The following is a 111,007-nucleotide window of genomic DNA, read 5'->3' as shown; positions in this document are numbered from 1 at the left end:
GGCTTGCGCGATGTGCGGACGCAGCAAGCTGACACCTGAACTGGCCGATGAAATGCTCCCTCTCCCGCAGGCGGGAGAAGGGAGCAAACAAGCAGGCCGCTAAACTCCAACGGCAACCGGTAGCCTGCCCCTCACCCAAACTTCCTCACCGCATCCAGCGCCAGCCCGCTGCCGATGCTGCCGAACCGGTCCCCTTCCACGCAACGCGCTTGCGGCAACAGCGCCGCCAGCCGCTGCCGCAGCAGCGGCACGCTGCTGGAGCCGCCGGTGAAAAAGATGGTATCGACCGCGGCGCCATCCACGCCGGCATCCACCAGCAGCTTCTGCACGGTCTGCTCGGTCTTCACCACCAGCTTGTCGATCGACGCATCGAACTCGTCGCGCGTGATGGTCAGCGTCAGCCCCTGCTCCAGCCGGTGCAGGTCCACGTCGGTGCTGCCGGCGTCGGACAAGGCGATCTTGGCGGCTTCCACCTGGATCGCCAGCCAGTGCCCGGCGCGCTCGCGGATCAGCCGCACCAGGCGGTCGAGCTTCACCGTATCGGCCGCGTCGCGGTAGTTGTCCATCACCAGCGACCACGCCTTGCGCGTATAGACCAGGTTGATGGTGTGCCAGCTGGCCAGGTCGAAATACTGGCTGGACGGCATCGCCTTGCCGTTGCGCAGCGCGCTGCCCAGGCCCAGCAGCGGCATTGCGCGCGCCAGGCTGAGCGCGCGGTCGAAGTCGGTGCCGCCGATATGCACGCCGCCATTGGCCAGGATGTCGTCGCGCCGGTCGCTGCGCGCGGCGCGCTCGGGCGACAGGCGCACCAGCGAGAAGTCGGAGGTGCCGCCGCCGATGTCGGCCACCAGCACCAGTTCCTCACCCGTGATCCGGGCCTCGTAGTCGAAGGCCGCGGCGATCGGCTCGTACTGGAACGCGATCTCGCCGAAACCCGCGTCGCGCGCGATCTCGGCCAGGGTGTCTTCGGCGAGCTGGTCGGCGGCCGGGTTCTCGTCGATGAAGAATACCGGGCGGCCCAGCACGGCGCGCGAAAACTCCGTGCCGGCGGCCTGCTCGGCACGCGTCTTCAGCTCGCGGATGAAGTGCGCCAGCAGCTTGCGGAACGGCATCGCCTGGCCCATCACCTCGGTGCTGTCGTCCATCATCGAGGTGCCCAGCAGGCTCTTGAGCGAACGCATCAGCCGGCCTTCATAGCCGGCCAGGTAATCGCCCAGCGCGGCGCGGCCATAGCTGACCAGCGGATCCTCCGCGTGGAAGAAGATCACCGAGGGCAGCGTCACCTTGCCGTCCTCCAGCGGCAGCAGCGCCGCCGGCCGCGCCGGATGGCTCCAGCCGACCGTTGAGTTGGACGTGCCGAAGTCCAGGCCGCATGCGTTTGACATCATTGATTCCGTTTCCTGCAAGACACCACTAAAAAGGCCCGCGCGCCAGCAGGCCGCGCGGACGGGGCGCCATTGTATGGCAGGTGCCGGCCAGGCGCCCGGCTTGACACGCCCAAACGCGGCTCCTATCCTCCGCATGTTCTCTGTTAAAGATCATCATTCTGTTGTACAGAACATGAAAAAGCCCCTGCGCCATATCCGCGTGCTCGACCTGACCAATGTGCTGGCCGGGCCGTTCTGCTGCCACCAGCTTGCCCACCTGGGCGCCGAAGTCATCAAGGTGGAAACCCCCGGCACCGGCGACCTGGCCCGGCAGCTGGGCGCCGATGCCGAGCTGAACCAGCGCCTGATGGGCGTGTCGTTCCTGGCCCAGAACCCAGGCAAGCAGTCGGTCACCCTCAACCTGAAGCACGCGCGCGGCAAGGAGGTGTTCCGCAAGCTGGTGCAAAGCGCCGACGTGCTGGTGGAGAACTTCCGCCCCGGCGTGATGGACCGGCTCGGGCTGGGCTACGAGACCCTGAAGCAGGACAACCCGCGCCTGATCTACTGCGCGATCTCGGGCTTTGGCCAGGACGGGCCGCTGGCGGGGCTGCCGGCCTATGACCAGATCATCCAGGGCATGGCCGGCGTGATGAGCATTACCGGCGATGCGCAGAGCGCACCGTTGCGGGTCGGCTATCCGGTCTCGGACACCATCGGCGGGCTGACCGCGGCGCTGGCGGTGGCGGCGGCGCTGGCGGACCACCAGCGCACCGAAGGCTATTTCATCGACGTATCGATGCTGGAAGCGACGCTGGCCACCATGGGCTGGGTGGTGTCCAACCACCTGATCGCCGGCAAGGTGCCGGCGCCGATGGGCAACGAGAACATGACCGCCAGCCCTTCGGGCACTTTCCGCACCGCGGACGGGCTGCTCAATATCGCCGCCAACAAGCAGGAACAGTTTGAAGCCGTGTGCCGCGTGCTGGGCCGCCCCGAGCTGGCCGCCGACCCGCGCTTCGCGCAGCGCCAGGCGCGCCTGGCCAACCGGGGCGAACTGACACAGGCGCTGGAAGCGGAACTGGCGAAGAAGCCGGCCACCGAATGGTGGCCGCTGCTGACCGACGCCGGCGTGCCCGCCGGCCCGGTGCTGGACGTGCCGCAGTCGCTGGCGCATCCGCAGGTGCGCGAGCGCGGCATGATCGGCGAGTTTGCCGATGCGCCCGGCGTGGGCCGCGATATCCGCGTGGTGCGCACCGGCTTCAAGCTCAACCGCGAGGCCCCGGCCGTGGACACGCCGCCGCCGGAGCTGGGCCAGCATACGCGGCAGGTGCTGGCCAGCCTGGGCTACAGCGATACGGACATCGACCAACTGAGCGAGGAGCGCGCGATATGAGCGGCATCGAAACCAGCGGCCAGCCCCGGGATGACGCCATGGACCCGGGCCAGCGCCTGTCGCAGGACTGGTGGCGCACCGGCATCATCGACATGCGCCCGGGCGAGATCCGCTACCGCGGCTACCCGATCGAACAACTGATCGGCCGGGTCTCGTTTGCGCAGATGATCTGGCTGATGCTGCGCGGCGAGCTGCCCGGCCCCGGCCAGGGCGAGCTGCTGGACGCGGCGCTGATGGCCGCGGTCGACCACGGCCCGCAGGCGCCCAGCATTGCCATCGCGCGCATGGCGGCCACCTGCGGCGTGGGGCTGAACAACGCCATGGCTTCCGCCGTCAACGTGCTGGGCGACGTGCATGGCGGCGCCGGCGAACAGGCGGTGGCGCTGTACCAGGACGTGGCGCAGCGGCTGGATGCGGGCGGCGCCATGGACGACGCCGTCACCGCCGCGCTGCGGCACTACCGCGACCTGCACGGCAAGTTCATTGCCGGCTTTGGCCACCGTTTCCACCCGGTCGACCCGCGTGCGCCGCGGCTGCTGGCGCTGGTCGACCAGGCCGCGGCCGACGGCGTGGTCAGCGGGTGCTACGCGGGGATCGCGCGCGCGGTCGAGGCGGCGCTGGGTGCCGGCCGCGGCAAGCCCATCCCGATGAATATCGATGGCGCCACCGCGGTGATCTATGCCGAGCTGGGCTTTGCCGCACCGCTGGCGCGGGGGCTGTTCTGCCTGTCGCGCTCGGTCGGCATCCTGGCGCATGCCTGGGAGCAGACCTGCGAGGGCGGGCGCAACAAGGGCCCGATGCCGCGCCAGTTCCTGTGGACCTATGACGGTGCGCCGCAGCGCGACGTGCCGGAGCCTGGCCGGCAGGCATAACCGGTTCAGCCGGCCAGGTCGGGCTCTGGCTCCAGCAGCGGCGCCGGCGATGCACTCGCGGCCGCCGGCGCCGCCATGGACGAGGCCAGCACGTAGCGGTCGCGCCCATGTTCCTTGGCGTGGTAGAGGGCGCGGTCGGCATCGGCAAACAGCAGGCGCCACAGCGCTTCCTTGCTGCCCGGGCCGCCGCGCAGCTGCGCCACGCCAATGCTGACGCTGGCATGGCCGCGCCCGGCGGGCAGTTCAATCGCGCGCACCTTGCGCAGGATGCGGTTGGCCAGCGCCGAGGCCTGCTGCTCGTCGGTATGCGGGCACAGGATGCAGAACTCTTCGCCACCGTAGCGCCCGGCCACGTCCGAGGCGCGGCGCGAGTTGTCCAGCGCATGCGCGACTTCGCGCAGCACGGCGTCGCCGGCGTGATGGCCGAAGGTATCGTTGACCTGCTTGAAATAATCGATGTCGATCACCAGGCAGGACAGCGCCTGCCCGTCGCGCTGCCAGCGCGCCACCAGCGACAGTGCCGACATCTCCAGCGCCCCGCGGTTGAGCAGCCCGGTCAGGGCATCCACGCGCGCGCCGCTTTCGTTGTGCGCGACGATCTGCTCCATCGCCATCACGGTGAAGCCGAACAGGCCCAGCAGCGTGGCCATCAGCGGCGCCAGCAGCCAGGCCGAGCCGGCCGGGCCGGCAAAGAACAGCGTCAGCGGCGCGGCGCCCGCACCGCCCGCCACGGGCAGGTTCATGGCATGGCTGAAGCCGGCCAGCTGCGTGGCCAGATGCACCAGGCTGGCCACCAGCACCAGCGGCGCGCCGATGCTGCGGCGCCCGCGCCCGGCACGCGCCAGCGTGGCAAAGGTGGCCAGCGAGACCAGCGCCAGCAGGCCGTAGACGATGCGCAGCACCACCTGCTGCCCGTCGGGCATGCCGCTGGTGGCCGCGATCAGGCCAAGCCCGATCACACCCGCGGCGGCCAGCGCCGCGGGATGGGCCGGCACGCCGTAATAGACCCGCACGCCGCGGTAGATCAGCAGCCAGCCAGCCACGAACGCCAACGCTCCCAGCGTGCCCAGCTGGCCGGTGCCGCTGGCCGCGCTGATGGCCAGCGCCAGGCCCGCGGCCGACACCAGCACGTGCCCGAACGCCCACAGCCGCCCCGCCTCGCTCGCGCGCAGCGCGAACACCAGCCCCGCCGCAATAATCAGCGTGCTGCAAAAAAACACCATCATCACCACCGCAATGGTCTGCTGGTCCAGGTGCACGGGGATTTCCTCAAGGATGCCGTCTGCCGCGCCGTCATATCGAGCGGCGGGCATCGGGCCACAGGGGCGCGGCGCAGGCATCTCTCGCACTTGTTTTCACAAAATGTGACGTGCGTTGTTTTCAATGCCAGCCGCATGATAGCCCGCGCATGCAGGCGCGTGGCACCCCCGACAAGCCGGGTCGGGCCGGCGGCACACGCAAGCCCGGCGGCTCAGCCCGGGGCGGCGTTGTCCGCAATGCTGTCCGGAAAGGTGCCGCCCAGCGCCTGGGTCAGCGCGCGCGCCGCATGCAGCACATCGACGCGGAAGCCTTCACGGTAGCGCGAGGCCGGGCAGGTCAGCGTCAGCGCGCCGCACAGCACATCGCCGGGACCGAACACCGGCGCCGATACCCCGGCAAGATCGGGGCTGCGGTCGCCCACCAGTGCCGCCACGCCCTCGTGCCGGATGCGCTCGTAGAGCGTGCCGGACTCGCCGGCAAAGGCGCGCAGCACGCGCGCGCCGGCGCCCCGGTCGCGCGGCAGCAGTTCGCCGGCGCGGACATGGTCGCGCACCGGCTGCGGCGAATCGACGCGGTACAGGCACAGCCGGTGCTCGCCCTGCTCGACATGGAAGGCCGCGCTTTCACGCGTGATGCGCACCAGCTCGCGCAGCGCCGGCATCACCACCGCCTCCAATGAGAACGACGCGGCGTAGACGGCATTGAGCCGCGCCACCTCGGGGCCCAGGCCATAGCGCCCGTCGGACTGGCGCCGCACCAGCCCGGCGTGCTCAAGCGACGCCAGCAAGCGCAGCAGCGTGCTCTTGTACAGGCCGCTGCGCTGCGCCAGCTCGGCCAGCCCCAGCGCGGTATCGCCGAGACGGAACACCGACAGCACGAACAGCGCCCGGTCCACGGCGATGGCGCCGCCCGCGGCGGCGTGCTTGTCGGCTTCTGAAACCTGTGCGGCTTTGCGTGGCATGGCTGACGGCGGCGATCCTGGTTGGACCGGATGACGGAACGATGCGCCAACGTATAGAACGCACCCCGGCTTGTCAATCCGCCCTGCCGCGTGTCAATGGCCCGGCACACGTCCGGCGAGGTCGCGCAACAGATGCCGCATGCATTCGCGTATCCGGCCGGCGCGCTGGCGTTTTTCTGCAACACCGTGGCCGGCACCTGCCGCCGCCCGGGGCGCCGCCAAAGCGCCTTCGCCGCCCCCTCGGCTACCGCATGCGCCACATTGCTTGCGCGTACTCGCCACTCCCCGGTTTGCAAGCGGAATTAGAGGGAAAGTTACCTGCTTTTGATTCAGCAGCCGCTGCACGGGGTGGATAAAATCATGTGTTGCTGACCTTCGCGCAATCCCTGCGCTGCTTTCCGTACCCTCGCTGCAATGTCTCACCGCCGTGCTTTTCCCGACCCTGGTATGACCGTTCCCGCTCTCTCGCTTGGCGCCATCCTGGATGACCTGCGTAGTGCCCCGCGCCCGCTGACTTCCGCGGAGTACACATACCTGGCCCAGCTGCGGCAGCGTATCGTCACCGGCGACGCAGACCTCTGGACCACGCTCGAGACCGCGGGCGTGCCATGCAGGGAACGCCGCCTGTCGCCCGAGGTGGTGCAGGCACTGACCGCGATCGGCCATTTGCCGATGCACTGAGCCCGGCGCGCGCCACCCCACATTGCAGAAATTTCCCCGGATCATTTCGAAAAACCGCACCCTCCAGCCTGCCTGCGTCCCGCTACGATCGATTTCCTTTCGATTCGCCGGGCACCGTGCTTTCAGTCAACTGCCAAGCATGCCCCGGCCACGGCCCAGCCATGGCTTACCCATCCAGCAACCGGCGCGTCAGCTTCCTGTCGTTGCGCGCCTATGTCGCAGTGATGCAGCACCGTGATGCCGTCCGCGCCGCGCAAGCGCTGCGCATCCATCCGCAAAGGCTGCACTACCACATCCGCGGCCTCGAGGCCGCGCTCGGCAAGCCGCTGTTCAGGACTTGCAGCCCGGACTGGCTGCCGACATCCACGGGCGTGACCGCACTGCCCAAGGTCGTCGCCATGCTGGCCATCTGGGATCAGATCGAGGCCGGCATCCGTGCCAGCCGGCGTGCCGCGGCGGCCCGGGAACCCGAGCCCGGCGCCATTGCACGCCACGGCGCCGCATTCTGGGTGCGGCAGGCGACGATATAGCGTCAGGCCAGCCGTTCGCAGCAATAGGCCTCGGTGCGATAAGGGAAGGCAACCTCGGCACGGCCCGCCAGCGCGGGATGTCCGTCGATGACCGCCTCCAGCCGTGCGCGCACGCGGGCCTGCTCCGCCGCCGGCAGCGCGGCAATGAAGCTCACCGACATCACCCGGTCCACGATCACCTGCTGCGGCGCCCCCACATGCGTGTAGGGCAGGCGCTGCAGCGCCAGCGGCCCGAAGCCCCCGGCGGGAAAGACCCGCTTCCATTCGCCCTTGTAGAAGCGCGGCGCGTCGCCTTCGTACGGCGTCATGATGGCCGTCAGCTGCGCCACCCAGTCCACGCTTTCATCGCGCACGTTCCATACCAGCCCGAGCCGGCCGCCAGGGCGCAGCACGCGGCCGATTTCCGCCATCGCGCCCGCATTGGCAAACCAGTGGAAGGCCTGCGCGCAGACCACGGCATCGACGCTGGCATCGGCCAGCGGAATGGCCTCGGCACTGCCTTCCAGCGCCTGCACCGACGGCAGCGCCACGGCCAGCTGAGCGCGCATCTGCGCCACCGGTTCGACCGCGATCACCGTCGCCCCGGTCTCCCCCAGCCGGCGCGTGAACTTGCCGGTGCCAGCGCCCAGGTCCAGCACGGTGCGGCCTGCGCGCAGGCCCAGCGTGCCGCGCAGCCAGGCGTCGATTTCAGCGGGATATTCGGGGCGTCCGCGCGCGTAAGTATCGGCCTGGCTGGCGAATCCCTGTGCGGCGGCCTGATGGATGGCGATCATGGGCGGGCTCCGGTTGCGTACCGGAGGCGTAGCCTACGCCCCATGCCGGCACAGGGCAAGCGGGCGGCTACTGCTGCATGCCCCAGCGGCGCACCGTCAGCCGTTCCAGCGTGGTGAACACCAGTCCCTCCACCAGCAGCCCGATCAGGATCACCGCGGCCAGCCCTGCAAAAACGCGGTCGGTGTAGAGCTCGTTGCGGTTCTGGAAGATAAACCAGCCCAGCCCGCCCTGCCCCGACGACGCGCCGAACACCAGCTCGGCCGCGATCAGCGTGCGCCAGGCAAAGGCCCAGCCGATCTTCAGGCCCGACAGGATCGCCGGCAGCGCCGCCGGCACCAGCACCAGCGCGACATAGCGCAGCCCGCGCAGGCCGTAGTTGCGGCCCGCCATGCGCAGCGTCGGCGGCACCGCCCGGAAGCCCGCGTACATGTTCAGCGCCAGCGGCCACAGCACCGAATGGACCAGCACGAAGACCAGGCTTTTGGTGCCCAGCCCGAACCACAGCAGCGCCAGCGGCAATAGCGCGATCGCCGGCAGCGGATTGAACATGGCGGTGAGCGTGTCCAGCACATCGCGCCCGAAGCGCGTGGACACCGCCAGCGAGGTCAGCACGAACGCCAGCACGATCCCGGCGGCATAGCCGCGCAGCAGCACCGACAGCGAAATCGCCGCCTTGCCCGGCAGCTCGCCGCTGGCCACCGCGTCGCCGAAGGCGCGCATCGTGGCCAGGCATGACGGCAGCAGCAGGTCGTTGTCCTGCACGCGCGCCACCAGCTCCCAGATCAGCCCCAGCGCCAGCAGGATCACCGCCTTGCGCAGCCAGCCGTGTTGCCACAGGCGCTGGTGCCACGGCAGCGCGCGCGCAAGCGGGGCTTCGGTGAAGGGTTCAGGCTCGCGTTCGTATTCGGGCCGATGCGTGTCGGCCAGTGTCAGTGTCGGTTGCGTCATGATGCGATGTCCCGGTTCAGCGGCCCGCCGCGCTGCGCGCACGCGGCGCGGCCTCGGCGGCGGGCTCGTCGAACAGCAAGGTATGGATGCGTTGCGCGGCGGCCTGGAATTCGGCGCCGCCCTGGCTGGCCAGGCTGAACTGGTGGCTGTTGAGCTCCGCGCGCACTCGGCCCGGGTGCGGCGACAGCAGCAGGATGCGGCTGCCCACCACCAGCGCCTCTTCGATCGAATGGGTGACGAACAGCAGCGTGAAGGCCGCGTCGTCCCAGAGCGCCAGCAGCTCTTCCTGCATGCGCCGGCGCGTGAGCGCATCCAGCGCGGCAAAGGGCTCGTCCATCAGCAGCACCTTGGGGCGCATCGCCAGTGCGCGCGCGATTGCCACGCGCTGCTTCATGCCGCCCGACAGCGTATGCGGGTAGGCATCGGCAAAATCGGCCAGCCCCACCTTGTGCAGGCTGTCCAGCGCCAGCTCGCGCGCCTCTGCGCGCGACAGCTTGCGCGCTTGCCGCAGCGGGAACATCACGTTCTGCACCACCGTTTTCCACGGCGGCAGCTGGTCGAACTCCTGGAACACCACGATGCGGTCCGGCCCGGGCTGCAGCACACGCCGGCCTTCGAGCCGGATCTCGCCCTCGCTGGGCGGAACGAACCCGGCAACCGCCTTCAGCAACGTGGACTTGCCGCAGCCGGACGGGCCCAGCAGCACGAAGCGGTCGCCGGCATGCACGTCGAAGCTGACGCGATGGGTGGCGCGCACGATGCGCTCGGGCATGCGGTACTCCAGCGACACGCCGTCGACCTGCAGCAACGGCGTGGCGCGCTCCGACACCACGCGCAGGTTATGGGTGGCCATGCTCAGCTCCCCTGCGCGGTGACCGGGTCCTGGAAGAAGTAGTCCTGCCAGGACTTGGGCTGGTTGCGGATCGCGCCCACGCGGTGCATGAAAGCGGCCAGCGCAAAGGTGTTCTGCGGCGCCACGCGGAACTGCACCTGCGGATTCTTCAGCACGCGCAGCAGCAGCGCGCGGTCGGTCTTGGCCTTGCTCTGGCGCAGGTAGATATCGGCGGCCGCTTCCGGATTGGCGGTGGCAAAGGCCGCGGCCTCGGCCAGCGCATCGACGAAGGCGCGATAGGTCTTGGGGTTGTCGCTGCGGAACTTCTCGGTCGCGTACAGCACCGTGGAAGAACTCGGACCGCCCAGCACGTCATAGGAATTCAGCACGATGCGCGCGTTGGGGTTGCCCGCCAGTTCCTGCTCCTGGAACGGCGGATTGCCGAAGTGGCCGGTGATCTCGGTGCCGCCGGAAATGATCGCCGCGGCCGCATCCGGGTGCGGCACCGCCACAGTCCACTTGTCGAGGCGGTTGTATTCCTTGTCGCCCCATTGCCTGGCCGCAGCCAGTTGCAGCACGCGCGACTGCACCGACACGCCCACCGCCGGCAGCGCGATGCGGTCCTTCTCGGTGAAGTCGGCAATCGACTTCACCTTGGGGTTGTTGCTGACCAGGTAGTACGGGAAGTTACCCAGCGATACCACGCCGCGCACGTTCTGCTTGCCGTGGGTGCGGTCCCACAGCGTCAGCAGCGGGCCCACGCCGGCGCCGGCGATATCGATGGCACCGGACAGCAGCGCGTCATTGACCGCGGCGCCGCCCGACAGTTGCGTCCATTCGACCTTGATGTCGACACCCTGCTGCTTGCCGTGCTTTTCGATCAGCTGCTGGTCGCGCGCCACGTTGAGCAGCAGGTAGACCACGCCGAACTGCTCGGCGATGCGCAGCTTGCCTTCGGCGTGCGCGGTGCCGGTGATGGCGAGGCCGGCGCTCAGCGCCAGCAGGCCGAGCTTGCGGGAAAAACGAGTGAACATGATCAGGACTCCGGGGAATACGGTGGATTGGCGCTCGCCGCTGCGAGCGCCCTGGGATGACTTGCGATACCGCTGCCGCCTTCAGCGCGGCACGTCGCCTTCGATGGTGGTGCGGTACATCACGCGCCGCAGTTCCGGCGGACAGCCCGCGGCAAGATGCAGCAGCGAGCGGTTGTCCCAGAACACCAGGTCATGTGGCTGCCACTGGTGGCGGTAGATGTGGGCGGGCTTGACGCTGTGCGCGAACAACTGGTCCAGCAGGTCGCGGCTTTCCTGCTCGGGCAGGCCGACGATGCGGGTGGTGAAGTGCTCGCTGACAAAGAGCGCCTTGCGCCCCGTTTCCGGATGGGTGCGCACCACCGGCTGCAGCACCGGCCTGACCTGCGCGACCTGCTCCGGCGTCAGGTTGGGCCGCCACGGGCTGCGCTGCTGCAGCTCGGCATAGCGCGCCAGGTAAGTGTGCTCGGCCTGCAGGCCATCGACGGCGCGTTGCAGCGCCGCCGGCAGCGTGTCCCAGGTCAGGTGCATGTTGGCGAACAGCGTGTCGCCGCCTTCGGCGGGCAGCTCGCGCGCATGCAGCAGCGAACCGAGGCTGGGCTTTTCCTTGTACGACAGGTCCGAATGCCAGAAGTGGCCGGCATCGCCCAGCCCGATCGGCTTGCCGTTCTCGACCACGTTGGACACCACCAGCACTTCCGCATGGCCCGGCAGCTGGAACTGGTGCAGCACGTGGATCTGCAACGGGCCGAAGCGGCGGCTGAAATCGATCTGCTGCGCCGGCGTGATCTGCTGGTCGCGGAACACCACCACGTGGTAGTCGAGGTGGGCGCGATGGATGCGGGCAAAATCCGCGTCGGACAGTGGCTGCGACAAGTCGAGCCCGATCACTTCCGCGCCCAGCGGCGCGTCCAGCAGACGGATCTCGAAGTTGCCCGCGCCTGCGGACAATGCGGTGGAAAGCGGTGCGCTCTGCTGGCGCGAAACACTGGCGTGGGCGGTTGCGGTCGTCATGGCAAGCTCTGGCACGGGGGAAGCCGATGCGGCATCCGGGATGCCGCGTACAAGCTTGCACTGTAGAGAGCCGGCCACTGCACGGTCAACGAATCAAATCGCTGGCCCTTATCCGCTTATCGCATATCCATGTCTCGACATTGGCGGGCCATCAGGGCTTGCCGGGGCAACCGCTGCGGCACGGCACGTTGGCGGTATCCGGGCGCGCGTCGGCGACAAAGCCATCGCGGTTCGGCATCTTCACCTGCGGCAGCGTGCGCGCGTCCAGCACCGCATCTGCGGGCAGGATGCCGTTCTTGTGCAGCAGCCACGCAGTGACGGCATAGACCTCGTCCGGTGCCAGGCTCTGCGGCGCGTTGTAGGGCATGGCACGGTTGATGAAGTCGAATACCGTGGTCGCGTAGGGCCAGAAGCTGCCGATGGTCTTGACCGGGTCCTTGCCCCTGGCGGCGTCCTTCAGCGTGCCCTGCCCGCCCACCAGCGCATCGGCCGGCTTGCCTTCGCCATTGACGCCGTGACATGCGGCACAGTGCTGCGCATAGACCTGCTGGCCACGCGCGACCGTGCCGCTGCCCGGCGGCAGGCCCGTGCCGTCCGGGGTCACGTCGATATTCCACGCGGCAAGGTCGCGCTCGCTGGCGGGGCGGCCTATGCCATAGGTCTGCGCAACGGCCGTTTGCGCGGTGCAGGCCAGCGCGAGCACCGCGACGGTACCGCTGAATCGTTCAAGCGCGCGCATTGGCAATACTCCCGTCCGCGGCCACGCGCCAGCGCTGGATCGCGTTGTAGTGATAGGTGGAAGCCACGCCGCGCGCGGCCACGAGCTGGTCCGGCGTAGGCTGGACGTTGCCGGCTTCGTCGATGGCGCGGCTCTCCAGCGAAGCTGGCCCGCCATCCCAGCGCCACGGCAGGCGAAAACGCACCAGCGCGCGGTCCAGCACCGGCTCCTGCAGCTGCGCCTCGCGCCAGCTGCGGCCGCCGTCGACCGACACCTCGACGCGGCGGATGCGCCCATGGCCCGACCACGCCAGGCCCGAGATCTCATAGAACCCGCGCTCACGCAGTTTGTGGTCCGGCGCGGGGAAGGTGATCACGGACTTCACGTCCATCAGGAAGGTGAACTGCCGCGCGCTGCCGTCGGGCAAGGAGTCCGTGTACTTCGACGTCTCTTCGCGCGACATGAACGGCGCGCGCCCCAGCTTCAGGCGCCGCAGCCACTTGATGGACATGTTGCCCTCATAGCCCGGCAGGAACAGCCGCAGCGGATAGCCATGCTCGGGCCGCAGCATCTCGCCGTTCTGCGCATAGACCAGCAATGCGTCTTCCAGCGCCTTGGCCAGCGGCACGCTGCGCGTCATGGCTGCACCATCGGCGCCCTCGGCCAGCACCCACGCAGCTTCCGGCGCCACGCCGATTTCGTCCAGCACCACGGACAACGGCACGCCGGTCCACTCACAGCAAGACAGCAGGCCGTGGCTGATCTGAACCGATTTCGCACCGGGCGCCTTCCACTCGCGCCCGGTGTTGCCCGAGCACTCCAGGAAATGGATGCGCGATACCGACGGCAGGCGCACCAGGTCGTCCATGGTGAAGATGCGCGGGCGCGCCACCAGCCCGTGCACCGCCAGCCGGTGCTGCGCCGGGTCGATCAGCGGGATGCCGGCGTGATGGCGCTCGAACACCAGCCCGGTCGGCGTGATGATGCCGCGCAGGTCCTGCAGCGGCGTCATCGACGAGTTGGCGCCGGGCAGCGGCGCCGCGCTGCGGCTGCGCCGCACCACGTCTTTCTCGAACGGGGACGGCTGGCCGTAGGCATGCCACAGCACGGGCTCGCCCGGCGTGCGTGTCCACGGCGCAACCGTCAGCGGCTCAGCGCGCGCCGCGGTGGCGGCGCCAGCCGCGGCGGCGCCCAGCACCGCCCCGCGCTGCAGGAAGCGCCGGCGGCCGGAAGTCAGGTCATTGCTCATCGTGAGGGCGTGGTCAGTCTGGTAGCGATCAAAATGCGCAGACTGTAGGACAGCACCGGCACTCGGCCAACGAAGAAGATTGCATGCCGATATGCCAACGCCGCGCCGCGCGCCATATGCGCGGGGCCGATAACCAAAGCCGGAATCATTCGTTCAGGTTCGCGCGCAGCGCCGCTTATCGTGGAGCCGTCCTCCACTTCAAGAAGGTCTGCACGATGACGACCCCGCGCCCCGATGCCACCGCAGCACCCACGCTGACCCGCCGCGAGCTGCTGCGCTGCGCGGCCTGGTCCGGGCTGGGCATGGCCGCGTCGCTGTCGCCGCTGTCCGCGTTCAGCGCCAGCCCGGCAGCGCGGCCCGACGTGATCCGCGTCGGCGTGGCCCAGCCCGCCACCGGCACCCCGCCCAGCTTTGCCGGCAGTTCGCTGGCGATTGCCCATGCGCGCGGCTGGCTCGAGGAATCGTTCAAGCCGACCGGCACGCGCGTGGAGTGGTTCTTCTTCAAGGGCGCCGGCCCCGCCGTCAACGAGGCGCTGGCCAACCGCCAGCTCGACTTCGCACTGCAGGGCGACCTGCCGTCCATCGTGGCGCGCTCCGCGGGCCTGAAGACGCGGCTGGTGCTGGCCACCGGCGTGCGCGCCAACATCTATGTGGGGGTGCCACCCGATTCGCCGCTGAAGACGGTCAGCGACCTGCGCGGCAAGCGCGTGTCGCTGTTCAAGGGCACCAACATGCATCTGCCGGCGCTGCGCCTGCTGGAAGCGAACGGGCTGTCGGACAAGGACCTGCGCCTGCTCAACCTGGACACGGCCGGCTACCTGGCGGCGCTGTCCACGCGCGACATCGACGCCGCCATCGGCGCCATGGACATCCTGCGCCTGCGCGACAAGGGCGCGGTGCGCATCCTGTACTCCAGCAAGAACCAGTCGCCGACCTACACACGGCAAAGCCATGTACTGGTGAGCGACGATTTCGCCGGGCGCTATCCGGAAGCCACGCAGCACCTGGTGAAGGCCGCGGTCGAGGCGGCGCGGTGGGCCTCGGACGAGAGCCATCGCGAGGAGGTGCTGCGCACCTGGGCGCGTGCTGGCACGCCTTATGACCACTGGAAGGAGGACTTCGACGGCGAGCCGCTGCGGGTGCGGCTGAACCCGAATTTCGATCCCTTCCTGGTCAGCCGCTACAAGGATGCGGTCGAGCAGGCCTATCGCTTCAAACTGAGCCGTGCGCGCTTTGACGTGGACCAGTGGATCGACCAGCGCTTCCTGAAGGCTGCACTCAACGACCTGAGCCTGCAGAGCTACTGGCCCGTCTACCAACCCAACGGCAAGATCCTGGGAGCCTGACACCATGTCCGTCGCCGAATCGCTTTCACTGCCCGCCGCAGCAGCAGCACCGCGCGCGCCTTCCCCGCGCAGGCCACTGCGCTGGCGGGATGCCACACGCTGGCTGCTGGCCTGGCCGGTGCCGCTGGCGCTGCTGCTGGTGTGGTACGTGGCCACCCGCAATGCCTGGATTCCGCCGCAGGTGCTGCCCGCACCCGAAGATGTCGCACGCACGCTGGCCGACCTCTGGCAAAGCGGTGAACTGCAGGCCAACCTGGCTATCAGCGCGCTGCGCGTGGCCGGTGGCTTTGCCTTGGGGCTGGCCGGCGGCCTGGCGCTGGGCGCGGCCATGGGCCTGTCGCCGACGTTGCGCGACTACGTCTACCCGACCTTCAAGGCGTTCAGCCAGGTGCCGGTGCTGGGCTGGCTGCCGCTGCTGATGCTGCTGGTCGGCATCGACGAAGCGCTCAAGGTGATCCTGATCGCCAAGGCCGCCTTCGTGCCGGTGGCGCTGAACACGTACAAGGGCATCGGCAGCGTGCCGACCCGCTACCTGGAAGTGGCGCGGGTGCTGCAGCTCACGCGCTGGCAGACGCTGTCGCGCGTGGTGCTGCCCGCCGCGGCCGCGCCGGTGTGGAACGGCGTGCGCTACGGCCTGACGCACGCGTGGCTGGCGCTGGTGGTGGTGGAGCTGCTGGCCTCGTCCGAGGGGCTGGGCTACATGATCGTCTACGGGCGCCAGCTGTTCCAGCTCGACATGGTGCTCGCCGCCGTGGTGGTGGTGGGCGTGGTGGGCTTTGCGCTGGACAAGACGCTGGCGCTGGCCGAAGGCGCGGTGCTGCGCTGGCGCAAGCCGGGCTTCTGAGGCGAGGCCGCGATGACCACTTCCGCTATCCGCCCCCGTATTCGCCTGGCCCGCGCCTTGCGCGGCTGGGTGCTGCCGCTCGCGCTGCTCGCGCTGTGGTGGGCCGCCGTGCGCTTTGGCTGGACCACTTCGCCGCTGCTGGTGCCGGTATCCGGCGTCTGGGACACCGCGGTGCGCCAGGTGCAGAGCGGCGCGCTGGCCACGGCATTGGCCGCCAGCCTGTGGCGCGACCTGGCCGGCTTTGCCATCGGCGCCAGCGCCGGGCTGGTGTTCGGCACGGCGCTGGGCCTGTCGCGCCTGTTCGAACGCATGGTCGGTCCGAGCTTTCACACGGTCAAGCAGATCTCGCTGTTTGCATGGATCCCGCTGATCTCGGTCTGGTTCGGGCTGGGCGATGCCGCCAAGGTGGTGTTCCTGTCGCTGGCCGCATTCTTCCCGGTGGTGCTGAACACCTTCGAAGGCATCCGCGCCGTGCCGGCGGACCTGCTCGAGGTTGCGCGCGTCCTGCGATTCAACCGCACCCAGGTGCTGTGGCGCGTGGTGCTACCGTCGGCGGCGCCGTCGATCTTCGCCGGCATCCACCTGGGACTGATCTATGCGTGGCTGGCCACGCTCGGCGCCGAGTACCTGCTGGTATCCGGCAAGGGCATCGGCAACACCATGACCGACGGCCGCGAGAACTTCTGGATGGACCTGGTGATCTTCGGCGTGATCGTGGTCGGCCTGGTCGGCTTCACGCTGAACTGGATTGCCAGCCGCATCGAGTCCCGCCTGCTCGCCTGGCGCGGGCGCTCGGTGGCAGCGGGCTGAGCCACGCTGCACCTTATTGAACGGAGACCGCAAATGCCACATGCCGGCACGCTAAGCATCGCGCACCTGCACAAGCAGTACGAAGTCGAGGGCCGGGCGCTGCCCGTGCTCGAGGACATCACCCTGACCATCGCCCCGGGCGAGTTCGTCAGCATCGTCGGCGCCAGCGGCTGCGGCAAGTCCACCCTGCTGCGGCTGGTGGTGGGCCTGGAAGAGGACTACCGCGGCGAGATCCTGCTGGACGGCAAGCGCGTATCGGGCACCAGCCTGCAGCGCGGCATCGTGTTCCAGGAGCATCGCCTGTTCCCGTGGCTGACGGTGGAACAGAACATCCGGCTGGCGCTGCTCAACACGCCGGGCAGCGACGCGGAGAAAGGCCGCAACGTGGCCGAGCATATCGCGCTGGTTGGCCTGCGCGGCTTCGAGCAGGCCTATCCGCACCAGCTCTCCGGCGGCATGTCGCAGCGCGTGGCAATTGCGCGGGCACTGGTGACGCGCCCCGAGATCCTGCTGCTCGACGAGCCCTTCGGCGCGCTCGACGCGATGACGCGGGCCTACCTGCAGCAGGAACTGCAGCGCATCTGGCAGGCCGAGGGCATCACCATGATCCTGGTCACCCACGACGTCGAGGAAGCCGTCTTCCTGGGCGACCGCGTGGTGGTGATGGAACCCCGGCCCGGCCGCATCCGCCGCATCCTGCCGGTGGACCTGCCGCATCCGCGCGAACGCGCCGGACCTCCCTTCGCGCGGGCGCGCGATGCCGTGCTGCGCGAATTCGCCGGGCAGGAGCCTGTCGTGCAGCGGACCCCCGAACCTGAACTCGCCTGACCCAACCCTCATACATCCCCGGAGCTTCGCGATGACCCAAGCCAACGCCACGCAAGACCAGACCGTCCAGCTCGACATCCACCCGGTTGCCGGCCGCATCGGCGCCGAGATCCGCGGCGTCGCGCTGCACGGCGACCTGCCGCCCGCCACCTTCGCCGCCATCCGCGCAGCCTTGCTCAGGCACAAGGTGCTGTTCTTCCGCGACCAGGTCCATCTTGACGATGCCGCGCAGCAGGGCTTTGCGCGCCTGTTCGGCGACACCGTGCCGCACCCGACCGTGCCCTCTCGCGACGGCACGCAATTGCTGGAGCTCGACTCACAGCACGGCGGCCGCGCCAATTCCTGGCATACCGACGTGACCTTCGACCTGGCCTACCCCGCGGTCTCGGTGCTGCGCGCCGTGACCGTTCCCGCCGCCGGCGGCGACACGGTGTGGGCCAACACCGCCGCCGCGTACCAGGACCTGCCCGAGCCGCTGCGTGAACTGGCCGACAAGCTGTGGGCGCTGCACACCAACGACTACGACTACGCGGCCACGCGCGTCAATCCGAGCGACGAAGGGCTGAAGCGCTACCGCGAGCTATTTACCTCGGCGCTCTACGAGACCGAGCACCCGGTGGTGCGCGTGCACCCGGAAACCGGTGAACGCACGCTGGTGCTGGGCCACTTCGTCAAGAAGCTGCTGGACTGCTCGTCGGCCGATTCGGCGCACCTGATTGCCGTGCTGCAGGGCCATGTGCACCGGCTGGAGAACACCGTGCGCTGGCGCTGGCGCGCGGGCGACGTCGCCATCTGGGACAACCGCGCTACCCAGCACTACGCCATCAACGACTATGGCGACGCGCACCGGGTGGTGCGCCGGGCCACCGTGGCCGGCGACATTCCGGTCGGCGTGGATGGCCGCCGCAGCAAGGCGGTGAAGGCGGGCGTGCGCAGCGAAGGCGCGGCGCCGGCCAACCAGTCCGCCGCTGCCGCGCAACGGCAAGCGGCCTGATCCGGCCAGTTGCTTCCGGGGAGCACGATCGATGTCACAGCAAAAGCCGCCGCGCCACCTGCATCTGGGCGCCTTTCTCCAGGCCACCGGGCACCATGTCGCCGGGTGGCGCCATCCGGGAGCGCAGGCCGATGCCGGGCGCAACCTGGCGCACTACATCGCGCTGGCGCAGCGCGCCGAGGCCGCGGGGTTCGATGCGCTGTTCCTGGCGGACGGCGTTGCCATCCGCGGCATGGACGATGCCACCCTGCCGCGCACCGCGCGCGCCGCCACCTTCGAGCCGCTGACGCTGCTGTCGGCACTGGCGGCAGTGACGCAGCGCATCGGCCTGGTGGCGACCGTCTCCACCACCTACAACGAGCCCTTTCATGTGGCGCGCAAGTTCGCCTCGCTCGACCACCTCAGCGGCGGCCGCGCGGGCTGGAACGTGGTGACGTCGTGGTCGGATGCCGAAGCGCGCAACTTCAGCCTCGAACGTCATCCCGCGCACGCGGATCGCTACGCCCGCGCCGAAGAGTTTGTCGACGTGGTCACCGGGCTGTGGGACACCTGGGAGGACAATGCCTTCCTGTACGACAAGGACAGCGGCCGGCATTTCGATGCGGACAAGCTGCACACGCTCGACTATCGCGGCGCGCACTTCCAGGTGCGCGGACCGCTCAACGTCGCGCGCCCGCCGCAGGGCCATCCGGTGATCGTGCAGGCTGGCTCGTCGGAGGCCGGGCAGGAACTGGCGGCCCGCACCGCCGAGGTCATCTTCACCGCGCAGCAGTCGCAGGCCGATGCGCAGGCCTTCTATCGTGGCCTGAAAGCGCGGCTCGCGCGCTATGGCCGCACGTCCGATCAACTCAAGATCCTGCCTGGCGTGTTCCCGGTGGTGGGCCGCAGCGAGGCCGAGGCGCAGGAGAAATTCGAAGCGCTGCAGAGCCTGATCCATCCGTCGGTGGGGCTGGCCCTGCTGTCGCAGCACCTGGGCGGGATCGACCTGAGCGGCTATCCGCTGGACGGCCCGCTGCCCGACAACCTGGCCGAACCGAACGGCGCCAAGAGCCGCTTCCAGCTGGTTACCGGCCTGGCCCGGCGCGAGGGTCTCACCATCCGCCAGCTGTGCCTGCGCGTGGCCACCGCGCGCGGCCACTGGTCGATCCACGGCACGCCGCAGTCCATCGCCGACCAGCTGCAGGCGTGGTTCGAGGGCGAGGCCGCCGATGGCTTCAACGTGATGCCGCCCTGGCTGCCGGGCGGGCTCGATGATTTCATCGAACTGGTGCTGCCGGAACTGCGCCGGCGCGGGCTCTTTCGCGAGCACTATACGGGCACCACGCTGCGCGAGCACCTGGGGCTGCGCCGGCCCGAGAACCTGCGCTGGCGGCAGGTCGAAGCGCCGCTCGCGGTCGGGGCATGACCGCTGCGCTGCGGCACCGCGCATATCCAAATGCAATAAGTTTCCTTGCCTCGCGCGAGCGCCGTCGGCAACCATAGCGGCCACGCCGCAGGGGCGTGCGCGGGCCGGCTGGTACCATCGCACGGCCTGGTGCGCCCGCGCGGCGCACCGCTCGGCATGCCCGGCGCCATGGCAGGCACTGCCCCGTCGCGCCGGTCCGGCACCCAACAGCGAGACGAAGAGAGAAGAAGATGAGACTCGAAACCCTGGCCGTCCATGGCGGCTATTCGCCCGATCCCACCACGCGCGCGGTGGCCGTGCCCATCTACCAGACGGTGGCCTACGCCTTCGACAGCGCCCAGCACGGCGCCGACCTGTTCGACCTGAAGGTGGCCGGCAACATCTACAGCCGCATCATGAACCCGACCAACGACGTGCTCGAGCAGCGCCTGGCCGCGCTCGAGGGCGGCGTGGGCGCGCTGGCGCTGGCGTCCGGCATGGCGGCTATCACGTATGCGATCCAGACCATTGCCGAGGCCGGCGACAACATCGTCTCGTCGAGCCAGCTCTATGGCGGCACCTACAACCTGCTGGCGCATACGCTGCCGCAGTCCGGCATCGAGACGCGCTTTGCCGATGGCCGCAACCCGGCCAGCTTCGGCGACCTGATCGACGCGCGCACCAAGGCGATCTTCGTGGAGTCGGTGGGCAACCCGCTCGGCAACGTGGTCGATATCGAAGCCATCGCGCGCGTGGCGCACAACCACGGCGTGCCGCTGATCGTCGACAACACGGTGCCATCGCCCTACCTGTGCCGTCCGTTCGAGCATGGCGCGGATATCGTCGTGCATTCGCTGACCAAGTACCTGGGCGGCCACGGCAACAGCGTCGGCGGCGCCATCATCGACAGCGGCAAGTTCCCCTGGGCCCAGCACAAGGAACGCTTCAAGCGCCTGAACGAGCCCGACGTCTCCTATCACGGCGTGGTCTACACCGAGGCGCTGGGCCCGGCCGCCTACATCGGCCGCGCGCGCGTGGTGCCGCTGCGCAATACCGGCGCGGCGCTGTCGCCTTTCAATGCCTTCCTGATCCTGCAAGGCATCGAAACCCTGGCGCTGCGGCTGGACCGCATCACCGAGAACGCGCTGGCGATTGCCCGCCACCTGCAGCAGCATGCCAAGGTGGACTGGGTCAACTTTGCCGGCCTGCCCGACCATGCCGACCACGCGCTGGTGCAGAAGTACCTGGGCGGGCGCGGCCCCGGCATCCTGTCGTTCGGCCTGAAGCAAGGCGGCCGTGAAGGCGGCGCGCGCTTCCTGGACGCGCTGCAGCTGTTCACGCGGCTGGTCAATATCGGCGATGCCAAGTCGCTGGCCACGCATCCGGCGTCGACCACGCATCGGCAACTCAATGCGGATGAACTGAAGGCGGCGGGCGTCAGTGAGGACATGGTGCGGCTGTCGGTCGGCATCGAGCATATCGATGATCTGATCGAGGACCTGGATCGGGCGCTGGCGGCAGTCTGACCGCAGGCGTCACAGGGATCCGCAGGGTTTCTCCCTCTCCCGCTTGCGGGAGAGGGGAGCGTACGCGAAGGGTGGTAGCACTCCCGAAAGCTATCGGTCGCCAGCACGACCTACCTCCCACCACGCTTGCCGTGCGCCTCCAGCACAAAGTAGCCGATCGCCCCGATCATCAGCGGAATCAGGTAATACATCGCGCGATACGCAATCAGCGCCGCCAGCAGCAGCCCGTGCGGCACCTGGCCGCCCAGCATCGTCAGGAACACGGTCTCGATCACGCCGAGACCCCCGGGGATCCGCACCACCACGCCCGCCAGCCCCGACGCCAGCAATACCCCAAGCACCGTGAAGTACCCCGCATGCGTATGCAGCAGCGAAAACAGGATCGCCGCCATCGCCATCCAGTGGGCTGCAGACAAGAGGATTTGCAGCGCCGCGAAGCCGACCGACGGAACGTAGATATCGTGGTCGCGCACGGTCCGGTGCCGGCCGTGCCAGGTGGCACAGGCAGCCAGGTAGGCAGCCGGCACCGCCAGCATCAGCGCGCCCAGCACCCGTGTCAGCGCCGCGGGAACGCCCCACTCCGGCGGCAGCATCACCAGCTGCGCCACCAGCATGCCCCCCGCCAGCAAGGCATAGCCAAGCCAGTTGCTGCTCACCACCACCACGAACAGGCTCCAGATCTGCGGCAGGGTCAGCCCGGCGCGCGTGTACAGGCGGTAGCGCACGCCCGCGCCGCCCAGCGTGGCCCCGAGGTTGAGGCTGAGCGTGTAGCTGACATAAGAGATCGCCATCACCCGCCGCGCCGGCAACGGGTGTCCGGCATAGTGGCAGCCGAGGCGGTCGAACTGGCTGTACAGCAAGCCGCTCAGCGCAACGAAGGCCGCCGCCGGCGCCAGCGTGCGGGCGTTGAAGCCGCGCAGCGCGGCCAGCACCGCGTCCCAGTCGATGGTGCCCAGCTTGCGCGCGATCAGCGCCAGCACCGCGGCAATGAACAGGATGCCGATGGCACGGCGCCACGCGGGCCAGTGCGCGTGCTGGCGGATCGCCGAGAAGGTCGTCGCGCCCATCATTGCGCGCCTCCCCTCGTCGCCGCGCACCGCAAGACCGGCGTCAGGAATGTGCAGGAATGCAGGCCTGCGTGCGCCAGCCCGGCATGCAATTTCTGGCCTGCCTCGGCTTCAAACAGGATAAAAGTTTCCGGCAGCGCGCTTTCGCGCGCGCACGGGATCGCGCCGGGTCCGCACGACAGGCGCCGCTCTGCGCCGTGCCCTGGCCGGCGGAAACGATTGGAGGCGGACTGCATCGGTGTCATGACCTGAGAAAGCCGCAAACACCGTGCCAGCGCCGGCACGTCAACCACGGCCACGGCTGCGCCGCCAGCGCGCCAGGGCCGCGGCCGCCACCGCGCCGGCGGCAAGCCCGGCAATGAACACCGCGGCAGCGGTCCCCTCCCAGCCCGCCGCGGCCGCAACATCTGCACGGTCCCGCGCAAGGGGCGCGAGCGACTGCCAGTCGGCAGCCGTGAACTGCGTCATCGCCTGCGCCCCGTCCAGGCCATACACGCAGATCTCCCCGCCGGGCAGCTTGCAGAAGCGCTCGCGCGGGCAGGCCTTGAGGATGGCCTGCGGGGCGCCCTCGCCGCAGCTGGCCCCGGCGCTGCGCAAGACCTGGATCGTGACTTCGGGATGCCGGGTAAGTTGTTCGGGCATGGCGGCCTCCATACGGGTGACGCTGCCCTTCAGCGTAGTGCAGCCAGGCGCCGGCGCCCTTATTCGCCAGCGGCATATGACCATGCGTAATAACTCGTTCGCCTATTGCCTGCCTTTCCATACAATGAGCCGACGCCGCGGCGGGACGCTGCCGGCCTCCAACAACATAACGGGGAGCATCAGATGCAATACGGGAAATTCGGCTTCGTCGCACGGCTGGCGGCAGCGGTGCTGGCACTGGGCGTGATGCAGGGTGCGGGCGCGGCCGATCCGGACAAGAAGGAAATCCGCTTCGGCGCCACCGCCGGCCCCTACGCCGACCAGATCCGCTATGGCGTGAAGCCGGTGCTGGAAAAGCGCGGCTACAAGGTCACCATCATTGAGTTCAGCGACTACGTGCAGCCCAACCTGGCGCTGGCCGACGGCGCCATCGACGCCAATGCGTTCCAGCATGTGGCCTACCTGAAGAAGTTCTCAGCCGACCGCAAGCTGGCGCTGACCGACGTGATCCAGGTGCCGACCGCGCCGATCGGCATCTACAGCCGCAAGCACAAGGGCCTGGCCGAGGTGAAGCCCGGCAATACCGTGTCGCTGCCGAACGATCCCACCAACCTGGCGCGCGCCATCGCCATCCTGCAGCAGATCGGCTGGGTCACGCTCAAGCCGGGCACCGACCCGATCCGCGCCAGCGAGCGCGACATCGACGCCAACCCGCACAAGCTCAAGCTGATCCAGCTGGAAGCCGCCCAGCTGCCGCGCTCGCTCGACGACGTGGACTATGCCTTCGTCAACGGCAACTATGCGCTGGCCTCCGGCCTGAAGCTGACCTCGGCGCTGGCGCTGGAGAAGATTCCCGACTACTACATGAACCTGGTCGCGGTGAAGACGGCGGACCTGAACAAGCCCTTCGTCAAGGACATCCGGGAGGCCTACGAGTCGGCGGAGTTCAAGGCCGTGACGCAGCAGCGCTTTGCGGGCTTCGTGCAGCCGCCGTACCAGCGCTGAGCCACCGCGCTCTCGCCCCGAAAGCAAGGAAGCGCCGCCAGGCGCTTTCTCGCTTTTGGGGGGGCAGCTGTCGCGCGCATTGTGCGCAGCAAGACAATTTTGCGCCGCGCGCGCCGCGCAAATGCCCTACACTCAAGCTCAAGTCCCCCGCGCCCAAAAAGCACGGCAGGGATCACAACGCGATCATTGCTGCGGATAGCTGCGAAGATCCTCGCGGCCGTCCCAGCGGATCCTGTCGAGACAACCGCATCGAGAGACCTGCCATGTCCACGGTTGCGCGCTTTGAGATCGGCTACACCCGCTACCTTGCCCCGCCGGGCGACACCTCCTCCCCCACTTCTCCTCCCCCACCCCTTGCCAGCAACCCCGACGCGCTGCTGCCGCTGTACCAGGCGATGGTGCTGACGCGCCAGTTCGACCTGAAAGCGATTGCGCTGCAGCGCACCGGCAAGATCGGCACCTTTGCCTCGGCACTCGGCCAGGAAGCCATCGGCGTGGGCGTGGCCTTTGCGATGCGGCCCGAAGACGTGCTGGTGCCCTCGTACCGCGACCACGCGGCACAGTTTGTGCGGGGCGTCACGATGACCGAGAGCCTGCTCTACTGGGGCGGCGACGAACGCGGCAGCGGCTTTGCGGCGGCGCCGCATGACTTTGCCAACTGCGTGCCGATCGGCACCCAGGTCTGCCACGCGGCCGGCGCCGCCTATGCGTTCCAGCTGCGCGGCGAGCCGCGCGTGGCGGTCTGCCTGCTGGGCGACGGCGGCACCTCCAAGGGCGATTTCTATGAGGGCATGAACATGGCCGGCGCGTGGCACGCGCCGCTGGTGATCGTGATCAACAACAACCAGTGGGCAATCTCGATGCCGCGCAGCGGCCAGACCGCGGCGCAGACGCTGGCGCAGAAGGCCATTGCCGCCGGCATCCCCGGCGAGCAGGTCGACGGCAACGACGTGGTCGCGGTGCGGCACCGCGTCGGCGAGGCCATCGCGCGCGCGCGCGACGGCGGCGGCCCGGCGCTGATCGAGGCCATCACCTACCGCCTGGGCGACCACACCACCGCCGACGACGCCTCGCGCTACCGCGACGAGGCCAGCGTCAAGGCGCACTGGCAGGAAGAGCCGCTGCTGCGGCTGCGCACGCACCTGCTGGCGCTGCACGCGTGGGACGCGGCGCGCGAGGAAGCGCTGGTCAAGGCCTGCTCGCAGCAGGTGGCGCAGGCCGTGGAGACTTACCTGGCCGTGCCGCAGCCGGACCCGGCCGCGATGTTCGACTGCCTGTACGCAACCATGCCGGCCGAATTGCAGGCGCAGCTGGAGATTGCCCGGCGCTTCCCGGCGCCGCACGGATAACCAGCAAACCCTGCGCCTTCACCTGGCGACCACAGCGAGCGAACCATGGCGGAAATCAATCTGGTCGAAGCAGTCAACCTGGCGCTGGCCCATGCGCTGGAGCACGATCCCGATGTGCTGCTGCTGGGCGAGGATATCGGCGTCAATGGCGGCGTGTTCCGCGCCACCGCGGGCCTGCAGGCGCGCTTTGGCGCGGCGCGCGTCATGGATACGCCGCTGGCCGAAGGCGGCATCGTCGGCGCGGCGATCGGCATGGCGGCAATGGGGCTCAAGCCGGTGGCCGAGATCCAGTTCACCGGCTTTATCTACCCGGCGGTCGATCACATCATCAACCACGCCGGACGCATGCGGCATCGCACGCGCGGGCGCTTGTCATGTCCGATGGTGGTGCGCTCGCCGTGCGGTGCCGGCATCCATGCACCCGAGCATCATTCCGAAAGCCCGGAGGCGATGTTCGCGCATATGCCCGGCATCCGCGTGGTGGTGCCTTCATCGCCCGCGCGCGCGTACGGGCTGCTGCTGGCGGCCATCGCCGATCCGGACCCGGTCATCTTCCTCGAACCCACGCGGCTGTACCGCCTGTTCCGCCAGGAAGTGGCCGACGACGGCGCCGCGCTGCCGCTGGACACCTGCTTCACGCTGCGCGAAGGCAGCGACATCACGCTGGTGAGCTGGGGCGCGATGGTGCAGGAGACGCTCGCCGCCGCGGACGCACTGGCCGGCGAAGGCGTGACGGCCACGGTCATCGACGTGGCCACGCTCAAGCCGCTGGACATGCAGACCATCCTGGAATCGGTGACGCGCACGGGCCGCTGCGTGATCGTGCACGAGGCCCCGCGCACCGCCGGCTTCGGCGCCGAGATCGCGGCGCAGCTGGCCGACGCGGGCCTCTACTCACTGGCCGCGCCGGTGCAGCGCGTGACCGGCTTCGACACCGTGGTGCCGCTGGCGCGGCTGGAATACACCTACCTGCCTGGCGTCGCCCGCATCGTCGACGCGGCGCGCAAGGCGATGGCAGCGTAACGCGAGAGTTGCCGACGATAGGCAAGGAGTGCCGATGAGAGTCTTCAAGCTGCCCGACCTGGGCGAAGGCCTGCAGGAGGCCGAGATCGTGACCTGGCACGTCAAGACCGGCGACACCGTGGCCGCTGACCAGCCGCTGCTGTCCGTGGAGACGGCCAAGGCCATCGTGGAAATCCCGTCGCCCTATGCCGGCACCATCGCCAAGCTGTTTGCGCAGCCCGGCGATATCGTCCACCTTGGCGCGCCGCTGGTCGGCGTCGAGGGTGCGGGCGACGATGCCGACGCCGGCACCGTGGTGGGCTCGGTCCAGGTCGGCACGCACGTGGTCAATGAAGCCGCGCCCGCGGGCTCCGCGGCACCCGCCGCGGCGATGGCCGCGCGCGTCAAGGCCACGCCGGCGGTGCGCGCGCTGGCGCGCCGGCTCGGGGTGGACCTGGCAATGGCCACGGCATCGGGTCCCGAGGGCGTGGTCACCGCCGCCGACGTGGAGCGGGTAGCCAGCACGCTGGCCGAGCTGGGCGCGCCGGAACAGCTGCGCGGCGTGCGCCGGGCGATGGCGCAGAACATGGCGCGGGCACAGGCCGAAGTGGCCGCCGCCACGGTGATGGACGACGCCGACATCCACGCCTGGCAGCCCGGCGCCGATGTGACCATCCGGCTGGTGCGCGCCCTGGTGGCCGGCTGCCGCGCCGAGCCCGGCCTCAATGCCTGGTACGAAGGCCAGACCGCCCGCCGCCACGTGCTCAAGAAGATCGACGTCGGCATCGCGGCGGACCTGCCCGAGGGCCTGTTCGTGCCCGTGCTGCGCGACGTCGGCAACCGCGATGCCGCGGACCTGCGCCACGGCCTGGACCGCATGCGCGCCGACATCCGCGCGCGCACCATTGCTCCGGAAGAGATGCGCGGCAACACCATCACGCTGTCCAACTTCGGCATGATCGCGGGGCGCTATGCCGCGCCCATCGTGGTGCCGCCGACCGTGGCAATCCTGGGTGCGGGACGCGTGCGCGAGGAAGTGGTGGCAGCCGGCGGCGTGCCGGCGGTGCACCGGGTGATGCCGCTGAGCCTGACCTTTGACCATCGCGTGGTGACGGGTGGGGAGGCGGCACGGTTTCTGGCGGCGGTGATTGCGGATCTGGAGATGGCGGCGTAGCGGTGGAAGGCAACAGGGAGCCGACGAGCCAATAGCCTCGGAGAATACTGCCGCCCCTCGTGTACGCTCCCCTCTCCCGCAAGCGGAAGAGGGGAGCAAACCGCCGGTGTGCTGGCACCGATCGGGAATCGGGCGCTGCGGTGGCCCTGTATATAATGCGTTTCCGATCGCCGCTGCCGTCAAGCCGGACCTATCCGGACAGCCGGACACCCCTCATGGAATCCAAGACCGCCCGCCTTACCATCCTGATCGATCCGGTCAAGAAGAAGGCCTTTGAAACCCTGTGCGCCTCGCAGGACCTGACACCGTCGCAGGTCGTGCGCCAGCTGATCCGCGAGTACCTGGCCCAGCATGGCGTGGAATATGCCACCAAGCCCAAGCCTGCGGGCAGCACCCGGCAGAAGAAGTGACTCAGCGCGGGGCGTCGCCCTCGCCTGCAGCTTCGCTTGCCAGCTCGCCGCAGCGCTGCACCGCCTGCGCCAGCGAATCCACGTAGTTGCCCTCCCCCAGCGCCGCCAGCACGCCCGCGCGCGCCAGCTTTTCCCTGACCCGCTCGTTGGCTTCGGCCAGCACCACCGCCACGCCGCGTTTCTGCAGCGTCACGATCACGGCCTCCAGCGTCTGCAGCCCGGTCATGTCCATGAAGGGCACGCGGCCCAGGCGGATCAGCAGCACGCGCGGCTCGGTATGGGTCTGCACCAGTGCGCGCTCGCAGGCTTCCACGGCACCGAAGAAGAACGGTCCGTCGATGGCATAGACCAGCACGCCCGCCGGCATCCGCGCGGGCAGGCCGGCGCCGGTATCGCCGAGTTCCCGCTCTACGTCCACGACATCCTGGCGCGCCACCTCGACTGACGCCGACATGCGCCGCAGGAACTGCAGCATGGCCAGGATCACGCCGATATTGACCGCCACCACCAGGTCGGTCAGCACGGTCAGGGTGAAGGTGATCAGCAGGATGGCGACGTCGGCGCGCGGCGCGCGGCGGACCATGCGCGCGAACTGGCGCCCCTCGCTCATGTTGTAAGCCACCACGAACAGGATCGCGGCCAGCGTCGCCAGCGGCACGCTGGCCGCGAGCGGCGCCAGGAACAGCAGCACCATCACCAGCGTGAGCGCATGCACCACGCCGGCCAGCGGGCTGTTGCCGCCATTGCGGATATTGGTGGCGGTGCGGGCAATGGCGCCGGTGGCGGCAAACCCGCCGAACAGCGGCGCCAGGATATTGGCGATGCCCTGGCCGACCAGCTCCTGGTTGGAATCGTGCCGCGTGCCAGCCATGCCGTCGGCCACCACCGCGGACAGCAATGACTCGATCGCGCCCAGCATGGCGATGGTGAAGGCCGGCCCGGCCAGCTCCAGCACGCGCGCCAGCGTGATGTCCGGCAGCGCGGGCACGGGCAGCCCGCGCGGCAGGCCGCCAAAGGCGGTGCCGATGGTGGCGACGCCGTCAAAGCGGAACAGCGCCTGCACCGCGGTGGCAACCAGCAGCGCCACCAGCGGCCCGGGGATGCGCCGCAGCCAGCGCACGCGCGGCGCGCCCACTACCAGCGCCAGGCTGCCCAGCGCCAGCGCGGTGGTGGCCGGGTGCCATTGCGGCAGCGCCTGCAGCAGGTGCCAGAGTTTTTCGTGGAAATGCTCGCCGGCGACCGGCGGCAGGCCGAAGAAATCGCGCCACTGGCCGACAAAGATGATCACGCCGATGCCAGCCGTGAAGCCGACGATCACCGGTGCGGGAATGAACCGGATCACGCTGCCCAGCCGCGTCAGCCCCATCGCCAGCAGGATCAGCCCCGCCATCAGGGTGGCGATCTGCAGGCCGTCGATGCCGTGGCGCGCGGTCACGGCGGACAGCACCACGATAAACGCGCCGGTGGGCCCCGCGATCTGCAGCCGGCTGCCGCCGAACAGCGACACCGCCAGCCCGGCGACGATGGCCGTGTACAGGCCCTGCTCCGGCTTGGCGCCCGACGCGATCGCAAACGCCATGGCCAGCGGCAGCGCCACCACCCCGACGATCACGCCCGACACGATGTTCGGCAGCCAGTTGCCGCGTCGGAACAGTCCGGCCAGCCAAGCTTCGCGCAGCGCGATCATGCGTCAATCCCTCGGGTTCGTGCAGGATGATGATGGTGCATTGGATGATAACAGCATGTTAATGCCCGCCGGCTTGCAGCTCGCGCCGTGATATTCGCCACGCCTGCACTGTCGCTTATGCCACTCAATTCCTATACTGGATTGGCTCGCCCGGGCGTACGGGGTATGGGCCAGGGCGGACGCGGCAAACTTCTGCAATCGGAGGCCCATCATGTTCAAGCACCTCCTTGTGCCTACCGACGGCTCCGCACGCGCCGACGCGATGGCGGCCCGCGCCATGGCCTTTGCCAGCCGCATCGGCGCCCGCGTGACCGGGCTGCATGTGATTCCCGAGTACCACGTACTGACCTACCGGCTGACCAGCCTGCAGGACACCAAGGACACCTTTGCCGCAGAAGCAGCGCGCCACGCGGATACCTTCCTGGCCACGCTCAGCCACACCGCGGCGCAGGCCGGCGTGGCCTGCGAGACCGTCACCGCCACCGACGACCATCCCTGGCAGGCCATCATCCAGTGCGCGCAGCAGCGCGACTGCGACCTGATCGTGATGTCGTCGCATGGCAAGCGCGGGCTGCAGGCGCTGCTGATCGGCAGCGAGACCCACAAGGTCCTGACCCACAGCACGATCCCGGTGCTGGTCTTCCGCTAGGCGGCCGGGCGAACAACGAGACAGCGCGATAGCGGGCAACAGTGCGCGGCGACGCGCGTATCCAAACCACGCCAACTGCAAGGAGCGCAACCATGGCGATTCGACTGGGCGAGCAAGCCCCTGATTTCACCGCCGACACCACGGAAGGCAAGATCAGCTTCCATGAGTGGATCGGCGACAACTGGGCCATCCTGTTCTCGCATCCCAAGGACTTCACGCCGGTGTGCACCACCGAACTGGGCTATATGGCCCGGCTCAAGCCCGAATTCGACAAGCGCAATACCAAGATCATCGGCCTGAGCATCGACCCGGTCGGCGACCACCAGCGCTGGGTCAAGGACATCGAGGAAACGCAGAACTGCACCATCAACTATCCGATGATCGGCGACGCCGACCTGAAGGTGGCCAAGCTCTACGACATGATCCACCCCGAGGCCAGCGGCAGCGGCCCGCGCACGGCGGTAGACAATGCCACCATCCGCTCGGTGTTCATCATCGGCCCGGACAAGAAGGTCAAGGCCATGCTGGTGTACCCGATGAGCGCCGGGCGCAATTTCGACGAGGTGCTGCGCCTGCTGGATTCGCTGCAGCTCAATGCCAAGCACACCGTGGCCACGCCGGTGAACTGGAAGCCGGGCGAGGACGTCATCATCCCGACTTCGGTCTCGGACGAGGATGCCAAGAAGAAGTACCCGCAGGGCTTCAAGACCCTGAAGCCCTACCTGCGCACGGTGGAGCAGCCCAAGTAAGGGGGAGCGAGGAGCGCCAGCGCCAGGGAGTGCGGCCGGGCGTGGGGGGCACGCCGGCCGCCGCCGGGCCTCCCGGGCAGTCACGGCCGGGAGGCCCGACTTGTCCACAGGAACTATCCACAGCTTCAGTGGATATCCCCCCTCTTGACAACCGCAAAGGGCGCGCCGGTGCTGGAATTCACTGGAGTGCCCGTTTTATAGGCAACCCGCCGGGCTACGGGAATGGTTGCGGGCGTTCGAATTTTGTGCCTGTTGCGATTCTTCCGCCACGGGGCGCTCAGCGCGTCAGCACTTCGCGGATGGTGTCGGCCAGTTCCTTGGCCACGAATTTCGCCACATAAGCGTCCGCGCCCACCTTGCGCACATGCTCCTCGCTGGCCTCTCCGGACAGTGACGAGTGAATCACCACCGGCAGCGACTTCAGCCGGCTGTCCGCCTTGATCTTGCGGGTCAGGGTGAAACCGTCCATCTCTGGCATCTCCAGGTCGGTCAGCACCAGCGCCACCTCGTCCTGCACTGACCTGCCATGGCTGGCCGCCTCGGCGGCGATGCGGTCGAGCAGCTCCCATGCCTCCTTGCCGGACTTGGTCATCACCACCGGCGCGCCCAGCGCCTTCAGCCCCTGCTCGATCAGGCCGCGCGCCAGTGCCGAATCGTCGGCGGCAATGACCTTGGCGCCGGGGCGCAGGCTCAACTGCGGGCCGACCGTGCCCGGATCCACGTCCGGCTGCCGCGTCGGCAGCACATCGCGCAGGATCTGCTCGACGTCCAGCACCTGCACCAGCCGCGACGGGTCCGTGCCCCCGGCAGTGTCCCCGTCCAGCTTGGCGATGCTGGTGACGTGGCCGGTCCGCACGCTGGCCTCGGCCGAATGCACCTGGTTCCACTCCAGGCGCACGATTTCCTCCACTGCCTCCACCGCGAAGCCCTGCGTCGAACGTGCATATTCCGTCACCAGCAGGATGCCCAGGCCGCTGCGCGGCTTGCAGCCCACCAGCCGGGGCAGGTCGATCACCGGGATCACCTGGCCGCGGATATCCGCCATGCCCAGGATCGACGGGTCGGCCCCCACCACGGTCGTCACGTGCGGCATCACCAGGATCTCGCGCACCTTGAAGACATTGATCCCGAACAGCTCCGTCTGGCCGGAATGCTCGGCTTCGCCAAGCCGGAACAGCAGCAGCTCGAACTGGTTGTTGTTGGTCAGGTTGGTCCGTTCGTCGATGTCCCTCATGGAACTGCTCATGCTGCGCTCCCGTGCCGTGCGTGTGGTTTTTGCCGCCGTCGTTGTCATCTGCCTGCGGCCGCGGCGGATGGCGGACGGCAGGGTTCATGACTGGATATCGGCGCGGGGCAACGGGAGTTGAGAGGCACACGCAGCGCATGTTCGGATTTCATCCTTGCATATCCGGATTGCTTCGTTCCTCCGGCACAGCGTCGTCCATATAGTGGTTCCCAACTTGTCATAACACGCTATGTCGATCCCCATGACGACCCGGACCAACGTGGTACCCGTCCCCGCCGCCGCCATGCCGGCACCGATCCCGCTGCCGCTCTATACGCAAATCAAGGACGCCTTGCGCGCCCGCATCCTGGACGGCACCTATCCGCCGCACCACCAGATGCCGTCGGAAAGCGAGCTGGGCGAGCGCTTTCGCGCCAGCCGCATCACCGTGCGCCAGGCGCTGGGCGACCTGCAGAAGGAGGGGCTGATCTTCAAGATCCATGGCAAGGGCACCTTCGTCTCCAAGCCCCGCGCCTTCCAGAACGTGACCTCGCTGCAAGGCTTTGCCGAGGCCATGTCGAGCATGGGCTACGAGATCCTGAACCAGATACGCAGCTGCAAATGCGTACCTGCCAGCCGTCACGTTGCCACGCAGCTGCGGCTGCGCGAAGGCGATCCGGTGGTGGAGATCCGGCGCGTGCGCCTGCTCAACCGCGAGCCGGTGTCGCTGGAGCTGACCTGGGCGCCCGAGGCCGTCGGCCGCCGCCTGCTCACTGCCGACCTGGCCACGCGCGACATCTTCCTGATCCTGGAAAACGACTGTGGCGTGAAGCTCGGCCATGCCGACCTGAGTGTCGACGCCATCCTCGCCGACGACGACCTGACCCAGGCCCTGCGCATCCAGGAAGGCGCGCCGGTACTGCGCATCGAACGCCTGACCCATGACGCGCAAGGCACGCCGATCGATTACGAGTTCCTCTACTTCCGCGGCGACGCGTTCCAGTACCGGCTGCGCGCAGACCGGCACAAGACCGCGCCAGCCGCCAGCGTCACCAGCCCGGCCGGCCGTGCACGGCCCCGCAAACCAGCCAGCAAGGGGAAGCCCTCCGCATGAATACCCTGACTCACGAATACGACATCGTTGTCGTCGGCGGCGGCACCGCCGGCCCGATGGCCGCGATCAAGGCCAAGGAACGCAACCCCGCGCTGCGCGTGCTGCTGCTCGACAAGGCGCACGTCAAGCGCAGCGGCGCCATCTCGATGGGCATGGACGGGCTGAACAATGCCGTGATCCCCGGCCACGCCACGCCCGAGCAGTACACCCGCGAGATCACCGTGGCCAACGACGGCATCGTCGACCAGTCCACCGTTTATGCCTACGCGCGTCACAGCTTTGCCACCATCGAGCAGCTGGATCGCTGGGGCGTCAGGTTCGAGAAGGACGAGACCGGCGACTACGCAGTGAAGAAGGTCCATCACATGGGCTCCTATGTGCTGCCGATGCCGGAAGGACACAACGTCAAGAAGGTGCTGTACCGCCAGCTCAAGCGCGCGCGCGTAGAGATCACCAACCGCATCGTCGCCACGCGCGTGCTGACCGACGCCAGCGGCGCCGCCGGCGGCGTGATGGGCTTCGACTGCCGCACCGCGGACTTCCACGTGATCCGCGCGCGCGCCGTGATCCTGTGCTGCGGCGCGGCCGGCCGCCTGGGCCTGCCCGCTTCCGGCTACCTGATGGGCACCTACGAGAACCCGACCAATGCCGGCGACGGCTATGCCATGGCCTATTATGGCGGCGCCGCGCTGGCCAACCTGGAGCGCTTCCAGATCAATCCGCTGATCAAGGACTACAACGGCCCGGCCTGCGCCTACGTGACCGGCCCGCTGGGCGGCTATACCGCCAACGGCAAGGGCGAGCGCTTTATCGAATGCGACTACTGGAGCGGCCAGATGATGTGGGAGTTCTACCAGGAGCTCCAGGGCGGCAACGGCCCGGTGTTCCTGAAGCTTGACCACCTGGCGGAAGAAACCATCCAGACCATCGAGACGATCCTGCACACCAACGAACGGCCCAGCCGCGGCCAGTTCCACGCCGGGCGCGGCACCGACTACCGCAGGCAGATGGTGGAGATGCATATCTCGGAGATCGGCTTCTGCAGCGGCCACAGCGCTTCCGGCGTGCATGTGAACGAGCGCGCCGAGACTACCGTGCCGGGCCTGTACGCAGCCGGAGACATGGCCGCCGTGCCGCACAACTACATGCTGGGCGCCTTCACCTATGGCTGGTTTGCCGGGCACAACGCGGCCGGCTACGTCGCCGGCCGCGGCCTGCCTGAAGCCGATGCGGCCCAGGTCGAGGCGGAGCGCGCGCGCGTGTTCGCACCGCTGGCGCGAGAGAGTGGCCTGCCGCCCGCCCAGGTGGAATACAAGCTGCGCCGCATGGTCAACGACTACCTGCAGCCGCCCAAGGTCACGCGCAAGATGGAAATCGGCCTGCAGCGCTTTGACGCCATCGCCGAGGACATCGGCCAGATCCGCGCCGCCAATCCGCACGAGCTGATGCGCGCGGTCGAGGTAATGGCGATCCGCGACTGCGCGGAGATGGCGGCACGTGCTTCCCTGTTCCGCACCGAGAGCCGCTGGGGTCTCTACCACCATCGCGTCGACTATCCGCAGCGCAATGATGCGGACTGGTTCTGCCATACGCACCTGAGCAAGGATGAAGCCGGGCGCATGGTCAGCCACAAGCGCGCGATCGAGCCGTACATCGTCCCGGTGGCAGGCGGCGACGCCACCGCCTACCAGCGGCTGCGTGTCAGCCGCGGCCAGGCTGCCGCCACGGCCGCCACTGCCGAACCCGCCACCCTGGCTGCCGCCTGAAGGAACCCACGCCATGGCCTACACCCCGCATGAGATCGCCCAGCGCAGCAGCGCGCCGGTCACCATCGATGAAGACAAGTGTATTGCCGACAAGGGCTGCACGGTCTGCGTCGATGTCTGCCCGATGGACCTGCTGGCCATCGACCTGACCAAAGGCAAGGCATTCATGCAGTTCGACGAGTGCTGGTACTGCATGCCCTGCGAGAAGGATTGCCCGACGGGCGCGGTCAGGGTCGAGATCCCGTACCTGCTGCGTTGATTGCCCCGCTTCATGACAACAGCACCACAGAGATGACCCCATGAAAGCCCTCCACAAGCGCCAGGGCTGGGACCCGCGTCACCTTCGCCAACGTGCCCGCGCCCAGCGATGTGGTTCCGGCGGCCTGGCAACTGCTGCAGTCACCCAAGCTGGTGCTGCACCTGGGCAACAGCCTGTACCGCGTGTTTGCCGGCTTTGGCGCGGCGGCCGTGGCGGGCATCGTCTCGGCATGGCGATCGGCCGCTCGCGCTGGCTGGAAGACCTGCTGCTGCCGCCGCTGGAGGTGCTGCGCCCGATCCTCGGCGTGGCGTGGATTCCGCTGGCAATCCTGATGTTCCCGTCTTCGGAGCTGAGCATGATCTTCATCACCTTCATCGGGGCGCTGTTCCCGATCCTGCTCAACACCATCCACGGCGTGGAGCGCACCGACCCGCGCCTGGTCGCCACGGCGCGCAGCCTGGGCGCGCGCCGCTGGACCGTCTTCCCCGAGGTGCTGCTGCCCGCGGCGCTGCCGAGTATCGTCACCGGGCTGGCGATCGGCATGGGCACGTCCTGGTTCTGCCTGGTCACCGCCGAGATGATCGCCGGCCAGTACGGCATCGGCTATTACACGTGGGAGGCCTACAGCCTGCAGAACTATGCGGACATCGTCGTCGGCATGCTGCTGATCGGTGCCTTCGGCATGGGCAGCAGCGCGCTGATCAAGCGCTTCGGTGCGTGGCTGATGCCGTGGACCCGCCTGCAGCAGGTGCGCACATGACGAGCCAACCGATCCGCGCGGGCCGCCTGCAGGTGCGCGGCCTGGATGTGGCGCTGGGCCAGGGCGATGCCGCCTTCACCGCCGTGCACCAGCTATCCATCGACATTCCCGCAGGGCAGTTCGTCTGCATCCTGGGGCCGTCGGGCTGCGGCAAGTCCACGCTGCTGGGCGCCATCGCCGGACACCTGCCGGCGGCGGCGGGCGAGATCCTGCTCGACGGGGCGCCAGTGCGCGGCCCCGCGCCGGAGCGCGGGCTGGTGTTCCAGCAGCACTCGCTGTTCCCGTGGAAGCGCGTGCTCGACAACGTCGCCTTCGGCCTGAAGATGCAGGGCGTGCCCACCGCCGAGCGCAAGCGCGAGGCGCAGGCCCTGCTGGACCTGGTCGGCCTGGGTGGCTTCGCGCAGCGCTACCCCGCCCAGCTTTCCGGCGGCATGCAGCAGCGCGCGGAGATTGCGCGCGTGCTGATCAACCGGCCGCGCGTGCTGCTGATGGACGAGCCCTTCGGTGCGCTCGACGCGCAGACCCGCGCCCATATGCAAGCCCTGCTGCTCGAGGTCTGGGCGCGGATGCGCACCACCGTGGCCTTCGTCACCCATGACATCGACGAGGCGCTGTTCCTGGCCGACCGCGTGCTGGTGATGTCGCCACGGCCCGGACGCATCCTTGAAGATATCGCCATCCCCTTCGAGCGGCCCCGCCGCGCCGAGCTGATGACCGACGACGATTTCATCCGGCTCAAGCGCCGCTGCCGCGGCCTGCTGCACGACCACACCCAGGCCAGCGCGCTCGCGACCGCCGCCTGACCGCTATCGACCTGACTGCCATCCATGCCGCAAGCTTCCACCCTGCCTGACGAATCCCTGTTGGATCTCGATCCCGCCATCGGCGCGCTGACGCTGCGCCTGGCCGACCCCGACCCCGCGGTGCGACGCGTGGCCGTGCTGCAACTTGCCGACTTGGAGGATGAAGACGGCGTGCCGCTGCTGCTGCAGCGCCTGCAATCGGACCCTGCCGAATCCGTGCGCGCGGAAGCCGCGCGCACGCTGGCCAGCTGGGAGCAGGAAGCGGTCGTCCCGGCGCTGGCCGCGGCACTGGCCGACCCCAGCCGCGAGGTGGCCGAAGCCGCAGCACAGGGACTGTCGGAACTGAAGGCGCCCGCCTCCGGTGCCGCCCTGCTGCCGTGGGTCACGCACCGCGATCCCTTTGTCCGGGCGGCCGCGTGGCGCGGCCTGCGCGAGCTGCGCTATGCGGCCGGCTTCGATGCGGCCATGGCGGCACTGTCCGACGCGGCCGCCCCGGTGCGCCGCGAAGCCGTGGCCGTGCTGGGCTGGCTCAGGCGCAGCGAAGCCCTGCCCGCGCTGGCACAAGCTGCGACCAGCGATGCCGATACCGACGTCAGGCGCGCCGCCGCCGGCGCGCTCGGCCTGGCTGCCGACCCGTCGGCGCGCGATGCGTTGCTGGCGGCCCCTGCGCGACGGCGCCTGGCAGGTGCGGGAAGAAGCCGCGCAGACGCTGGGAAAACTGAAATTCCCTGAAGCCGTGGACCCGTTGATCGACGCGCTGGAAGACCGCTACTGGCAGGTCCGCCTGCAGGCCGCCAGGGCTCTCGGCAAGCTGCGCGACCGTGCGGCGCTGGTGCCGCTGACGGTGCAGCTGGCCCACGCCATCAGCAACCTGCGCAAGGAGGCCGCGCTGTCGCTGGGGAGCCTGCGGGATGCGGCAGCCGTGCCGGCCCTTGCCGCAGCCGCCGACGATGCCGATCCGGAGGTACGCAAGGCCGTGCGCATTGCGCTGGCGCAGATCGGCGCGCCGGAGGGTCATGCATGAGCGGCGGCATGGTCGTACCTACGCGCCTGGAGCTCTCCCGCGCCAACGGCGCGCTGCGCGTCTACTGGCCAGACGGCCAGTGCCAGTCGCTGGACCCGGGCCGCTTGCGCGCAGCCTGCCGTTGCGCCGCCTGCCGCGGCAAGCCCTCGGAGGCCGGGCCAGGCGACACGCAAATCGTCGCCCTCGGCGAAATGGGCTATGGCGTGCAGATCGTGTTCAGCGACGGGCACGACCGCGGCATCTACCCGTGGCCGTACCTGCAGGCGCTGTAGCCGGGCGCTTACCCGCCCGCCAGCGCCTGCAGGATATGCACCTCGTCGGTTTCCTTCAATGGCGCGTCCAGCCGCATCAGCTGCGCGCGGTTGACGAAGACGCGGATATACGGCCGCAGCTTGCCCTGCTCATCGACGATGCGAAAGCGCATGCCGGGGAACTGGCGGTCGAGGTCGTCGAGCAGCTCGGCGATGCTGGCGCCACGGGCCTCGACGTATTCGCGCTGTCCGGTATAGGAGAAGAGCGGCGTCGCGATACGGACCTGCATGGAAGTTCTCCGGTCGGCTGATGGCATTCAGGCAGGGCGCGCCACGGTGACCGCGTAGACCTGCGGCAGGTTGCGGGCGATGCATTGCCAGCCCTCGCCCTCATCGGCACTGGCCCAGATCTCGCCGCCGGTGGTGCCGAAGTACACGCCCACCGGCGCGTGGCCGTCGGTGGCCATGGCCTGGCGCTTGACCGTGAACCAGCCCTGTTCGGCCGGCAGGCCGCGGTCCTGCCGTTGCCAGGTTTCGCCGGCATCGCGCGTGACATAGGCTGCCGGGCGGCCGCCCGGGCTGACGCGCGGCCAGACGTCGCTGCCATCCATCGGGAACACCCAGACCGTGCGCGGATCGCGGCGGTGGGCGACGATGGGGAAGCCGATATCGCCCACTTCCGCCGGCATGGCTTCGCCGATGCGTTTCCACACGCCTTCGCGGCGGTCCATGCGATAGATGCCGCAGTGGTTCTGCTGGTACAGGATGTCCGGGTCGGCGGGATGCTGCAGCATGCAGTGCGGATCCTGGCCGTATTCGGGATTGGGGTCGGGCAGGAAGGTGGCGAGGCTGCCGCGGTTCAGCGGCTTCCAGTCCGCGCCGCCGTCGGTGCTCTCGAACACGCCGCCGCTGGACATGCCGATATACAGGTGGCGCGCGTCGCGCGGATCGACCAGCACGGAATGCATCTTGGGGCCGTCGGGCGTGCCGTCCTGCTCGCCGCCGGTCCAGGTGCGCCAGTTCGGGTGGTCGTTGAAGCCTGATACCGGCTCCCAGGTCACGCCGTGGTCGGCGCTGCGGAACAGGCCCTGCGGCGAGGTGCCGGCATACCAGGCGCCGGGCTCGCTGGCGTGGCCGGGCGTGAGCCAGAACACGTGGTCGACGACGCGGCCGGTCTCGCCCTCCGGGGCCTTGTCGAAGGCGGGCGGGCGCGCGGCTTCGGTCCAGTTGCGGCCGCCGTCGGCGGAGCGGAACACGGTCGGGCCCAGATGGCCGGTGCGCGCCGCCATCAGCATGCGCGACGGTTCACGCGGGTCCTGCACGATATGGTGGATGGTATGGCCGAGGAACGTCGGGCCCTCGATCTGCCAGCTGCGACGCGCGGCGTCGCTGGTCAGGAACCAGGCGCCCTTGGTGGTGGCCACCAGCAGCCTGACGGGGCCGGTGTCGGTTTCGGGAATGGGGGAAGTCGTCATCTTGGCTCCTGCAAGAAGGCCGGTGAACGATGCTTCCGAGTCTAGTACATGTAGACAGTGTTCACAATTAAAGATGGCGGAGCTGTGGCCGGCAGGCCGGCCACAGCCACCATGAGTACGAAGTAGCACGGAGTTAAAAGCGGAAGCCTGCAACTTGCCTGGACATTGCGCGTAAAGTGTGGCATAAGCAATGTTCCCCGATGCTTTCGCGCCCCATACCCATGCTTCGCACTGTCCGCTTCGCCACCCTGAACCGCCCGGCCCTGCCGGCGGCAGGCGTGCGCGCCGCGCAGCGCGCGGGCGCCGCCATCGACCTGGCCGACCGCTTCCACGCGTACGCCCAGGTCCGCCGCGCCGTGCTTTTCCTGGCCGTGCGGGCAGCTCGGGACGCCACCCTCCAGCCCTGAGCTTTCCCGCACGGCCCATGTCGCGGATGCCATCTGGCACCCGCTTGATCATGCAGCCAGGAGAAAGCCAGACATGTCCCCGCTCTACCGCCATACCCTCTGCGCCATGGTGGCGCTTGCCGCCCTCTACCTGATCCTCAATCCCTGAGCCCGGTGGAGTCTTGCCATGGCGAATTTCCATGCCCTGCGCCTGCCGGCGCCGGCCCTGGCGCGCGCGCTCGAACTGCGCATCGATGTTGAGCTGGCGCCGGGCGATATCGAACGCGAGCTGGGTGCCCTGCACGACCGCATCGGCCAACCCGGCGACCGCCTGAATGCGATGCCGGCGCTGCCAGCGGGCGCGCCAGGCCTGCGCCTGCGCTATCGCGAGGCCGACGGCGAGTACTACGTGTATGTGGAAGATGTGATGCAGCGCCGGCTGGCCGGTTATACCGTCTTCAACCGGCTGATCGAGGTCGGCCGCCGGGCCGACCCATGGGTACGGGCGCCGCACACAAAGTTTGCGCCCGCTTACCAGCGCCGCGGCCTGGCTCGGGCGCTGTACCGCTGGGCGCTGGACGGCGGGCTGTGCCTGCTGAGCGGGGCGCGCCAGTCGGCCGGCGCCAACGCCCTATGGCAGGCGCTGGCCGCCGATTACCCGATGGGCTATGTGGACTTGCGCCAGAAGACGCTGACCTGGCTGGGCCAGGCCGTCGACGCGCCCGTGCGTGAGGGCCTGCATACGCGCATGCTGCTGCTCGGGCGCGGCTGGACGCTGGACGCGTTCATGGCCCGCACCGGCATGTACTGAGGCAGCGCGCCCGCTTACAGCCAGCGGATCGGCGCGGCCTCGCGGGCGTTGGCTACGTACAGGGTCCAGCCCTGGGCAAAGTAGGCGCGCACCCGCGCGGCCAGCGATTGGCCGCCGCCCACGCGGGCGTAGTAGGCAACATCGCGTGCCGGCTGGGCGGCGGGCTTCGATGCCTTGGCTTGAGCGGGCTGGCGATAGAGGGTGTCGGCGAGCACTTGCATGGCGAATATCCTTTCCGGTTGGGATCGAAGTTGGTGCGCCTCACGAAGCACATCGAGCCGTGGTTCGGCCCGGATCGGGAGGCGGCTCAGGGTTATCCCTAGTATAGAGAAGTTGCGCCTGAATCATCCGGGTCTGTACCTATAGGCCGTATATGGGGTGCGTGATAATGGCCGCCTGCCGCAAGCGCCACCTGATGCCAATCCATCAACCCAAGACGATCAATCATCACATTCGATATTCCTCGATGCACATGCCGCGCATTGCCTGCCGGTGATGATGCATGGCGCGTGGTCACCTAGCCTTCAGCCTTGCCCGGATCGCGCCCGCAGAGGCACCGACAAGCGGCACACCGATAACAGCGGGTTGGCCAGGTTTGCGCCTCCAGCCCAGACCAGAACCACGTGAGACACGCCTGACGACAGTCCGTACGACGGACGTTGCAGCGCCCGCAAGGAGACAGCTCATCATGATCGAACAGCCCTATCCGTCGTCCGCGACGGAAGCCGATGCTGCACGCCCCCAAGTCCCCGAAGTCCGGAGCCGGATCGACGCGTTCTTCGAGATCACCGCGCGCGGCAGCACCCAGCGCAAGGAAGTGGTCGCCGGGGTGACCACCTTCATGGCGATGGTCTACGCCGTCTTTGTCGTTCCCGGCATGCTGGGCAAGGCCGGCTTCGACACCAGCGCGGTCTTTGTCGCGGTGTGCCTGACCACCGCCTTCGGCTCCCTGCTGATGGGCCTGTGGGCCAAGCTGCCGATCGCCATCGGCTGCGCCATCTCGCTGACCGCATTCATGGCCTTCGGGCTGGTGCTGGGGCAGGGCCTGTCGCCGGCAGTCGCGCTCGGCGCCGTGTTCCTGATGGGCGTGATCTTCACCGCGATCTCCGTCACCGGCGTGCGCTCCTGGATCCTGCGCAACCTGCCCGCCGGCGTGGCGCACGGCACCGGCATCGGCATCGGCCTGTTCCTGCTGCTGATCGCCTCGAATGAAGTCGGGCTGGTGGTCAAGAACGCTCACCCCGGCCTGCCGGTGGCGCTGGGCAAGATCACCTCGTTCCCGGTGGTGATGTCGGTGCTGGGCCTGGCCGCGATCTTCGGCCTGGAGCGCCGCAAGGTGCCGGGCGGCATCCTGCTGGTGATCATCGCGATCTCCGCGCTGGGCCTGGCCTTCGACCCGGCGGTGAAGTTCACCGGCGTGTTCGCGCTGCCGTCGCTGAGCGCACCCGGCCATGAATCGCTGATCGGCGCCATGGACGTGCGCGGCGCGCTGACGGCAGCGGTGCTGCCGAGCGTGCTGGCACTGGTGATGACCGCGGTGTTCGATGCCACCGGCACGATCCGCGCGGTCGCCGGACAAGCCGGCCAGCTCAACGCTGCCGGCCATATCCACAACGGCGGGCGCGCGCTGACCGCGGATTCGGTCAGCTCGATCTTCTCGGGGATGTTCGGCGGCGCTCCGGCTGCAGCCTACATCGAGTCGACCGTCGGCGTTGCGGCCGGCGCCAAGACCGGCCTGACCGCCGTGGTGGTGGGCCTGCTGTTCGTTGCGGTGATGTTCTTCTCGCCGCTGGCCGGGCTGGTGCCGTCGTACGCCACCGCGCCCGCGCTGATGTACGTGGGCCTGCTGATGCTGTCGAGCGTGAGCCGCCTGCATATGGACGACATGGTCGACGCGATGGCTGGCCTGGTCTGCGCCGTGTTCATCGTGCTGACCTGCAATATCGTGACCGGCATCATGCTCGGCTTCTGCACCCTGGTGGTGGGCCGCGTGGTGGCTGGCGAATGGCGCAAGCTCAATGTCGGCACGGTGGCCATCGCGGTTGTGCTGGCTGCGTTCTATGCCGGGGGCTGGGCCATCTGATCCTGCCGAAAGCTACTGCCGCGTCCCGGGCGCCACGCCCGGGACGCTGACAACCAGATGTCTCCTCCACCGTGATCCAGGTGGATTTCAAGCCCGGGCTTCCTGCTTTCCCGGGCTGTTTTTTTGGTGGTTTGCCTGAAAGGTCCCGCGCTTGGCGAATGGCGTTTCGCTAAATCGCCTTCATTGCCCGGCCTGCATTGCCGCCACATCCATGTACACCAGTTCCCAGACATGGCCATCGGGATCCTGGAATCCATGCCCGTACATGAATCCCAAATCCATCGGCGGCTTGTAGGTATTGCCACCCGCCGCGACCGCGGCATTGACCATTTCATCCACGCGCGCGCGGGTTTCCATCGACAGGCAAACCAGCACCTCAGTCGATTTCCGTGCATCGCAGATTTCATTGGGCGAGAAGCTGCGGAACTTGGCTTCGGTCAGCAGCATCACGAAAATGTTTTCGCCGACGATCATGCAGGTGGCAGTGTCGTCGGTAAATTGCGGATTGAAGGAAAAACCCAACTGCGTAAAGAAGGCAATCGACTTTTGCAGGTCGCGGACGGGCAAATTGACAAAAATCTGCTGGCTCATCAGGGGCTCCGGTAGTCGTGTCAGAGGGGGCTGCGCCGGGCGCAGACAAGCAGTCTAGGCGCTAAAGGCCGGGGGCGTGCGTATTTTCATTGTCCTTAAATGCGGGCAAAACGGGCGATGCCCAGCCCAATACCGGCTGCATCGTGGGCTGTGCGACCGTCAATTCAGGCCGGCAAACAATCAGTCCGTGCAATCTCCGTTATTTTTTGTAAAATTTTTTTAGGTGAACCGACACCACAACTTCTAGTACCATGCAGCGGCCTATTTGCAGAAAGGGGATATAAATGGCGACATACAAGCAACTCCTGGCTGAGAAGGAAGCGCTGGAAGCCAAGCTGAATGAAGTGCGTGCGACGGAAGTCGCCGGCGTGATCGACAAAATCCGGGACCTGATGACTGAATACGGCCTGACCGCCGAAGACATCCTGCCGCGCCGCAAGCGTGGCCGCCCGGCTGGCTCGAGTGCCAAGAAGCCCGCATCCGCCTTGCCGCCGAAGTACATGGACCCCAAGACCGGCAAGACCTGGTCGGGCCGCGGCCGCGCGCCGGCATGGCTGGGCAAGCGCCCCGAGCGTTTCCTGATCGAGCAGTAAGCCGCCTGCGCGGCCAGCGGGCGCCTGCCTCAGACGGCCGCTTCAATCGATGGTGCCATCGGCCTGCCGGGCGCGTCACTGCGCCTGGCAGACATACTCCTTGCGCAGCGCCCTGAAGCCCTGCTGGGTCGGCTCCGCCGTCAGGCGCGCGCCGCCGCCGGCCAGCGGCTGCATGCGCAATACCTGCGCCGAGCACTGGCTCGCGGTCTCGTCCCGCTGGTAGCGGATCTCATACTGGCCGCCGGCAACCGGCACGAATGACACGCCCGCCGCGCAACGCAGCTCGGGCAGCGGCGGCGCCGCGGCCGAGGTCACCGCCACGTAGATGCGCCGGCCCGCCTCCACCAGCCGCTCGCGCGTGCGCGCCGGCGGCTCGGGCGAGCGCCCGGCCATGTCCAGGCTCCGGTCCCGTCCCATCGCAGACAACTGCCTGCCGGTTCCCGCCAGCACCAGCGGCCGCGCGGGCACCGGGCATTTGGCCGGATCGACCACGGTGAACGAAGTGTTGTCGTCGGTGCTGGTCAGCAGCCGCACACTGGCGGCCGGGGCGCCGGCAGGCACCCGGTATTGCGCCACGCAGCCGGACAGCGCCACGGCGGCGGCAAGCATCGGCAACAGGGCAAGGCGAGGCAGGACTGCGGACGACCGGTCATGGCGCATGGCGGCGGGCAGGTGGAACGATTGGGCCAACAGCGGACGTTGGCGGCACGATGGCGGCAAATCCGACATGGATGCCACACGATGACGGCGCGGCCAGGCAACACGCCGCGCCCTCAAACCAACCAGCATACCTGCATCCGGCGCTTGGCGGCAGCCGCATAAACCCATGTTGAAAACCTGCGTGTGATATCCACAGAATCTGTGGATATCCTGGCCCTACACTCCCCGAAAGCCCCGGTCTGTGCGGCAACCCACCGGAGCGCCCAAATTTTAGGCAACGGGTTGCAGGCGCCCCGGAACCCGGCAATGGTGCGGCACCCCCGCCGCCAGCACGCCGTTGCGCTGCCCAGGCCACACTTCATCCCCCCGCACGCCCTTGAAGGGGGCACCGGCACCGCGTAATCTCAGTGTTACCGGGGGCTGCACTGGCGCACTTGCGCCAACTTGCCAGCCAGATAATGACAATGACACAACAAGAGCCTATCCAGGCCGGGCCGTTGCCTCGTGACCTGCTGCACGCACTGCGTGACGGCGGCTACGACGTATCGGGACTCGCGCCTGCCCCGGAATCCGACACCGACTCCGACCCCAGCGACCTCAGGCCCGCCATGCCGGCGGCCGGCCCGCAACAGGCCTGCCACGTGCTCTGCGCGGTCTACCGTGCCACTGGCGATCCAACCATCGGCCTGTGGCTGGGCAGCCGGATGCAGACCGACCTGCTCGGGCTGGCGGGCCTGACGGCCATGGCCGGGCCGTCGCTAGGCACCGCGCTGCGGCGCATCGCGCGCTACCAGAAGCTGCTCGCCGGCGACCGCATCGAACTGCGCCGCCAGGGCGACGAAGCCTGGGTCTGTATCCGCCCGAGCGATCCCGAGGCGCCCGACACCCGACCGCGCATCGACATGGAGCTGTGCTCGCTGCTGGCCTTCGGGCGCCAGTTCACGCGCAAGCCGCTGCATCCGCTGCGGGTGTCGCTGCGCATCGGCCAGCCGGACTGGCACCTGCGCTATACCGAGGCCTTCGACTGCCCGGTGCGCTTTGGCGAGCCCGAAGACGCCATCGTGTTCGGCCGCCGTGACCTGGCCTTGCGCCTGGCTGCCCGCGTGCGCAGCGGACCGGCCGGCGCGGGCACGGGCCATGCCGCGCGCGAAGCGCGGCCGGCGTCCGCGTCGCTGGACGATGTGCGCGCGGCCCTGCAGGCGCTGGCCGGCGACCGCGCCCTCAGCCTGGCCGCGGTGGCACGCCACCTGGACATCAGCGAGCGCACGCTGCAGCGCCGGCTGATGGCGGCGGGCACGAGTTTCCGCACGCTGTGCGAAGAGGCGCGCCGCGAGCTGGCTGGCGGCTACCTGGCCGGAGGCGCGATGTCGCTCGGAGAAATCGCGTTCCGGCTCGGCTTTGACGATGCCAACTCGTTCTTCCGCGCCTTCCGCCGCTGGACCGGCATGACCCCTGGCGACTACCGGCGCGCGGCGGCGCCTCCACCCGCGTAGGGCAGGCCGGCTCACCCGCCGTCGGGTTGCTCCCACGGCGGGTTGTCGCCGAAGCGCCCGGCCAGGAAATCGACAAAGGCGCGCACGCGCGGCGGCACCAGCCGCCGCTGCGGCATCACGGCGTAGATGCCGGTGTCGGCGAGCGGGTAATCGGGCAGCACCTGCACCAGCCGCCCGGCGCGCAGGTCGGCGCAGACATGCCAGGTGGAATGCAGGGCGATGCCAAAGCCCGCCAGCGCCGCATCGGACAACAGCTCGCCGGTATTGGCCTCGATCCGGCCGCGCACGCGCACGGCAATCTCCCCGCCGGCGCCGTCGCCCAGGCGCCAGACATCCTGCCGGCCCTGGCTGCCCACCAGCACCAGGCAATCGTGCCGCGCCAGGTCCTGCGGGGTGCGCGGCGTGCCGCGCCGGCGCAGGTAGTCCGGCGCGGCACACAGCAGCCGCCGGTTATTGGCCAGCCGCCGCGCGACCAGCGTCGAATCGTCCAGCGCACCGATGCGGATGGCCAGGTCGAAACCCGCGCTGACCAGGTCCAGCACGTTGTCGGTCAGGTTGACGCTCAGCGTCAGCCCGGGATGCTGCGCCAGGAATTCCGGCAACAGCGGCGAGATATAGAGCCGCCCGAACGAGGACGACGTGGTCACCCGCAGCGTGCCCGACACCCCGGTGCCGGCCTGCCGCAACGAGGTGCCCAGCGCTTCCAGGTCGTCCACCAGCGCACGCCCCTGCTCGGCCAGCACCGCGCCTTCCGGGGTGGCGTGCAGCCGCCGCGTGGTGCGATGCAGCAGGCGCACGCCCAGTTCACGCTCCAGCCGCTGCAGCCGCTGGCTGGCCACCGCCACCGACAGGTCCAGGCTGCGTGCCGCGGCGCTGATCGAGCCCAGGTCGAGCACGCGCAGGAACAGGCCGATATCGCCGATCCGGTCCATGATTTTCAAGATTCCATTGAAACTGATTATGGATCATGCCGGTTTTTACTGAAGACGGAAAGGCGCAGACTGCGGGCTTTCTTCTTTTTGCCGACGCCCCCCGAACATGGCCTCTCCAGTCCCCACCACCGCCACCTCCGGCGCTGCATCCGCCCGCGGCCGGCTGCCGGTTGCGCTCTACGCGCTCACTGCCGGTTCCTTCGGCATCGGCTGCGCCGAATTCGTGATCATGGGCCTGCTGCTGCAGGTTGCCGCCGACCTGCAGGTGACCATCGCCGCCGCCGGCATGCTGGTGTCCGGCTACGCGCTGGGCGTCTTCGCCGGCGCGCCGGTGCTGACCCTGCTGACGCGGCGCATGCCGCGCAAGGCCGTGCTGCTGGCGCTGATGGTGATCTACACCGTCGGCAATGCCGCCTGCGCGCTGGCGCCCGACTACACCACGCTGATGATCGCGCGCGTGCTGACCTCGCTCACGCATGGCACCTTCTTCGGCGTCGGCGCGGTGGTGGCCACCGGGCTTGTGCCGGAGCACCGCCGCGCCTCGGCGATCTCGGTGATGTTCTCCGGCCTGACGCTGGCCACGTTGCTGGGCATGCCCGCCGGCGCCTGGCTGGGCCTGCACCTGGGCTGGCGCTCGACCTTCTGGGCGATGACCGTGATCGGGCTGCTGTCGCTGGCGGTGATCGCGCTGCTGGTGCAGAAGAGCCAGGACCACGGCGCCCCCGTGGCCCTGCGCGACGAACTGGCCACCATCGGCCGCCCGCAGGTGCTGCTGGGCCTGTTGATGACGGTGCTGCAGTCGATGGGCATCTTTGCCGTGATCACCTACGTGCAGCCGCTGCTGACGCGCGTGTCCGGCTTTGGCGAGGCGGCGGTGTCACCGATCCTGCTGCTGTTCGGCGCCGGCATGATCCTTGGCAACGTGCTCGGCGGCCGCTTTGCCGACCGCACCCCGACGCGCGCGGTGCTGGCCACGCTGACCACGCTGACGCTGGTGCTGGCGGCGATGACGCTGGCCATCCACAGCCAGGTGCTGGTGGTGGCCTTCGTCGGCATCCTGGGCATCGCGGCCTTTGCCACGGTCTCGCCGCTGCAGCTGCGCGTGCTGCGCCACGCCCAGGGCGCGGGGCAGAACCTGGCCTCGAGCTTCAATATCGCGGCATTCAACCTGGGCAACGGCCTGGGCGCGTGGATGGGCGGCGTGGTGGTCGATCACGGGCCGGGGCTGGCGGCATTGCCGTGGATTGCGGCCCTGGCGCCGATGGCTGCGCTGGGGGTGGCGTGGCTGAGCGTGAGGATGGAAAACGGCAGCCACGCCGCCGTGCCCGTGGCGCAAGCCTGCCCCTGATCCCGCACTTCAGCCCGGCTTGCCGTCCACCCGCGGACGCGCAAGCCGCGGCGCATACGCCAGCGCATAGAGGCCGAACCCGGCCACCCAGCACGCCCCGGCTCCCCACACCCAGTGCAGGTAGCCGCCCGGCCAGGCCATCGGCCCGAACACCCGCAACACCGCAGCCGCGGCCACCAGCCAGTACGCCGCGGTTTCCGCGCGGCCGGCCACCAGCATGCGGCCGGTGTGACCCAGTGCGGTGCGCGTGATCATGGCGATGATCGCCACGCCAAGCACGCCGACAGTGAAGGCATGTGTCGCCAGCCCCGCCATCACCAGCCCCAGCGCACCCAGCGCCTGCAGCAGCAGCGCCACCGGCAGCCACGCATAGGCCAGGTGCAGCACCCACAGGATCGGGCGGTTGCCTACCGCATGGCTGCGCCAGCCAGCCACGCGCACGGCCAGCACCGCCGCGGCCAGCAATGACAGCGCCGCCGCCAGCCAGACCGGCAAGGGCAGCACCCCCGCAGCCAGTCCCAGCAGCGCGGCCGGCACCACCATGCGCTCCACCTGCCGGTATTGCCGCAGGCGGAACCCCGGAATCGCGTTGGTCGTGAACATCGGGATGACGCGCCCGCCGATCACCACCACGAACAGCGTGACCAGCGCCACGCCCGCGCGGCAGGCCAGCATTGCACCGGCGTCATGGCCGCGCGCCTGCAGCCACAGGCTGGCGATATCGGCCGCGCCCAGCAGCCACAGCGCCAGGGCCAGCGGATAGTTGCGGCGGTTGCCGGCGCGGGCCAGCGTGCGCGTGAAGGCCAGCGCGGCCAGCGGCAGGAACGCGCCCTCGATCACGAAGGCCGCCGTTCCCGGCGCCACCCACATGCCCACGCGCCCGGCCAGCCACAGCAGGAACAGCGCGGCCAGCGCGGCGCCGGTGGGCGTCGGCTGGCCGGTCCAGGCCCGCCCCGCGGTGAACAGGAAGCCCACCACGATGGCCGCGGCAAAGCCGAACACCATCTCGTGCGCATGCCAGAACATCGCCGCCATCACCGGCGCCGGGCCGACTGCGGCGACGCCCGCCAGCATCGCCGACCACGCCGCGATGGCCAGCGCGGCGAACACCGCCCCGCCCAGGTAGAACGGCCGGAAGCCCAGCGCAAACAAGGCAAAGCCGCGCGGCGGCGGCCCGGCGGGCGTCTTGCCAGGGGGTGGCGCGCGCCGCGCGGGAAGAATGGGAATGGTGTCCATGGCTGGCTACGGGAATCAGGTGGTGCGGCGCGCGCCGGTTTCTTGATCCGGCGCACGGTTTGCCGCAGGTGCGCGAACGGATGCCATTCACGCTGACTGCACGATAGCACCGCCGCCGCGCCGGCGACCTCCGCCGGTAGAACTACCTCCAAAGGCAGGCTGCGCGCCCGCGTGCGCTGTGCGGCCGGCGAATAGGCAGCACCAGTGGCGGCCCCTACTCTGGCATCACCCCCGCCAAAGTTGACACAGGAGCATGGCCATGGCCACCCACCCACGCACGCCGGAGCCCATTGCGCCCGGCGCCGCAATCACGCTGGCGTCCAGCACTTTCGCCTTCACCATCTGCTTTGCCGTCTGGATGCTGTTCGCGGTCCTCGGCATCCCGCTCAAGCAGGAGCTTGGCCTGAGCGACACCGAATTCGGCCTGCTGGCCGCCACGCCCGTCCTCAGCGGCTCGCTGATCCGCGTGCCGCTGGGCATCTGGACCGACCGCTACGGCGGGCGCATCGTCTTCTTCGTGCTGATGCTGGCCACCGTGATCCCGATCTGGCTGATCTCGTATGCGCACACGCTGTGGCAGCTGCTGGTGCTGGGCTTGTTCGTCGGCCTCGCGGGCGGCTCGTTCTCGGTCGGCACGCCGTATGTGGCGCGCTGGTTCCCGCGCTCGCGCCAGGGCCTGGCGATGGGCATCTTCGGCGCCGGCAACTCGGGCGCGGCGCTGACCAAGTTCGTCGCGCCGGCGATGATCCTGGCCGCCGGCACCTGGACCGTGGTGCCGCGCGTGTATTCGGTGGCGATGCTGGTCACCGCGCTGCTGTTCTGGGTGTTCTCGCGCAGCAACCCGGCGCACCTGGTCAAGTCCAGCGTCGGCTGGCGCGAGCAGCTCGCCGTGATGCGCGACCCGCGCGTGTGGCGCTACTCGCAGTACTACTCGGTGGTGTTCGGCGGCTATGTCGGCCTGTCGCTGTGGATGACCAAGTACTACATCGGCGAATACGGCTTCGACATCAAGACCGCCGCCTTCCTGGCCGCGTGCTTCTCGCTGCCCGGCGGCGTGCTGCGCGCCATCGGCGGCTGGATCTCCGACCGCTACGGCGCCCACCGCACCACCTGGTGGGTGATGTGGGTGAGCTGGGTCGGCTTCTTCCTGCTGAGCTACCCGCAGACCGACTTCATCGTCCAGACCACCAGCGGCCCGCAGGGGTTTCGCATCGCGCTGACGCCCACGGTCTTCACCTTCCTGCTGTTCGTGGTCGGCATCGCCTTTGCCATCGGCAAGGCCTCGGTGTTCAAGTTCATCTCCAACGACTTCACGCACAACATCGGTGCGGTTTCCGGTGTGGTCGGCCTGGCTGGCGGGCTGGGCGGCTTCGTGCTGCCGGTGCTGTTCGGCATGCTGGCCGACCTGACCGGCGTGCGCAGCAGCTGCTTCATGCTGATGTACGGCACCGTGTGCGTGAGCCTGGTGTGGATGCACTACAGCCAGCGCGCCGAACGCCAACGCAAGGCACAGGCCGTCGGCCTCACGCAGGCCGCCTGAGCGACGGCCCCTGTTACGCACAACAACCAAGGCACACTGTCATGTCCTCTTCCGTACTGACCCGCTGGGAGCCCGAGAATAAGGTCTTCTGGCAAAGCCAGGGCGAGCGCATCGCCTACCGCAACCTGTGGATCTCGATCCCAGCGCTGATGCTGGCCTTCGTGGTCTGGATGCTGTGGAGCGTGGTCGCGGTCAACCTCGACCGCGCCGGCTTCCAGTTCACCAAGAACCAGCTGTTCTGGCTGACCGCGCTGCCGGCGCTGTCCGGCGCCACGCTGCGCATTTTTTATTCATTCCTGGTGCCGGTGTTCGGCGGGCGGCGCTTCACCGCGATCTCCACCGCACTGCTGCTGATCCCCGCGCTGGGCATGGGCTTCGCGCTGCGCGACCCGTCCACCGGCTATCCGACGCTGCTGGTGCTGGCGCTGCTGTGCGGGCTGGGCGGCGCCAACTTCAGCTCGTCGATGGCCAATATCAGCTTCTTCTTCCCGAAGGCGAAGAAGGGGCTGGCCACCGGGCTGAACGCGGGCATCGGCAACCTCGGCGTGTCGGTGGTGCAGTTCGTCACGCCGCTGGTGGTGTCGATCGCCGTGTTCGGCGCGCTCGGCGGCGAGCCGCAGCAGTACACGGCCAACGGCGCCACGCATGACCTGTGGCTGCAGAACGCGGGCTTTGTCTGGGTGCCGTTCATCATCGTGTCGGCACTGGCGGCGTGGTTCGGCATGCATGACATCGCGGATGCCAAGGCATCGTTTGCCGAGCAGGCGGTGATCTTCAAGCGCAAGCACAACTGGCTGATGTGCTGGCTGTACGTGGGCACCTTCGGTTCGTTCATCGGCTTCTCTGCGGGGCTGGCGCTGCTGACCAAGTCGCAGTTCCCCGGCGTCAATCCCACCGCTTATGCCTTCCTGGGGCCGCTGGTAGGCGCGCTGACGCGTCCCGTGGGTGGCTGGATCTCCGACAAGCTGGGCGGCGCGCGGGTCACGCTGTGGACCTTCGTCGGCATGATCGCCGCGGTGTTCGCGGTGCTGGCGGCGCTGCCGCATGACGGCGCCGGCGGCAACTTCACATTCTTCCTGGCCGCCTTCATCGCCTTGTTCGCGCTGACCGGCATCGGCAACGGCTCGACCTTCCGCATGATTCCGGTGATCTTCCTGACCGAGCGCCAGCGCGCTGCCGCGGGCAAGGGCGACGCGGCACAGAAGCAGGCATTGCAGGACGCCGGCAAGGAATCCGCCGCGGTGCTGGGCTTCTCCGGTGCGATCGGCGCCTACGGCGGCTTCTTTATCCCCAAGAGCTTCGGCACCTCGCTGGAGCTGACCGGCGCCGCCGACGCCGCGCTGTATTGCTTTATCGCCTTCTACCTCAGCTGCGTGCTGGTGACGTGGTGGCACTACGCGCGCCGCAACGCGCCCATGCCCTGCTGACCCTGTCACCAGTACCGCCGGCCGGGCTAGTTCTTCCGAACTAGTCCCGCGCCCGGCGCCTAGCCCGATCGCCATGCGGCGGCTGTTCCACCAGCGAATTGGCTGCCGCCCGCCTCCCCCATAAGCTGAGAGTGTCCCTGCAAAGCTCCTGAAACCACCGGAGCGCCCGCAGCAAAGCACTCGCGGAGAACAAAGCAATGAGTCATTTCCTGGATCGACTGAAGTTCATGTCGCGCGTCAAGTCCACCTATGCGGACGGCCACGGCGCGGTGGTGAACGAAGACCGCAAGTGGGAAGACGGCTATCGCAGCCGCTGGCAGCACGACAAGATCGTGCGCTCGACCCACGGCGTGAACTGCACCGGCTCCTGCTCGTGGAAGGTCTACGTGAAGAACGGCCTGATCACGTGGGAGACCCAGCAGACCGACTATCCGCGCACGCGCCCGGACCTGCCCAACCATGAGCCGCGCGGCTGCCCGCGCGGCGCCTCGTACAGCTGGTACGTCTACTCCGCGCAACGCGTCAAGTACCCGATGATCCGCGGCCGCCTGATGGAGATGTGGCGCGAGGCCCGCAAGACCATGGATCCGATCGCCGCGTGGGAATCGATCAGCCAGGATCCGAAGAAGGCCGCGCGCTACAAGAGCGTGCGCGGGCAGGGCGGCTTCGTGCGCGCCGACTGGAACACCGCCACCGAGATCATTGCCGCGGCCAATGCCTTTACCGTGAAGAAGTTCGGTCCGGACCGCGTGATCGGCTTCTCGCCGATCCCGGCCATGTCGATGGTGTCGTATGCCGCCGGCGCACGCTACCTGAGCCTGCTCGGCGGCGCCTGCCTGTCGTTCTACGACTGGTACTGCGACCTGCCGCCGGCCAGCCCGCAAGTGTGGGGGGAACAGACCGACGTGCCGGAATCGGCCGACTGGTACAACTCCACCTACCTGATGGTGTGGGGCTCGAACGTGCCGCAGACCCGCACGCCCGACGCGCACTTCTACACCGAGGTCCGCTACAAGGGCACCAAGACCGTCGCGGTGTCATCTGACTTCGGCGAGATGGTCAAGTTCGGCGACATCTGGCTGGCGCCGAAGCAAGGCACCGACGCCGCGCTGGCGATGGCCATGGGCCACGTGGTGCTGAAGGAATTCCACGCCAGCGGCAAGTCCGCCTACTTCCGCGACTACGTGAAGCAGTACACCGACATGCCGATGCTGGTGCTGCTGCGTGACAACCAGGGCACGCTGGTGCCCGACCACTTCCTGCGCGCGTCGCACCTGGCCGACAACCTCGGCGAAGCCAACCATCCCGAGTGGAAGACCCTGCTGGTCGACGACGCCACCGGCGAGATCGTCGCGCCCAACGGCTCGATCGGCTTCCGCTGGGGCGAAGGCGCCCACAACGGCGGCGAGAAGGTCGGCCGCTGGAACCTGGAGATGAAGGACGGCGGCAGCGGCCGCCCGGTCGAGCCGCGCCTGTCGCTGCTCGGCAATGAAGACGAGGTGGTGGAAGTGGGCTTCCCCTACTTCGGCGGCGAACACGATGAACTGCTGCGCCGCCGCGTGCCGGCACGCCGGCTGATGCTGGCCGATGGCAGCACTGCGCTGGTGGCGACCGTGTATGACCTGCAGATGGCCAACTACGGCGTGGATCAGGGACTCGGCGGCCCGAACGTCGCCGCCTCGTACGACGATGACGTGCCCTACACCCCCGCCTGGCAGGAAAAGCACACCTCAGTCCCGGCCCGCCTGGTGACGCAGGTTGCGCGCGAATTCGCCGACAACGCCGACCGCACGCAGGGCAAGAGCATGGTCATCGTCGGTGCCGCGCTCAACCACTGGTACCACAACGACATGATCTACCGCGGCATCATCAACCTGCTGATGATGTGCGGCTGCATCGGCAAGAGCGGCGGCGGCTGGGCCCACTACGTCGGCCAGGAAAAGCTGCGCCCGCAGTTCGGCTGGGCACCGCTCGCCTTCGGCCTGGACTGGTCGCGCCCGCCGCGCCAGATGAACGGCACTTCGTTCTTCTACAACCACACCAGCCAGTGGCGCCACGAGAAGCTGGCCGTCGACGAGATCCTGTCGCCGACCGCCGACCGCAAGCGCTATGACGGCCTGTCGCTGCTGGACCTGAACGCGCGCTCCGAACGCATGGGATGGCTGCCGTCGGCACCGCAGCTCGGCACCAATCCGCTCGACGTGGTCGATGCGGCCGAGCGCGCCGGGCAGGACCCGGTCGCCTACACGGTCGAGCAACTGAAGTCCGGCAAGCTCCAGTTCGCCTGCGACGATCCCGACAACCCGGCCAACTTCCCGCGCAATATGTTCGTGTGGCGCTCCAACATCCTGGGCAGCTCGGGCAAGGGGCATGAGTACTTCCTGAAGTACCTGCTGGGCACGCAGAACGCCGTGTTCGGCGACGAGAACGACGCCATCAAGCCGAGCGAAGTCAACGTGCGCCCGGCCGCCGAAGGCAAGCTGGACCTGCTGACCGTGCTGGATTTCCGCATGAGCACCACCTGCCTGTACGGCGACATCGTGCTGCCCACCGCCACCTGGTACGAGAAGGACGACCTCAACACGTCCGACATGCACCCGTTCATCCACCCGCTGTCCGAAGCCGTGCAGCCGCTGTGGGAAAGCAAGACCGACTGGGAGATCTACAAGGCCATCGCGAAGAAGTTCAGCGAGATCGCCGGGCCCTACCTCGGCACGCGCAAGGACCTGGTGTGCACGCCGCTGCTGCACGACACCCCGGGCGAACTGGGCCAGCCGTTCGAGCCGAAGGACTGGAAGGCCGGCGAGTGCGACCTGATCCCCGGCAAGACCGCGCCGTCGATGACCGTGGTCGAACGCAACTACGCCGACATCTACAAGAAATTCACCTCGATCGGGCCGCTGCTGGACAAGCTCGGCAATGGCGGCAAGGGCATCAACTGGAACACCCAGCATGAAGTGAAGGAGATCGGCCACCTCAGCCACACGGTGAAGGAGCCCGGCGTCAGCCAGGGCCGCCCGCGGCTGGAGAGCGCGATCGATGCCGCCGAGATGATCCTGACCTTCGCGCCCGAGACCAACGGCCATGTCGCCGTCAAGGCGTGGGAAGCGCTGTCGAAGATCACCGGCCGCGACCACACGCACCTGGCCGAAGGCCGCGAGCACGACAAGATCCGCTTCCGCGACGTGCAGGCGCAGCCGCGCAAGATCATCTCCGCGCCGACCTGGTCGGGCCTGGAATCGGAAGAGGTCAGCTACAACGCCGGCTACACCAACGTGCACGAGCTGATCCCCTGGCGCACGCTGACCGGCCGCCAGCAGTTCTGGCAGGACCACCGCTGGATGCTGGACTTCGGCGAAGGCGCGTGCGTGTACAAGCCGGCCATCGACACCAAGACCGTGGCGCCGATGCTGGGCAAGAGGCCCAACGGCAACCCGGAGCTGGTGCTGAACTGGATCACGCCGCACCAGAAGTGGGGCATCCACTCCACCTACTCGGACAACCTGCGCATGCTGACGCTGTCGCGCGGCGGCCCGCACGTGTGGATCTCGGAGACCGAGGCCAAGGCCAACGGCATCCGCGACAACGACTGGGTCGAGGTCTTCAACGTCAACGGCACGCTGACGGCGCGCGTGGTGGTGTCGCAGCGCGTGCCCAAGGGCATGTGCCTGATGTACCACGCCCAGGAAAAGATCGTGAACGTGCCCGGCGCCGAGACCAGCGGCATGCGCGGCGGCATCCATAACTCGGTCACGCGCGCCGTGACCAAGCCCACCCACATGATCGGCGGCTACGCGCAGCTGGCCTACGGCTTCAACTACTACGGCACCGTGGGCAGCAACCGCGACGAGTTCGTGATCCTGCGCAAGATGAAGAAGGTCGACTGGCTGGAAGGGCCGCTCGTGGAAAAGACTGAGAAGGAAGGAGCCTCGCAATGAAGATCCGTGCCCAGGTGGCCATGGTGCTGAACCTCGACAAGTGCATCGGCTGCCATACCTGCTCCGTGACCTGCAAGAACGTCTGGACCAGCCGCGACGGCGTCGAGTACGCCTGGTTCAACAACGTCGAGACCAAGCCCGGCATCGGCTACCCCAAGGAATGGGAGAACCAGGACAAGTGGCAGGGCGGCTGGAAGCGCAACGCCGACGGCACGCTGGAGCCGCGCCAGGGCGGCAAGCTGAAGATCCTGGCGAACCTGTTCGCCAACCCCAACCTGCCGCAGATCGACGAGTACTACGAGCCCTTCACCTACGACTACGAGCACCTGCAGAAGGCGCCGCTGGTGCAGACCCCGCCCACCGCGCGTCCGGTCTCGGTGCTGACGGGCCGCAAGATGGAAAAGATCGAGTGGGGCCCGAACTGGGAAGACGACCTCGGCGGCGAATTCAGCTCGCGCGGCCGTGACAAGCTCTTCGACGACGTGCAGAAGGAGATGTACTCGACCTTCGAGAACACCTTCATGATGTACCTGCCGCGCCTGTGCGAGCATTGCCTGAACCCGGCCTGCGTGGCCTCGTGCCCGTCGGGCTCGATCTACAAGCGCGAGGACGACGGCATCGTGCTGGTCGACCAGGACAAGTGCCGCGGCTGGCGCATGTGCATCTCGGGCTGCCCGTACAAGAAGATCTACTTCAACTGGCAGAGCGGCAAGGCCGAGAAATGCCTGTTCTGCTATCCGCGCATCGAGGCCGGCCAGCCCACGGTCTGCTCCGAGACCTGCGTCGGCCGCATCCGCTACCTCGGCGTGATGCTGTACGACGCCGACCGCATCGAGCAGGCGGCATCGGTGGCCGATGAGCGCGACCTGTACCAGTCGCAGCTCGACGTCTTCCTCGATCCGCACGACCCGGCGGTGCAGGCCGAGGCGCTGCGCCAGGGCATCCCGCAAACCTGGCTCGATGCCGCGCGCAAGTCGCCGGTCTACAAGATGGCGTGCGAGTGGAAGATCGCCTTCCCGCTGCACCCGGAGTACCGCACCCTGCCGATGGTCTGGTATGTCCCGCCGCTGTCGCCGATCCAATCCGCGGCCGAGGCTGGCCACATGGGCATGAACGGCGTGATCCCGGACGTCAAGAGCCTGCGCATCCCGGTCAAGTACCTGGCCAACCTGCTGACCGCGGGCGACGTGATGCCGGTACTGTCCGCACTGGACCGCATGCTGGCGATGCGCGCGTACAAGCGCTCGCAGGTGGTGGACGGCGTGCAGGACCTGGGCGTGCTGGAGCAGGTGGGCCTGACGCCCGCGCAGGTCGAGGACATGTACCAGACCATGGCCATCGCCAACTACGAGGACCGCTTCGTGATCCCGTCCTCGCACAAGGAGATGGTCGAGGACAGCTTCAACGACAAGGCCAGCTGCGGCTTCACCTTCGGCAACGGCTGCTCGGGCGGCGCCTCGGACGGCTCGCTGTTCGGCAAGAAGCCACAGGGCAGCGTCCACTTCGCCGACATGCCCAAGTCGCGCAAGAAGGCAGTGATGAGCTGATGCCTGCCACGAACCGCACGGAGAACAACATGCCCCTCTATCCCATCCTCAGCGCCCTGCTCGGCTATCCCGAGCAGGAACTGCTCGACGCCCTGCCCGAGATCGACGCCGCGCTGGCCGAATGGCCGCAGGCGCGCGAGCTGCTGGCCCCCGTGACCGGCCTGCTGCGCAGCGAGTCGCTGATCGCGCTGCAGGAGAACTACGTCGCCACCTTCGACCGCAACCCGGCGCACTCGCTGCACCTGTTCGAGCACGTGCACGGCGAAAGCCGCGACCGCGGCCAGGCCATGGTCGACCTGATCGACGAGTACCGGCGCGAAGGCTTTGAACCCGCCGCGTCCGAGCTGCCCGACTACGTGCCGCTGTTCCTGGAGTTCCTCGGCGCGCTGGTGGCCGACGGCAAGGAAGCGCGCGCCGAGCAATTGCTGGGCGACGCGATCCACGTGCTGGCCGCGATCGGCGAGCGCCTGGCGCGCAACGAAAGCCCGTACGCCGGCGTGTTCGCGGTGCTGCGCACGCTGACCGACGTGCAGCCGCAACCGCAGCAGGAGCCGCCGGTGCGGGATATGGATGAAGCGCTGGAGACCTTCGGGCCGGGGGCTGATGGCGTGGAGCCGTTGCTGGCGCCGCAAGGCGGGCCGCAGGCGGTGAAGTTCTATCCGCGTGGCACGGCGCCGGTGCCATTGCCTTGCTGAAATGCTTACGCGAGCCGACTGTTTGCTCCCCTCCCCCCTGAGGGGAAGAGGGAACACAGTCGGCAACAGCGAAGACACAGGCAAGCCAAACACACGATCGATCCTAGCGAGCTAACACACCATGGCAACCCTCCACCAATTCCTCTACGGCATCTACCCGTACATCGCTGCCGCCATCTTCCTGTTCGGCAGCCTGGCCCGCTTCGAGCGCGAGCAATACACCTGGAAGACCGACAGCTCGCAGGTGCTGTACCGCGGCAACCTGCGCACCGGCAACATCCTGTTCCACGTCGGCATCCTCGGCCTGTTCTTCGGCCACCTGGTCGGCCTGCTGACGCCGGTGGCGGTGTGGGATGCGCTGGGTGTCTCGCACGGCTTCAAGCAGGCCGTGGCAATGGCCGCCGGCGGCGTGATGGGCACCATGTGCCTGGCCGGACTGCTGATCCTGCTGCACCGCCGCCTGACCAACGCCCGCGTGTCGGCCGTGACCCGCACCGGCGACAAGGTGCTGCTGCTGTGGCTGCTGGTGACGCTGCTGCTGGGCCTGTCCACCATCTTCGAATCCGCCAGCCACATGGACGGCCACATGATGGTGCAGCTGATGACCTGGGCACAGCACATCGTCACGCTGCGCGGCGATGCCGCCAGCTATATCGCCGATGCGCCGCTGCTGTTCAAGGCGCACCTGTTCATGGGCATCACGCTGTTCGCGATCTTCCCGTTCACGCGGCTGGTGCATGTGTGGAGCGGCTTCGCCTCGGTCGGCTATCTCGGCCGCGCCTGGCAACTGGTGCGCAGCCGCTGAGCGCCGCCACCCGACAAGGAGAAACAGCATGCCTGTCACCGTCAACGGCGTGGAACTGCGCGACGCCGATATCGAACGCGAGCTGGACCACCATCACGATGCCGCCAACCCGGCGCGGCTGGCCACCATCTCGGCCATCCTGCGCCAACTGGTGCGCACCGAAGCCGACCGCATCGGCCTTGCCGCCGAAGGACTGGACGACGACGCCCTGGCGCTGGCCCTGCTGGAACGCGAGGCCGGCATCCCCGAGCCCGACGAAGCCAGCTGCCGCCGCCACTACGACAGCCGCCCCGAGCGCTTTCGCGACGGCGAATGGGTCGAGGCCGACCATATCCTGTTCCAGGTCACGCCGCGCGTGCCGCTGGACGCGCTGCGCGAGATTGCCGCGCAGACGCTGGCACTGGTGCGCGGCGATCCTTCCACCTTTCCCGAGCACGCCCGCGCGCTGTCCAACTGCCCGAGCGGCGCCAACGGCGGCCGCCTTGGCCGCGTGTTCCGCGGCGAGACCGCGCCGGAATTCGAGCGCGCGCTGTTCGCCGGACAGCAGGACGGCGTGCTGCCGCATTTGCTTGAGACCCGTTATGGCCTGCATATCCTGCGCATCCTGGAACGCTGCCCCGGCACGCGCCTGCCCTTCGATGCGGTGCGCGGCGACATTGCCCGCGCCCTGGCCAGCGCCGCGCGCGACCGTGCCTGGAAGCAGTATGCCAGCCTGCTGATCGGGCGCGCGCGCATCGAAGGCATCGAGCTGGAGGGCGCCGACAGCCCGCTGGTGCAGTAGCGCCCGGACGCCGCCATGCATCACATCGAACAACTGCTCAAAGGTTTCGAACGCTTCCAGCAACGCTATTTCGACGACGAGCCCGGGCTGTTCGACACGCTGCGCACGGGCCAGCGGCCGCCCACGCTGCTGATCGGCTGCAGCGATTCACGCGTCGATCCTGGCCTGCTGCTGGGCTGCGATCCGGGCGAGCTCTTTACCGTGCGCAATATCGGCAACCTGGTGCCGCCCTGCACCGGCCGCCATGAAGGCAGCCTGCACGGCGTATCCGCGGCGATCCAGTTTGCCGTGCAGCAGCTGCGCGTGGCGCGCATCATCGTGATGGGCCACGGCGGCTGCGGCGGCATCCGCGCCTTGCTGGCGCAGCCGGCCGACGCCGGCGACCATCCGCCCGACGAAAGCGAAGACCCCGACTACATCGGCGCCTGGGTGCGCATCGCGGCACCAGCGCGCAGGCAGGTGGAGGAAACCCTGGCCGCGGCCAGCGCCGCCGAGCGCCAGCGCGCCTGCGAACAGGCGGCGATCCTGGTGTCGCTGCGCAACCTGCAGACTTTCCCGTTCGTGCGGCGCGCACTGGAGGCCGGCACGCTGACGCTGCACGGCTGGTATTTCGACTTGCAGGCCGGCGCGCTGCTGGCCTATTCGCAGCGTGCCGACAGCTTCCTGCCGCTGGTGTGCCCGCTGCCCGCCCAAACTGAACTCCGCGAACCCTGCGAACCCTGACCCCATGCATCCCTTCATCCTTGGCATTACCGGCACCTCCGGCAGCGGCAAGACCACGCTGATCACGGCACTGCTGCCGTGGTTCCGCGCGCAGGGCCTGACCGTCAACGTGATCAAGCACAGCCATCATCCGCTGGAACTGGAGCCGCCGGGCAAGGACAGCGCGCGCTTTCGCGCCGCCGGCGCGGCCGAGGTGATGGTGGCATCGCCCTATCGCTTCGCCATCGTGCGCGAACTGGCCGACGAGGCCGAGCCGACGCTGGCCGAGCAGGTGGCGCGCCTGCGGCCGGCCGATATCACGCTGGTGGAAGGCTTCCGGCGCGAGGCGATTCCGCGCATCGAGGTCTACCGGCCGGCGCACGGGCGCGCGCCCTACTACCCGGGCGACCCTTCGATCGTCGCGCTGGCCAGCGATGCGCGCATGGACACGGTACTGCCTTGCATGGCCCTTGACGACATTGCACAGGTGGGGGGCTTCATCCTCGCCATGAAGGACGAGGCGGGGGCGGCGAGCGCGGCCGCCGCGTTCAGTCGCTCGCGCGACGGTGCAACGGCCAGATGACATTCACGGCCTCGCCGTCGTTGCGGTAGGCGTGGCAGGTGTCCAGTATCCAGGGCCGGGGTACGGGCTCGTCTCCCGCCAGCTTGGCATGCCACGGCGACTGTTCGCGCTGGACCGACATGATGATCTGCATCGCGGTGGTGGCCAGCGGCCCCAGCAGCTCGGTCAGGTGGGTACAGCCCTTGGCGCCCCCCAGGCGCGCCCTGGCCTGCTGCCGGAAGCCGCCGCCGATGCGCAGGCCCTCGAGCTGCCGATAGGCGGCGTTGATCTCCGCGCAGTATGGCGTCGGGCCGGTCTCGGTGCGGGCCTCGAAGCGCCGGATCACCAGGTCCGCGTCGATCGTCATGCACAGGCGCATCTGGTGAATGAAGCCCCCGTCGGGCACGCTGACAAAGGGCAGTTCGGTGGCGTCGGCGGAAATATCATCCATATCGGCCTCGATGTCATAGAGGCCATCGTCGCGCAGATAGCCGCGGCATTGGATCTGGCGGGTGTGACGCAGCGTGCGTCCGGGTTGGGGCGTGGGGGCTGTTTCCATGCGTGTTTCCGTCGGGCTTCTGGTATTGCCGGTCATGATGGACGCTAGCGGCGCCGGAATCGCCCCCCAGTATCGGGTGGCGCGGCTCCAGTGCCGCGCAGGATCGCCGCCAGATGGCTACCAGCTGCTGTCCGGGCTGCCCGCGCCGGAGGCACGGTGGCTGGCAAAGTGCTCCAGCAGGAAATCCACCAGCGCCCGCACCTTGTCCGGACGATGGTTGCGCGCCGGGAACACCAGGTGGATATCCGCGGGCGCGAACTGCCATTGCGGCAGCACCCGGCGCAGGGCGCCGCTGCGCAGGGGCTCCGCAACATCCCACTCGGAGCGCACGATCAGGCCCTGGCCATCGAGCGCCCAGGCCAGCGCCGACTCGCCGTCATTGGTGCTCATGGTGCCGCGGACCTTGACGGTCTCCTGCTGCGCGCCATGGCGCAGGTGCCAGGTGCCGAAGGTCTCGTCGGCTTCGCGGATGAAGATGCAGTTGTGCCGCGCCAGCTCGCGCGGGCTTGACGGCTCGCCCCGCGCTTCCAGGTAGGACGGCGCGGCACAGAGCAGGCGGCGGTTGTTGGCCAGCAGGCGCGCCGTCAGCCTCACGTCCGGCATCTCGCCAAAGTGGATCATGGCGTCCAGGGCCTGCTCGACCAGGTTCAGGGGCCGGTCGGTCAGGTAGAGCTGGACCTCGATGTTCGGAAAGCGGCGCGAGAACCCCGACAGCGCCGGCGCGATATGCCGCCGTCCGAAGCCGAGCGTTGCGCCGATCTTCAGCAAGCCGTGCGGGGTGCTGCCGGTACCCGCGATCGATCGCTCCAGCGCTTCCATCTCCGCCAGGATCCTTGCCCCCTCCACCAGATAGCTTTCCCCTTCCGGCGTCAGGCTGATGCGGCGCGTGGTCCGGTGCAGCAACCGGACGCGCAGCCGTGCCTCCAGCCCCGCCAGCCGCTTGCTGACCGCGGGCGGCGTCACGCCAAGCTCCTGCGCCGCGCCGGCCAGGCTGCCGTGCTTGTTGATGCACGCAAAGAACGCGACGTCCGAGAGGTTATCCATTAGTGAATATCAGGAAACAAAGAAGTAACTGAGTTTGAATTATGTGCCTCTAGGTGAATGATACGATGGTTTCCATAACGATTCCTAAACCAGGAGACACCCATGAAAGTTGCCCACCTCACGGCCTTGCTGCTGTGTGCCGCGTCGATCGGCACGGCCGCGGCCCAGTCCTATCCCCAGCGCCCGGTACGCCTGATCGTGCCGTACGCCCCGGGCGGCAGCGCAGACATCGCCGCCCGCCTGGTCTCGGATGCCTGGTCGAAGAGCCTGGGCGGCACCATCGTGGTCGAGAACCGTGCCGGCGCCGGCGGCAATATCGGCGTCGATGCCGTGGCCAAGGCCGCCGCCGACGGCTACACCATCGGCCTGCAGACGGTGTCCCTGGCCATCAACCCGGGCCTGTTCCCGCGCATGCCGTATGACACGCTGAAGGACCTGGCCCCGATCGGCATGGTCGCCAGTTCGCAGCACGTGCTGGTGGTCAACAACAACGTGCCCGCCAGGAACCTGCAGGAACTGATCGCCGCTGCCAGGGCCACGCCGGGCAAGCTGACCTACGGGTCCGCGGGCAACGGCAGCACCTTCCATATGTCGGCCGAGCTGTTCAAGTCGGTGGCCAACGTCTCCATCGTCCACGTGCCGTACCGCGGCGGCGGCCCTGCCCTGGTCGACACCATCGCGGGCCAGGTCGACATGAGCTTCCCGGTGATCTCGGCCGCGCAGCAGCATGTGCAGGGCGGCAAGCTCAAGGCGCTCGCCGTCACCGGCAGCAAGCGCGCGCCGCAGTTGCCCAATGTGCCGACCGCGGCCGAGGCGGGCCTGTCCGGCTATGCCTTCGAGACCTGGTTCATGGTGTTTGCCCCGGCCGGCACGCCCAGGCCCGTGATCGACAAGCTGAACGCGACGCTGAACACCGCGCTGGCCGCCCAGGCAACCCGTGAGCGCATGCTCAAGGAAGGCTTCGAGCCCACCCCGACCACGCCCGAGGCCGCCCGCCAGCGCCTGGAAAAGGAGATGCCCGTGTGGGCCAACCTGATCAGGCAGCGCGGCATCACCGCGGAATAACGACAGACAAGGCAGTTGCCATGACCCCCAAGACGCTATACCAGAAGCTGGTCGACTCCCATACCGTGGCCAGGATCGACGACGACAATGTGCTGTTGTACTGCGACCTGCACCTGATGAACGAGTACACCAGCCCGCAGGCTTTCGCCGGGCTGCGTGAACAGGACCGCGGCGTGCTGGTGCCCGGCCAGAACGTCTCGGTGGTCAGCCATATCATCCCGACGCACCCCAGCGCAATCCGCGTGATCGCGGACCCGGCCTCGGCGCTGCAGGCCACCAACCTGCGTGCCAATTGCGAGCGGCACGCGATCCCGCTGTTCGACACCAACGACACGCTGCAGGGCATCGAGCATGTGATCGCGCCCGAGCACGGCATGATCCGGCCGGGCATGGTGGTGATCTGCGGCGACAGCCATACCACCACCTATGGCGCGCTCGGCGCGCTGGGCTTTGGCATCGGCACCTCCGAGGTCGAGCATGTGCTGGCCACCCAGACGCTGGTCTACCGGATGGCCAGGACCATGCGCATCCGCGTGGACGGCAAGCTGCCCGCCGGCACCACCGCCAAGGACCTGATCCTCAGGATCATCGGCGCGATCGGCGCGCAGGGTGCGCGCGGCTATGTGGTGGAGTACTGCGGATCGGCGATCCGCGACCTGAGCGTCGAGGCACGCTTCACGCTGTGCAACATGACCGTGGAGGCCGCGGCGCGCGGCGCGCTGATCGCGCCGGACGCGGTCGCCACCGACTATGTGCTGCGCCGCGCCGTCGATATCGAAGGCCCGCAGCGCGACGCCGCGCTCGGCTACTGGGCGACTCTCCAAAGCGATGCTGACGCCGTGTTCGACATGGACTTCGTGTTCCACGCAAGCGAGATCGAGCCCTACGTGACCTGGGGCACCAGCCCGGACCAGGTGCTGCCGGTTTCCGGGCAGATTCCGTTCCCGGAAGACCAGCTCGATGAGGCCGAGCAGCGCTCGGTCGAGCGCGCGCTGGCGTACACACACCTGCAGCCGGGCGCCGCGCTGGCAGGCACGCCGATCCAGCACGTCTTCATCGGCTCCTGCACCAACGGCCGTATCGAGGACCTGCGCGCGGTGGCCAGCGTGGTGCGCGGCCGCAAGGTGGCCGCCGGGGTCCGGGCCATGGTGGTGCCCGGATCGGGCGCGGTCAAGGCCCAGGCCGAGCGCGAGGGCCTGGCCGAAGTCCTCACCGCCGCCGGCTTTGAATGGCGGCAACCGGGCTGCTCGATGTGCCTGGCCATGAACGACGACGTGCTCGCCGACGGCGTGCGCTGCGCTTCCACCACCAACCGCAATTTCGAGGGCCGGCAGGGACGCGGTGCCATCACCCACCTGATGAGCCCGGCCATGGCCGCCGCGGCCGCCGTCACCGGCGTCATCACCGACGTCCGCAAGCTGGAGATCACCCATGCCTGAACCCACCTGCATCGCCGGCAAAGGCGCCGCCATCCGCTTCGAGAACCTCGATACCGACCAGATCATCCCCAAGCAGTTCCTGCGCGGGATCGACAAGGCCGGGCTGGCCGAGGGCATCCTCTACGACCACCGCTTCGATGCCAGCGGCGCGCCGCGCCCTGGCTTCGTGCTGAACCGGCCCGAGTACGCCGGCACCAGCATCCTGGTAAGCGGCGCCAACTTCGGCTGCGGCTCCAGCCGCGAGCACGCCGTCTGGGGCCTGCAGCAATTCGGCATCCGCGCCGTGATTGCGCCGAGCTTCGGCGAGATCTTCTATTCGAACGCGATGAACAACCGGCTGCTGCTGGTGATGCTGCCGCGCGAGGTGATCGAGCAGTTGATGAACGACGTGGACGCGGACGCGGGCAACACCATCAGCATCGATGTCGGGGCGATGCGCGTGCGCACCCCCTCCGGCAACTACGCCTTCGAGCTGTCGGCACGGCACCGCCGCATGTTTATCGAGGGGCTGGACATGATCGGCCTGTCGCTGCGGCAGCGCGGCGAGATCGAGCAGTTCATCCAGCAGTACCAGAGCGCGTTCCCGTGGACAACGAACGTGGCCAGGCGCACGCGCGACCGCCTGGGCGCGACCTGAAGCATGCCCTTGCAAGCGCATCGCCTTCACGGTGCGCTTGCACCATAGCAACCACAAGCATCAACCACCCCACACTTCGTTCCCGCACCACCGCCGTCGTTTGATGCCAGTCAATTCCATGTCGTCAGTGTGTCCGCATGATTTCCACATGACGACAGGTGCCCGCCACGCAGGCATGGGCACCGCGAAACCGCTTTCCTCACCGCTGATCCACGGCACCCATGAAAGCAAAAAACTGGCTGTACCCGGCAATCGCGGCATTGCCGCTCTCACTCTGGCTCGGGCTGCCACATGCAGCCACCAAGGCAGAACCGAAAGCGGAACAGAAGGCCGCCATCCCCACCCTAACTGCCGCTGAGTTCGACCACGCCCGGCAGATCTACTTCGAGCGCTGCGCCGGCTGCCACGGCGTGCTGCGCAAGGGCGCGACCGGCAAGGCGCTGACGCCTGACATCACCCGCGCACGCGGCACCGAGTACCTGAAGACCTTCATCAAGTACGGCAGCCCCGCCGGCATGCCCAACTGGGGCACCTCGGGCGACCTCTCCGACAAGGAAGTCGACCTGATGGCGCGCTATATCCAGCTCGACCCGCCGACCCCGCCCGAGTACTCGCTGGCCGATATCGAGAAAAGCCGCAAGGACATCCTGCCGGTGGCCCAGCGCCCGACCAGGAAGATGAACCAGTACAACCTGGACAATCTCTTCTCGGTCACGCTGCGCGACGCCGGCGAAGTGGCGCTGATCGACGGCGACAGCAAGCAGATCATCAATATCGTCAAGACCGGCTACGCGGTGCATATCTCGCGCATGTCGGCGTCCGGGCGCTACCTGTACGTGATCGGCCGCGACGCGCGGCTGGACCTGATCGATCTGTGGCTGCCCAAGCCCGATATCGTCGCCGAAGTGAAGATCGGCATGGAGGCACGCTCGGTCGAGACCTCCAAGTACAAGGGCTATGAAGACAAGTATGCCGTGGCCGGCTCCTACTGGCCGCCGCAGTACGTGATCATGGAAGGCGACACGCTCAAGCCGCTCAAGGTGGTCTCCACGCGCGGCATGACCGTGGACAACGAATACCACCCCGAGCCGCGCGTGGCGGCCATCGTCGCCAGCCATTTCCATCCAGAGTTCGTGATCAATGCCAAGGAGACCGGCAAGATCCTGATGGTCGACTACTCGGACCTGTCCAACCTGAAGACCACCACGATTGATTCAGCCAAGTTCCTGCATGACGGCGGCTTCGACGCCACCGGCCGCTACTTCCTGGTGGCCGCCAATGCGTCCGACAAGATCGCCGTGGTCGACACCAAGGAGAACAAGCTGGCCGCGCTGATCGACGTGGGCAAGACCCCGCATCCGGGGCGCGGCGCCAACTTCACGCATCCGAAGTTCGGCCCGGTCTGGACCACCAGCCACCTTGGCGACGAGACCATCAGCCTGATCGGCACCGATCCGGCCGGACACCCCGCGCAGGCGTGGAAGGTGGTGCAGACCATCAAGGGCCAGGGCGGGGGCTCGCTCTTCATCAAGACCCACCCGAAGTCGTCCAACCTGTGGGTCGACACGCCGCTGAACCCTGACGCCAAGCTCAACCAGTCGGTGGCGGTGTTCGACACGCGCAACCTGGAAGCCGGCTACAAGGTGCTGCCGATCGCCGACTGGGCCGACCTCAAGGGCGCGGGCGCCAGGCGCGTGGTGCAGGCCGAGTACAACAAGGCCGGCGACGAGGTCTGGTTCTCGGTCTGGGGCACCAAGGACGGCGAGTCCGCGCTGGTGGTGGTCGACGACAAGACCCGCACGCTCAAGACCGTGATCAAGGACAAGCGCCTGATCACCCCGACCGGCAAGTTCAACGCCTACAACACGCAGCACGACGTGTACTGAGCCGGCGCCACCATGCGTAATCACATCGCCTGGCGGCGCGCTGCACTGGCGGGGCTGGCAACAGCCCTGCTGGGTGCAGCGCCCGGCGCGGCGGCCCAGCCCAATCCTGCCCGGCAGGCGCAGCTTGCGCACTGGCTGCGCGATGACTGCGGCGCCTGCCACGGCATGACGCTGCGCGGCGGGCTGGGCCCGCCGCTGACGCGCGAGGCATTGTCCGGCAAGCCGCCCGAGGGCCTGGTGGCCACCGTGCTGTACGGCCGCCCCGGCACCGCGATGCCGCCCTGGCAACCTTTCATGACGCAGGATGAAGCCCAATGGCTGATCGATCGACTGCAGGCCGGCAAGCCACCGGCCGCCTCGCCGCAAGGCAACTGATCCGCGGCCTGGCCGCGGCCTTGTGCGCCACCGTTGCCGCCGCGCTGGTGGCCGGTTGTGCCAGCGCCGTGCGCGGCACCGGCGACCTGGGCGTGGTGGTGGAGCGCGCCGCCGGACGGCTGCAGATCGTCGAGACCACCGGCATGACCCGGCTGGCAACCGTGGAAGGACTGGGCGATTTGTCCCACGCCAGCGTGGTGTTCTCGCGCGATGCACGCTACGCCTATGTCTTCGGCCGCGACGGCGGCCTGACGCGCGTGGACCTGCTCGGCGCCCGCATCACCCACCGCGTGCTGCAGGCGGGCAACAGCATCGGCGGCGCGATCTCGCAGGATGGCCGCGTGGTGGCCGCGCAGAACTACGCGCCCGGCGGCATCCGCCTGTTCGACGCCCAGACGCTTGAGCCGCTGGCGGAGCTGCCGGCCATCGGCAATGACGGCCGCCGCTCCAAGGTGGTGGGCCTGGCCGACCTGCCCGGCCGCCGCTTTGCCGCCAGCCTGTTCGAATCCGGCGAGGTCTGGATCATCGACGCCAGCGATCCGCGCCAGCCGCAGGTGACACGCCTGCCCGCCGGCCGCGAGCCGTACGACGGACTGGCCACGCCCGACGGCCGCTGGTACCTGGCCGGGCTGTTCGGTGAGGACGGCCTGGCGCTGGTCGACCTGTGGCAGGCGCCACTGCAGTCGCGCCGCGTGCTCTCCGGCTACGGCCGCGGCAGCGCGCCGCTGCCGGTCTACAAGATGCCGCACCTGCGCGGCTGGGCCATGGCCCAGGGCATGGCCTGGCTGCCGGCGATCGGCCGTCATGAGGTGCTGGTGGCCGATCCCGCCAACGGCTGGCAGCAGGCCGCGCGCGTGGCCCTGGCCGGCCAGCCGGTCTTTGTGATGGCACGACCCGACGGGCGCCAGGTCTGGGTCAACTTCGCCTTCCCCCACAACGACACGGTGCAGGTGATCGACACCGCCACGCGCCAGGTGGTGCGCACGCTGCATCCCTGCCGCGGCGTGCTGCACATGGAGTTCACGCCCAAGGGCGAATCCCTGTGGCTGTCCTGCCGCGACGACGACCGTGTCGAGGTCTACGACACCGCCAGCCTGGCGCGAATTGCCACGCTGCCCGCCGACAACCCCAGCGGCATCTTCTTCACCGTGCGCGCGCAACGGTTCGGCATGTAAAGGGGCACCATGTACGATGAACTGAACGTCTACGACACCCTGCAGCGCGATTTCCCGCTGCAGCCGCGGCCCTACCAGGCGCTGGCCGGCAAGCTCGGCCTGTGCGAGCACACGCTGCTGAGCCTGCTGGCGCGCGACCTGGGCAGCGGGCGCATCAGCCGCGTCGGCGCCGTGTTCGCGCCCAACGTGATCGGCGTCAGCACGCTGGCGGCGCTGTCCGTGCCGCCGGCCCAGCTGGACCGCGTGGCGGCGCGCGTCAGCGCCTGCGCGGCGGTCAGCCACAACTATGCGCGCAGCGGCCACCCGTACAACCTGTGGTTCGTCGCGGGTGCGCGCGAGCGTCGCATGCTCGATGTCACGCTGGCGTCGATCGGGGACATGACCGGCCTGGCGCCGCTGGACCTGCCGATGGCCCGCGAGTATCACATCGACCTCGGCTTCCCGCTCGCGCGCCCGGGCAGCGCACGCGCCCGCCGCGCTGCCAGCGCGGCCGCTCCCGCCGCTCCCGCCGCGCCTGTCGCCCTGGACGATGACGACTGGCGCCTGGTGGCCGCACTGGAAGCCGGCCTGCCGCTGACGCCGCGCCCGTTCCACGCACTGGCAGCGCAAGCGCGGATGGCGATGCCTCAGGTCCTGGAGCGGCTGACGCGCTGGTCCGCGCAGGGCGTGATCCGGCGCCTGGGCGTGGTGCTGCAGCATGGGCGCTTCGGCTTCGGCCACAACGCCATGTGCGTGTGGGATGTGCCCGACGCACACGTGGACGCCATCGGCATGCGGCTGGCCCGGCAGGCGCGCGTGACCCTGTGCTACCGCCGCGCGCGCCGGCTGCCCGACTGGCCCTACAACCTGTTTGCGATGGTCCATGCGCGCAATGCGCAGGACTTGCAGCCCGCGCTGGCGCGCATCCATGCCACCGCCGGGCTGGAACATGCGCCCGGGACCGTGCTGGTCGGCACGCGCTGCTACAAGCAGCGCGGCACACGCTATGCCATGCAGGTGTCGGCATGACCGGTGCAATCGCCGCACTCGACCCGCTCGACCGCCGCATCATCAACGCGCTGCAGCGCGGGCTGCCGCTGGTGCCGCATCCGTATGCCGAAGCCGCGTCGGCCCTCGGCATCACCGAGACCGAACTGCTGGAGCGGCTGCGCGCACTGCTTGCCGCGGGCGTGCTGACGCGCTTCGGCCCGCTCTACCAGATCGAGCGCGCAGGCGGAAGCTTCGTGCTGTGCGCCTGCCATGCGCCCGCCGCACGGATGGACGCCGTGATCGCCGCCATCAACGCGCACCCCGAGGTCGCCCACCACTACGCGCGCACCCATCACCTGAACCTGTGGTTCGTGCTGGCGGTGGCGAGGCGGGGAGATGTCGCGCCGGTACTCGCGCGCATTGCGGCGGCGGCCGGCGTCGAGATCCTGCCGTTCCCCAAGGAACGCGAGTTCTTCGTCAACCTCTACCTGCCCGCCTGATGCCCGAGCCTGTCGATCCCGTCGACCTGGCGCTGATCCGCGCCACGCAAGCAGGACTGCCGCTGGTGCCGGCGCCCTACGCGGCAGTGGCCGGCGCACTCGGCCTGACCGAGCAGGAAGTGATTGCGCGGCTCGCCGCGATGCAGGCGCGCGGCGTGCTGCGCCGTATCGGCGCCGTTCCCAACCACTACCGGCTGGGCTGGCGCGCCAACGGCATGACCGTGTGGGACGTGGACGATGCGTGCATCGACACGCTGGGCCAGCGCATCGGCGCCCTGCCCTTCGTCAGCCATTGCTATTGCCGTCCGCGCCACTTGCCGCATTGGCCCTACAACCTGTTCGCGATGGTCCATGCGCGCTCCCGCGAAGACGCCGCGCCGCAGGTTGCCGTGATCGCGGCACTGCTTGGCGACGCCTGCCGCGCGCACGACGTGCTGTGGTCCACCCGCATCCTCAAGAAAACCGGGCTGCGCCTGCCGCCGCCCGGCCCAGACCAATAGGAAACCCCGCCCATGTTCCGCCTGTCCCGCTTCATGGAAGCCCTGCGCGATGCCGGCCCGGTGCCGCCGCCGCGCAAGCCCGCCGGCCCGGCGGTGATCTGGAACCTGATCCGCCGCTGCAACCTCAACTGCCGGCACTGCTATGCCACCTCCGCCGACACGGACTTCAAGGGCGAGCTGGACACCGCCGAGGCGCTGCGCGTGCTCGATCAGTTGCGCGATGCGCGCGTACCCGCGCTGATCCTGTCCGGGGGCGAACCGCTGCTGCGGCCGGACCTCTACGAGATTGCCGCACGGGCGCGCGCGCTCGGCTTCCACCTGTCGCTGTCGTCCAACGGCACGCTGCTTGATGCAGCGCATGCCGCGCGGCTAGCGGCGGCGGGCTTCGACTACGTCGGCGTCAGCCTGGACGGCCTGCCCGCCACGCACGACCGCTTCCGCCGCAGCGACGGCGCCTTTGCGCAGGCGCTGACGGGCCTGCGCATTGCGCGCGCGGCCGGTCTGCGCGTGGGCGTGCGCATGACGCTGACCGAAGCCAACGCGGCACAACTGCCCGACCTGGTGGCGCTGACCGAGCGCGAGGGCATCGACAAGTTCTACCTGTCGCACTTCAACTATGCTGGCCGTGCACGCAGCCATCGCGCCGAAGACGCGCACCATGCGCGCACCCGCGCCGCGCTCGACTGGCTGTTCGACCACGTCTGGCAGCGCACGCAGCAGGGCCATGCGGGCGACTTCGTCACCGGCAACAACGATGCGGATGGCGTGTACCTGCTGTACTGGATCGCCAGGCACTTGCCGCACCGCCTGGCGGATATGCGCCAGCGGCTGGAACACTGGGGCGGCAACGCCACCGGGGTCGGCGTGGCCAATATCGACAACCTCGGCAATGTCCATCCCGACACGATGTGGTGGCAGGTGACCGTGGGCAATGTGCGCGAGCGGCCGTTCGGCGAGATCTGGGCCAGCCGCGCCGATCCGCTGATGGCGGGCCTGGCCAGCAAGCCGCGTCCGCTGCAGGGGCGTTGCTCAGGCTGCGCATATCGCGCCATCTGCAACGGCAATACCCGGGTGCGCGCCTTTGCGCTGACAGGCAACGCCTGGGCGGAAGACCCGGGCTGCTACCTGAGCGATGCCGAGATCGCGCATGCGCCGGGCACGGAGGTCGCGGCATGAAGACTGTGCTCCGATGGCTGGTCACCCTGGCCCTTGCCGGCGCCGCGCAGGCCGCCATGGCCGCCGACCCCGCGGCGCTCTACAGCCAGCACTGCGCCGCCTGCCATGGCGCCGACCGCCTCGGCGCCATGGGCCCCGCGCTGCTGCCGGAAAGCCTGGAGCGCTTGCGCGCCGGCGAACTTGACCAGGTGCTGCATGATGGGCGCGCCGCCACGCAGATGCCGGAATTCGCCGCCACGCTGGCCGAGCCTGACTTGCAGGCCCTGGCGCGCTGGCTGCGCACGGCACCCGCAGCCACGCCGCAATGGAGCGCGGAGGCCATCCGCGCCAGCCATATCGTCCACCACGCCCCCGGCAGCCTGCCGGCGCGGCCGGTGTTCAGCGCCGATCCGCACAACCTGTTCGTGGTAGTGGAGGCCGGCAGCCATCATATGACCGTGCTCGACGGGGACCGGCTGGCACCGGTCCATCGCTTTGCCACCCGTTTTGCGCTGCACGGCGGCCCCAAGTTCAGCCGCGACGGCCGCTATGTCTACCTGGCCAGCCGCGATGGCTGGGTCAGCAAGTACGACCTGTGGAACCTGGCCTATGTGGCGGAGATCCGGGTCGGCGTGAACACGCGCAACGTCGCCGTCAGCGATGATGGCCGCTGGGTGCTGGCCGGCAATACGCTGCCGCGCACGCTGGTGCTGCTCAATGCCGACGACCTGTCGCTGGCGCGGGTGATCGACGTGAAGGGGCGCAATGGCGAGGCCTCGCGCGTCTCCGCCGTCTACGACGCCGCGCCGCGCCACAGCTTTATTGCCGCGCTGAAGGATATCGCCGAGGTCTGGGAGATTCCGTATGCCGATGCGGCCGGTGCGCCGCTGCCGGCGCTGGCCCCGCGCGTGGTGGTGCTGGACGACGTGCTCGACGACTTCTTCTTCGATCAGTCCTATCGCCATATCCTGGGCGCTTCGCGCAAGGGTGGCGGCCAGGTGATCGACCTGCTGCAGGGCCGCAAGGTCGCGGCGCTTGCGCTTGGCGGCATGCCGCACCTGGGCAGCGGCATCACCTGGCAGCGCGATGGCCGTGAAGTGATGGCCTCGCCCGACCTCGGGCAAGGCCGCATCACGGTGATCGACATGCAGGACTGGCACACGGTCTCCACCATACCGACCAACGGTCCGGGCTTCTTCCTGCGCAGCCATGAAAACACCCCCTACGCCTGGGCGGACGCCATGATGAGCCCGAAGCGCGACACGCTGCAGGTGATCGACAAGCAAGGCCTGCGGGTGGTCGGCAGCGTCACGCCGAGCCCGGGGCGCACCGCTGCCCACGTCGAATTCACGCGCGACGGGCGCTACGCGCTGGTCAGCCTGATGGAGCGCGACGGCGCCATCGTGGTCTACGACGCGGCCACCTTGCAGGAGGTCAGGCGCCTGCCGATGGACAAGCCCATCGGCAAGTACAACGTCTTCAACAAGACCACGCGCTCGGCCGGCACCAGCCACTGAGCCGGCGTGGTGATGCCCCCCATTGCAGGAGCCCGAGATGCCCCCCCCCCTGAAACCCGGCAAGGTCTGGCTGGTCGGCATCGGCCCCGGCAGCCCGGACCTGGTCACGGTACGCGCCATGCGCGCGCTGGCCGCGGCCGAGGTCTGGCTGGTCGATGACCTGGTCGCGCCGGAGATGTCCTGCTATGCCAGTCCCGGCACCCATGTTGAGTGGGTCGGCAAGCGCGGCGGGCGCTGCTCGGTCAGCCAGGAACGCATCCAGCAGCTGACGCTGCAGCATGCGCTGGACGGGCGCAGCGTGGCGCGCGTCAAGGGCGGCGATCCGCTGCTGTTCGGGCGCGGCGGCGAAGAGGCCGCCTTCCTGCGCGGCCACGGCGTGGCCGTCGAGATCGTCAATGGCATCAGCAGCGGCATGGCCGCCGCGCAGGCACTGGGGATTGCGCTGACGCACCGCGCGCACTGCCACGGCGTGACCTTCGTAACCGGCCATACCAGCGCGCACGGCTCGCCCGACTGGCAGGCGCTGGTGCGTGGCGGCACCACGCTGGTGATCTATATGGGCATGAGCCGGCTCGCGGCGATCCGCGACGGCTTGCTGGCGGCGGGGATGCGCAGCGACATGCCGGCGGCGGTGGTGATGCATGCCGGCAGCGAGCAGGCACGCAGCTGGGCCGGCTCGCTCGGCACGCTCGCCGAAGCGCTCGCGGAGGGGCTGGCCAGCCCGGCCGTGGTACTGGTGGGTGAGGTGGTTGGAGACACGCTGCAAGCGGTGCAAGCGGTGGTGTCGGACGCCGGCTCGCTGGCCGCGTAGCGTCGGCTTCCGGCAAGTTCTACCGAGTTCTGGGGACCCGATTGTGTGCTCCCTTCTCCCGCTTGCGGGAGAGGGGAGCACACCCACAGCATGCGAATGCTGTCAGCAATCGCGCAGTGCACTCAGCTCAATACGGCAACCCCACATAGTTCTCCGCCAACACCCGCGACGCAGCCTCCGACCCCACCAAATAGTCCAGCTCCGCCTGCTGCATCCGCAACGAGAACGCATCCGCATCCGGAAACCGGTGCAACAGCGAAGTCATCCACCACGAGAAACGCTCAGCCTTCCACACACGCTGCAGGCAACGCGCGGAATAGCCATCGAGGCCGCTGGCATCGGCATGGCGGTAACGGGCTTCAAAGCCTTCGGACAACGCCAGCACATCACTGGCCGCCAGGTTCAACCCCTTGGCTCCGGTAGGCGGCACGATATGCGCCGCGTCGCCCGCCAGGAACAGCCGGCCAAAACGCATCGGCTCGCACACAAAGCTGCGCAGCGGCGCAATGCTTTTCTCGATGCTGGGCCCGGTCACCAGCGCGCTTGCCGTCTGCGGATCGAGCCGGCTGCGCAGCTCCTGCCAGAAGCGCTCGTCTGACCAGTCTTCCACGCGCTCGCTAGCCGCCACCTGCACGTAGTAGCGGCTGCGGTGGCGCGAACGCATGCTGCACAGCGCGAAGCCGCGCTCATGGCTGGCATAGACCAGCTCATCGGCAACGGGGGGCGTCTCCGACAACAGCCCCAGCCAGCCAAACGGATAGACCCGCTCGAACACCTGCCGCGCCGCCGCCGGCACGCTCTCGCGGCAGATGCCGTGAAAACCGTCGCAGCCGGCGATGTAGTCGCAGGCCACCTCGTGCATGGCGCCATCCTTGCGATAGCGCACCGACGGCGTGCTGCCGTCGAAACCGTGCACGCTCACCTCCTGCGCTTCATAGACGGTGGGGGTGTCATCGGCGCGGCGCGCATCCATCAGGTCGCGCGTGACCTCGGTCTGCCCGTACACCGTGACGCTGCGCCCGATCAGCGCATGCAGGTCGATATGATGGCGCTGCCCGCCGTACGACAGGGCGATGCCGTGGTGGACCAGGCCTTCCGCATGCAGCCGCCCGGCCACGCCGGCGCGTTCCAGCGCGTCGACGGTGACGCTCTCCAGGATGCCCGCGCGGATGCGGCCAAGCACGTATTCGGGACTGCGTTGTTCGATGATGATGTTGTCGATGCCGGCGCGTGTCAGCAACTGGCCGAGCAGCAGGCCGGCCGGGCCGGCGCCGATGATGGCAACCTGGGTGCGCATGTCTTGTCTCCTTGTGGGTATCGGTCTTCTGCCGCTAAAGATAGTCGGCGCAGACCCGCCAAGGAATGGACAGATCGAACCAATGACAGGACAATCGGAACATCGATGGTAAACACCTAAGCCACCGTGAAACCTGTCCCGACGTACTCGCTGTATGGCATCAATCCCTCGGAACTGCTGGAAAACCAGCTTCATTTCGAATCCATTGCCGCACGCAGCCGCCTGCACGGATGGGAGATCAAGCCCCATCGGCATGATCGATTCCTGCAAATTCTGTACATTCACTCAGGCGCCGGCGAAGCCCTGCTGGAGGAGCGGCGCGAACGGCTGCGCAGCGGTTCGCTGGTAACGATGCCGCCACGGCACATCCACGGCTTTGTCTTCACGCCGGACACCGACGGCATGGTCGTGACCATGACCGACAGCCACCTGCGCACACTGCTGGCGGGTGTGCCGGATGCGCTACCGCTGTTCGCCGATCCGCGCCACGACCGCGTGCGCCGGGGCCACGCGCTGGCCGATACGCTGGCACTGGTTCGCGGCGAGATGGAAGCTGTGTCCGCCTGGCGCGGGGCGTCGCTGTCGGCGTTGCTGACGCTGCTGCTGATCGGCATCGCGCGGTTGGCCAATGCCGCCGCGCCAGCCGCGGCGCGCAGCGACAGCCGGCCCGCGCGGCATTTCCGGCTGTTCCAGCAGCTGCTCGAATCCGACTATCGTGAGCACAAGGACATCACGCACTATGCAGGCGCCATCGGCATCACACCCACGCAGCTCAACCGCGTGTGCCGCCAGGCTTGCGGGCGGTCGGCCCTGCAGATGATCCACGCGCGCGTGCTGGCCGAGGCGCAGCGCGACCTGCTGTTCAGCGACCTGGAGGTCAAGCACATCGCACTGTCGCTCGGGTTCGCTGACGCGGCCTACTTCTCGCGCTTCTTTGCGCGGCTGGTAGGGCAGGCGCCGACTGAGTTCCGGCAGTCGGGGCGTGCGCGGCTGCCGGCATTTGCGATGCCACCGCCCGCGGATGCGGCGGGCTGACCGCTCAGCCTGCCTGGTCGATTTCGGCGAACACCTCCTCGGCCAGGTGAAATGCCGAGTTCGCCGCCGGCACGCCGCAATAGATCGCGGCCTGCAGCAGCACCTCCTTGATCTCGTCGCGCGTCACGCCGTTGTTGGCGGCGGCGCGCAGATGCAGCTTAAGCTCCTCCGCGCGGTTCAGCGCCACCATCATGGCGATCGTCAGCAGGCTGCGCGTATGCCGCGGCAGGCCTTCGCGCGTCCAGATCTCACCCCAGGCATAGCGCGTGATTAGGCTCTGGAACTCCTCGTTGAGCGGTGTCAGCCGCGCGAGCGACCGGTCCACGTGCGCACTGCCCAGCACCTCGCGCCGCACGGCAAGGCCAGCGTCGTAGCGCGCATGATCATCGGTCACCGGCAGCCGGCCGCGCACGAAATCGAGCAGCGCTGCCGTGAAGCGGCCGGGCTGCTCGAAGCTGGAAATATGCGCGGCGGGCAGTTCGACAAAGCGGGCGCCGGGAATCGCGTCGGCCAGCGCGCGGCCTTCCTGCGCGCTGGTTGACGGGTCCTGGCTGCCGGCGATAACCAGCACGGGCACCGTTATCGACGCCACCGACTCGCGGAAATCGGCGTCGCGCACGGCCGCGCAACTGGCCGCATAGCCGCGCGGATCGAGCCCGGCGAGCACATCGCGCAGGCCGTCCAGCGCGCGCTCCGCCGTGGCGGCAAACCCCGGCGTGAACCAGCGCTCGACCGAAGGCGCGACCATCACGGCCATGCCTTCGCGCAGCACGGTGTCGATGCGGGAATTCCAGCCGTCGGCATTGCCGATCTTCGCGGCGGTATTGGCCAGCACGATATGCGAGAACCGCTGCGGCGCATGGATGCCCAGCCACATCCCGGTGAGCCCGCCCATCGACAGGCCACAGAACACCGCCTGCCCGATCCCCAGCGCATCCAGGATGGCGATGACGTCCTGCCCGAGCTGCGCCACGGTAAAGGCATCGCCCGGTGCGGTCGAGCGGCCGTGGCCGCGGGTGTCGTAGCGCACCACGCGAAAGCGCCCTGCCAGCGCGGCGGCCTGCGGCTCCCACATGGTGTGGTCGGTGCCGAGCGAGTTCGAGAACAGGATGGCCGGCGCGGACTCAGGGCCGTCAACGGTGTAGAAGAGCCGGGCACCGGCGTGGTCGAGGTAGGGCAATGCAGTCTCCTTGGGGGCGCGGCCGGCGGCGTGACCGGCGCGTCGTGATAGTTCCGGGCTCAGGGCAGTTTCAGGACAGGCGCGCCACCAGTGCGGATTGCCAGGCCTGCACGGCAGCGTCCGCAAAGGCCGCGGACTGGCCCGCGTAGTTGGCGGGGTCGGCAAGGCGATCCAGCGCGGCGTCATCGAGCAGGCCGGCATGGGCCGGGTCGGATTGCAGCGTACTGGCCAGCGCGTCACGCAGGCTGGTGCCGTCGGCCACCGCACGTTGCGAGGCGCGTTCCACCAGATGGTGCGCCGGCAGCCGGCCGATCCTGCTGCCAAGTTCAAGCATCGCCGCCTCGCCGAGGATCAGGCCATGGGTGAGGCCGAGGTTGGCGCGCATGCGCGCCGCATCGACCTGCAGCCCCGCCACGACCTCACCCATCTGGCGCAGCGCGCCGGCGGCCAGCGTCACGATCTGCGGCAGTGTGTCCCACTCGGCCTGCCAGCCCCCCAGGGCACGCTCATGTTCCTGCACCATGCCCGCCAGCATCGTCGCCACCAGCGGCGGCACGCGCACCGCGGCCGTCAGCACCGCCGCGCAGCCGACCGGGTTGCGCTTGTGCGGCATGGTGCTGGAGCCGCCGCGGCCGGGGCCGGCAGGCTCGGCCACTTCCGCCACTTCGGTCTGCATCATCAGCGAGATATCGCGCGCCATCTTGCCGAGCGTGCCGGTCATCATGCCCAGTGTGGTGGCGATCTCGACCATGCGGTCGCGATGCGCGTGCCACGGCAGCACGGGCGCGGCCAGGTCCAGTTCGCGGGCCAGCGCGGCGGTCACCGCGGGTGCCGCATTGCCAAGGCTGGCGAGCGTGCCGGCGGCGCCGCCGAACTGCAGCACGCGGGCCTGGACACGGGTGGTATCGAGACGGCCGAGATCGCGGCGCAGCGCATCGAGCCAGCCCGCGGCCTTGAGGCCGAAGCTGGCCGGCAATGCATGCTGCAGCCAGGTGCGCGCGACCATCGGCGTGGCCCGATGCGCAGAAGCCAGCGCGGCGCAGGCTGCGCCCAGGCGCACCAGGTCGGCATCCAGCGCGCGCAGCGCGTCGCCGGCCTGGAGCACCAGTGCGGTGTCGATGATGTCCTGGCTGGTGGCGCCCCAGTGGACAAAGCGCGCCGCCTCGGCATCGCGCGCGGCCACGGCGGCGGTCAGTTGCCTGACGAAGGGAATGGCGAGATTGCCGGCGGCGACCGCGGCTTGCGCAAGCGCGTCGCGGTCAATGATGCCGGGGTCGCGGCAGACGTCGGAGATCACGGCAGCGGCCGCGGCAGGGATCACGCCGCTGTCGGCTTCGGCGCGCGCGAGCGCGGCCTCCACGGCAAGCATGCGCTGCACCGTGCCGGCGTCGGAGAAAATGTCCAGCACGGCCGGGCTGCCGGACATGGGATCGGTGAGACGCGAAGCGGTTGGCATTGGGGGCGATGGGTAGCGTGAGTGGCCGTGACATCGACGGCCACCCGATTATGCGTCTGTTGCCGGCAGCGGGGTCTTCAGATGTCGAAGAACACTGTCTCGGCCTGCCCCTGCAGCGCCACGTCCCAGCGCAGCGTACCGTTGCCGGCATCGCTGGCAACCAGCGTGCCGCGGCGCTCGGCGGGGACCAGCGCCAACACGGCATCGGCGGCATTGGCCGCCGCTTCGTCCGGGAAGTACATGCGCGTGGCCACATGCCTGACCAGGCCGCGCATGAACACCGACACCATGATGTGCGGCGCCTGCGGCCGTCCGTCCGGGCCCGGCACGGCGCCCGGCTTGACGGTGACAAAGCGGAACGAGCCGTCGGCCTCGGTCGGCACACGGCCGAAGCCGGTGAAGCCGGGCACCAGCGGCAGTTCGCGGGTGTCTTCAGGATGGCGGTAGCGGCCGGCAGGGTTGGCCTGCCAGATCTCGACCATGCCGTCCGGCACGGGCTCGCCGTCGCCGTCGGTCACGCGGCCTTCGATCACGATGCGCTGGCCGGCCAGTTCCGGGGCGCTGGCGGTCAGGTCGGCGCAGTTCAGGCCGCTCAGGCCGATATGGAGATAAGGGCCGACGGTCTGGGATGCGGTGGCGTAAAGCATGGTCTTACTCCATCGGCGTGGCATCGCGGCCACGCAGCACGATATCGAAACGGTAGCCGAGCGCGTATTCGGGCTGGGTGGTCTCCCAGTCGAAGGCGGCGATCAGGCGGTTGCGCGCTTTCTCGTCCGGCACGCAGTTGAAGATCGGGTCGAACGGCAGCAGGGGATCGCCGGGGAAGTACATCTGCGTCACCAGGCGCGTGGCGTAGGCATTGCCGAACAGCGAGAAGTGGATGTGCTGCGGCCGCCAGGCGTTGTGGTGGTTGCGCCAGGGATAGGCGCCGGGCTTGATGGTCTTGAACTGGTAGTGCCCGTTGGCGTCGGTCACGGCGCGGCCCTCGCCCGAGAAATGCGGGTCGAGCGGGGCGTCGTGCTGGTCGCGCTTGTGCAGGTAGCGGCCGGCGGCGTTGGCCTGCCAGACCTCGACCAGCGCATTCGGCACCGGCCGGCCGTTCTCGTCGAGCACGCGGCCGGTCACGAGGATGCGCTCGCCGATGGGCTCGCCGCCGTTGCCGGCGGTGAGGTCGTTGTCACCTTCGCGGACGAACTCGGCGCCGAAGGTCGGACCGGTCACTTCAGACAGCGACTGCGGCAGCGCAACCAGCGGTTGGCCCGGCGAGCGCTTCTGCGTCGAGGCATAGGGATCGAAGCGGTATTCGGGTTGGGTGTCCCAGTAGGGACGGCGGTACTGGGCAAGTCGGGTCATCGCGCAGTCTCCTTGTCATTGGAATGGTTTGACTTTAAACAGCACATAAAGTCATGTAAATTAAGATTACATCGAAATACGATAACTTTTAGGCATGAAACCACAGGCACCTCCCGCGCTCGAAATCTTCCGCAATCGCGTGCGGCTGCGGCACCTCTATTGCTTCGTGGCGGTATCGCAGACCCAGCACCTGGGCCGCGCCGCCGAACGCCTGGGCCTGACCCAGCCGGCCGTCTCCAAGACACTGAGCGAGCTCGAGGAACTGGCCGGCAGCCGTTTGCTGGTGCGGCAGCGGGCCGGCACCGAATTGACCACCGCCGGCACGCGCTTCCTGCGCCACGCGCTGCGCATCCTCGCGGATATCGATGCCGCGGCGGACAGCATGGCCGGCGCGGATGCACTGCCGCAAGAGCGCATCCGGCTGGGTGCGCTGCCGAGCGTGGTGCCGGCCGTGCTGACCGACGCCCTGCTGCGTTTTCGCGCCGCGCATCCCGAAGTCGGCCTTGCCGTGCAGACCGGCATGAACCGCAACCTTATCGACCAGATCAAGGCGGATGTGCTCGACCTGGTCATTGGCCGGATGGATGACCCGGTGGCCATGGAGAGCCTGTGGTTCGAGGCCCTGGGCCCGGACTCGCTGGCACTGGCGGTTCGTCCCGGGCATCCCCTCGCCGCCGTATCGCGGCCAACCCTGGTTGACGCACTGGCGTGGCCGCTGGTGATTCCGGCCGCGGGCTCGATTCCCCGCCACAACACGGAAAGCCTGCTCGCCCGGCACGGCCTGCCCCTGCCGGGCGGATGCGTGGAAACCTCGGACGCCTATCTCGGACGGCTGCTGGCCCGGCAGAGCGACAGCGTGTGGGCCGCGCCGTTCTCCGCAACCAGGCGCGCGGTATCCGAGGGGGAGCTGGCGCTGCTGCCGATCGATACGCAGGGCACCGAGGAACCGATCGGCCTGCTGCGGCACGGCGACCGCACGCTCACACCGATGGCCGAGGCGCTGGCGAACTGCATTCGCGCCGCGGCCCAGCCTGATGCCGCTCAGTGACTTGCCACGCTTGCGCTGCCATTGACCGAGTCCGAGTCGGCGGCAGCCGCGGGGCGGCTGCTGAAATGCTTCACCAGCAGTGCACCGGCGGCCAGGAACGCCGGCACGGTGAGCAGCGTAAAGATCGTGTCGAAGCCAAGGTGCAGGCGCAGCAGTTCGGCACCGAGCAGCGCACCGGTGATGCCGCCGAAGCGGCCGATGCCAAGCATCCAGGCAACGCCGGTAGCGCGGCCCTGCGTCGGGTAAAAGGCCGCGGCCAGCGAAGGCATCGAAGACTGGGCACCGTTCATGGCCGTACCGGCGAGGAAGATCAGCACGCCCAGCAGCACCTGGCTGCCGGTGCCGTGGCCTACTGCGTAGATCAGCACGCCGGTTGCGGCGTAGGTGATGGCGATGACCTTGTTCGGATTGAAGCGGTCCATGAACCAGCCGGCCGCGATGGTGCCGATGCCGCCACCGAGCGGAAACAGCGCCGTCAGGAATGACGCGTGCTGGATCGAAAAACCGGCGTCCTTCATCAGCGTCGGCATCCAGCTCGTCAGCAGGTAGAAGATGACGAGGCCCATGAAGTAAGTGGACCACAGCATCGCCGAGCCCAGGCGATAGCCGGGGGCCAGCACGGTGCCGATCGCGGATCGGGTCGCAGGGGCCTGCTCGCCGATGATGAAGGTGCTGGCTTCGGGCAGGTCTGCGCCGGTCACGCGCCGCAGCACCTTGCAAATCTGGTCGGCCGGATACTTGCGCAGGACCATGTAGCGCACGGACTCGGGCAACAGCACCACCAGCAACAGCGCGAGCGCAAGTGGCACGATGCCGCCAAGCAGCAGCACGCTATGCCAGCCGAAGTGCGGAATCATCGCGGCGGCGACAAAGCCTCCGGCCGCGGAACCCAGCGGAAAGCCGCAGAACATGGTGTTCACCAGCACCGCACGGCGGCGTTGCGGCGCGAACTCCGATGTCAGCGTCACGGCATTGGGCATGGCGGCGCCCAGGCCAAGGCCGGTCAGGAAGCGCCAGACCGTGAGCCAGCCCAGCGTGGGCGCAAACGCGGTGGCGAGACTGCAGGCGCCAAAGAACAAGACTGACAGCACCAGCACCTTCTTGCGGCCGACCCGATCAGCCAGCGGACCGGCGAAGATCGCACCGAAGGCAAGACCGAACAGGGCCGCGCTCATGACGGGCCCGAGGGCTGCTTTCTCGATCCCCCAGTCCTGCACCAGCGCCGGCGCGATATAGCCCATTGCCGCGGTATCGAAGCCGTCAACGGCCACAATCAGGAAGCACAGGCCAAGAATGAGCCACTGGTAACCAGTGAACCGCTGGCCGTCGATCAAGGCCTGGACGTCTGCGACGCCGCCTTTGGTTTGGGTGGGATGTTGCACTGCTGTCTCCGTTTGCCTGGAAATCGCACTAGCCGTCCTGCAGGCCGGACATGCGATTTTGTTCTAATTGCGAACTGATGTTCTCCAATTGAACGAAATCTTAGGCAGCAGGCATTGCGACCCAGAATTAGCGTTAACCCGGCGGGAAATTGGCCGTCCAGCGTGGGGGCTTTCACCGGAACGAGCCATTTTTGTGGAACCAGATTGAACATCTGGGTAAGCGGAGAGTGCTTTCTATCAGGAAACCGGCTGGTCGTGAAATTTACTAGCAGACTAGCCGTGCGGCATTTCGGCGGCATAACGAAATTTCATGTAAAGAGCGCCAACTCTCAATTTACATTCCGAAACCCACGACCTATAGTCTCGCCCCCGGCGTGCCGAGCCGATGCAATCCTGCGGCGACGTGCCCGTCCAACGTCTCAGGACACGCGGCGCGGCAAGCCGCCGGCCCAACCGAATCCATCCGATCATGCAACGCGTGCTTCTCATCCTTGGCTGCCTGCTGATCGCAGCCGCCGCTGCCTGGCCCTGGCTGTCGAAGCTGCCGCTCGGGCGGCTGCCCGGCGATATCCATATCGTCCGGGACGGGTTCAGCTTCTACTTTCCGATCACGACCTGCATCCTGGTGTCGGTGCTGGTGTCGGTCGTGATCTGGATCTTCCGGCGCTGAGCACCGCGAGGCGGACTAGGCTTGCGCTTCGGTCCGGAATACCGCCACCGCCCGCTGCATATGCAGCGCCTGCTCCTGCAGCGACTGCGCCGCCGCGGCGGCCTCCTCCACCAGCGCGGCGTTCTGCTGCGTGACCTGGTCCATCTGCGTCACCGCCTGGTTGACCTGGGCGATGCCGCTGCTCTGCTCGCGCGACGCATGGCTGATCTCATCCATCATCGCTGTCACGCGGCCTATGGCGGCAACGGTGTTCTCCATGGTCGCGGCAACGTCCAGCGCCAGCGTGTTGCCCGACGCCACGCGCTGCGCCGATTGCGAGATCAGCGTGCGGATCTCCTTGGCCGAGCTGCCGGCGCGCTGCGCCAGCCCGCGCACTTCGGTCGCCACCACCGCGAAGCCGCGGCCGGCCTCGCCCGCGCGCGCGGCCTCCACCGCCGCGTTCAGCGCCAGGATATTGGTCTGGAAGGCGATGCCGTCGATCACCGCGATGATGTCGACGATGCGCCGCGAATCGGCCTCGATCTCCTGCATGGTCTGCTGCATCCGCCCGACCGCGTCGCCGCCGGCGCGCGCCACGTCAGACGCCTCGCGCGCCAGCTCGCTGGCCTGGCCGGCATTGCTGGCGTTCTGCTGCACGGTGGCCGTCAGCTGCTCCATGCTGGCCGCGGTCTGCTCCAGCGACGAGGCCTGCTCCTCGGTGCGCTGCGACAGGTCGATATTGCCCTGCGCGATATCGCCCGCCGCCGCCAGCACGTTGTGCGCGCCGGCCTTGGTGTCGCCGATCAGCGCGCGCCAGCTGTCCACCAGCGACAGCAGGTGCCGCTTGATCTCGCTCAGTTCGTCGCGCCCGCGCACCGCGATGCGCAGGGTCAGGTCACCCGCGTTGATGCGCTCGACCATCTCAGCGACCTGCCGCACGTCGCCGCGCATGCCGCGGCTGAAGCCGATGAACAGGTAGAACGCGGCGGCCACGGTCACCAGCGCAATGCCCGCCAGCAACACGAACTGCCTTTCCTGCACCGCGACACGCTGTGCCAGCATGGCGCCCGCGACCTCGGCAAACGCCTTGTTGGCGGCAGCCACGCCTTCGATGGCCGCGGTGGCCTCGTCGAAATATGTCCTGGCATCGATGTCGATGCCGGTCGCGCCCAGCATCCGGACCTTGAGCGTGCGATGGAAGTTGTCCATCGCGGCGAGCCGCGCCAGCGCGGCGTCGATGCGCGGCCGGTACGCCGGTGCCGCGTTCCCGACGCGCGCGATGTCGCGCCGCACCGTTTCCAGCCCGTCGTGGATCTGCTCGGCGAGCGCGCCCAGGCCCGCCTGCTGCGCGGCATCGGCATAGCCGCCCTGAGCGATGATGCCGGCCCCGCGGCCGCGCGCCAGCGCGCTCAGCTCGGCCAGGCGCGGCATCGGTCCCACCAGCAGGTTGATCAGGTAGTACGAGCCCGCTTCACTGTCCAGTGCGAGTTGCGAGCGCTCGGCCAAGTCGCCGATAAACACCTGCGTCTGCCGCACCAGCGCGCTGTGGCGCTCGAACAGCGGCCCGGCCGTGGTGTCCAGGCCCAGCCCGCGCAGATGCTGCCAGTCCTGCTCCAGCTTGCGCGCCCCCGCTGCCAGTTCGAAGGCAGGATTTTCCGCGATGCTGCGCGTCAGCCCCGCCAGGCCGGCCGCGGCCTTGTTGTCGGCCGCATCGAAGGTGGCACGAAAGGCTGTATTGCCCGACAACACCGCATTGGCAGCGCCGCGCCGGACCTGGGTCTCGCGCATGAAGTCGAGCGCATGCCCGACCACGGCGAGCCCCCGCGCTTCATCGCCGGTGGTGCGGATCAATCGCGCCGCATCGCTCAGCACCACGTACATGGCGCCGCATAGCGGCACCAGGAACAGCACGGCTATGAGCGCGAGCTTGCGGTTGATATTCAGGCGCGCCATCAGGCGCTCGGCGGGAAGGAAAATGGGAGTCATGGCGGTCGCGGAACTTGGCTTGGTTTTCCTCCTATCGGCCTTGATTTGCAGGCCTGAAGCACGGATTGCGAAGGTCTTGATAATGCGCAAATCCAGTGCAGAAAACGCGCTGAAGTGGGGCAGAAGGCACGGGTTACGGGCAGTGTCGGCACCGCTGCCTACCCGCGTGCACCGAAGACGTGTGGGGTATCGGGCAGGGGCGTCTGCGTGTTCTGCAGCACGACCTCGTTACGATAGAAGGTGCGCAGCGCCAGCCATGGCAGGCCCTCAAGGTCTTCCGGCCGGCGTGGCAGCGGCTTGCCCTCAAACAGCGACGGTGCGGCAAAGACCGCGCGCGGCACGTCGGCGAGCCGCACCGCCACCACGCCGGGTTCATGCTCCTCGCCCACATGGATCGCGCAATCGATAGCCTCGGCGATGAAATCCGGGGTGCGGTCATGCAGCAGCCATTCCACCGAGACGTCGGTGTACTGCTGCAGGAAGCCGGCCAGCGGGCCGACCAGCAGCTCCTGCCCGAAAGCGTGCGGCACCACCACCCGCAGCGTGCCTGCCGGCGCATGCCCGACCCCGCGCACGTCGGCCTCGAACATGGTCCAGTCGGCCACCAGTTCCTTGGCACGCTCATAGCAGCGCTCGCCGTCCTCGGTCAGCTTCATCGCATGCGTGGAGCGCTGCAGCAGGCGCACGCCGAGCAGCCGCTCCAGCGTCTGCAGGCGCCGGCTGACGGTGCGCTGGGTCGTCTGCAGCTGCGCTGCCGCGATCGACAGGCTGCCGGCCTCGACGATGCGCACAAAGGTCTGCGTGGCGCGCGCTGAGGGCCACGCAGACCGGCCCTCTACGCGACGGGCGCGAGCCCCTCGCCGTCCGTGCCGGCCTCCTCGCCGTCTCCCGGCGCCAGCGGAACCTCCACCGTCAGTGCCGTACTGCCCGGCGCCGACCGGATCTGCAACCGGCCGCCGATGGCCGCCGCGCGCACGTGCATATTGCGCAGCCCGCGCCCGCCGCGCGTGGCCCCGGTGTCGAAGCCGCGGCCGTTGTCGGCCAGCGTGATCCGGATCACCTGTGCGTCCATGTCCGCGTGGGCGGTCACGGTAAGGGCCGTTGCCCGCGCGTGCTGCAGCACGTTGGTGATGCCTTCGAGCAGCAGGTATTGCAGCTCCTGCACCTTGCGCGCGGTGAAATGCGCCAGCGCGGGCAGGCGCTCGACCTCCCAGTGGATATCGAGGCCGCCATCGGCGATGCGCGGACCCAGGCGGTAGCGCAGGTTGCCCAGCACCGCCGCCAGGTCGCCGCCGGTGTCCTGCATGGCGTCGATGGAAAGCTTCAGCGAATCCAGGGCGTGCCGGACCTGCACGGCGATTTCCGGCGAGCTGGCCTTGCCGGATTCCAGCATCGAGATCGTGGTGACAAGCTGGCTGCCCAGGCCATCGTGCATGTCGCGCAGGATGCGGCCGCGCTCGCGCAGCGCGGTCTCCTCCGCGGCGATCTTCTGCGTGCGCGCGAAGGCCGCGCGCAGCTGCGCCTCGCGCTGCGCGACGCGCTCGGTCAGCACCTGGTTGGCGTCCTGCAGGCTCTGCACCGCGCTGGTGTAGCGCTCCACCAGCATCCACGCCATCACCACGCTGAACGGCACCGACACATAGCGGGTCATGGAATGGACCCAGTAGTAGTCGCCGGTCAGCCAGACCTTGATCCAGTCCGCCAGGAACAGCACCGCCGACACGCCCACGGTGGCGGCCAGCAGCGTTGCCTCGCGGCTGGGCCGGCGCAATGCGCCCCATACCATCGCGCCGGCCACGGTCAGGATGATGCCCACCTTGACCAGCCAGCTCAGCGGAAAGACCATCGGGTGGCTTGACATGGCGGCCAGCGGCGCGATCACCGGCAGCGCCAGCCACAGGTAGGCGTTGAGGGTGCGATGCAGCCAGCGCCACGGCACGCGGATCACCAGCAGGCAGAACCTGGCGATGGCGCCCAGGAATACCTCGCGCGCGGCGGCGACGACATAGCTGCGCAACTCCGCGGGAATCGCCAGGTCATCGACAAAGTAGTCGAGCAGGCGCACGCTCCAGGCGACCTCGGCCAGCCCGTACAGGCCGAACAGCGGATCGCGCTGGCGCCACCAGATCAGCAGCGCGAGGCCGCCCAGCACGACACTGAGCACCGCCGCAATCAGCGGGCCGACCACGCGCAGGCGGAAGGCCTGGTCGAACTGCGCGCGCACTTCAGCAGCCGGGCCCACCGTCACCGGCAGCAGGCCCGAGCGCGCATAGGCGCGCGCCGCCACGGTGATGCGCAGCAGATTGCCGTGCGCGCGCGCCAGTTCGGGCGGCACGGCCGCGTAGTAGGGGCGCTTGGCCAGCGCCGACGAGGGGGCGTCCAGGCGCCCACCGGCGGCGATCAGCACGCCATTGAGGCGCACCTCGTAGCTGCCGCCGGCCCATGGCACGAACAGCCCCCCGGGGTCAGCCGCGGGCCAGTTGCGGTCAAAGCGCAGTTCGTAGACCAGCGTGCCGGACTTGCCCGGCTGCTCCCGATCCCAGTAGTCAGGCAGCGTCAGCGGGAGCGCCGGCAGCGCCGTGCCGTCGGTCAGCGTGGCCGAGCGCGTGGCCGCGGCCAGTTCCATCGTGCCCGCGGCTGCCGCCATGCCGGGCAGCATCAGGCAGGCCCATGCCAGCAGCACGGCAAGCACGGTCCGGAGGTGGCGCGGCCGATGCAGCATGGGGTGGGGTCACAAGGACTTGAGCAGGCCCAGCTTGGCCGCCTCGAACACGGCCTCGCCGCGCGAGCGCACCGCCAGCTTGCCGTATATGTTCTTGATGTGCGATTGCACGGTATGCACGCTCAGACCCAGGTAGCGGGCAGTCTCGGCATAGGTATAGCCGCGCGAGATCAGGTCCAGGATCTCGTTCTCGCGCACCGACAGCACCACCGCGCCGGTGGCCGCGGCATCGCGCGCAACCGCCTCGGCCGGCGCGCCGCGCAGCCGGTTCACCACCTGCCGCGCGATCAGCGGGCTCATCGGCGATCCACCCGCGCGCAGTTCGCCGATGGAGGCGGCGATGCGGTCCGTGGTTTCGTCCTTGAGCAGGTAGCCGATGGCGCCCGCCTCGATGCTGGCCAGCACGTGCTGGTCGTCGCCGAACACCGTGACCACCATGCAGTCGCAGGCGGGATAGCGCTCGCGCGCGGCGCGGATCACGTCAATGCCGCTGCCGTCCGGCAGGCCGAGGTCGCACAGCAGCACGTCGGGCTGGTGCTGCGCCAGCCAGGCCAGCGCTTCCGCCGCGCTGGCGGTGCAGCCTGCCACCACGGTGGCCGGCGCATGCATCTCGACGGCCTGCACCAGCCGGCTCAGTGCCGCGGGATCGTCCTCGACGATCAGGACTCTTGTTGTGCTTGCCATGCCTGTGTTCCCGAGCCGTGCCGTTGTGCCGCCCGCTGTGCTGCTGGTTGTCCGGCCAGTCTTGCTGCCCGTCCTGCCGCATGCTGTGCCGCGTACGACGGCGGATTCTGACATATCCGCCCGCGCATGGGACGGCCGGGCGGCTCTCTTCAGGGTAAACGCCGCCGCGCTTGTCAGCCGCCCCTGACTCATCGCATGGCCGCGCGCCGTTGCCCATCCCATATTCTGGGGAGGCGCCGAACCGGCCGGCTCCTGAGCCCGTGGCCGGATAGCCCCGTTCGGGGGATACCACCCCCATTTTTTCCGGAAATAGAGCGTTTTTGCCAGTTCTGTTGGATTTTGCAGGCTGTACGAATACAATGCCCCGGCGTCAGCCGAGGGTGCTGGCGGACCTGGAGAAAAAAAGAAATGAAGACGGGAAAACTGGTGGTAGGGCTGGCGCTGGCCGGGTTGCTGGCGGGGTGTGAATCGATGGACGGCGCGATGTCCTCCATCAGCGGCGTGCTCGACGGCACCGGCGACGTGCTGAGCGGCGACTTCCGCATGCTGGCGGATCCGAAGCCGGCTTCGCTGGGCGATATCTGGTCGGACTGGAAGAAGAACGAAATCACCGCGAAGAAGAAGTGGGATTCGCAGGCAATCCTGGTATCGGGTACGGTGTCCCGCATCACCAAGGTGGATGGCCTGCGCAAGTCGGACGACACCATCGCCGTCTACTTCAAGGACTCGGTCAATCCGCAGTGCACCGGCAAGGCGCTGATGCGCGACGCGCTGATGGTCAACCAGAAGAAGATCAGCAACCTGCAGACCGGGGACAAGGTCAACGTCACCGGCGTGCTGGCCACGCGCGATTCGGAAATGGCCAACAGCAGCAATACCGAATGCTATTTCGCGTTCAGCAAGTCGAAGATCGAACCAGCGGCCAATACCACGGCAGCTGCCGGCAGCGCAGCCGCTCCCGCCAAGGCAGCCATGACCACCAAGTCGACCAAATCGACAAAGTCGACCAAGACCAGCAGCACGAAGTAAACCAGCCAAAGGCGGCGACGGGCGGCGGAATGGCCGCCTCGCCCCAGGCTATGCGTTTGGCGTCCCCCTGCCCGCACCATGTGGATCCTGCGGCACGGCACGCCCGTCCTGCCCTGCATCCCTTACAAGCTCTGAAACCGTTGCACGGTAGTGCACGCCAAAGTGCCGCAAACCCCCGTCCGCGGGGCACCCCTCCACACGGTACGAATCTTGCCCCTTCCTGATTACCCGCCAGCGGTTCGCGCACGGCATGTGCGCCCGCACATGGCGCCACACGCACACTGTCAGGAAAACAGCATGGGCTACTACTACGATGAGCGCAATGCGCGCAACGCGCGCCAACGCCGCCAGGCATGGCAGGACGATGACTGGCAACCTGAATCCGAACAGGAGCGCTGGCAAGCGCGGCGTCGGCGCCAGCAAATGGCCCCGGGCCAGACCAGCTACGGCGACCCTGCCCGCCCGGACCGGGATTTCAACGAAGTGTACGGCGCCCGCAGGTACCCGGAACACCCGTCCAGCGAGCGTTACGGCAGCAACCTGCGCTACGGCCTGAACGGCGGCTATGGCTGGGAGCGTGCCAGCGAATGGCGCGACCCGCAGGCGTGGCAACGCGACGACGACAACGCCGAGCGCCAGTGGCGCCGCAGCGCCGAACGCGCACGGGATCCGCGTGAATCGCCGCGCACGCGCGGCCATGACACCCACTTCAGCGACCTGCGCAGCGACACCCGCTACTGGGTCGACCCGCACGAGGACTGGGAAGAGAAGCAGCGCTATGAAATCCGGCGCCACAGCCCGGGCTACCGGGAATATGCGCAGCGCCGCGGCTGGGAAACCGACAGCCCCGATGACGAGCGCGAAGGCTCGCATGGCGTGCTCTACAACCTGGGCCGCCGCATAGGCGAAGCCGTGGGCGACTGGTTCGGCAGCTCCGAACGCCGCACCGGCCCGCGCGGCTACCAGCGCAGCGACGAGCGCATCCGCGACCAGATCTGCGAGCAGCTCAGCTACGCGCGCGGCGTTGACGTCAGCGACGTCAGCGTCGACGTCAGCGAAGGCGTGGTGTCACTGACCGGCACCGTGCGCGACCGCGGCCAGAAGTTCTATATCGAAGACCTGGCCGACGGCACCTACGGCGTCAAGGAAGTCAACAACGACATCCGCGTGCGCCGCGAGGCCCCCGAAGCCCGCAGCACCAGCGATGTGACCGGCAGCACCTGGCGCGGATAACGCCAACGGTGGCGGGCGCTCCAGGCCGAGAACGGCCTAGGCGCCCGCCACGCCAACCTCTGCCGCCAGCCGTTCGCGGATAAACCCCAGGAACGCACGCACACCCTCAGGCAATGTGCGGCCGGCCAGCGTCTGCAGCTCGACCGCGCGGCTGCGCATGCCGCGCTCCCGGATCGAGGCGGCATGCAGTTCACCGCGGCGCAACCTGTCGCCCACGGTGACGGCGCCGGAGATCGACAGCCCGCCACCATGCAGCACGAAGCTGGTCAGGGTCTCGAAGTGGTTGGTCACCAGCACCGGCTCGAACACCACCCCGCGTTCGCCGCAAGCGATGTCGAACAGCTGGCGCACGGTGTTGTCGCCCTCCGGCAGCGCCAGGGGATAAGGCTGCATCTGGGCCAGCGTGACGCTGCGAAAGCGCGCCAGCGGATGGTCCGGCCGCATGATGGCGATCACCGGCGCGGGCTGCCGGTGCTCCACGCGGATGCCCTGCTCCGCGGCGCGGCTGTAGGTGATGCCAATGTCCGCCTCGCCATGCAGCACGATGCCGGTGACCTCCGCCGGCGGCGCCACGCGCACATGAAACTGCAGGCCCGGATAGCGCTGGCGGAATTCGCCAATGATGCGCGGCAGGAACTCGATCGCAAACCCCGCCGAGCTGGCCACCCGCACCCGGCCCCGGCGCAGGCCCTGCAGCGCGGCAATCTCTGACACCACCCGATCGGCTTCCAGCGCGCCGCGCAGGGCATAGGCTGCCAGCAACTCCCCGGCGGCGCTCGCCACCATGCCACGCGGCCGGCGGTCGAACAGCGGCACGCCGAGCAACGCTTCGAGCGCGGCGACCTGGCGGCTCACGGCCGACACGGTGACATTCAGCCGCTGCGCCGCCTCGGTCAGCGAGCCGCTGCGTATCACCTCCAGGAAATAGCGCAGCGAGGTTTCCTGCAGGCGATGCGACAGCATGGGCGGCTCCGGGGCTGGTTTGCGTTTTACGCAAGGATATTTGAAAAAATCATCGATTGCGGGAAACCGTGCGTCGCCCGTATGCTTTTTCCCGACACCACAGGAGACACCCCGAGCCATGGCGCCCACCCAGACCCCCGATCCCATCACCGAACTCGATGCCGTCGCCCTGTCGCGCGCCATCCATGCGCGCGAGGTCTCGTGCGTGGAAGTGCTCGATGCTTTCCTTGGCCAGATCGACCGCCATAACCCGCGCGTCAATGCCATCGTGGCGCCGGTGGAGCGCGACACCTTGCGCGCGCAGGCCGCCGGGCTCGACGCCGAACTGGCACGCGGCGCCAGCCGCGGCCCGCTGCACGGCTTCCCGCAGGCGCCCAAGGACATCAGCCCGGCCGCGGGCATGGTCACCACCAAGGGCTCGCCGATCTTCGCCGGGCAGGTCAGCGAGTCCGACGCCGTGATCTTCGAGCGCATGCGCGCCGGCGGCGCGGTCTTCGTCGGGCGCACCAACTCGCCGGAGTTTGGCCTGGGCGGCCATACCTACAATCCGGTCTACGGCACCACCCGCAACGCCTTCGACCCGGCGCGCTCCGCCGGCGGCAGCAGCGGCGGCGCCGCGGTGGCCGTGGCGCTGCACATGCTGCCGGTGGCGGATGGCTCTGACATGATGGGGTCGCTGCGCACGCCCGCGGCGTTCAACCACGTGTATGGCCTGCGCACCTCGGTCGGCTGCGTGCCGCACGGCCCGGGCGACGAGGTCTTCTTCCAGCAGTTCAGCGTGGCCGGCCCGATGGCGCGCAACGTGCCGGACCTGGCCCTGCTGCTGTCGGTGCAGGCCGGCTTCGATGCGCGCCTGCCGCTGACGCACCGCACAGAGGCGCCCGGTACCTTCACGCTGCCGCCCGAACGCGACTGGGCCGGTGTGCGCATCGGCTGGCTGGGCAACCTGGGCGGCCACCTGCCGACCGAAGCCAGCGTGCTCGATACCTGCGAACAGGCGCTCACGCACCTGCGCACGCTCGGCTGCACCGTCGACACCGCGCTGCCCGAGTTCGACCTGGAGCGACTGTGGCACGCGTGGATCGACCTGCGCAGCTTCTCGGTGGCTGGCGCCAACGCGGCGCTGTACCACGACCCGGCCAAGCGCGCGCTGCTCAAGCCTGAGGCCGCATGGGAGATCGAGCGCGGCCTGGCCCTGCCGGGCACGCGCGTGTACGAAGCCCTGTGCGAGCGCAGCGCGTGGTACCAGGCACTGCGCTCGCTGTTCGAGCGCTTCGACTACCTGGTGCTGCCGGCCGCGCAGGTGTTCCCGTTCGATGCCGACTGGGACTGGCCGCACGCCATCGACGGCCGCGACATGGACACCTACCACCGCTGGATGCAGGTCGTGGTGCCGGCCACCATGGCCGGGCTGCCCGCCCTGGCCGCACCCGCCGGCTTCGGCCCCCGGGGCCTGCCGGCCGGCATCCAGATCATCGGCCCGGCGCAGGCCGACGCCGCGGTGCTGCAGCTCGGCCATGCCTATGACCAGGGCGGCGGCTTCTCGCGCGTGCGCAGCCCCTGGCTCGATTGAGCCTTCGGCTGGTCCCGGCCCCGCTTCGTATTGCTTCCGATTGCCTTCTATTCCTACAACTGCCGGCAGGAGTGCCAACGATGACCGCAATGCCCCAGAAGCCGTTTCTCGCCTGCGCCGCCGCCCTGACCGCGGTGCTGTCCGCAACGCCCGCCGCCGCGCAGGCCCAATCCTGGCCGGACCGCCCGATCCGGCTGGTGGTGCCCTTCGCCGCAGGCGGCGCCACTGACGTGCTGGGCCGCCTGCTGGCAGTCGGCCTCGGCGAAAAGCTCGGCCAGTCGGTGGTGGTCGAGAACAAGCCCGGCGCCAGCACCGTGATCGGCGCCACCCAGGTATCCAAGGCCGCGCCCGACGGCTACACGCTGCTGCTGGCGGCCAGCACCACGCTGACGCTGAACCCGGCCATCCGCCAACACCTGGGCTACGACCCCATCAAGAGCTTCACCCCGCTGGGCCTGGTCGCCGACATGAGCCTGGTGCTGGTAGCCAATCCGGACACGCAGATCACCTCGCTCAAGGATCTGGTGACGCAGGCCAAGGCCCACCCCGACAAGTTCTCCTACGGCTCGTTCGGCGCCGGCTCCTCGGTGCATTTCGGCGCGGAGATGCTCAAGTCCGCCACCGGCATCCGCATGGTCCACGTGCCCTTCAACGGCAGCGCCCCCAGCCTGACCGCGCTGGCCGGCGGCCAGGTGCAGGTCGCCGTCGATACCGTCGTGGCGACCCTGCCGCTGATCAAGGGCGGCAAGATCCGGCCGGTGGCGGTGCTGTCGCCGCAGCGACTGCCGGCGATGCCGCAAGTGCCGACTGTCGCGGAGAGCGGGTATCCCGGCTTCCAGATGGGCACGTGGTTCGCGCTGCTGGCACCCGCGGGCCTGCCCGCGCCAGTACAGCAGAAACTGGAGAAGGCCCTGGCCGACGTCGCCAACGCGCCGGCTACCAAGGCACGCATGGTCGAACTGGCGCTGACGCCGGCTTATGGCAATGGCGCGGCGGTGAAGGCGCGGGTGGAGAAGGAATTGCCGGAGATGCGGGCGGTGGCGGCGCGGGCGGATATTCGGGCGGAATAGTGACGCGGTAGGCGGGCCACCGGCCCGCTGCGGCTTACTCCTCCAGCACGCGCATCGTTCGCTCGCCCTCCGGTGCTAATTGATGTAGCACCTTGCCCTTGAATACCGTCGCCCTCAGATCAGCCAGCACGTCCTTGGCCCCGCCGTAGGGGGCGAACACGTCGATCAGGAACGGCTTGTCGCCCGACTTCCAATCTCCGGGCGCCAATTGGTATGGCGGCTTGGCAAACCGCTCGACCACAGCGTCGGAGAGATAGGCCCAGGTCACGAAGGCCGTGGGCATTTCGCCCCGCATATACAGCTTGGCCTGCTCCAGGATCAGCGGCGGCATCACGCGCCATTCCAGGTCAGCGAAGAAGTTGTGGCGCGTGGTTGGGTTGTTCATCATCAGCCACGACACCGGCCCCAGCAGCGGGATCTTCTTGATGACGCGCTGCGCTTGCTCGGCAGCAAATTTCATCAGCTGTTCGTTGTCGGTCGGGATAGTCATTGGATACTCGTCCTGGATTGTTTCATGCTGGCAGCAGCTGGCATGGCGGGCACTGCCGGCGTTTCCTGCTGTGCGTTATTGGTCAGCAGCGCATTCACGCTCTGCACATCCACCTCAGTCAGCGTGCCCGCCGCCGCCTTCAGCCGCATGCCTTGCAGGATGGTGTCGTAGCGTGCCTTCGCGAGATCACGCTGGGCCGCAAAGAGTTGTTGCTCGGCATTGAGCACGTCGATGTTCACGCGCGTGCCGATCCGGTAGCCGATCTTGTTCGCGTTGACCGAATCCAGGCTCGACGTGACCGCAGAAGTCAGCGCCTCGACCTGGGACAGGCCGCTCGTCACACCACCGTAAGCTTGCCGCGCCTGCGTCGCCGCCTGGCGCCGCGCCGCTTCCAGCTCTGCGCGCGACTTGTATCGATTGGCGATCGCCTCGGTCACGCGCGAGTTGACGGCGCCGCCCTGGTAGATCGGGATTGTCAGCTGCAGCCCGATGGTGCCGGACTTGACCCGGTTCTCGATGTCCGCGGGCGAGGTCATCGAACCCGAGGTGTAGTTGTTGCCATAGCCAGCCGTGAAATCCAGCGTCGGCAAGTGCGCCGCGCGGTTCCGGGACAGCTCTTTCTCGGCAACTTCGACCGCTGCCAACTGCGTGCGGACTACCGGGTTGTTCTCCCGCGCATGCCCCATCCAGGCATTGACATCCTTCGGCTCGGGACCCGGCAGGGTCACGTCAGCCTTCAGGCCCGCTACAGGCTCGGACAATGGCCCGACCAGCCGTTCGAGTTCCGCCTGCTTCGCTTCCTGGTCGTTGAGCGCCTGCACCAGCTGCGAGCGGCCCAGGTCGTGGCGGGACTGCGACTCGTACACATCGGTAATGGTTGCCTCGCCCACGTCGTAGCGGCGCTGGGCAAGCACGCGCTGCTGCTCCACGGCCCGCAATTGCGCCCGGGCAACTGTCACGCTGTCGCGCGCGTGCCGTGCTGGCCGTTGCGCACGGAGAACACGGTCAGGTCTGAGCGGGGGTTATCCACGTCCCAGTCGTTGGCCAGCAGCGTCGCCTGCTCGATCAGCAGTACGGTGTCCTCGTCGGTGGCGACTGTTTCACCCGTCACCACCGGCGCGTCATTGACGGGGCGGATGTCGAGATTGACCGTGGCGGGCGTCAGTCCACCGTGACCATCCGACACCCAGTAGACAAAGCTGGCCGGCCCGAAATAATCCTGGTCGGGCAGGAACCGCACGTTGCCGTGGCCATCGAGGGCCACAAGGCCGTGCGTGGCGTCCGAAACACGCAGGATGCTCAGCACGTCGCCGATGGTGGGCGTATCCACATCGAAATCGTTGGCAAGCAGTTGCGCCGAGGTGAACAGCACGCCGGTATCCTCATCGATAGCAGCCGTTTCGCCAGCGGTGACCGGCGCGTCATTGACCGGCGCAATGTCCAGATAGACGCGGCCGGTCGCCTGCAGGCCATACTCATCCTCGACGGTGTAGCGGAAACGCGCCGGCCCCCAATAGTCGGGGTCAGGGGTGAACACAATGCGCTGGCTGCCGTCGGACAGCAGTGTCAGGGTCACCGTGCCATTCTCGCCGCCGTAGACGTTGATCAGGCGCAGTGGCTGGGTCAGGACGTTGCGCGAGGTATCGTTGGCCAGCAGCACTGCCGCATCGATGGCATAGCGAGTGTCCTCGATGCCTGCGACCTGCTCATCGGCTACGTCAGGTGCGATGAGCTGGATATCCTCGCCGTTCGGCCCGGCTGCCACGCGGTCGGGCGTTGCGGTCAGGATCGTATCGTCACTTGCGACATCGTAATTGACACCAGCCGCCGGCACTGATCCGATCAGATCCAAAGTGACTTCGACTGGCGACCCGAGCGTTGCCTCGCTGCCAACTGGAGGCGTCGCCGATGGCAAGGAGTTGACCGGCACCTGTACAAAGGGCGGCTGGGCCATAGTCGGTTGCAGCTGGCCCGGCGAATCAGCCGTCGTCGCAAGTTCTGTCGGCAGGTGGCTGATGGTGTTGTTGCCGTTTGTATCGATAGCGGGGGCTGGCGCATCGGGTTGCCCGCCACCTTCTGCCGCGTTGGCAACGCCAGCCACGGCACCCGCCGCGACACCCAGCAGCGCGCCAGCGCCCGCAAACAGGCTGTCGCTACTCTTGATCCACTGATCGCGGATGGCAGCGAAGGCGTCAGTTGGGCTAGCTGGTGGAGCGCTGGTAACACGGCCGTCGGCCATGCGCACCGTATCGGTACGCTGCGCAGGCCTGCCGGGATTCGGGTCGTCCTTCGAGGTCAGGCGGCTGTCATCTTGTTCGACGCGGGTGGCAGTAGCCTGCCCGACCGGGGTCGTGCCCTCGCCATCGGCCACGCGGTCATCGGCGGCGACGATCGCGTCTTCGGCAAGCGTCTGCTCGTGCTGCTTGTCGCTGGCGGTCTTGATGCGACTGTCGCCTTCGGCGACTTGCATCTCAGCGCCGGCATCTTCCAAGGCTACGCCACCATGGGTATGGCCAGCTTCGCCTGTGTAATCATGGGTGACGACGGCATTCAGGACCGTTTCGCCGCCCTCCTTCGCGTGCAGCATGCCGGCAAAGGCGTCAAGCCGGCCATCGCCGTCCGTGTCCACAAACGCCGCCTGATAGGCGTCGCCACGCACGTCCGCCGTCAGGTGGTGCTCGGTGACCGTCATGACACTGCCATCGGCGGCACGCAGGACTGGTGGCGCGCTGGTGAAGTCCAGGCTGGCGATACCCCGGTCGAGGAACGATGCGAACTCCCCCTGATCGGTCTGGCCGTTGCGGTTAACGTCAAGCCAGATGCCCAGGGCGGCAAAGGCCGGGTCGGAGGCGTCCAGCTTGCCGTCGTGGTTGACATCGAGCCATTGCAGGCTGTTGCGGGCATGGGCGGCGGAGGCATCCGGGTCGTTGGTCAGGATCTCGTTCTGCCCGATCCTGCCATCGCCGTTCACATCGATGGAGAGGATGCCCTGGTTGGCCTTCACCCAGTCCGTCTGCTCGATGTAGCCGTCCAGATCGACATTCTTGCCGATCCGGCCAGGGTTCACACCTGCAGGCAGTTCCGACTTCAGGTCGACCGTCAGCGCAGTAAAATGCTGGTGGATGCCATCAGCGTCTGTCTCAGGCATGCCTGCGTCGGCCTTGGCCTCATGCCAGTCCGGGCTGTGCAGTTGCTGGCCGGCCCGCGACCGGCTCTCTTCAATGCTGCCGGTCACAGGAGCGGTGACGACACCAGATTCGCGCATGTGGGCAAGCACCGATTCCGCTTCCCATGCCGGGGCAATGGCAGCGAACGCCTGCTGCATGAACTGCTGCGCAATGGTCGCCTGGCTGGTGTCATAGCGCAAACCGGCGCCGTCATAGTAGCGTCTCTGCTCCTGGCCGTTGTCGTCGATCCACTTGAGATACAACTGACCGCCATTGTCGTTCAGGCGCGCCCCATCAGGATCGAAGATATAGCCGATGGTCGGCAGGCGCTGTGGAATGATGGCGTAAAGTGGGTTGCCGTTGGCATCCACCAGCTGGGCAAGCGACACCTGCAGGGCATCGACCAGGCTTTGCAGGATGTTGGCAGGCGTCGCGCCGCCATCCTCGGCATCGGTGGTCTTGAGCACGTGAATGCTGCCGTCCGGATTCCACACAGCGGTGGCTTCACCTTCTAGCGTCGGAAGATCCTTGGCGAACACCGCCGAGCCGATCATCGTGACGGCTATCGCCGCAAAGGCTACCGGAGGGCAATAAGCGGTGTATCCCGCTACGGCCATGCCAGCAGCAATAGCACTCAGCGCAGCGCCGGCGGTCTGGACGCCGTTGCCGTCCTCGATTGCCTTCAGCAGCGTGACAACACTGGCGACAAATGCCAGGGCACCAGCCACTTGCCCAACTGTGGCGGCGGCGTCCAGCAAGGAGGCCGCGGAGCCCGACTCGGCCTGGAAGGCAACGATGCCTTGTTGCTTGAGCACATTGGCATACATCGCCGCAGCCTGACTGCCAAGGTTCAAGCTTGATGCGGCAATACCCAAGCCATCCCCGTCCTGGATGGCATTGAGCAGGTTCATTCCCGCAGCCAGTGCGTTCAAGGCACCCGGTATGCCGTCGGGAAGAATTTTTCCGCCGCTTACGCTGTCGAGACTGGACAGCATGGCCGCGCTCGCAAGCGCGATGGCTTTTGTATCGCCGGACTCGATGGCTTGCATGAGAGATTGCAAGCTTTGCACGCTGCCCAGCACGTCTTGCAATGGCACCGGGGATGAATCCGAGGAATCGGGATGGGAAGTGATATCGTCAGGCGTTGGGGCGGTATCAAGATGGGCAAGCGAGGCGACCTCTGTGCCTTCAATGAAGTCGAACTCGGTGGCCCCCTCATGTGGAAGAAGGCCGAAAGCACTTTCAGGTACCGTGTCGCGTTGTGGCCCAAGTATGGCGTAGGCTTCTTCCGCCGTCATCTCACCATTTCGTATGCGATTCTCTGCCTCAGCGCCCACGAGGCCATAGGCGACTATTTCGGCGGGAATGTCGAGCACCACATACTGATCACCAAATTCACCGGGCAGCTCCAACTCACTGATAAGCCCGGCCTTTCGCAGCTCCTGTATGGTTGGATCGCCCTTCGGGTATAGCATCTTGCAAATACCCTCGCCCGGCTTCATGACGCCGCCCTTGCCTTGCCCCCAGATTTCTTCTAGCGCCTTCTCGGCGGCGGGATTCGCTGCGCCGCCTGGGTTGGACAGAACTTTGCCGGTCACGGCACCCACCAGGCTATTGAAGCCCTCCGCACAAGCAAGCTGATTCGTAGCGTTGCTTGGCGTAATCCATTCGAGACCGGCCGAAAACACCGACTTGCCACTATCGATGGCGGAACCCAGTATCCCTCGTGCGGTACCGGTATCCCACTCTGTGTGGCCGTTGTCGTAATAGATCTTGCCGTCCAGCTTCACCGGATTCGCAGACTGGGGGAACAGCTTGTTGTCGATTGCGAATTGCTGAAACTCGCCGGCTCGCGCATTCAGCGCATCGCGGGTGATTTCCAGTTGGTGACGTTCCAGCGCAGACAGATTGGGCTCGTTACGCAGACGCGCTTCGTACTGTGTCGCCTTGGCATAGTCCTGCTTGGCCGTATCGAGGAAGTCGTTGTATTGCTTGACGGCAGCGAGCTCATTGAGGCGCGCTTGGGATATTCGCTCTGGCGGCGCCTTATGATCCACCAAATCTTGTGCCGTCGCATTCCATCTGGAGACGGCGTCCTGCAACTGATTTGCTTGTGCTTTCCACTGTGTCTGGAGCGTTCCCATCATTCATCTCCAAGCCCAAGTGCAACACATTCATTCAAGGTCGGGGACCATTTGGCTAGCTGCTCTGCCAACGCCACATTGTGTGAACTGGGGTTCTTGAGCGGATTGATAAGCTGAAAGATGACCGTGTTGAATTCTGAATAAACCACGTATTTTGAAGCCAACTGCTGCCAGCAATAGAGTCGCTTCCAGTCAGCATCATTGATGATTGGCTTGCGCGCGAGATAAATGGCTATCGACGCGGCGCCACCGTAGCCTTCTCGCTCCGATCGAATTTCCGCATCGAATCCTTCAGCAACATTCCGCGGAAATCCATAAATTCCTCTCAAGAAAAAGGAACCAACATTCCGCAAACAGGCGGGATGGCCAAGTTCAGCCCCTCTTCGTAGATAGGCAATGCCCGTATCAATGTACTTTGCTTCTTTGCTGTTGGGGTCTGTGTTAATCAAGCTCAGGTATAAGCACATAGCCCCCGTATCTCCGCCAGCAGCCAATTCGGTAAGTCGCGTCAGTGGCGCCTTTACGGAGTAGCGGATACCGGTGGACGGCTGGAGAACCTGTAACGCGATATACGCCAGTTCATAGCCGTCATCTGCCATGGCCATCCAGTCGGCCTCGCGCCGGGTGGTCCCATCCTTGCCCATGTACTTTGGCGAGCCCGTGTTCCAGGCGTACAGCTCGTTGAACAGGTCCCGTTCATACCCCACTCTCTTTTCTCGCGAAAGCTGCTTCGCCTTCTCGTAGTCAAATGGGGGGAGATCGTGGCGCTCTTGGGCGTGCGCCCAGAGCACGACCGATGCAAGAAGAATTGCGCCAGCAAGCAACGCCGCATCAAGCAACCGACGATTCTTGACGAGTTTCATTGGTAAGCGACCAAACATTCTACATTGCCCCTTCGATTACTTCTCATTGCTACAACAACCGCTTTTCGCGGATCACGAATCCCCACCCACGAAGATCGAGTCATCTTTGGCTGACGACCTTCGTTGCTTCTCCACAGCAAAAAAATCGAGTCGGGCGTTTTTGCTCTCCGAGTTTGAGTGCAGGCACTATCCCACCAGCGAACCGAAAATAGTGAGACCGCTAGAACAGACCTCTGAGAATCGGGCGCACGCATCGTACCAAACCTATTTTCCGGTTCATGCCTGAATATTCCCCAACAACTACCAGAAAATTCAGAATAGAAACAATAAGATCAGAGTTTAAATTCGCTAGTATCAGCTCGGAGTCGCGTTCAGTGCCTGGACACGCCAGGATACCGCTAGCGATCTGGACCACTCCATTGTTTATGGCAATTGTTCACATTTACTCGTGAGATGTCCTGCGGCGGGTTCTGGAACCAGCTTCACCGGGATTCCCGGACTGAGGGAACAGCGTGTTGTCGTTTGCGAATTGCTGAAACTCGCCGGCTCGCGCATTCAGCGCATCGCGGGTGATTTCCAGTTGGTGACGTTCCAGCGCAGACAGATTGGGCTCGTTACGCAACCGCGCTTCGTACTGCATCGCTTTCGCGTAGTCTTGCTTGGCGGTATCCAGGAAGTCGTTGTACTGCTTGACGGCATTAAGGTGCTTGATTTCCGCTTGGGCTATTTGGCCGCTCGTAGCGTTGCTCGCGGAGAGCTTAAGTGCCACATTCTCCAAGCGCAATGAATCTGCGCGCAACTGCTGCGCTTGGTTTATCCACTGATCTTGTAACGCAGACATCAATCATCTCCCAGGCCAAGGGCAACGCATTCGCTCAATGAAGGTGCCCACCTTTCAAGCTCGTCTGCAAGTGCGAAATACGTCGGCTTCGGTGGCCGTCTGAAGGGGTCGCGAAGCTGCGAAATTACAGTATTGAGATCTGAATAGACGGTGTAGTGCCTTGCCAGATACTGCCAACAGTAGAGCCTTGTCCACTCTTCATCGCTTTCTGCTGATTGCTGCGCAAGATAGGTAGCTATGAGTCGTGCCCCGCCGTAGCCTGCACGTTCAGCCCCTATGGCTGCGGTGATACCTGCTGGCACATCCTTCGGATACCCGTGAATTCCGGTCATCAGATAATAGCTAACATCCCGCAAGCAAGCCGGATGCCCAAGTTCCGCACCTCGTTGCTTGTATGCATAACCGGGTTTAATGTACTGCGCTTCCTTCCCCGCAGGATCTCTATCAATGAGATAGGTGTACAAACACATTGCCCCGGCATCTCCGCCATCGGCTAATTTGGTAAGTCGAGCCAAGGGCTTGTCGACGGAGTAGCGAATACCGGTGGACGGTTGGAGAACCTGCAGCGTGATATAAGCCAGCTCATACCCGTCCTGAGCCATGGCCATCCAATCAGCCTCACGGCGATTTGTGCCGTCGATACCCATGTACTTTGGCGAGCCCGTGTTCCAGGCGTACAGCTCGTTGAACAGGTCCCGTTCATACCCCGCTCTCTTTTCTCGCGAAAGCTGTTTCGCCTTCTCGTAGTCAAATGGGGGGAGATCGTGGCGCTCTTGGGCGTGCGCCCAGAGCACGACCGATGCAAGAATTATTGCGCCAGCAAGCAACGCCGCATCAAGCAACCGACGATTCTTGACGAGTCTCATTGGTGAGCGACCAAACATTCTGCATTGCCCCTTCGATTATCTTTCGTTACTGCAACAACCGCCTTTCATGGATGCACGAGTGCCCCCGCCCACGGCAGACCGGGTCATCGTTGGCTGGCAACCTTCGTTGCTTCTCCACAGCAAAATCGAGTCGACATTCTTGCTCTCCTAGCTTGAGTGAACGCACGCATCCAAGGCCACCAGCGATCCGAAACTAGGGTGGAGCGCTAGAACACACCTCCGAGAATCCGGGCGCACACATCATACCAAGCCCACTTTCCGGACCATGCAGGAATATTCCCCAAGAACCATCAGAAAATTCGGAATATAAATACTAAAACCAGAATTTAAATTCTCTAATATCGGCCAGGGATCGGGTCCGGCGCTGGGCCACAGCAGGATATCGCGGCCGATTTGGCCTACTCCCTTGTTTATGGCAATTTTTCACATTTTCGCGTGAGATGTTCTGCGGCGACTGGCTCTGGAACACCAGCAGCACGCAATCGAGGGGTGGTCGTTCAGCTTGATGTCGGCCTCGCCCTCGAATGGGGTCGTCGCCGAGCCGGTACAGTCGGTACCAGGAATGGAGTAGTCGAGGGCGAGTTGCTCGCTAGCATGCGATCCCTATTGGTACCCGGCAAATGGCGTCACCCGGCTTCATGACGCCGCCCTTGCCTTGCCCCCAGACTTCTTCTAGTGCCTTCTCTGCGGCGGGATCCACTGCTCTCCCCGGGTTGGACAGAATTTTCCGGTCACGGAAATTGTTTACATTTTTCTCATGAGATAGACTGCGGAGGGTTCTGGAACGAACCCCAGCAACTCGCAGTCGCGATGATTGTCGTTCGGCTCGGTAGCAGCACCGGCCTCAAAAGTAACGTTGCCGGGCCGGTGCAGTTGATACTGGGATGACGCTGTCGAGGGCGAACTGCGCGTCAGGAACCTAGGTGCGCGTGTCGATCTAGCGCAAACTCCGGCCAGGGGAAATCGCGCGGCGGTGATGGGGCGGGTAGGTAGGGGATTTGCCCGAGATGCGCACGGTGGCGGCGCGGGCGGATATTCGGGCGGAGAAAGTCCGGCATGGGTGCGGCGAGCGGCCTGCCGCCTATTCCACATGCGCCCCGAACCCCACCGCCCCCGGCGCAACCTCCTCGCGAAGCGTCAGCTGCGGAATCTCGTAGTCCCCCGCGTTCTGCCGCCGGAACGGAATCGGTGCGGTCGTCCCCAGCGCATCCAGCCGCTCGCCCAACTCCTCGCGAATCCGGGCAAAGCGGGCCTCATCAACCTTGCTGGTCCGATACACCAGGTACGGCGGCAGCACGTCAAACCCGGGGTAGTACAGGATGCCGTGGTGGATCGGGAACAAGATGTCGTCGATCGGGCCATTGATCCCGCGCGGGCTGTAGTGCGATTCCCAGCCGCCGGTCGTGACGATCAGCATGGCACGCTTGCCGGCGAGCATGCCCTCGCCATAGCGGTCGCCCCAGCGCTCATCGGAGTGCTCGCCGACGCCGTAGGCAAAGCCATAGGCATAGACACGCTCGACCCAGCCCTTCAGGATGGCCGGCATCGAGAACCACCACAGCGGGAACTGCAGGATGACGGCGTCGGCCCAGTGCAGCTTGTCCTGCTCATGCGCGATGTCATCGCTCTGCAGCCCGTTCTCGAAGGCGTGCTTGGAATCCAGTGACGGATGGAACGGCGTGTCGCCGGGCCGGGCCTTGGTGTCGGCAGCGTCGAGCTGGGACTTCCACTGCATCGCATACAGGTCCGAGACCTGGACCTGGTGCCCGGCATCGCGCAAGCGTTGCACGGCAAAGTCGCGGATCGCACCGTTGAGCGACCTCGGTTCCGGGTGGGCATAGACAAGCAATACGTTCATGACAGCGGCTTCCAATGATTGAGTGAAGCCAGAATAGGCCGTCGTCCGCTATATTAGAAATGAATATCCAATATTCCAGGTATTGTCATGACTAATCTCAGGCGGCTGGACCTGAACCTGCTGGTGACGCTGGATGTGCTGCTGTCCGAGTACAACGTGACCCGCGCGGCCCAGCGGCTGCACCTGTCGCAGCCTTCGGTCAGCGTGCACCTGTCCAGGCTGCGCGATTACTTCGGCGACCCGTTGCTGTTGCCGGGCCCGCGCGGCATGCGTCCCACCGCCAAGGCCGAATCGCTGCGCGGGCCGTTGCGCGAAGCGCTGGGCGCGCTGGAGCATGCGGTTTCGTCCGATAGTCCGTTCGATCCCGCTGCCTCGACCCACACCTGGCGCGTGGCCGCGACGGATTACGGCGAATCGACCATCGTGCTGCCGGCGCTGCAGGCGCTGCGCATGGCGGCGCCCGGCGCGCGCCTGGCCGTGGTCGAGATGGTGCCGCCGCGCATCGCCCGGCAGGCCGAGCGTGCGGAACTGGACCTGGCCTTACACACCACCGATGGCTCGCCGCCGGGCCTGCACCGGCGTGCGCTGTTCACCGAGCGCTATGTGTTGGCGGGCCGCGCCGGCCATCCGCGGCTGAAGCGGCGGCCCACGCTGGCGCAGTTCTGCGCGCTCGACCACGTGATCGTGTCTCCGGACGGCGGCGGCTTTTACGGCGTCACCGACGAGGCGCTAGCACTGACCGGCATGCAGCGGCGGGTGGTGCTTTCGGTGCCCCACTTCCTGTTTGTCACGTCGGCCGTTGCCAGCACCGATCTGGTGGCGATGCTGCCCGAGCGGTTGGTGCGCGGCGTGCCGGGACTGAAGGTGGTGGAACCGCCTGTCGAAGTGCCGGGCTATGAGATGTCGATGTTGTGGCCAGAGCGCGTGCATCGCGATCCGGCGCACCGCTGGCTACGTGAACTCATCGCCACATCGGTCTAAGCGGCGGCGTCCTGCACGTTTGCATACAAAACTGGAATACAATCAGCGCTTTCAACGTGCGGCATGAGGTGGTAACCCGGTGCCGCCCCAGTTTTGGAGGAGACCATGACGTATTCAGAAACGGGCCTGACTTCCCGCCACGTGGCCGCGCTCGCGCCAATCGAGGATTACCTGCAGGGCCATATCACCGGCAAGGCCGAGTTCATGTACAAGGCGTTTGCCGCCGATGCGCGCATCGTCTCGTTCCGTGATGGCAAGCTGCATTCGCTGACGGTCGAGGAATTCGCCTCGGCGCGCTGCCCCGGCCATCCCGCGGCGGACGAGGCGCAGCGCAAGCGCTTTATCACGCAGTTCGATGTGGTGGGCAATGCCGGCGTGGCCAAGGTGGTGCTGGAGTATCCGGGCGTGACCTTCACCGACTACATGACGCTGCTGGAGATCGACGGCGTCTGGAAGATCGTCAACAAGACTTTCAGCGCCGCACCGCGCTGAAGATGGGACAGCCGCTGCGGCAAAGCGCCGCAGCGGTGCAGCCCAGGCCTGCTTTGCGGCTGCAGGCAATCCTGCCTTTGGCATCGGCCCGAAGAACATTGCCTTCATCCGCCCGCGCCCGACCACGCGCGCCACTTCGGCGATCACGCAGTCGTTGAGTTGCGGTCAGCCCGGCAGCACCGCGGTCGCTTCGATCTCGAACAACATGTTGTCCAGCGCCAGCCGCGGCACCGGGATCAGCGTGCAGGCCGGCGTCGGCTTGTCGCCCCACATCTCGCGCAGCGCCGCGCCGAAGGTGCGCAGGCGGTCGTGCGAGTGGTCGACCACCAGCACCGTGAGCTTGGCCACATCGCCCACGTCGGCGCCTGCCGCTTGCAGCGCGATGCGCAGGTTCTGCATGGCGCGTGCCACCTGGCGCGGAAAATCGAGCGGCAGGCAGCCGGCCGCGTCCTCACCGCCCTGCCCCGCGATATAGACGATGCGGGCCGGGCCTTCCACCATGGCCACATGCGAATAGCCGTTGGGCCGCGGGTCGTACAGGCCCTCGGGATTGATGAGGCTCAGCGAGGGATTGGGGCGGGCAACCGGCATGGTGGGCATTGAAGGCAGCGCGGGCATAGCGGGGGAACGCAAGGATGAGGGCGAGAACGGGAACATGGTCATCAGCTCTGTATTTGAGGCGTGGCGAACAGTGGAGTCGCAAGTATCAAACCTCAACCTAGCTTTAGGTCAAGCGCAGCCTTGGTGGTAGCATGGACATTCCTCCGTTCCACTGGTGTCTTCCACTGCCGATGGCTTCCGCGAACAACCTCCCCTCACCGCGCCGACGCCGTGCCGCGCCTTCAGAAGAACTGCTCTCCATCGGCGAAGTCGCCGCGCGCACCGGCATTGCCGTATCCGCCCTGCATTTCTATGAATCGCGCGGCCTGATCGCCAGCACCCGCAGCGGCGGCAACCAGCGCCGCTATGCGCGTGCCGTGCTGCGGCGCCTGGCCGTGATCCGCGTGGCGCAGCGCATGGGGCTGCCGCTGGCGGTGATCTCCGATGCCATGCAGAAGCTGCCGGACGGGCGTGCGCCCACTGCGGCCGACTGGCGCCGGCTGTCGGCCAGCTGGCGCGATGACCTGGATGAACGGATCCGCACGCTCACGCAATTGCGTGACCAGCTGGATGGGTGTATCGGGTGCGGGTGTCTGTCGTTGAAGGATTGCCCGTTGCGGAATCCGCATGACGCGCTGGCCGGGGAAGGGCCAGGGCCGCATTTCCCGCCTACTGCAATGTCTGCAGGTAAGCCAGCAGATCGCTGATCTGCTTGTCGTCGCTGAGACCCCAGAAGCGCATCTTCGTGCCAGGCACGACCTTGCCGGGCGAATGGATGAAGGCACGCAGCGTGTCATGCGACCACACCACCTTTGAAGCGCGCATCGCTTCCGAATACTGGAAATCACTGGTGCCGCCCGCGGCACGGCCGAAGATGCCGTTCAGCTGCGGGCCAAAGCCTGCGCGCGCGTTGCGGCCGACGTGGTGGCACGAGGCGCAGCGCGTGGCGAACAACGCCTTGCCGGCCTGGATATCGGCGGCGGCAGTGGCTGCGGTGGGGATGACGGTGAAGGCGGTCAGGGCCAGCAGGACAAAGGCGGTACGGCGCATGGAGCAGCTAGGGAAGGGAAGAGCTTCGGCAACGGGGTTGCATGATACAGGCGTAGCCAAGAGGTCCCGGCCCTGCAGCAGGGTTACACCACGTCACACTTGCAACATTTCGCGCGCCCCATATTACAGGCCCGCCCCCTACAGTGAGCCCATGTCCAACGCCCCTTGGGAGGCAACCATGAAACGAATCATCGCAATGGCGGTAGCAGGTGGTGCAATGCTGGTGGCCAGCGCCGGGGCGTACGCCGGTGTGAATATCGATATCGGCATCGGCGTGCCGGGCGTGGTGGTGGCCCAGCCGGCGCCGGTCTATCGTCCAGCCCCGGTCTATGCCCCTGCGCCGGTGTATGCGCCGGCTCCGGTTGCCTATGCGCCCAGCCCGGTAGTGGTGGCACCGCGCCCCGTCGTGGTGGCGCCGGTCCCGGTACGCTATGACTATGACCGCGGCTATCGCAGGGACTACCACCGTGGCTACTACCGGGAAGGCTACCGCGAAGGCTATCGGGACCACCGCCGCGACTGGCGCGAGCGCGAATGGGCACACCGTCATGGCGACAATGACGGCCACGGCCACGGGCGCCGCTGGGACTGACGGGTACTGATGGGGCGGGCGCGCGGCCACGGCCGCGGTGCCCGCCTGCAAGGATTCGCCAGTCAGGCTACCCTGTCGGCAGTTTCCAGATCCGGACCGGGGCCATGCCCCTGCCCACGCCAGGAGTAGCCATGCCCCAACCCATCAAGATCGACTTCGTCTCCGACATTGCCTGCCCCTGGTGCGCCATCGGCCTGTCTTCGCTGCAACTCGCGCTGCAGCGCCTTGGCGATGCGGTGGATGCCGAAATCGTCGTGCATCCGTTTGAACTCAACCCGGGGATGCGCCCGGAGGGCGAGGCGATCGTCGATTATCTCGGCAGGAAGTACGGGCGCACCCCGGCGCAGATCGCAGAGACCCAGGCCATGATCCGCGAGCGCGGCGCCGGCGTGGGCTTTCCGTTTGGCGAGCGCACCCATGTCTACAACACCTTCGATGCCCACCGGCTGCTGCACTGGGCGGGCCTGGAAGGCAAGCAGCTGCCGCTGAAGCTGGCGCTGCTGCGCGCTTACCATGCCGACAGCAAGGACCCGAGCAATCACGAGGTGCTGGTCGAAGCCGCGCAGGCCGTTGGCCTGGATGCCGCGGCGGCGCGCAAGGTGCTGGACAGCGATGACTATGCCGATGCGGTGCGCGCGGAAATCCAGGAGTACCAGCGCATGGGCATCCAGTCGGTGCCATCGATCATCTTCAACAACCGCTACCTGGTCACCGGCGGGCAGCCGGTGGAGGCTTTCGAGCAGGCCATCCGGGAAATCGTAGCCGAGGCGCAGCAGGCGGGGAACAGTTGAGCCGCCACGCATCGGCAGGATAAAAAAAGCCCGCCCGGAACCCCGGGCGGGCAAGC

Annotated in this window: 105 protein-coding genes and 3 pseudogenes (1 of these 108 only partly in view); 65 read left to right on the top strand and 43 right to left on the bottom strand. The window is 67.7% G+C overall.

Going from position 1 to position 111,007, the window contains the following annotated elements; translation table 11 throughout:
• Positions 1 to 39, top strand: partial view of a phosphorylase gene (locus AC3WVS_RS09745; RefSeq protein WP_492318441.1) — the 3' end only. 654 nt of this gene lie to the left of the window's left edge; only the last 39 of its 693 coding nucleotides appear in the window; its start codon lies off the left edge, out of view; it ends in the stop codon at positions 37 to 39.
• A 92-nt stretch (positions 40 to 131) separates the two neighbouring features.
• Here AC3WVS_RS09745 and AC3WVS_RS09740 read toward each other — a convergent pair whose 3' ends face one another.
• The gene (locus AC3WVS_RS09740; RefSeq protein ID WP_492318440.1) at positions 132 to 1,388 is read right to left on the bottom strand and encodes an Hsp70 family protein; all 1,257 of its coding nucleotides are present in this window, start codon (positions 1,386 to 1,388) and stop codon (positions 132 to 134) included.
• A gap of 172 nt (positions 1,389 to 1,560) precedes the next feature.
• Between AC3WVS_RS09740 and AC3WVS_RS09735 the strand changes: the two genes are divergently transcribed.
• A complete protein-coding gene (locus tag AC3WVS_RS09735; protein ID WP_492318439.1) occupies positions 1,561 to 2,760 on the top strand; it encodes a CaiB/BaiF CoA transferase family protein in 1,200 nt (399 codons plus the stop codon).
• Positions 2,757 to 3,632 carry a citryl-CoA lyase gene (locus AC3WVS_RS09730; protein WP_492318438.1) on the top strand — a complete coding sequence of 292 codons (876 nt, stop codon included), beginning with the start codon at positions 2,757 to 2,759 and terminating at the stop codon, positions 3,630 to 3,632. Before AC3WVS_RS09735 ends, AC3WVS_RS09730 begins: the two co-directional genes overlap by 4 nt.
• Positions 3,633 to 3,637: 5 nt before the next feature.
• On the opposite strand, the gene AC3WVS_RS09725 is transcribed toward AC3WVS_RS09730, so the two are convergent.
• The gene (locus tag AC3WVS_RS09725) at positions 3,638 to 4,891 is read right to left on the bottom strand and encodes a GGDEF domain-containing protein (RefSeq protein ID WP_454751066.1); all 1,254 of its coding nucleotides are present in this window, start codon (positions 4,889 to 4,891) and stop codon (positions 3,638 to 3,640) included.
• Positions 4,892 to 5,103: 212 nt separating this feature from the next.
• On the bottom strand, positions 5,104 to 5,853 hold the full coding sequence (locus AC3WVS_RS09720; protein WP_492318437.1) for an IclR family transcriptional regulator: 750 nt from the start codon (positions 5,851 to 5,853) through the stop codon (positions 5,104 to 5,106).
• A 447-nt stretch (positions 5,854 to 6,300) separates the two neighbouring features.
• Between AC3WVS_RS09720 and AC3WVS_RS09715 the strand changes: the two genes are divergently transcribed.
• Together AC3WVS_RS09715 and AC3WVS_RS09710 are read left to right on the top strand one after the other, a co-directional pair.
• A complete protein-coding gene (locus AC3WVS_RS09715; RefSeq protein ID WP_492318436.1) occupies positions 6,301 to 6,534 on the top strand; it encodes an IclR family transcriptional regulator in 234 nt (77 codons plus the stop codon).
• Between the two features lie 161 nt (positions 6,535 to 6,695).
• Entirely contained in the window at positions 6,696 to 7,064 is a 369-nt protein-coding gene (locus tag AC3WVS_RS09710) for a helix-turn-helix domain-containing protein (protein ID WP_492318435.1), read from the top strand.
• A gap of 2 nt (positions 7,065 to 7,066) precedes the next feature.
• Here the strand turns inward: AC3WVS_RS09710 and AC3WVS_RS09705 are convergent, their stop codons facing one another.
• The 7 genes from AC3WVS_RS09705 to soxC form a co-directional block, all read right to left on the bottom strand.
• Positions 7,067 to 7,837: a class I SAM-dependent methyltransferase gene (locus AC3WVS_RS09705; RefSeq protein ID WP_492318434.1), complete on the bottom strand. Its 771-nt coding sequence runs from the start codon at positions 7,835 to 7,837 to the stop codon at positions 7,067 to 7,069.
• 67 nt (positions 7,838 to 7,904) lie between these two features.
• Positions 7,905 to 8,786 carry an ABC transporter permease gene (locus AC3WVS_RS09700; protein WP_492318433.1) on the bottom strand — a complete coding sequence of 294 codons (882 nt, stop codon included), beginning with the start codon at positions 8,784 to 8,786 and terminating at the stop codon, positions 7,905 to 7,907.
• A 16-nt stretch (positions 8,787 to 8,802) separates the two neighbouring features.
• Positions 8,803 to 9,639, bottom strand: a complete 837-nt coding sequence (locus tag AC3WVS_RS09695; RefSeq protein WP_492318432.1) for an ABC transporter ATP-binding protein — start codon at positions 9,637 to 9,639, stop codon at positions 8,803 to 8,805.
• 2 nt (positions 9,640 to 9,641) lie between these two features.
• On the bottom strand, positions 9,642 to 10,652 hold the full coding sequence (locus AC3WVS_RS09690) for an ABC transporter substrate-binding protein (RefSeq protein ID WP_492318431.1): 1,011 nt from the start codon (positions 10,650 to 10,652) through the stop codon (positions 9,642 to 9,644).
• Between the two features lie 81 nt (positions 10,653 to 10,733).
• Positions 10,734 to 11,663 carry a TauD/TfdA dioxygenase family protein gene (locus tag AC3WVS_RS09685; protein ID WP_492318430.1) on the bottom strand — a complete coding sequence of 310 codons (930 nt, stop codon included), beginning with the start codon at positions 11,661 to 11,663 and terminating at the stop codon, positions 10,734 to 10,736.
• A 151-nt stretch (positions 11,664 to 11,814) separates the two neighbouring features.
• Positions 11,815 to 12,402, bottom strand: coding sequence for a c-type cytochrome (locus tag AC3WVS_RS09680; protein WP_492318429.1), 588 nt, complete (start codon positions 12,400 to 12,402; stop codon positions 11,815 to 11,817).
• On the bottom strand, positions 12,389 to 13,630 hold the full coding sequence (gene soxC / locus AC3WVS_RS09675; protein ID WP_492318428.1) for a sulfite dehydrogenase: 1,242 nt from the start codon (positions 13,628 to 13,630) through the stop codon (positions 12,389 to 12,391). The genes AC3WVS_RS09680 and soxC overlap by 14 nt, the downstream gene beginning before the upstream one ends.
• A gap of 215 nt (positions 13,631 to 13,845) precedes the next feature.
• Between soxC and AC3WVS_RS09670 the strand changes: the two genes are divergently transcribed.
• The 7 genes from AC3WVS_RS09670 (at position 13,846) to AC3WVS_RS09640 (ending at position 21,362) form a co-directional block, all read left to right on the top strand.
• Positions 13,846 to 14,976 carry an ABC transporter substrate-binding protein gene (locus AC3WVS_RS09670; protein ID WP_492318427.1) on the top strand — a complete coding sequence of 377 codons (1,131 nt, stop codon included), beginning with the start codon at positions 13,846 to 13,848 and terminating at the stop codon, positions 14,974 to 14,976.
• Positions 14,977 to 14,980: 4 nt separating this feature from the next.
• Entirely contained in the window at positions 14,981 to 15,820 is an 840-nt protein-coding gene (locus tag AC3WVS_RS09665) for an ABC transporter permease (protein ID WP_492318426.1), read from the top strand.
• 12 nt (positions 15,821 to 15,832) lie between these two features.
• Complete coding sequence (locus tag AC3WVS_RS09660) at positions 15,833 to 16,630, top strand: ABC transporter permease (protein ID WP_492318425.1); 798 nt, start codon at positions 15,833 to 15,835, stop codon at positions 16,628 to 16,630.
• 33 nt (positions 16,631 to 16,663) lie between these two features.
• Entirely contained in the window at positions 16,664 to 17,458 is a 795-nt protein-coding gene (locus AC3WVS_RS09655; protein ID WP_492318424.1) for an ABC transporter ATP-binding protein, read from the top strand.
• A 31-nt stretch (positions 17,459 to 17,489) separates the two neighbouring features.
• Entirely contained in the window at positions 17,490 to 18,452 is a 963-nt protein-coding gene (locus AC3WVS_RS09650; RefSeq protein WP_492318423.1) for a TauD/TfdA dioxygenase family protein, read from the top strand.
• A 31-nt stretch (positions 18,453 to 18,483) separates the two neighbouring features.
• A complete protein-coding gene (locus AC3WVS_RS09645; RefSeq protein WP_492318422.1) occupies positions 18,484 to 19,857 on the top strand; it encodes an LLM class flavin-dependent oxidoreductase in 1,374 nt (457 codons plus the stop codon).
• A 230-nt stretch (positions 19,858 to 20,087) separates the two neighbouring features.
• Positions 20,088 to 21,362, top strand: coding sequence for an O-acetylhomoserine aminocarboxypropyltransferase/cysteine synthase family protein (locus AC3WVS_RS09640; RefSeq protein WP_492318421.1), 1,275 nt, complete (start codon positions 20,088 to 20,090; stop codon positions 21,360 to 21,362).
• A gap of 110 nt (positions 21,363 to 21,472) precedes the next feature.
• Here the strand turns inward: AC3WVS_RS09640 and AC3WVS_RS09635 are convergent, their stop codons facing one another.
• Positions 21,473 to 22,432 (bottom strand): lysylphosphatidylglycerol synthase domain-containing protein, encoded by a 960-nt coding sequence (locus AC3WVS_RS09635; protein WP_492318420.1) that lies wholly within the window; start codon positions 22,430 to 22,432, stop codon positions 21,473 to 21,475.
• A gap of 282 nt (positions 22,433 to 22,714) precedes the next feature.
• Positions 22,715 to 23,071, bottom strand: coding sequence for a hypothetical protein (locus tag AC3WVS_RS09630; RefSeq protein WP_492318419.1), 357 nt, complete (start codon positions 23,069 to 23,071; stop codon positions 22,715 to 22,717).
• Between the two features lie 183 nt (positions 23,072 to 23,254).
• Between AC3WVS_RS09630 and AC3WVS_RS09625 the strand changes: the two genes are divergently transcribed.
• The 5 genes from AC3WVS_RS09625 to AC3WVS_RS09605 all read left to right on the top strand — a co-directional run bounded on the left by AC3WVS_RS09625 (position 23,255) and on the right by AC3WVS_RS09605 (position 28,011).
• A complete protein-coding gene (locus tag AC3WVS_RS09625; RefSeq protein WP_010810904.1) occupies positions 23,255 to 24,076 on the top strand; it encodes a MetQ/NlpA family ABC transporter substrate-binding protein in 822 nt (273 codons plus the stop codon).
• 263 nt (positions 24,077 to 24,339) lie between these two features.
• A complete protein-coding gene (pdhA, locus tag AC3WVS_RS09620; RefSeq protein ID WP_492318418.1) occupies positions 24,340 to 25,425 on the top strand; it encodes a pyruvate dehydrogenase (acetyl-transferring) E1 component subunit alpha in 1,086 nt (361 codons plus the stop codon).
• Positions 25,426 to 25,470: 45 nt separating this feature from the next.
• The gene (locus AC3WVS_RS09615) at positions 25,471 to 26,448 is read left to right on the top strand and encodes an alpha-ketoacid dehydrogenase subunit beta (protein WP_492318417.1); all 978 of its coding nucleotides are present in this window, start codon (positions 25,471 to 25,473) and stop codon (positions 26,446 to 26,448) included.
• A 34-nt stretch (positions 26,449 to 26,482) separates the two neighbouring features.
• Positions 26,483 to 27,601 (top strand): dihydrolipoamide acetyltransferase family protein, encoded by a 1,119-nt coding sequence (locus tag AC3WVS_RS09610; RefSeq protein ID WP_492318416.1) that lies wholly within the window; start codon positions 26,483 to 26,485, stop codon positions 27,599 to 27,601.
• Between the two features lie 215 nt (positions 27,602 to 27,816).
• Positions 27,817 to 28,011: a ribbon-helix-helix domain-containing protein gene (locus tag AC3WVS_RS09605; protein ID WP_010810900.1), complete on the top strand. Its 195-nt coding sequence runs from the start codon at positions 27,817 to 27,819 to the stop codon at positions 28,009 to 28,011.
• A 1-nt stretch (position 28,012) separates the two neighbouring features.
• Here AC3WVS_RS09605 and AC3WVS_RS09600 read toward each other — a convergent pair whose 3' ends face one another.
• Positions 28,013 to 29,698 (bottom strand): SulP family inorganic anion transporter, encoded by a 1,686-nt coding sequence (locus tag AC3WVS_RS09600; protein WP_492318415.1) that lies wholly within the window; start codon positions 29,696 to 29,698, stop codon positions 28,013 to 28,015.
• A gap of 211 nt (positions 29,699 to 29,909) precedes the next feature.
• Here AC3WVS_RS09600 and AC3WVS_RS09595 point away from each other — a divergent pair, with 211 nt between their 5' ends.
• Both AC3WVS_RS09595 and AC3WVS_RS09590 read left to right on the top strand, forming a co-directional pair.
• Complete coding sequence (locus AC3WVS_RS09595; protein WP_035823164.1) at positions 29,910 to 30,347, top strand: universal stress protein; 438 nt, start codon at positions 29,910 to 29,912, stop codon at positions 30,345 to 30,347.
• Between the two features lie 92 nt (positions 30,348 to 30,439).
• A complete protein-coding gene (locus tag AC3WVS_RS09590) occupies positions 30,440 to 31,096 on the top strand; it encodes a peroxiredoxin (RefSeq protein ID WP_492318414.1) in 657 nt (218 codons plus the stop codon).
• 277 nt (positions 31,097 to 31,373) lie between these two features.
• Here the strand turns inward: AC3WVS_RS09590 and AC3WVS_RS09585 are convergent, their stop codons facing one another.
• The gene (locus AC3WVS_RS09585) at positions 31,374 to 32,342 is read right to left on the bottom strand and encodes a chemotaxis protein (RefSeq protein ID WP_492318413.1); all 969 of its coding nucleotides are present in this window, start codon (positions 32,340 to 32,342) and stop codon (positions 31,374 to 31,376) included.
• Between the two features lie 241 nt (positions 32,343 to 32,583).
• Here AC3WVS_RS09585 and AC3WVS_RS09580 point away from each other — a divergent pair, with 241 nt between their 5' ends.
• The 7 genes and pseudogenes from AC3WVS_RS09580 (at position 32,584) to AC3WVS_RS09550 (ending at position 38,319) form a co-directional block, all read left to right on the top strand.
• Positions 32,584 to 33,435, top strand: a complete 852-nt coding sequence (locus AC3WVS_RS09580; RefSeq protein WP_492318412.1) for a GntR family transcriptional regulator — start codon at positions 32,584 to 32,586, stop codon at positions 33,433 to 33,435.
• Positions 33,432 to 35,201 carry a fumarate reductase/succinate dehydrogenase flavoprotein subunit gene (locus AC3WVS_RS09575; RefSeq protein ID WP_492318411.1) on the top strand — a complete coding sequence of 590 codons (1,770 nt, stop codon included), beginning with the start codon at positions 33,432 to 33,434 and terminating at the stop codon, positions 35,199 to 35,201. The genes AC3WVS_RS09580 and AC3WVS_RS09575 overlap by 4 nt, the downstream gene beginning before the upstream one ends.
• A gap of 13 nt (positions 35,202 to 35,214) precedes the next feature.
• Positions 35,215 to 35,460 carry a 4Fe-4S dicluster domain-containing protein gene (locus AC3WVS_RS09570; RefSeq protein WP_010810893.1) on the top strand — a complete coding sequence of 82 codons (246 nt, stop codon included), beginning with the start codon at positions 35,215 to 35,217 and terminating at the stop codon, positions 35,458 to 35,460.
• A 77-nt stretch (positions 35,461 to 35,537) separates the two neighbouring features.
• A pseudogene (locus AC3WVS_RS09565) lies at positions 35,538 to 36,220 on the top strand (ABC transporter permease); the annotation flags it as partial.
• Entirely contained in the window at positions 36,217 to 37,023 is an 807-nt protein-coding gene (locus AC3WVS_RS09560; RefSeq protein WP_492318410.1) for an ABC transporter ATP-binding protein, read from the top strand. The pseudogene AC3WVS_RS09565 and the gene AC3WVS_RS09560, both read left to right, overlap by 4 nt.
• A 24-nt stretch (positions 37,024 to 37,047) precedes the next feature.
• Positions 37,048 to 38,047: pseudogene (locus tag AC3WVS_RS09555) on the top strand (HEAT repeat domain-containing protein).
• An 8-nt stretch (positions 38,048 to 38,055) separates the two neighbouring features.
• Positions 38,056 to 38,319: a gamma-butyrobetaine hydroxylase-like domain-containing protein gene (locus AC3WVS_RS09550; protein WP_035823310.1), complete on the top strand. Its 264-nt coding sequence runs from the start codon at positions 38,056 to 38,058 to the stop codon at positions 38,317 to 38,319.
• 8 nt (positions 38,320 to 38,327) lie between these two features.
• On the opposite strand, the gene AC3WVS_RS09545 is transcribed toward AC3WVS_RS09550, so the two are convergent.
• Both AC3WVS_RS09545 and AC3WVS_RS09540 read right to left on the bottom strand, forming a co-directional pair.
• Complete coding sequence (locus AC3WVS_RS09545; protein ID WP_492318409.1) at positions 38,328 to 38,588, bottom strand: MoaD/ThiS family protein; 261 nt, start codon at positions 38,586 to 38,588, stop codon at positions 38,328 to 38,330.
• Positions 38,589 to 38,615: 27 nt separating this feature from the next.
• Positions 38,616 to 39,773: a glycosyl hydrolase gene (locus AC3WVS_RS09540; protein WP_492318408.1), complete on the bottom strand. Its 1,158-nt coding sequence runs from the start codon at positions 39,771 to 39,773 to the stop codon at positions 38,616 to 38,618.
• Positions 39,774 to 39,994: 221 nt separating this feature from the next.
• On the opposite strand from AC3WVS_RS09540, the gene AC3WVS_RS09535 reads away from it, so the two are divergent.
• Positions 39,995 to 40,180 (top strand): glycosyl hydrolase, encoded by a 186-nt coding sequence (locus AC3WVS_RS09535; protein WP_492318407.1) that lies wholly within the window; start codon positions 39,995 to 39,997, stop codon positions 40,178 to 40,180.
• Between the two features lie 166 nt (positions 40,181 to 40,346).
• Positions 40,347 to 40,970 carry an N-acetyltransferase gene (locus tag AC3WVS_RS09530; protein ID WP_492318406.1) on the top strand — a complete coding sequence of 208 codons (624 nt, stop codon included), beginning with the start codon at positions 40,347 to 40,349 and terminating at the stop codon, positions 40,968 to 40,970.
• A 14-nt stretch (positions 40,971 to 40,984) separates the two neighbouring features.
• Here AC3WVS_RS09530 and AC3WVS_RS09525 read toward each other — a convergent pair whose 3' ends face one another.
• Positions 40,985 to 41,191, bottom strand: a complete 207-nt coding sequence (locus AC3WVS_RS09525) for a hypothetical protein (RefSeq protein WP_010810883.1) — start codon at positions 41,189 to 41,191, stop codon at positions 40,985 to 40,987.
• A gap of 467 nt (positions 41,192 to 41,658) precedes the next feature.
• Between AC3WVS_RS09525 and AC3WVS_RS09520 the strand changes: the two genes are divergently transcribed.
• A complete protein-coding gene (locus tag AC3WVS_RS09520) occupies positions 41,659 to 43,053 on the top strand; it encodes an NCS2 family permease (RefSeq protein WP_492318405.1) in 1,395 nt (464 codons plus the stop codon).
• A gap of 180 nt (positions 43,054 to 43,233) precedes the next feature.
• On the opposite strand, the gene AC3WVS_RS09515 is transcribed toward AC3WVS_RS09520, so the two are convergent.
• A complete protein-coding gene (locus AC3WVS_RS09515; RefSeq protein ID WP_010810881.1) occupies positions 43,234 to 43,644 on the bottom strand; it encodes a VOC family protein in 411 nt (136 codons plus the stop codon).
• Positions 43,645 to 43,928: 284 nt separating this feature from the next.
• Between AC3WVS_RS09515 and AC3WVS_RS09510 the strand changes: the two genes are divergently transcribed.
• On the top strand, positions 43,929 to 44,237 hold the full coding sequence (locus tag AC3WVS_RS09510; protein ID WP_010810880.1) for an H-NS histone family protein: 309 nt from the start codon (positions 43,929 to 43,931) through the stop codon (positions 44,235 to 44,237).
• A gap of 75 nt (positions 44,238 to 44,312) precedes the next feature.
• On the opposite strand, the gene AC3WVS_RS09505 is transcribed toward AC3WVS_RS09510, so the two are convergent.
• Positions 44,313 to 44,846, bottom strand: a complete 534-nt coding sequence (locus tag AC3WVS_RS09505; RefSeq protein ID WP_010810879.1) for a hypothetical protein — start codon at positions 44,844 to 44,846, stop codon at positions 44,313 to 44,315.
• Positions 44,847 to 45,361: 515 nt separating this feature from the next.
• On the opposite strand from AC3WVS_RS09505, the gene AC3WVS_RS09500 reads away from it, so the two are divergent.
• On the top strand, positions 45,362 to 46,390 hold the full coding sequence (locus tag AC3WVS_RS09500) for an AraC family transcriptional regulator (RefSeq protein ID WP_492318404.1): 1,029 nt from the start codon (positions 45,362 to 45,364) through the stop codon (positions 46,388 to 46,390).
• Between the two features lie 11 nt (positions 46,391 to 46,401).
• On the opposite strand, the gene AC3WVS_RS09495 is transcribed toward AC3WVS_RS09500, so the two are convergent.
• Entirely contained in the window at positions 46,402 to 47,322 is a 921-nt protein-coding gene (locus AC3WVS_RS09495) for a LysR family transcriptional regulator (RefSeq protein WP_492318403.1), read from the bottom strand.
• Between the two features lie 106 nt (positions 47,323 to 47,428).
• Here AC3WVS_RS09495 and AC3WVS_RS09490 point away from each other — a divergent pair, with 106 nt between their 5' ends.
• Positions 47,429 to 48,670 (top strand): MFS transporter, encoded by a 1,242-nt coding sequence (locus AC3WVS_RS09490; RefSeq protein WP_492318402.1) that lies wholly within the window; start codon positions 47,429 to 47,431, stop codon positions 48,668 to 48,670.
• A gap of 9 nt (positions 48,671 to 48,679) precedes the next feature.
• Here AC3WVS_RS09490 and AC3WVS_RS09485 read toward each other — a convergent pair whose 3' ends face one another.
• A complete protein-coding gene (locus AC3WVS_RS09485) occupies positions 48,680 to 49,906 on the bottom strand; it encodes an NnrS family protein (protein WP_492318401.1) in 1,227 nt (408 codons plus the stop codon).
• 259 nt (positions 49,907 to 50,165) lie between these two features.
• On the opposite strand from AC3WVS_RS09485, the gene AC3WVS_RS09480 reads away from it, so the two are divergent.
• The 9 genes from AC3WVS_RS09480 (at position 50,166) to mobB (ending at position 61,924) form a co-directional block, all read left to right on the top strand.
• Positions 50,166 to 51,446 (top strand): MFS transporter, encoded by a 1,281-nt coding sequence (locus AC3WVS_RS09480; RefSeq protein ID WP_492318400.1) that lies wholly within the window; start codon positions 50,166 to 50,168, stop codon positions 51,444 to 51,446.
• A gap of 41 nt (positions 51,447 to 51,487) precedes the next feature.
• On the top strand, positions 51,488 to 52,873 hold the full coding sequence (locus AC3WVS_RS09475; protein WP_492318399.1) for a NarK family nitrate/nitrite MFS transporter: 1,386 nt from the start codon (positions 51,488 to 51,490) through the stop codon (positions 52,871 to 52,873).
• Positions 52,874 to 53,070: 197 nt separating this feature from the next.
• Entirely contained in the window at positions 53,071 to 56,811 is a 3,741-nt protein-coding gene (locus AC3WVS_RS09470; RefSeq protein ID WP_492318398.1) for a nitrate reductase subunit alpha, read from the top strand.
• Complete coding sequence (gene narH / locus AC3WVS_RS09465) at positions 56,808 to 58,358, top strand: nitrate reductase subunit beta (protein ID WP_010810870.1); 1,551 nt, start codon at positions 56,808 to 56,810, stop codon at positions 58,356 to 58,358. Before AC3WVS_RS09470 ends, narH begins: the two co-directional genes overlap by 4 nt.
• Positions 58,359 to 58,387: 29 nt before the next feature.
• A complete protein-coding gene (gene narJ, locus AC3WVS_RS09460) occupies positions 58,388 to 59,053 on the top strand; it encodes a nitrate reductase molybdenum cofactor assembly chaperone (protein ID WP_492318397.1) in 666 nt (221 codons plus the stop codon).
• Between the two features lie 121 nt (positions 59,054 to 59,174).
• The gene (narI, locus tag AC3WVS_RS09455; RefSeq protein ID WP_492318396.1) at positions 59,175 to 59,858 is read left to right on the top strand and encodes a respiratory nitrate reductase subunit gamma; all 684 of its coding nucleotides are present in this window, start codon (positions 59,175 to 59,177) and stop codon (positions 59,856 to 59,858) included.
• 28 nt (positions 59,859 to 59,886) lie between these two features.
• Complete coding sequence (locus tag AC3WVS_RS09450) at positions 59,887 to 60,639, top strand: peptidylprolyl isomerase (protein ID WP_492318395.1); 753 nt, start codon at positions 59,887 to 59,889, stop codon at positions 60,637 to 60,639.
• A gap of 15 nt (positions 60,640 to 60,654) precedes the next feature.
• Positions 60,655 to 61,362, top strand: a complete 708-nt coding sequence (locus AC3WVS_RS09445) for a carbonic anhydrase (RefSeq protein WP_492318394.1) — start codon at positions 60,655 to 60,657, stop codon at positions 61,360 to 61,362.
• Positions 61,363 to 61,366: 4 nt separating this feature from the next.
• On the top strand, positions 61,367 to 61,924 hold the full coding sequence (gene mobB, locus AC3WVS_RS09440) for a molybdopterin-guanine dinucleotide biosynthesis protein B (RefSeq protein WP_492318393.1): 558 nt from the start codon (positions 61,367 to 61,369) through the stop codon (positions 61,922 to 61,924).
• Here mobB and AC3WVS_RS09435 read toward each other — a convergent pair.
• Positions 61,890 to 62,462: a DUF2889 domain-containing protein gene (locus AC3WVS_RS09435; protein WP_492318392.1), complete on the bottom strand. Its 573-nt coding sequence runs from the start codon at positions 62,460 to 62,462 to the stop codon at positions 61,890 to 61,892. The genes mobB and AC3WVS_RS09435 overlap by 35 nt on opposite strands.
• Positions 62,463 to 62,579: 117 nt before the next feature.
• Positions 62,580 to 63,506, bottom strand: coding sequence for a LysR family transcriptional regulator (locus AC3WVS_RS09430; RefSeq protein WP_492318391.1), 927 nt, complete (start codon positions 63,504 to 63,506; stop codon positions 62,580 to 62,582).
• Positions 63,507 to 63,608: 102 nt separating this feature from the next.
• On the opposite strand from AC3WVS_RS09430, the gene AC3WVS_RS09425 reads away from it, so the two are divergent.
• The 12 genes from AC3WVS_RS09425 (at position 63,609) to cobA (ending at position 75,535) form a co-directional block, all read left to right on the top strand.
• On the top strand, positions 63,609 to 64,571 hold the full coding sequence (locus tag AC3WVS_RS09425) for a tripartite tricarboxylate transporter substrate binding protein (protein WP_492318390.1): 963 nt from the start codon (positions 63,609 to 63,611) through the stop codon (positions 64,569 to 64,571).
• A gap of 20 nt (positions 64,572 to 64,591) precedes the next feature.
• Positions 64,592 to 66,010, top strand: a complete 1,419-nt coding sequence (gene leuC, locus AC3WVS_RS09420; protein ID WP_492318389.1) for a 3-isopropylmalate dehydratase large subunit — start codon at positions 64,592 to 64,594, stop codon at positions 66,008 to 66,010.
• A complete protein-coding gene (gene leuD / locus AC3WVS_RS09415; protein ID WP_492318388.1) occupies positions 66,003 to 66,647 on the top strand; it encodes a 3-isopropylmalate dehydratase small subunit in 645 nt (214 codons plus the stop codon). The genes leuC and leuD overlap by 8 nt, the downstream gene beginning before the upstream one ends.
• Positions 66,648 to 66,868: 221 nt before the next feature.
• On the top strand, positions 66,869 to 68,533 hold the full coding sequence (locus tag AC3WVS_RS09410) for a cytochrome D1 domain-containing protein (protein ID WP_492318387.1): 1,665 nt from the start codon (positions 66,869 to 66,871) through the stop codon (positions 68,531 to 68,533).
• Positions 68,534 to 68,545: 12 nt separating this feature from the next.
• Positions 68,546 to 68,908: a c-type cytochrome gene (locus AC3WVS_RS09405; RefSeq protein WP_492318386.1), complete on the top strand. Its 363-nt coding sequence runs from the start codon at positions 68,546 to 68,548 to the stop codon at positions 68,906 to 68,908.
• Complete coding sequence (locus tag AC3WVS_RS09400) at positions 68,848 to 70,083, top strand: cytochrome D1 domain-containing protein (RefSeq protein WP_492318385.1); 1,236 nt, start codon at positions 68,848 to 68,850, stop codon at positions 70,081 to 70,083. Before AC3WVS_RS09405 ends, AC3WVS_RS09400 begins: the two co-directional genes overlap by 61 nt.
• A 9-nt stretch (positions 70,084 to 70,092) precedes the next feature.
• Complete coding sequence (gene ahbB, locus AC3WVS_RS09395) at positions 70,093 to 71,091, top strand: siroheme decarboxylase subunit beta (protein WP_492318384.1); 999 nt, start codon at positions 70,093 to 70,095, stop codon at positions 71,089 to 71,091.
• Complete coding sequence (locus AC3WVS_RS09390; RefSeq protein ID WP_492318383.1) at positions 71,088 to 71,552, top strand: Lrp/AsnC family transcriptional regulator; 465 nt, start codon at positions 71,088 to 71,090, stop codon at positions 71,550 to 71,552. Before ahbB (AC3WVS_RS09395) ends, AC3WVS_RS09390 begins: the two co-directional genes overlap by 4 nt.
• On the top strand, positions 71,552 to 72,052 hold the full coding sequence (gene ahbB / locus AC3WVS_RS09385; RefSeq protein ID WP_492318382.1) for a siroheme decarboxylase subunit beta: 501 nt from the start codon (positions 71,552 to 71,554) through the stop codon (positions 72,050 to 72,052). Before AC3WVS_RS09390 ends, ahbB (AC3WVS_RS09385) begins: the two co-directional genes overlap by 1 nt.
• A 12-nt stretch (positions 72,053 to 72,064) precedes the next feature.
• Complete coding sequence (gene nirJ / locus AC3WVS_RS09380; RefSeq protein ID WP_492318381.1) at positions 72,065 to 73,228, top strand: heme d1 biosynthesis radical SAM protein NirJ; 1,164 nt, start codon at positions 72,065 to 72,067, stop codon at positions 73,226 to 73,228.
• Positions 73,225 to 74,724: a cytochrome D1 domain-containing protein gene (locus tag AC3WVS_RS09375; protein ID WP_492318380.1), complete on the top strand. Its 1,500-nt coding sequence runs from the start codon at positions 73,225 to 73,227 to the stop codon at positions 74,722 to 74,724. The genes nirJ and AC3WVS_RS09375 overlap by 4 nt, the downstream gene beginning before the upstream one ends.
• Before the next feature lie 37 nt (positions 74,725 to 74,761).
• Positions 74,762 to 75,535: a uroporphyrinogen-III C-methyltransferase gene (cobA, locus tag AC3WVS_RS09370; RefSeq protein WP_492318379.1), complete on the top strand. Its 774-nt coding sequence runs from the start codon at positions 74,762 to 74,764 to the stop codon at positions 75,533 to 75,535.
• 127 nt (positions 75,536 to 75,662) lie between these two features.
• Here cobA and pobA read toward each other — a convergent pair whose 3' ends face one another.
• Positions 75,663 to 76,832: a 4-hydroxybenzoate 3-monooxygenase gene (gene pobA, locus AC3WVS_RS09365; RefSeq protein WP_492318378.1), complete on the bottom strand. Its 1,170-nt coding sequence runs from the start codon at positions 76,830 to 76,832 to the stop codon at positions 75,663 to 75,665.
• A 126-nt stretch (positions 76,833 to 76,958) separates the two neighbouring features.
• On the opposite strand from pobA, the gene AC3WVS_RS09360 reads away from it, so the two are divergent.
• Positions 76,959 to 77,867 carry a helix-turn-helix domain-containing protein gene (locus tag AC3WVS_RS09360; RefSeq protein ID WP_492318377.1) on the top strand — a complete coding sequence of 303 codons (909 nt, stop codon included), beginning with the start codon at positions 76,959 to 76,961 and terminating at the stop codon, positions 77,865 to 77,867.
• A 4-nt stretch (positions 77,868 to 77,871) separates the two neighbouring features.
• On the opposite strand, the gene pcaDC is transcribed toward AC3WVS_RS09360, so the two are convergent.
• The 4 genes from pcaDC to pcaH all read right to left on the bottom strand — a co-directional run bounded on the left by pcaDC (position 77,872) and on the right by pcaH (position 81,856).
• Positions 77,872 to 79,047 carry a bifunctional 3-oxoadipate enol-lactonase/4-carboxymuconolactone decarboxylase PcaDC gene (pcaDC, locus tag AC3WVS_RS09355; RefSeq protein WP_492318376.1) on the bottom strand — a complete coding sequence of 392 codons (1,176 nt, stop codon included), beginning with the start codon at positions 79,045 to 79,047 and terminating at the stop codon, positions 77,872 to 77,874.
• A gap of 70 nt (positions 79,048 to 79,117) precedes the next feature.
• Positions 79,118 to 80,503, bottom strand: a complete 1,386-nt coding sequence (locus AC3WVS_RS09350; protein ID WP_492318375.1) for a 3-carboxy-cis,cis-muconate cycloisomerase — start codon at positions 80,501 to 80,503, stop codon at positions 79,118 to 79,120.
• Between the two features lie 77 nt (positions 80,504 to 80,580).
• Positions 80,581 to 81,150 carry a protocatechuate 3,4-dioxygenase subunit alpha gene (pcaG, locus tag AC3WVS_RS09345; RefSeq protein ID WP_492318374.1) on the bottom strand — a complete coding sequence of 190 codons (570 nt, stop codon included), beginning with the start codon at positions 81,148 to 81,150 and terminating at the stop codon, positions 80,581 to 80,583.
• 4 nt (positions 81,151 to 81,154) lie between these two features.
• The gene (gene pcaH, locus AC3WVS_RS09340; protein ID WP_492318373.1) at positions 81,155 to 81,856 is read right to left on the bottom strand and encodes a protocatechuate 3,4-dioxygenase subunit beta; all 702 of its coding nucleotides are present in this window, start codon (positions 81,854 to 81,856) and stop codon (positions 81,155 to 81,157) included.
• 94 nt (positions 81,857 to 81,950) lie between these two features.
• On the opposite strand from pcaH, the gene AC3WVS_RS09335 reads away from it, so the two are divergent.
• Positions 81,951 to 82,904 (top strand): LysR substrate-binding domain-containing protein, encoded by a 954-nt coding sequence (locus tag AC3WVS_RS09335; protein WP_492318372.1) that lies wholly within the window; start codon positions 81,951 to 81,953, stop codon positions 82,902 to 82,904.
• On the opposite strand, the gene AC3WVS_RS09330 is transcribed toward AC3WVS_RS09335, so the two are convergent.
• Complete coding sequence (locus AC3WVS_RS09330) at positions 82,898 to 84,286, bottom strand: MFS transporter (RefSeq protein WP_492318371.1); 1,389 nt, start codon at positions 84,284 to 84,286, stop codon at positions 82,898 to 82,900. The two genes, AC3WVS_RS09335 and AC3WVS_RS09330, sit on opposite strands and share 7 nt — an antisense overlap.
• Before the next feature lie 469 nt (positions 84,287 to 84,755).
• Between AC3WVS_RS09330 and AC3WVS_RS09325 the strand changes: the two genes are divergently transcribed.
• A complete protein-coding gene (locus AC3WVS_RS09325) occupies positions 84,756 to 84,956 on the top strand; it encodes a DUF2905 domain-containing protein (RefSeq protein ID WP_340525616.1) in 201 nt (66 codons plus the stop codon).
• 15 nt (positions 84,957 to 84,971) lie between these two features.
• On the opposite strand, the gene AC3WVS_RS09320 is transcribed toward AC3WVS_RS09325, so the two are convergent.
• The 4 genes and pseudogenes from AC3WVS_RS09320 to AC3WVS_RS09305 all read right to left on the bottom strand — a co-directional run bounded on the left by AC3WVS_RS09320 (position 84,972) and on the right by AC3WVS_RS09305 (position 90,327).
• A complete protein-coding gene (locus AC3WVS_RS09320; protein WP_492318370.1) occupies positions 84,972 to 86,921 on the bottom strand; it encodes a methyl-accepting chemotaxis protein in 1,950 nt (649 codons plus the stop codon).
• Between the two features lie 200 nt (positions 86,922 to 87,121).
• Positions 87,122 to 87,721, bottom strand: a pseudogene (locus tag AC3WVS_RS09315) (LysR family transcriptional regulator); the annotation flags it as partial.
• Between the two features lie 35 nt (positions 87,722 to 87,756).
• Positions 87,757 to 89,643: a sensor histidine kinase gene (locus AC3WVS_RS09310; protein ID WP_492318369.1), complete on the bottom strand. Its 1,887-nt coding sequence runs from the start codon at positions 89,641 to 89,643 to the stop codon at positions 87,757 to 87,759.
• Positions 89,644 to 89,652: 9 nt separating this feature from the next.
• Positions 89,653 to 90,327, bottom strand: coding sequence for a response regulator (locus AC3WVS_RS09305; protein WP_492318368.1), 675 nt, complete (start codon positions 90,325 to 90,327; stop codon positions 89,653 to 89,655).
• A 408-nt stretch (positions 90,328 to 90,735) separates the two neighbouring features.
• On the opposite strand from AC3WVS_RS09305, the gene AC3WVS_RS09300 reads away from it, so the two are divergent.
• Positions 90,736 to 91,356 (top strand): OB-fold protein, encoded by a 621-nt coding sequence (locus AC3WVS_RS09300; RefSeq protein ID WP_492318367.1) that lies wholly within the window; start codon positions 90,736 to 90,738, stop codon positions 91,354 to 91,356.
• A gap of 297 nt (positions 91,357 to 91,653) precedes the next feature.
• Positions 91,654 to 92,589 carry a BON domain-containing protein gene (locus AC3WVS_RS09295; protein WP_492318366.1) on the top strand — a complete coding sequence of 312 codons (936 nt, stop codon included), beginning with the start codon at positions 91,654 to 91,656 and terminating at the stop codon, positions 92,587 to 92,589.
• A gap of 36 nt (positions 92,590 to 92,625) precedes the next feature.
• Here AC3WVS_RS09295 and AC3WVS_RS09290 read toward each other — a convergent pair whose 3' ends face one another.
• Entirely contained in the window at positions 92,626 to 93,552 is a 927-nt protein-coding gene (locus tag AC3WVS_RS09290) for a LysR substrate-binding domain-containing protein (RefSeq protein WP_492318365.1), read from the bottom strand.
• A 118-nt stretch (positions 93,553 to 93,670) separates the two neighbouring features.
• On the opposite strand from AC3WVS_RS09290, the gene AC3WVS_RS09285 reads away from it, so the two are divergent.
• The gene (locus tag AC3WVS_RS09285) at positions 93,671 to 95,125 is read left to right on the top strand and encodes an amidase (protein WP_492318364.1); all 1,455 of its coding nucleotides are present in this window, start codon (positions 93,671 to 93,673) and stop codon (positions 95,123 to 95,125) included.
• A gap of 80 nt (positions 95,126 to 95,205) precedes the next feature.
• On the top strand, positions 95,206 to 96,195 hold the full coding sequence (locus AC3WVS_RS09280) for a Bug family tripartite tricarboxylate transporter substrate binding protein (RefSeq protein ID WP_492318363.1): 990 nt from the start codon (positions 95,206 to 95,208) through the stop codon (positions 96,193 to 96,195).
• 34 nt (positions 96,196 to 96,229) lie between these two features.
• On the opposite strand, the gene AC3WVS_RS09275 is transcribed toward AC3WVS_RS09280, so the two are convergent.
• From AC3WVS_RS09275 to AC3WVS_RS09245, 7 genes are all read right to left on the bottom strand, one after another.
• Entirely contained in the window at positions 96,230 to 96,685 is a 456-nt protein-coding gene (locus tag AC3WVS_RS09275; protein WP_492318362.1) for a toxin-activating lysine-acyltransferase, read from the bottom strand.
• Entirely contained in the window at positions 96,682 to 97,614 is a 933-nt protein-coding gene (locus tag AC3WVS_RS09270; RefSeq protein WP_492318361.1) for a TolC family outer membrane protein, read from the bottom strand. The genes AC3WVS_RS09275 and AC3WVS_RS09270 overlap by 4 nt, the downstream gene beginning before the upstream one ends.
• 26 nt (positions 97,615 to 97,640) lie before the next feature.
• A complete protein-coding gene (locus AC3WVS_RS09265) occupies positions 97,641 to 101,999 on the bottom strand; it encodes a cadherin-like domain-containing protein (RefSeq protein ID WP_492318360.1) in 4,359 nt (1,452 codons plus the stop codon).
• Positions 101,996 to 102,859 (bottom strand): SEL1-like repeat protein, encoded by an 864-nt coding sequence (locus AC3WVS_RS09260; RefSeq protein ID WP_492318359.1) that lies wholly within the window; start codon positions 102,857 to 102,859, stop codon positions 101,996 to 101,998. Before AC3WVS_RS09260 ends, AC3WVS_RS09265 begins: the two co-directional genes overlap by 4 nt.
• Positions 102,860 to 103,301: 442 nt before the next feature.
• Positions 103,302 to 103,700, bottom strand: a complete 399-nt coding sequence (locus AC3WVS_RS09255) for a hypothetical protein (protein ID WP_492318358.1) — start codon at positions 103,698 to 103,700, stop codon at positions 103,302 to 103,304.
• On the bottom strand, positions 103,700 to 104,566 hold the full coding sequence (locus tag AC3WVS_RS09250; RefSeq protein WP_492318357.1) for a hypothetical protein: 867 nt from the start codon (positions 104,564 to 104,566) through the stop codon (positions 103,700 to 103,702). The genes AC3WVS_RS09255 and AC3WVS_RS09250 overlap by 1 nt, the downstream gene beginning before the upstream one ends.
• A 1,102-nt stretch (positions 104,567 to 105,668) precedes the next feature.
• On the bottom strand, positions 105,669 to 106,445 hold the full coding sequence (locus AC3WVS_RS09245) for an NAD(P)H-dependent oxidoreductase (RefSeq protein WP_492318356.1): 777 nt from the start codon (positions 106,443 to 106,445) through the stop codon (positions 105,669 to 105,671).
• A gap of 87 nt (positions 106,446 to 106,532) precedes the next feature.
• Between AC3WVS_RS09245 and AC3WVS_RS09240 the strand changes: the two genes are divergently transcribed.
• Together AC3WVS_RS09240 and AC3WVS_RS09235 are read left to right on the top strand one after the other, a co-directional pair.
• Positions 106,533 to 107,426 carry a LysR family transcriptional regulator gene (locus tag AC3WVS_RS09240; protein WP_492318355.1) on the top strand — a complete coding sequence of 298 codons (894 nt, stop codon included), beginning with the start codon at positions 106,533 to 106,535 and terminating at the stop codon, positions 107,424 to 107,426.
• 105 nt (positions 107,427 to 107,531) lie between these two features.
• A complete protein-coding gene (locus AC3WVS_RS09235) occupies positions 107,532 to 107,918 on the top strand; it encodes a nuclear transport factor 2 family protein (RefSeq protein ID WP_010810825.1) in 387 nt (128 codons plus the stop codon).
• 165 nt (positions 107,919 to 108,083) lie between these two features.
• Here AC3WVS_RS09235 and AC3WVS_RS09230 read toward each other — a convergent pair whose 3' ends face one another.
• Complete coding sequence (locus tag AC3WVS_RS09230; protein ID WP_018315435.1) at positions 108,084 to 108,509, bottom strand: RidA family protein; 426 nt, start codon at positions 108,507 to 108,509, stop codon at positions 108,084 to 108,086.
• Between the two features lie 200 nt (positions 108,510 to 108,709).
• Between AC3WVS_RS09230 and soxR the strand changes: the two genes are divergently transcribed.
• Positions 108,710 to 109,225, top strand: coding sequence for a redox-sensitive transcriptional activator SoxR (gene soxR, locus AC3WVS_RS09225; protein WP_492318354.1), 516 nt, complete (start codon positions 108,710 to 108,712; stop codon positions 109,223 to 109,225).
• On the opposite strand, the gene AC3WVS_RS09220 is transcribed toward soxR, so the two are convergent.
• Complete coding sequence (locus tag AC3WVS_RS09220) at positions 109,188 to 109,568, bottom strand: c-type cytochrome (protein ID WP_492318353.1); 381 nt, start codon at positions 109,566 to 109,568, stop codon at positions 109,188 to 109,190. The two genes, soxR and AC3WVS_RS09220, sit on opposite strands and share 38 nt — an antisense overlap.
• A 178-nt stretch (positions 109,569 to 109,746) precedes the next feature.
• Here AC3WVS_RS09220 and AC3WVS_RS09215 point away from each other — a divergent pair, with 178 nt between their 5' ends.
• Both AC3WVS_RS09215 and AC3WVS_RS09210 read left to right on the top strand, forming a co-directional pair.
• Entirely contained in the window at positions 109,747 to 110,160 is a 414-nt protein-coding gene (locus tag AC3WVS_RS09215) for a hypothetical protein (RefSeq protein WP_492318352.1), read from the top strand.
• A gap of 131 nt (positions 110,161 to 110,291) precedes the next feature.
• Entirely contained in the window at positions 110,292 to 110,951 is a 660-nt protein-coding gene (locus AC3WVS_RS09210; protein WP_492318351.1) for a DsbA family oxidoreductase, read from the top strand.
• Positions 110,952 to 111,007: the final 56 nt, after the last annotated feature.

The organism is Cupriavidus sp. CPT47-8839-RL05A, from assembly GCF_058792255.1.
This window is presented reverse-complemented; position numbering and strand designations above follow the sequence as displayed.

Excerpts from the sequence above, each read along its gene's own strand:
- AC3WVS_RS09740 (WP_492318440.1), bottom strand. The coding sequence starts at position 1,388 with ATGATGTCAAACGCATGCGGCCTGGACTTCGGCACGTCCAACTCAACG.
- AC3WVS_RS09735 (WP_492318439.1), top strand. The coding sequence starts at position 1,561 with ATGAAAAAGCCCCTGCGCCATATCCGCGTGCTCGACCTGACCAATGTG.
- AC3WVS_RS09730 (WP_492318438.1), top strand. The coding sequence starts at position 2,757 with ATGAGCGGCATCGAAACCAGCGGCCAGCCCCGGGATGACGCCATGGAC.
- AC3WVS_RS09720 (WP_492318437.1), bottom strand. The coding sequence starts at position 5,853 with ATGCCACGCAAAGCCGCACAGGTTTCAGAAGCCGACAAGCACGCCGCC.
- AC3WVS_RS09715 (WP_492318436.1), top strand. The coding sequence starts at position 6,301 with ATGACCGTTCCCGCTCTCTCGCTTGGCGCCATCCTGGATGACCTGCGT.
- AC3WVS_RS09710 (WP_492318435.1), top strand. The coding sequence starts at position 6,696 with ATGGCTTACCCATCCAGCAACCGGCGCGTCAGCTTCCTGTCGTTGCGC.
- AC3WVS_RS09705 (WP_492318434.1), bottom strand. The coding sequence starts at position 7,837 with ATGATCGCCATCCATCAGGCCGCCGCACAGGGATTCGCCAGCCAGGCC.
- AC3WVS_RS09700 (WP_492318433.1), bottom strand. The coding sequence starts at position 8,786 with ATGACGCAACCGACACTGACACTGGCCGACACGCATCGGCCCGAATAC.
- AC3WVS_RS09695 (WP_492318432.1), bottom strand. The coding sequence starts at position 9,639 with ATGGCCACCCATAACCTGCGCGTGGTGTCGGAGCGCGCCACGCCGTTG.
- AC3WVS_RS09690 (WP_492318431.1), bottom strand. The coding sequence starts at position 10,652 with ATGTTCACTCGTTTTTCCCGCAAGCTCGGCCTGCTGGCGCTGAGCGCC.
- AC3WVS_RS09685 (WP_492318430.1), bottom strand. The coding sequence starts at position 11,663 with ATGACGACCGCAACCGCCCACGCCAGTGTTTCGCGCCAGCAGAGCGCA.
- AC3WVS_RS09680 (WP_492318429.1), bottom strand. The coding sequence starts at position 12,402 with ATGCGCGCGCTTGAACGATTCAGCGGTACCGTCGCGGTGCTCGCGCTG.
- soxC (WP_492318428.1), bottom strand. The coding sequence starts at position 13,630 with ATGAGCAATGACCTGACTTCCGGCCGCCGGCGCTTCCTGCAGCGCGGG.
- AC3WVS_RS09670 (WP_492318427.1), top strand. The coding sequence starts at position 13,846 with ATGACGACCCCGCGCCCCGATGCCACCGCAGCACCCACGCTGACCCGC.
- AC3WVS_RS09665 (WP_492318426.1), top strand. The coding sequence starts at position 14,981 with ATGTCCGTCGCCGAATCGCTTTCACTGCCCGCCGCAGCAGCAGCACCG.
- AC3WVS_RS09660 (WP_492318425.1), top strand. The coding sequence starts at position 15,833 with ATGACCACTTCCGCTATCCGCCCCCGTATTCGCCTGGCCCGCGCCTTG.
- AC3WVS_RS09655 (WP_492318424.1), top strand. The coding sequence starts at position 16,664 with ATGCCACATGCCGGCACGCTAAGCATCGCGCACCTGCACAAGCAGTAC.
- AC3WVS_RS09650 (WP_492318423.1), top strand. The coding sequence starts at position 17,490 with ATGACCCAAGCCAACGCCACGCAAGACCAGACCGTCCAGCTCGACATC.
- AC3WVS_RS09645 (WP_492318422.1), top strand. The coding sequence starts at position 18,484 with ATGTCACAGCAAAAGCCGCCGCGCCACCTGCATCTGGGCGCCTTTCTC.
- AC3WVS_RS09640 (WP_492318421.1), top strand. The coding sequence starts at position 20,088 with ATGAGACTCGAAACCCTGGCCGTCCATGGCGGCTATTCGCCCGATCCC.
- AC3WVS_RS09635 (WP_492318420.1), bottom strand. The coding sequence starts at position 22,432 with ATGATGGGCGCGACGACCTTCTCGGCGATCCGCCAGCACGCGCACTGG.
- AC3WVS_RS09630 (WP_492318419.1), bottom strand. The coding sequence starts at position 23,071 with ATGCCCGAACAACTTACCCGGCATCCCGAAGTCACGATCCAGGTCTTG.
- AC3WVS_RS09625 (WP_010810904.1), top strand. The coding sequence starts at position 23,255 with ATGCAATACGGGAAATTCGGCTTCGTCGCACGGCTGGCGGCAGCGGTG.
- pdhA (WP_492318418.1), top strand. The coding sequence starts at position 24,340 with ATGTCCACGGTTGCGCGCTTTGAGATCGGCTACACCCGCTACCTTGCC.
- AC3WVS_RS09615 (WP_492318417.1), top strand. The coding sequence starts at position 25,471 with ATGGCGGAAATCAATCTGGTCGAAGCAGTCAACCTGGCGCTGGCCCAT.
- AC3WVS_RS09610 (WP_492318416.1), top strand. The coding sequence starts at position 26,483 with ATGAGAGTCTTCAAGCTGCCCGACCTGGGCGAAGGCCTGCAGGAGGCC.
- AC3WVS_RS09605 (WP_010810900.1), top strand. The coding sequence starts at position 27,817 with ATGGAATCCAAGACCGCCCGCCTTACCATCCTGATCGATCCGGTCAAG.
- AC3WVS_RS09600 (WP_492318415.1), bottom strand. The coding sequence starts at position 29,698 with ATGATCGCGCTGCGCGAAGCTTGGCTGGCCGGACTGTTCCGACGCGGC.
- AC3WVS_RS09595 (WP_035823164.1), top strand. The coding sequence starts at position 29,910 with ATGTTCAAGCACCTCCTTGTGCCTACCGACGGCTCCGCACGCGCCGAC.
- AC3WVS_RS09590 (WP_492318414.1), top strand. The coding sequence starts at position 30,440 with ATGGCGATTCGACTGGGCGAGCAAGCCCCTGATTTCACCGCCGACACC.
- AC3WVS_RS09585 (WP_492318413.1), bottom strand. The coding sequence starts at position 32,342 with ATGAGCAGTTCCATGAGGGACATCGACGAACGGACCAACCTGACCAAC.
- AC3WVS_RS09580 (WP_492318412.1), top strand. The coding sequence starts at position 32,584 with ATGACGACCCGGACCAACGTGGTACCCGTCCCCGCCGCCGCCATGCCG.
- AC3WVS_RS09575 (WP_492318411.1), top strand. The coding sequence starts at position 33,432 with ATGAATACCCTGACTCACGAATACGACATCGTTGTCGTCGGCGGCGGC.
- AC3WVS_RS09570 (WP_010810893.1), top strand. The coding sequence starts at position 35,215 with ATGGCCTACACCCCGCATGAGATCGCCCAGCGCAGCAGCGCGCCGGTC.
- AC3WVS_RS09560 (WP_492318410.1), top strand. The coding sequence starts at position 36,217 with ATGACGAGCCAACCGATCCGCGCGGGCCGCCTGCAGGTGCGCGGCCTG.
- AC3WVS_RS09550 (WP_035823310.1), top strand. The coding sequence starts at position 38,056 with ATGGTCGTACCTACGCGCCTGGAGCTCTCCCGCGCCAACGGCGCGCTG.
- AC3WVS_RS09545 (WP_492318409.1), bottom strand. The coding sequence starts at position 38,588 with ATGCAGGTCCGTATCGCGACGCCGCTCTTCTCCTATACCGGACAGCGC.
- AC3WVS_RS09540 (WP_492318408.1), bottom strand. The coding sequence starts at position 39,773 with ATGACGACTTCCCCCATTCCCGAAACCGACACCGGCCCCGTCAGGCTG.
- AC3WVS_RS09535 (WP_492318407.1), top strand. The coding sequence starts at position 39,995 with ATGCTTCGCACTGTCCGCTTCGCCACCCTGAACCGCCCGGCCCTGCCG.
- AC3WVS_RS09530 (WP_492318406.1), top strand. The coding sequence starts at position 40,347 with ATGGCGAATTTCCATGCCCTGCGCCTGCCGGCGCCGGCCCTGGCGCGC.
- AC3WVS_RS09525 (WP_010810883.1), bottom strand. The coding sequence starts at position 41,191 with ATGCAAGTGCTCGCCGACACCCTCTATCGCCAGCCCGCTCAAGCCAAG.
- AC3WVS_RS09520 (WP_492318405.1), top strand. The coding sequence starts at position 41,659 with ATGATCGAACAGCCCTATCCGTCGTCCGCGACGGAAGCCGATGCTGCA.
- AC3WVS_RS09515 (WP_010810881.1), bottom strand. The coding sequence starts at position 43,644 with ATGAGCCAGCAGATTTTTGTCAATTTGCCCGTCCGCGACCTGCAAAAG.
- AC3WVS_RS09510 (WP_010810880.1), top strand. The coding sequence starts at position 43,929 with ATGGCGACATACAAGCAACTCCTGGCTGAGAAGGAAGCGCTGGAAGCC.
- AC3WVS_RS09505 (WP_010810879.1), bottom strand. The coding sequence starts at position 44,846 with ATGCTTGCCGCCGCCGTGGCGCTGTCCGGCTGCGTGGCGCAATACCGG.
- AC3WVS_RS09500 (WP_492318404.1), top strand. The coding sequence starts at position 45,362 with ATGACACAACAAGAGCCTATCCAGGCCGGGCCGTTGCCTCGTGACCTG.
- AC3WVS_RS09495 (WP_492318403.1), bottom strand. The coding sequence starts at position 47,322 with ATGGACCGGATCGGCGATATCGGCCTGTTCCTGCGCGTGCTCGACCTG.
- AC3WVS_RS09490 (WP_492318402.1), top strand. The coding sequence starts at position 47,429 with ATGGCCTCTCCAGTCCCCACCACCGCCACCTCCGGCGCTGCATCCGCC.
- AC3WVS_RS09485 (WP_492318401.1), bottom strand. The coding sequence starts at position 49,906 with ATGGACACCATTCCCATTCTTCCCGCGCGGCGCGCGCCACCCCCTGGC.
- AC3WVS_RS09480 (WP_492318400.1), top strand. The coding sequence starts at position 50,166 with ATGGCCACCCACCCACGCACGCCGGAGCCCATTGCGCCCGGCGCCGCA.
- AC3WVS_RS09475 (WP_492318399.1), top strand. The coding sequence starts at position 51,488 with ATGTCCTCTTCCGTACTGACCCGCTGGGAGCCCGAGAATAAGGTCTTC.
- AC3WVS_RS09470 (WP_492318398.1), top strand. The coding sequence starts at position 53,071 with ATGAGTCATTTCCTGGATCGACTGAAGTTCATGTCGCGCGTCAAGTCC.
- narH (WP_010810870.1), top strand. The coding sequence starts at position 56,808 with ATGAAGATCCGTGCCCAGGTGGCCATGGTGCTGAACCTCGACAAGTGC.
- narJ (WP_492318397.1), top strand. The coding sequence starts at position 58,388 with ATGCCCCTCTATCCCATCCTCAGCGCCCTGCTCGGCTATCCCGAGCAG.
- narI (WP_492318396.1), top strand. The coding sequence starts at position 59,175 with ATGGCAACCCTCCACCAATTCCTCTACGGCATCTACCCGTACATCGCT.
- AC3WVS_RS09450 (WP_492318395.1), top strand. The coding sequence starts at position 59,887 with ATGCCTGTCACCGTCAACGGCGTGGAACTGCGCGACGCCGATATCGAA.
- AC3WVS_RS09445 (WP_492318394.1), top strand. The coding sequence starts at position 60,655 with ATGCATCACATCGAACAACTGCTCAAAGGTTTCGAACGCTTCCAGCAA.
- mobB (WP_492318393.1), top strand. The coding sequence starts at position 61,367 with ATGCATCCCTTCATCCTTGGCATTACCGGCACCTCCGGCAGCGGCAAG.
- AC3WVS_RS09435 (WP_492318392.1), bottom strand. The coding sequence starts at position 62,462 with ATGGAAACAGCCCCCACGCCCCAACCCGGACGCACGCTGCGTCACACC.
- AC3WVS_RS09430 (WP_492318391.1), bottom strand. The coding sequence starts at position 63,506 with ATGGATAACCTCTCGGACGTCGCGTTCTTTGCGTGCATCAACAAGCAC.
- AC3WVS_RS09425 (WP_492318390.1), top strand. The coding sequence starts at position 63,609 with ATGAAAGTTGCCCACCTCACGGCCTTGCTGCTGTGTGCCGCGTCGATC.
- leuC (WP_492318389.1), top strand. The coding sequence starts at position 64,592 with ATGACCCCCAAGACGCTATACCAGAAGCTGGTCGACTCCCATACCGTG.
- leuD (WP_492318388.1), top strand. The coding sequence starts at position 66,003 with ATGCCTGAACCCACCTGCATCGCCGGCAAAGGCGCCGCCATCCGCTTC.
- AC3WVS_RS09410 (WP_492318387.1), top strand. The coding sequence starts at position 66,869 with ATGAAAGCAAAAAACTGGCTGTACCCGGCAATCGCGGCATTGCCGCTC.
- AC3WVS_RS09405 (WP_492318386.1), top strand. The coding sequence starts at position 68,546 with ATGCGTAATCACATCGCCTGGCGGCGCGCTGCACTGGCGGGGCTGGCA.
- AC3WVS_RS09400 (WP_492318385.1), top strand. The coding sequence starts at position 68,848 with ATGGCTGATCGATCGACTGCAGGCCGGCAAGCCACCGGCCGCCTCGCC.
- ahbB (WP_492318384.1), top strand. The coding sequence starts at position 70,093 with ATGTACGATGAACTGAACGTCTACGACACCCTGCAGCGCGATTTCCCG.
- AC3WVS_RS09390 (WP_492318383.1), top strand. The coding sequence starts at position 71,088 with ATGACCGGTGCAATCGCCGCACTCGACCCGCTCGACCGCCGCATCATC.
- ahbB (WP_492318382.1), top strand. The coding sequence starts at position 71,552 with ATGCCCGAGCCTGTCGATCCCGTCGACCTGGCGCTGATCCGCGCCACG.
- nirJ (WP_492318381.1), top strand. The coding sequence starts at position 72,065 with ATGTTCCGCCTGTCCCGCTTCATGGAAGCCCTGCGCGATGCCGGCCCG.
- AC3WVS_RS09375 (WP_492318380.1), top strand. The coding sequence starts at position 73,225 with ATGAAGACTGTGCTCCGATGGCTGGTCACCCTGGCCCTTGCCGGCGCC.
- cobA (WP_492318379.1), top strand. The coding sequence starts at position 74,762 with ATGCCCCCCCCCCTGAAACCCGGCAAGGTCTGGCTGGTCGGCATCGGC.
- pobA (WP_492318378.1), bottom strand. The coding sequence starts at position 76,832 with ATGCGCACCCAGGTTGCCATCATCGGCGCCGGCCCGGCCGGCCTGCTG.
- AC3WVS_RS09350 (WP_492318375.1), bottom strand. The coding sequence starts at position 80,503 with ATGCCAACCGCTTCGCGTCTCACCGATCCCATGTCCGGCAGCCCGGCC.
- pcaG (WP_492318374.1), bottom strand. The coding sequence starts at position 81,150 with ATGCTTTACGCCACCGCATCCCAGACCGTCGGCCCTTATCTCCATATC.
- pcaH (WP_492318373.1), bottom strand. The coding sequence starts at position 81,856 with ATGACCCGACTTGCCCAGTACCGCCGTCCCTACTGGGACACCCAACCC.
- AC3WVS_RS09335 (WP_492318372.1), top strand. The coding sequence starts at position 81,951 with ATGAAACCACAGGCACCTCCCGCGCTCGAAATCTTCCGCAATCGCGTG.
- AC3WVS_RS09325 (WP_340525616.1), top strand. The coding sequence starts at position 84,756 with ATGCAACGCGTGCTTCTCATCCTTGGCTGCCTGCTGATCGCAGCCGCC.
- AC3WVS_RS09320 (WP_492318370.1), bottom strand. The coding sequence starts at position 86,921 with ATGACTCCCATTTTCCTTCCCGCCGAGCGCCTGATGGCGCGCCTGAAT.
- AC3WVS_RS09310 (WP_492318369.1), bottom strand. The coding sequence starts at position 89,643 with ATGCTGCATCGGCCGCGCCACCTCCGGACCGTGCTTGCCGTGCTGCTG.
- AC3WVS_RS09305 (WP_492318368.1), bottom strand. The coding sequence starts at position 90,327 with ATGGCAAGCACAACAAGAGTCCTGATCGTCGAGGACGATCCCGCGGCA.
- AC3WVS_RS09300 (WP_492318367.1), top strand. The coding sequence starts at position 90,736 with ATGAAGACGGGAAAACTGGTGGTAGGGCTGGCGCTGGCCGGGTTGCTG.
- AC3WVS_RS09295 (WP_492318366.1), top strand. The coding sequence starts at position 91,654 with ATGGGCTACTACTACGATGAGCGCAATGCGCGCAACGCGCGCCAACGC.
- AC3WVS_RS09290 (WP_492318365.1), bottom strand. The coding sequence starts at position 93,552 with ATGCTGTCGCATCGCCTGCAGGAAACCTCGCTGCGCTATTTCCTGGAG.
- AC3WVS_RS09285 (WP_492318364.1), top strand. The coding sequence starts at position 93,671 with ATGGCGCCCACCCAGACCCCCGATCCCATCACCGAACTCGATGCCGTC.
- AC3WVS_RS09280 (WP_492318363.1), top strand. The coding sequence starts at position 95,206 with ATGACCGCAATGCCCCAGAAGCCGTTTCTCGCCTGCGCCGCCGCCCTG.
- AC3WVS_RS09275 (WP_492318362.1), bottom strand. The coding sequence starts at position 96,685 with ATGACTATCCCGACCGACAACGAACAGCTGATGAAATTTGCTGCCGAG.
- AC3WVS_RS09265 (WP_492318360.1), bottom strand. The coding sequence starts at position 101,999 with ATGATGGGAACGCTCCAGACACAGTGGAAAGCACAAGCAAATCAGTTG.
- AC3WVS_RS09260 (WP_492318359.1), bottom strand. The coding sequence starts at position 102,859 with ATGAAACTCGTCAAGAATCGTCGGTTGCTTGATGCGGCGTTGCTTGCT.
- AC3WVS_RS09255 (WP_492318358.1), bottom strand. The coding sequence starts at position 103,700 with ATGTCTGCGTTACAAGATCAGTGGATAAACCAAGCGCAGCAGTTGCGC.
- AC3WVS_RS09250 (WP_492318357.1), bottom strand. The coding sequence starts at position 104,566 with ATGAGACTCGTCAAGAATCGTCGGTTGCTTGATGCGGCGTTGCTTGCT.
- AC3WVS_RS09245 (WP_492318356.1), bottom strand. The coding sequence starts at position 106,445 with ATGAACGTATTGCTTGTCTATGCCCACCCGGAACCGAGGTCGCTCAAC.
- AC3WVS_RS09240 (WP_492318355.1), top strand. The coding sequence starts at position 106,533 with ATGACTAATCTCAGGCGGCTGGACCTGAACCTGCTGGTGACGCTGGAT.
- AC3WVS_RS09235 (WP_010810825.1), top strand. The coding sequence starts at position 107,532 with ATGACGTATTCAGAAACGGGCCTGACTTCCCGCCACGTGGCCGCGCTC.
- AC3WVS_RS09230 (WP_018315435.1), bottom strand. The coding sequence starts at position 108,509 with ATGCCGGTTGCCCGCCCCAATCCCTCGCTGAGCCTCATCAATCCCGAG.
- soxR (WP_492318354.1), top strand. The coding sequence starts at position 108,710 with ATGGCTTCCGCGAACAACCTCCCCTCACCGCGCCGACGCCGTGCCGCG.
- AC3WVS_RS09220 (WP_492318353.1), bottom strand. The coding sequence starts at position 109,568 with ATGCGCCGTACCGCCTTTGTCCTGCTGGCCCTGACCGCCTTCACCGTC.
- AC3WVS_RS09215 (WP_492318352.1), top strand. The coding sequence starts at position 109,747 with ATGAAACGAATCATCGCAATGGCGGTAGCAGGTGGTGCAATGCTGGTG.
- AC3WVS_RS09210 (WP_492318351.1), top strand. The coding sequence starts at position 110,292 with ATGCCCCAACCCATCAAGATCGACTTCGTCTCCGACATTGCCTGCCCC.